We start from the raw sequence: 115,343 nt of genomic DNA, 5'->3' as shown, positions 1-115,343 counted from the left end.
AAGCGATTTCTCCGCTGCTGCCCGAACTGCTGGGTGGTTCGGCCGACCTGACCGGATCAAACCTGACCAACTGGAGCGGCACCCGGCCTGCGAACCGGGAGGCTGGCGGCAACTACATCCACTACGGCGTACGCGAATTCGGCATGACCGCGATCGCCAACGGCATTGCTCTGCATGGCGGCTTCATTCCCTACACGGCAACTTTCCTGGTGTTCTCGGATTATGCGCGCAATGCAATCCGTCTCGCGGCACTGATGAAGCTGCGGCAGTTGATGGTCTACACGCATGATTCGATTGGTCTTGGTGAAGATGGCCCGACGCACCAGCCGATCGAGCATGCGGCTGCGTTGCGGCTGATTCCGGGTCTCGACGTCTGGCGCCCGGCCGATGCCATGGAGACCGCGGTGGCCTGGAGCGCAGCGCTTGAGCGACACGATGGTCCCTCATGCTTCCTGTTGTCGAGGCAGAACCTGCCGGCACTGCCGCGCAGCGCCGAGCAGATGGCCAGCATCCGGCTGGGTGGCTACGTGCTGCGCGAGGCCGATGGCGGAACGCCGAGTGTCGTGCTGATCGGAACCGGCTCGGAACTCAGTCTCACCCTGGACGCCCAGGCCGTTCTCGCTCGGGAAGGAATCGCTGCGCGCGTCGTCGCCATGCCCTGTACCCAACGCTTCGATCTGCAACCCCTGGCTTACCGCCAGACGGTGCTGCCGCCATCGATCCCGTTACTTGCGGTCGAAGCCGGACATCCCGATCTGTGGTGGAAGTACGTCGGGCCAAACGGTGCCGTGATCGGTATCGACCGCTTCGGAGAATCGGCGCCAGCCGCCGAACTCTACGAATTCTTCGGTATCCATGTCGCGAATATCGTCGCGCAGGCGCGTCGTCTGAGCGCATCGGCACCCATTGTCCGCTGCCAGTGACGGCCCCTCGGCAGTACGGGGCGCACCGGCGGGCGCTTGCCCGAGACCATGATGCCTGACTCGCACGGGGTGGGTCGCGTGCCCCCCCGTAGCCGGCGATCCCGTCAGTCCTCTGCTTCCAGGGCATCGCGGACGCTTTGGCGGCGCCCGACGCGTTCCTGGAAAGCCAGTAGAGTCGGCCACTGCGCGATTTCCATGCCTATTGCACGGCTCCAGGCGAGGACGGTGAACAGGTAGGCGTCGGCGACGGTGAACTGGTCGCCCAGGAGGTAATCCCTGTCCGACAGGCGGGTGGCGATATAGCCCAGGCGAGCGACGATGTTCTCCTGGAGGCGGAACCGGTAATCCTCCGGTGTGCCCGGCCTGAATAGCGGCGTGAAGGCTTTGTGCAGCTCGGAACTGATGAAGGCCAGCCATTCCTGCAACTGATAACGTTCTAGCGTGTAAGGACGCGGCGCCAGGCCGCTCTCCGGCCGGCGGTCGGCAATGTACTGAACGATAGCCGAAACTTCGGTGAGACAGACACCGTCGTCGATTTCGAGCACTGGTACGTAGCCCTTCGGGTTGATGGCGCTGAAGTCGCTGCCGTCCGCCAGCTTGCGCTGGCGGATATCGACGCGCACCAGCTCGAAGTCGAGGCCGCACTCGCGCAGGGCGATGTGCGCTGCCAGCGAGCAGGTGCCGGGGGTGTAGTAGAGCTTGACGTCCAGGCTACCCGGCAGCGCTGGCGGCGTGGGCTGGGTTTTCTGGTGTTCTTTCGCCGACCAGGGGATGCGGGTGACTTCGACAGTGAGGAAGCCGCTGTTATTGCCGTAAGAATAAGGAGAGTCGTTGGCGAAGAAGTACAGGAAACCCGATTCGCTGATCTCGATTTCGCAGCCATTCGGGGCGGCAATCAGGCTGCTCTCGTCGTCAATGCGCGCGACGCCGCTGATGGCGCTTTCGAGCAGCCCGGTGAACAGGTTCTCCGAGTCGGGATTGTTGGCTTCCAGATCGGGCCGCGGATGGATGGCGGCGACCAAGGAAAACCACGGGCGTTCTTCGAGGCGGCGGCTGCCTTCGGCAAGTTGCAGGAACCAGGCTTTGGATTCGTAGCCGTCGGCTCCCGAAGGAGTTCCCTTGTCGGTCCACGCGCCGCTGGCTTCGATACGGTATTTCTCGCCGGCATCGACTTCGACGCCGGAGGCGTTCCACCATTTGTGCGCGTAGGCCGGGAAGCGTGTCGAGCCATCGAGCGGCAGCTTGCGGAAGGGCAGGGGCTCACGCTCCGATTGCAGCTCTTCCTCGGGGGGCTGCCCGTCTTTCGGGTAGAAGGCGGCGCAGGCCGGCACATCCTCGAGTGCCTTGGGGCGATAGTCGGAGCGCTCCTGCAGCCGCAACAGGACACAGGGGTGCAGTTGGGCATCGTCGGGAATCTTGCGTTCCTCGTGTGGCCGCGATCGCCAGACCAGGTTGTGCGTTTCATCGTGCCGGTCCTCCAGGGGATCGGGCGCCAGGGGCTGGCTGAGTTGAGCGGGCAATAGCCGCAGGCTGGCGTCGAGGTCGTTGACCTCGTTCATCATCCATTCGAGGGAGATGTCCGAGAGTCCGCAGTGTTCGTAACCGCCACCGACATCCGCATGCACGCCGGGGAACCAGACCTGCTTGATCCCCGCGCGCTCGTTCCACAGTGTCGGCCGGAAGTCGGAACGTTCTTCGTCTATGGCCAGTGCCTGGCGCCCGTACTCGACGCGGGGGCTCAGTTCGCGGTCGGCAAACTTCAGGAAGCGCAGCTCGTCGCGGTCGAGCATGCGCAGGCCATTGAACTCCGGTACGCCAAATTCGCCGACCGTATCCCAGACACCGATCATGCGGATCGGTGTTTCGTCGTGGTATTTCCAGAAGCGCCCACCGCGTTTCTTGCCACGGCCTTCCTTGAAGGCCAGCCAGATTTTTTCGGCCATGTCGGCAGCGGTGTCGTCGTAGGCTTCGGCTGCCCAGATCAAGCCGGTGCGGGCGATGAAGGCGCATAGGCTGCGGGCCGCCCAGGCCCCGCGAGAAAAACCGAACAACCAGATTTTGTCACCGCTCTGATACATCTGTGAGACCAGTACATAAGCGTCGATCATGCAATCGTGCAGACCAATGCCCTGCGTGCTGCCCAGCAATCCTTGTGTTCGCCCGCCGTTGCCGACACTTTTCAGATAAAAAGCGGCGAGTTCCTCATTGCGCTTGCTGAGATGAGAGCGGATCGGTCCCTGCTCCTCGACAAATTGTTCCCTGCCGGGCAGCATCTCGAACAAGCGATACACATTGGTTTGTTCGATGGGATCGTTCCAGGTGCCATCCATGCAAACAACGATCTGTTTGTTCATCGTTCCTCCTCGTCGTCACTGCGTTCTTGACACGGTCGCACGACATCCAGGTCGTCGGTGCGCGCCGGGTTCTTCTGAATCCATAAGCATAGCTTGCTTGAGGATCGCCTTGGGATCCACTTTGCTGTGAACATCGCACCCGCAAACGGCATCCGTCAATGACAAAGAACTATCTGCTCCTGCTTGAAGCGCTCGTGGCGGCCAGAACGGCGAGGCCGATCAGGACGGCCGCGCTCAGGTAGCGGGCAAAGCGAGGCGCCTTGTGCAGGCGGGATAGCGCTGGCGACGCGGCGCTCGCGGTCAGTACATAAATACTGTCGGTGACGAGCGCAATCAAGACGAACAGCACGCCAAAAAGCATGCTCTGAAGCATCGCCGGTGCTGCCGGATGGATGAACTGCGGCAGGAATGCGGCGAAGAACAACGCCGTTTTCGGATTCAGCACCGCTACCATGAAGCCATCGCGGAAGATCGCCGCGAGAGCGGCCTTCCCGAAAGCGTCGCCTGGCGTGCTGGGAGGGGCAGTAGCCAGCGTTTTGACTCCCAGATAGAAGAGGTAGAGTGCCCCAGCGTACTGGATGACTGCGAAGGCCAGAGAGGAGAGGGTCAACAGCGCTGCCAGTCCGATCGCTGCGCCGATGGCGTTGACCAGGTTGCCCGATGCGACACCGGCGACCGAAGAAAGCCCCGCGCGCCTGCCTTGCTCCAGGGTGCGAGCCAGTATGTAGATCACTCCCGGCCCCGGCGTTGCCGCGAGCACCAGGCTGGCAAGCAGGAAAGCAGGCAGGGCAGGGTTGTGGAGGAAGGCTTCACTCATGAGCGCCCAGAAAATTGTTACACTCTCGGGATCTTACGCGCCTATTTGCACTTCCATCTGATGGTACATTGTCCATGTCGTTTTCCCCGCATCCATTCCGTTGCTGCCTGACAATCCTCCTGCTCCTCTCGGCTTGCGCGACGGTTGAAAAACCACCTGCGTCGGGCGATTCCGGGAAGAACGGTGCGATGCAAGAGCAGGCCGCACAATCTCCTGCGCATACCGGTCGGCCAGGAACGGCAAAACCGACCCCTTTCGCCGATGAAGAGGCCCGAAGGACTGTCTATTTTTCTTTTGACGGCGCGACCATCGACAGTGATGGAGATGCAGTGCTTCGCCAGAACGCTCAGAAACTCAAAGAGGATCCACAACTGATCGTGATCCTGGTCGGCCATACCGATAATCTGGGCAGTGCCGCTTACAACCTTGCGGTGGCGGACAAGCGCATCGAGGCAGTGAGCGACCGGCTGCGCTCGCTTGGCGTCGCAAGAAACCAGATTCGCCGCCAACCCGTCGGCAGCGAGCAAAGCAGCAAACTGAAATGCGACAGCGAAGCCTGCCGTCGCACGATGCGGCGAGTCGAACTGGTCTATGAGCGGCGCTGAGGGAAACGGTCAGGGCTTTCATCATCCGGGGTGTCTCACAAAGCCATGACCGTTAGGCCGGTGCTTGCCAGATGTTCCGGCAGTTGGTTTCCCGAATCCGCCACGAAGCCAGGGCACCGAAGCTGGCCGTTCCGGCCAGCAGGAGCAGGCCGGTGTGGAAATCCGCTGGCGTGTACAGGCGTGCCCCGGCTGCTGTCAGACCCCCTTGCCAGCTCCAATCCATGACCCAGCCGACCAGCGGCTGCAGGATGGCGGCCGCCAGGAAGCCGCCCATATTGGTCACGCTGGTCGACATACCCGAGAGTAGTGGCGGATTGACCTCCTTGGCGCAGGCCCAGGTCAGCGTGAAGCTGGCGGTGAGCAGTCCCATCAGCGCGAACAGCGCGAAGCTCAAGCTCACAGGCAGGGTGCTGCCGGAAAGCCAGACCAGCCAGATCAAGGCATACAGGTGGCTACCCGCCACCAGCACCGGCTTGCGCCGGCCCAGGCGATCAGAGAGCGTACCGACGAATACACAGCCCAGCGCGAAACCAGCGAAATAGAGACTCACGTGCCTGGCTGCCACGGCGCGCTCCAGATGATGCACCTCGGTCAGGAAAGGCGTTGCCCACAAGCCCGCAAAAGCAAAGAAACTGCCGCTGATCCCGAAATTGACTGCGGCAACCGGCCAGGTGTCACGGTTACCGAGCACCGACAGCAGGCCGGAGAATATCACCGTGCGGTCGAAGCGAGGTTTGCCTGCCGGGGCCGATGGACTTTGGCTCTCATCTGCAGGCTCGCGCAACAAGTACCAGCAAGCCGTTCCCAGTAGCAGCGAAACAGCCGCCAGGCCGACGAATATACTTCGCCAGCCGGTGATCTGGGCCAGCCAGGAGAGTGGCGCGCCGGCCAGCACCGATCCCAGGTTACCGATCAGCATGCTCAGGCCAACCAGGCTGGCAAAGCGGCGTTCATCAAAAGACAGGGCGATGATCTTGAGCATGGCGATGAAAGTCACTGAAACGCCCAGCCCGATCAGCGTACGCCCCAGCAGGGCCAGATCGAAATTGGGCGCCATGCCGAACAACAGGCTCCCGACGCCGCCGACCAGTCCGCCGAGCAGGAGAATCAGGCGCGGTCCGAGGGTATCGACGAGGATGCCGGTCGGCACCTGCATCACGGTGTAAACGTAGAAGTAGGTCGCCGCCAGCACCCCCAGCGATGACGCCGTGGTGTTGAACGCCGTGATCAGGTCCGGCGCGATGCCGGCAGGCGCAAAGCGCTGAAAAAACGACAGGACGTAAGCCGCAATAACGATCCCCAGGGCCAGTGCGCGGCGGCGACCTTGCTGCCGGGCCAGGTCGCTCATCGCGCTGCGGATTCCGGTAATCCAGGCAGACAGGAGGCCGCCGGCGCCCCTGGGGCGTCTTTCACGACAGCCCCCGGCTGCTCAGATCACGCACCAGCGCCCGGTCGACCTTGAGGATGTGGTTGACCAGCCAATCGCGGATGAAGCCCATCAGCTCGACCGAGATTGCCCCTCCGTCTTCATACTGGCGCTTGAACTTCGAGACTTCTGCGATCAGCTTGCGATGGGCGGCCAGGTGCGCCGCGCGGTCTGGGTAGCTGTGCTTCTCCATCAGCTTCTCTTCGAAGCCGAAATGATTGACCGTATAGTTGACGAGTTCGTCGAGAATCGATCCGCAGGCCACCCGGCCTGCTCCGGTGAGCATGGCATGGTTCAGACGGTTGGCGATTTCGATCAACACCTGATGCTGGCGATCGATTTCCGCATGCCCCACGGCCAAGGCACTTGACCAGGCCATCAGCGGCTTGACCGCAGCCTGAGCACGAGCCGCCGGTTGCCGTCCGTTGCCGTCCAACTCGCCAATATTGAAGCGTTGCACCATCGAGAACATCTCGCTGGACGCCTGTTCCAGGTCGGCCGCCGATTGCAGCGACTGTTTGATTACATTCTCGGTCTGTCCTGAAGCGGTCATCACCTCATCGACATTGCTGACGATGTCTTCGATGCGCTGTGTCTGCTCGCGGGTCGCCTGCGAAAGCGCCTTCATTTTCTGGAGAGTGTCCTGCGCCTGTTCTTCGATGGCATACAAGGTGTCGGCGGCGGAGTTGGCCTGCGTGACGCCGCTGGCGATTACCGGTGCCGCCGCCTGCATGCCTTCGACTGCACTTTCGGTATCGGTCCGGATGCCCTGCAGGATGCTCCCGATCTCACTCGTCGCCTTGCTGGTTCGCTCAGCGAGTTTGCGGACCTCGTCGGCCACGACCGCGAAGCCGCGCCCCTGTTCGCCGGCGCGGGCAGCCTCGATGGCTGCATTGAGTGCCAACAGATTGGTCTGGTCGGCAATTTCCCTGATCACCCTGGCCATGTTGCCGATTTCGCTGGTACTGGCCACCAGCCGGGAAACCTGCTCCGACGAGACCGCGACCGTATCGGCGATGGCCTGCATCTCGACTGCAACCTTTGCCGCTACATTGGCGCCATCATGGGCGCGCCGCGCGACCTCGTTGGCGCCATCTTCGGTTGCATGTACCAGTCCATTCACCACATCGACGCTTGCCGAAACGTCGGTAATCGCCAAACGGCTGTGTTTGACGGCAGCGGCCTGCACCTGGGTCGCCAGGTTGATCGCGTTGGACTCGGCGGAAAGGCGTTCGATACTTGCCTGCACCTTGTTGGCGTTGATGAAGATGGCGCGCAGCATTTCCTTGAGGCTGCTCTGCATGTGCGCGAGAACGAACATGAGGCTGTCCCGGTCATCTCTTTGCAAGGGTACCTCCTGCGTCAGGTCGCCGCTGGCGATCCTGCTGGACACGCCCAACGCGAGGCGGGGTTCGCCACCGAACTCGCTGACGATGCTTTTCCGCACCAGCCAACTGCTCAGCAGCAGGATGCAGGTAGCAGCAATCGCCAGTAAGACGCTGTGCTTCGCCTCTTCCAGGAATATCCGGTCGACATCATCAATGTAGATGCCGGAACCAACGACCCAGCCCCAGGGTTCGAACTTCTTGACGTAGGACAGCTTGGTAAACAGTTCGCTGCTCACCCCGCCGCCTGCGAGAGGCTTGGGCCAGAGGTATTCGACATAGCCTTCGCCTGCCTTGTCGACCACCTCGTTGAAGCTGACAAAGAGATTCTTGCCATCCGCCTTGATCTTGTCGCCGCTCAGCCCGGCCTGCAGGGAGATGGCCTTGTTGAAACGGCTCTCATCGAGCACCTTGCCATCGAGCGCTGGTACCGTCGAGTGCATCACCATTTTCGGCACCGGCTTGCCGAGGTCGTTGATCCAGAAGTACTCGGTCTTTTCATAACGCATCCGCTTGACCGCAGCGATCGCTTGCTGTCTGGCTTCGTCCTCGCTCAGCGTGCCGGCTTTCTGCAGATCGTGGTAATGATCAAGGACGCTGATCGCCACCTCGACCAGATGCCGTGTCTTGACCTGGCGGTCCTCGTAAAGCAGGTGATGCATCGACCACACACTTTCCCAGACGATCAGCAGCATGGCCAGCAAGGCCAGAACGGCGGTCACGGTCAGTCGATTCATCAGACTCAGGCGACGCAACAACGCAGCAATCATGTCCATCCCCTATTTTCTATTCTCGGCCAATCGGCGATGCTGTACCAATCGAACGAAAGATGCAACAGCAGGCGGATCGGGGAATCAAACAATACAAGTAAAGACCATCCCTTTTGATAAGATGCACGATGAGAATCTCGAAAGTGCGGTGCCGAAATTCCCACGCCGCTTCCGGATTTGGATACCGTAACAATCAGGCTCCGACATTACCCAGGGAAACCGGGGGATGTATTATTCAGCAGCAGGACCACGTGCCGTTCGGGCAGTCGTTGCTGCGGGAGGAATGTTGATGATCAGAAAATTAGTCTTGCCGGTACGAAAGCTGCTGAGCGGGACGCTGAGAAAGCTGTTCAACTTTCTCCCGCGAGAAAGGCGCTTCGCTGTTTACCGTAATTTCGTCGATTGCGATCCTGCGCCGAACGCCAGCCTCGAGTTGAAGATCGCGGATACCCAGGAGGAACTCGAGGCATGCTTTACCTTGCTACACGACGCCTACGTGGGCAGCAAGTTCATGAAGCCCGATCCCTCCGGGATGCGCGTGACCATATATCATGCCTTGCCGACGACCACGACCTTGTGCGCCAAGTATGACGGAGAGGTGGTCGGCACCCTGTCCCTGATCAGGGAGAGCGTTCTGGGATTTCCCCTGCAGCGCATCTTCGATTTGACGGCCTTGCGGGAAAAGAAGGGGAACATTGCCGAGGTGTCGGCTTTGGCGATACATCGCCGTTTCCGCCGAACCGGCGGCAGCATTCTGTTCCCGCTGATGAAATTCATGTACGAGTACTGCACTACCTTCTTTGATACCCGGCACCTGGTGATCGCGGTCAATCCCAGCCATATCGAGATGTACGAATCCTTGCTGTTCTTCAAACGGCTGACGCAAAACGTGGTCGAGAATTACGATTTCGTGAATGGCGCGCCAGCCGTTGGCGCAACACTGGACCTCAGTACCGCCCCGGAAGTATTCAGAAGACACTATTCTTCCAAACCGCCCAAGCGGAACCTTTATGCCTTCTTCACCGAGGTCAGGCTGCCCAACATCAAGCTGCCGCCGCGCCGTTTCTATACCACCAATGATCCGGTGCTGACTCCCGAGTTGCTCGATCACTTCTTCAATGTGCGCACGAGCGTCTTCATGCAGCTCAGCGATCGCAAGAAGAAGCTGCTGCATACGATCTACGACCTGCCGGCGTACCGCTCGATTCTGCCAGCACTCCCCGAGGAGAGTCAGGATGTCGCGGTGGACAGGAGCCACCGGCGTTTTTCGGTCAGATGTCCGGCAAAGTTTTCGGTACCGGCGCTCGATGGCATGTCATGCCGGTTGCGGCTCGAAATCTTCGAACTGTCGCGTTACGGTTTTCAGGCGTACGCACAGGCCGGCGTCCCACTCAATGTCTGGGGTGAGGCGATTGTTCGGCTGGGTCCTTCGGAAGTATCTCAAATCTACGTTTTGGCGACGAGGGAGTCGGCGAGCGGAGTTTTTGACTTCGAGCTGGGTGAGCCGGACCTGATCTGGCGCAAGTTCGTCAATGCACTGTACCGCGGCAGCACCCACGCCGACCTGGAAAACGCGACGCGCTTCATGACCGAAAAGTGAGGTGCTGACTGGACCCCTGACTGGACCCGTTACCTGCCGCCTGCAGTCGCTGGCGGTAATGTGCCGGGGCCATACCGGTCCATCTCACGAAAGCCCGGTAGAAGGCCGCACTGTCGGCAAAACCCAGTTCGGCGGCCACCTCTGCAAGTGCCTGTCTGGTCTTGGCGAGTCGGTTGATCGCCAGATCGCGGCGCAAGGCATCCTTGATCGCCTGAAAGCTCGATCCCTCTTCCTCCAGCCGGCGATGCAGCGTGCGTGGCGATATATTCAGTGTGCGGGCGACCTCGGCGAGCGAGTTCGACACCGGCAGCGCGTCACGCAACGTGTTGCGTACGCGCAGGACCATCTCGCGGTCACGACGGTACAAAGTGGTCAGCTTGCCGGGTGCGCCTTCGAGGAAGCTTTGCAGGGCTGCCTCGTCGCGACGAATCGGCAGGTCCAGCAAGTTGGCAGCGAAGAAGGCGGTGAGCCTCTGGGCATCAAAAGTCGAGTGCGCAGTGTAAATCAGCGCATAATCCTGTGCGTGTTGCGGGCGAGGGTAAGGGAAAGCAACCGAATCGAGAACGATGCTGCGTCCCACCAGCCAGGAAAAAAGTCCGTGCAGCAGGCGCAGTAGCCATTCGAAGGCGAAGATCCGTCCGATGGTGAGCGGGCGGTTTTCCACGATGCACAGGCATGCCTGCTCGAGGTGGCTATCGAGACGGACACCGAGGTCGGGCAGCAGCAAGCGCAGGAAGCGAATGCTGCGATCGATGGCCTCGGCCAGCGTCGGCGCGGTGATGGTGCTGCGACAGAGGAACTCGAAGGTGCCGGTACGTATCGGCACCGAGAACAGTCCAAATCCTTCATCGTCGAGTTCGCTATTGATCAGATTGTACAGTTCGGCGTAGCGGTCGACGGGAATGCGGGCGCTCGGGTCGTGCAGCACCTGCACCGCTATGTGTGCCCTTTCGAGGAGCGGTTCGGTATCACGACCTGCATGCTGAAGACCTGCCAGCATTCCCTGTACAAAGGCAATGGCCACGGTCGCGCGTGCCGGAGCAGTGGCAGTTGGTGTGGCATCCTTGACCCTCTCGCCGGTGATCTCCTTGGCAGTCTTCTCAGGGTTTGGCATCGGCTTCTCGCAAGGCTGTGTATTGATGGGATATTTCAAGTTGGCAATATATACATTGTTGGCGGCGTATTGGGGAATGGCTTTATTGGCGTCAACTTTCTACCATGTGCGTCCTTGTACAATTTCCGGTATTCAGGACATTCCTGATCTTTGTGGAGCGCGAACGACATGACTGACCTTTCCATTGCCAAGAAGCTTCTGCCCTACAAGCCCAAGCACAAGGTGCGCTTTGTCACGGCTGCCTCCTTGTTCGACGGGCATGACGCATCAATCAACATCATGCGGCGAATTCTGCAGTCGACGGGCGCCGAGGTCATCCATCTAGGCCACAACCGTTCCGTACAGGAGATTGTAAATGCGGCACTGCAGGAGGATGTGCAGGGAATTGCCATCACCTCCTACCAGGGGGGGCACGTCGAATTCTTCAAGTACATGATCGATCTGTTGAAGGCCGGTGGCGGCGAAAATATCAAAGTTTTCGGTGGCGGCGGCGGGGTCATCGTTCCGGGCGAGATCGACGAACTGCACGCCTACGGCGTGACGCGTGTCTACTCACCGCAGGACGGCCAGTCGATGGGCTTGCAGGGAATGATCAACGAGCTGATGGCGACGTCCGACGTCGACATTGCTGCGCTGGCCCCGCAGGAACCGGACGAAGTGCTCGCCGCGCTGAAGGCCGGGAACCGCCGCAAACTGGCGCAGATCATCAGTGCACTGGAAAATGGCGCCTATCCAGAAGCGCTGCGCAAGAAAATCCTGCACGCCGCGGCCGGACTCAAGGTGCCGGTGCTCGGCATCACCGGTACCGGCGGTGCCGGCAAGTCCTCGCTGACCGACGAACTGGTGCGTCGCTTCCGGCTCGATCAGGGCGACACCATCAAGCTGGCGATCGTTTCCATCGATCCCTCGCGCAAGCGCACGGGGGGTGCGCTGCTCGGTGACCGCATCCGCATGAACGCCATCGAACACCCGAACATCTACATGCGCTCGCTGGCGACGCGCGAAACAGGCTCCGAGGTATCTGCCGCACTGCCCGAGGTGATCGCTGCCTGCAAGCTGGCTGGCTTTGATTTCGTGATCGTCGAGACCTCAGGCATCGGGCAGGGCAACGCTGCGATCGTGCCCCTGGTCGATGTCTCGCTCTATGTGATGACCCCCGAGTTCGGTGCCGCTTCGCAACTCGAGAAGATCGACATGCTCGACTTCGCCGATTTCGTGGCCATCAACAAATTTGACCGCAAGGGTGCCGAGGATGCTCTGCGCGATGTGCGCAAGCAATATCAGCGCAACCACGAGGCTTTCAGCCAGAGCCCGGACGAAATGCCGGTATTTGGCACGATGGCGGCACGCTTCAACGACGACGGGGTGACCTCTCTCTATCAGGCGATCGCGTCCAAATTGCACGCGCTTGGCCTGAAGTTGAAAAAGGGCAGGCTGCCGCTGGTCAGCGTTCGTCAATCGTCGAACCAGCGCGCCATCGTTCCTGCGCAACGCGTGCGCTACCTGGCCGAAATTGCCGAAGCCGTTCGCAGTTACCATCGCCATACCGCAGAACAGGCAGAGATCGCTCGCCAGCGACAGTCCCTGAAAACCGCCAGAGACCTGTTTGAAAGCTGTGGCAAGCCTGCAGGCGACTTTGCTGAATTGATCTCCTGGAAAGACGGGCAACTCGACGCACGGGCGAGGAAACTGCTCGACATGTGGCCCAAGACCGTCGAACTCTACGCGCAGGACGAATACGTGGTCAAGATTCGCGACAAGGAGATCCGTACCCGCCTCACCAACACCTCGCTCTCGGGAACGCGCATTCGCAAGGTATCCCTGCCGGCCAGCAAGGATGACGGCGAGGTGCTGCGTTTCCTGATGAAGGAGAATGTCCCGGGTTCCTTCCCCTTTACCGCCGGTGTCTTTGCATTCAAGCGCGAGAACGAGGATCCGACGCGCATGTTTGCCGGCGAAGGCGACGCCTTCCGTACCAACCGTCGCTTCAAGAAGGTTTCGGAAGGCATGCCCGCGAAGCGGCTTTCGACCGCTTTCGATTCGGTCACCCTTTACGGATGTGATCCCGATGCCCGGCCGGATATCTACGGCAAGGTCGGAAACTCCGGCGTGTCGATCGCCACGCTCGACGACATGAAAGTCCTGTTTGATGGTTTCGAACTGTGCGCACCGACCACCTCGGTGTCGCTGACCATCAACGGTCCGGCGCCGATCATCCTGTCCATGTTCTTCAACGCCGCGATCGACCAGCAGGTCGACAAGTTCCGCGTCGATAACGACCGCGACCCGACCGAAGACGAGATGCAGAAGATTCGTGTCTGGGTGCTGGCCAATGTCCGAGGTACCGTCCAGGCCGACATCCTGAAGGAGGACCAGGGTCAGAATACCTGCATCTTTTCGACCGAATTCGCGCTCAAGATGATGGGCGACATCCAGGAGTTCTTCGTCCATCAGCAGATCGGCAACTTCTATTCGGTGTCGATTTCCGGTTATCACATTGCCGAAGCCGGCGCCAATCCGATCTCACAGTTGGCTTTCACGCTGGCCAATGGCTTTACCTATGTCGAGACCTATCTGGCACGCGGCATGCATATCGACGATTTTGCGCCGAATCTGTCGTTTTTTCTTCAGCAACGGCATGGACCCCGAGTATTCGGTCATTGGTCGTGTCGCCCGCCGCATCTGGGCCGTGGCGATGAAAAACAAGTACGGTGGCAACGAGCGCAGCCAGAAACTGAAATACCACATCCAGACTTCCGGTCGCTCACTGCACGCCCAGGAGATGGCATTCAACGACATTCGCACCACGCTGCAGGCGCTGATTGCCATTTACGACAACTGTAATTCGCTGCACACCAACGCCTACGACGAAGCGATCACCACGCCGACCGAAGAATCGGTTCGCCGTGCCATGGCCATCCAGCTGATCATCAACCGCGAGTGGGGGCTGGCGATGAACGAGAACCCGAATCAGGGCTCTTTCATCATCGAAGAGCTGACTGATCTGGTTGAAGAGGCGGTATTGAAGGAGTTCGAAGCCATCTCCGGGCGTGGTGGCGTCCTCGGGGCCATGGAAACCGGATATCAGCGCGGCAAGATCCAGGAGGAATCCCTCTACTACGAGCACAAGAAACACGATGGTTCATTTCCGATCGTCGGCGTCAATACTTTCCGTAACCCGAAGGGCGACACACAGATCGAAATCGAACTCGCACGTTCGACGGAAGACGAAAAGCAGTCGCAATTGACTCGCCTGCAGGACTTCCAGTTACGCAACGCGGCGGCTTCTGGTGCGATGCTCGAACGCCTGAAACAGTCCGTCATCGACAACGACAATGTCTTTGCAGTCCTGATGGATGCGGTTCGCGTCTGCTCGCTCGGTCAGATTACCGGCGCGCTCTATGAGGTGGGCGGACAGTACCGTCGCAGCATGTAGGTGGCATGTGGTGATTTCCAGGGAAGAAACAACGCGAATTTGCCTCGTCCGGCATGGCGAGACGACCTGGAACGTCGACAAACGGATTCAGGGGCAGATCGACATCGGCCTGAATGCGGCTGGTCTGTCACAGGCGGAAGCAGCAGCAGTCTGGCTGGCTGGCGAGCCGGTGACAGCGCTGTACAGCAGTGACCTGCTACGCACTCGCCAGACCGCCGAGCGCCTCGCTGCCCGCCTGAAGTTGCGCCCAAGCTTGCGGTCGGAGTTCCGTGAGCGGCGCTATGGCATTTTTGAAGGATTGACCTACGATGAATCGCGTGCCAGGTACCCGGCCGAGTACCTGGCGTTTGAAAGACGCGAGCCGGATTTCGTCATTCCGCAGGGCGGTGAGAGTCTGCAGCAACTCTACGAACGGGTTCGTGCCGGCCTGCAGCGGATTGCCATCGACCATCGAGGCCAGACGGTCATCGTCGTCACCCATGGCGGCGTGCTCGACATCGTCAACCGCCTGGTTCGGGGTCACCCTTTGAGCAATCCGCGTGACTTTCTGATTCCCAACGCCGGGATCAACTGGGTGAGCGTCCGTGACGGCTGCTGGAGTCTGGAAACCTGGGGAGAGACCGGGCATCTGGTCATGGTGGGGCTTGACGAAATGCCGTAGCGATGGGCCTTCTCGGCCTTGGCTTACTGAGCGAGGTGCCAGACACCGTTGAAACCGTCACCGGTCTTGTCGCCAGGCTTCTGATCTTTGGCCCAGAAGTACAGTGGCTTGCTCTTGTAGGCCCACTGTTTGCTGCCGTCGTCACGGGTGATGACGCTCCAGTTACCGCTTGCCTGGTCGCCTTCGGCAGCCATCAGGGGTGGCCAGTTGGCTGCACATGGGCCATTGCAGGCGCTCTTGCCTGCGCTGTCCTTGTCGAAGACATAAAGGGTCATGCCATTGTTGCCGACCAGCATCCCTCCCTCATTGCGGGCAGGAGCGACCGTTTCGGCAGTTGCGACGGTGGCGAACAGGGCTGAGGCGAGGACAAGGGTGCGAATCGAGAAGGGCAGAGCGTTCACAGAAAGATCCTTTTGTGGTGGCTGGAGTTGATGATCTGCCGGATTGGGCGTGGTCTTCCGCGCAGGCAACGCAAGCTCAACCGGTGATGTATTTTGCCATTTGCTGGATGATGAACTGTTGTTCGCAGATCGTTTCCTTGACCACATCGCCGATGGAAACAATCCCGAGAACCTTGCCCTCGTCGTCGAGAACCGGCAGGTGGCGGATGTGTTTGTCCGTCATGATCGCCATGCACTCGTCGACCGTCCGGTCGGGGGTCACATAAAGCACCTTGTCCGTCATGATTGCGCGCACCGGAGTGTCTTTCGACGCCTTGCCGAAGAGGATCACCTTGCGGGCATAATCACGCTCGGAGAAGATCCCGACGAGTTGCTCCCCATCGAGCACGAGGAGCGCGCCAACATTGGCATCGGACATCACCTGCAGCGCATAGAAAACTGGATCGTCCGGCGAGACGCTCATCAGAGGTCCGCTTTTGTCGGCGAGGATTTGCCTGAGAGTCTTCATGAAGCGTCCTTTCGGGTCTTGGAGTCACAGCATGGTAGAGGGTCAGCCGCTCCTTGCCAAGGGGGTACGCGGAACGTCTGGCGACAGGAGGGCGCGTGCGGCTCTAGCGTAGACCTGCTGCGTACTCGGCGATTGCATCGATCTGGTGATCGGAGAGTTTGCCGGCAATCACCCGCATCACCTTTTCCGAATCGTTGGCTCGCTCGTGGCTGCGGAAGATTTTCAACTGATTGGCGGTGTACTCTGCGTATTGCCCTGCCAGCCGCGGATATTGCGCCGGCAGACCAGCGCCGGCCGGACCGTGGCAACCGGCACAGGCCGGGATGCCTTTCTCGAAGTCCCCCCCGCGCCATAGCGTCTTGCCTTCGGCCAACAGTTTTTCTTCCTTGGCCACCGAAGGTTTCATCTTTTGCTGCGAGAAGTACACTGACAAGCTCTTCATGTCTTCGTCTGACAGCGCCGCAACCATGCCGCCCATGATCGCGTTATTGCGTACCGCCGGTTTCCCGTCGACCGCCTTGAAATTGCTCAATTGCTTGTAGAGATACTCGGGAATCTGGCCGGCGAGGATCGGATTGGCCGCTGCCGGGCTGTTGCCATCGGCTCCGTGACAGGCAACACAAACGCCTTCGGCGATTTCTTTGGCTTTTGCCAGATCAACTTTGGCTTTTGCCTGTTCTGTTGCGAAGGCGGGGAAACTGGCGGCCAGGAGAACCGCAAGTGCCGTTGTACGAATCATGTCCAAACTCCCATTGACAACAATGACTGATCTGAGGCCGGAGAAGCGATGCAATAAAGCTGATATTCTATATCAGTTTGCTGCTCGGGCGCGCACCCGCGTCATTCCATACACTCATCCTGGGTTCATTCATGTCTCTCTTCCAGCGGGCGGTCTTTCACACGACAATTGCCCATCTGCGTGATCTGCCGGTCGACTCGCAATGCGAAGTCGCATTCGCAGGACGCTCGAATTCCGGCAAGTCGTCGGCGATCAACACTCTGGCCAATCATGCGCGGCTGGCTTTTGTCTCCAAAACACCGGGACGAACGCAGCATCTGAACTATTTTCGGATCGCCGACGGCAAATACTTCGTCGACCTGCCTGGCTATGGTTTCGCCAAGGCACCCGAGGAAATTCGTTCGCAGTGGGAGGGCTTGCTGGCCCCCTATCTGCGGCACCGCGAAGCGCTGTCTGGTCTGGTCCTGATCATGGATAGTCGCCACCCGCTGACCGAACTGGACCTGCAGATGCTGGGCTGGTTTGCACCAACCGGCAAACCCATCCATGTGTTGCTCTCCAAGGCCGACAAACTTTCTCGTCAGCAGCAGGCGCTCGCATATCGCGAGGTGCAGAAGGTGCTGAACGAGATTGGCGGCAACTGCACACTGCAACTTTTTTTCGAGCTTGAACAAGTCGGGAGTGATGGAGGCGGAGGCGATTCTCGGCTGCTGGCTTGATCTGGAGAGCAAGCCGGAGCCACCGCCACCGACTGGTCTGGCCACCGAGAAAGTGGCCCGCCCGAAGAAGCGCAGTGCCATCGGCTGGGGTGCCCGAAATGCCGGCAAGCGTTGAAAGAAAAACCCCCGGCAAGGGGGGGCCGGGGGCAAGGTATGCCTTACATCAATAAGGCACCCCGCTCAGGGAGGTGAAGCGGGAGATGGCATGGCCATCTACGCAATGAGAACGAATTCCATCGCCGTCAGTTCCCCCACAGTGTACTTTTTTCATCAATTATATTTATCTGGCCATAGCGAACTCTATACTCCATGGATTACCAAGCAAACTTTCCTGCCGCGCGTATGCGGCGCATGCGCCGAGACGATTTCTCGCGCCGTCTGATGCGTGAATCGCGGCTGACTGTAGACGACCTGATTTACCCGGTGTTTGTGCTCGAAGGCCAGCAGCGCGTTGAGCAGATCCCTTCGATGCCGGGAATAGAGCGGCAGAGTCTGGATCGGCTGTTGAAAACAGCCGAGCAGGCGCTTGCACTGGGTATCCCGGCTCTGGCCTTGTTTCCGGTGATCGAACCGATCTACAAGACAGCGGGTGCCGAAGAAGCATGTAACCCCGATGGTCTGGTGCCGCGGGTAGTCACGGCGCTGAAGAAGGAGTTCCCTGAGCTTGGCGTGATCACCGATGTTGCCCTCGATCCCTATACCAGCCATGGACAGGACGGTCTGATCGACGTGGACGACCCCCTGGGCTACGTGCTGAATGACGAAACGCTCGTGCTTCTGGCCAGACAGGCGCTGGTGCATGCGCAGGCGGGTGCCGACATCGTTGCGCCTTCCGACATGATGGACGGTCGCGTCGGCCGCATTCGCAGCGAGCTTGACGCCGCCCGACAGATTCACACCCGCATCCTGGCCTACTCGGCCAAGTACGCATCGAGTTTCTACGGCCCTTTCCGCGATGCCGTCGGTTCGGCCGGCAATCTGGGCAAGAGCAACAAGTATAGCTACCAGATGGATCCCGCGAATAGCGACGAATCCCTGCGTGAAGTGGCCATGGACCTCGGTGAAGGGGCCGACATGGTGATGGTCAAACCGGGGATGCCTTACCTCGATATCGTCCGTCGTGTCAAAGAGAAGTTCCAGGTGCCAACGTACGTCTATCAGGTCAGTGGCGAGTATGCAATGCTCAAGGCCGCAGGGCAGCATGGCTGGCTGGACGAGCGGGCCTGTGTTCTTGAGAGTCTGCTGGCCTGCAAGCGGGCGGGTGCTGACGGTATTCTGAGTTACTTTGCGCTCTCTGCCGCAGCCTGGCTCAAGGAATCTGCTTGAAGCTGGGCTGCGAGTGCGCACGCCAAAAGCCGCGTTGCGCCGGGTTTTCGACAAAACGGTAGAAGAGTGCGCCGGCGGAGATGCTTGCCAGCCAGGCGATGAACATTCCTGTCAGATTGACCCAGGGGTCGGCCGCGGCGAAGCGCGCGAAGATGCCGTTGATCAGCAGGCAAATCGGGAAATGGACGAGAAAGACCGAGTAGGAAATCTGTCCGAGGTAAGCAATCAGGCGTGACCTGGGCCAGTCATCGAGAAACCCGTAGATGCGTGCCAGGCCGATCGTCAGCGCTACCAGCAGCGCCACCGCAAGGCGAGGACGGTAGTCGAGCAGCAGCGCGGTGACCACCAGACCGACCATCGGCAGCAGCCAGCCAAGCGTCTGTCTGCGGTGGGTTGCCCAGTAGGTCACTATTCCCAGAGCATAAGCCGCAAAGAAGTAGATCCCCCAGATGTCCCAATCTCCATCGCGGTTGAAGTAGTACAGTGAGGCCAGAGCCAGGGTGACTACCAGTAAGGCGCTGACGGTGGGCACGCCAGTATCGCCGCGAGCCAGGGTGGGTGCCAGCCACAGCATGCCGACCAGGAGCATGAACAGCTGGAAGTCGATGGCGATGTACCAGAGGCCGGCCGACAGGCCCTCGTAGCCCAGGATGCTTTGCAACAGCAGCGCGTGCGCGACAACCTGCGGCAGCGTCGGCCGGCCGGGAATGGAGTCATGTACCATCAGTTCGCGCGCGATGGCCGCACAGGCGATGCCGATCAGCACGGCAGCGAGGTAGGGCGTGACGAGTTTCAGGTAGCGTCTCTGCACCAGCACGAGCGGATGGGGTGTCAGCAACACCCCGGTGGGTGCGAGACTCCGCGCGGCCAGGAAACCACCAATCACCAGGAAGACCTGGACGGCCATACGCGCATCCTGGCTCAACCAGTGGATCAAGTCGGGTGCCAGCAGGTAGGCGTGATCGGACATCGGCCCGTAAAACGCCAGGTGATGCAGAACGATCAGCTGAAAGGACAGCGCTTTCAGCGCGTCGATGAATGCCAGTCGCGAGGATTTGCCTGGCGCGCGTGCTTCAGCCATTGAGGAAGCTCCTTTCATACTCGTCGAACGGCATCGGCCGGCCACGCAGATAGCCCTGCATTTCGTCGCAACCTTCGCGGGTCAGGAATTCCTGTTGCGCCTCGTTCTCGACGCCCTCGGCAATCACCGTCAATTGCAGGCTGTGGGCAAGCGCAATCACCGCGCGCACGATGGCGCAGTCCTCGGCGTCGCCGGGCAGCCCGCGCACAAAACTCTGATCGACCTTGAGCTTGTTGAGTGGCAAACGCTTCAGGTAAGCGAGCGAAGAGTAACCCGTGCCGAAATCGTCGATAACCAGGCTGATGCCCATGGTCCGCAGTTTGTCAAGCGCCTGGGCACTGTTCTCGGCATGGCTCATGATGGCACTCTCGGTGATTTCGAGTTCGAGGAACTGTGCCGGTAGTTGCGAGGTATCCAGGGTGTTGTGTGCGGTCTCCTGGATTCGGCCACGTACGAATTCGACTCCGGAAACGTTGACCGACAGCACCCCCGGCTGGCGGCCCGCGGCACACCATGCGGCCCACTGACAGCAGGCGGTCTTTTGAACCCAGGCTCCGATGGGGACAATCAGTCCGGATTCCTCGGCCAGTTTGATGAATTCTCCCGGCATCACCAGTCCGTGCTCAGGGCGCAACCAGCGTACCAGCGCCTCGGCGCCGAGTGTCCTGCCCGTTTTCAGGGAAAACTGGGGTTGCAGGTAGACCCGCAACTCGTCGCGCTCAATGGCTCGTCGCAGGTCGGTCTCCATTTGCAGACGCGCCAGCGAGGACTGCGTCAGTTCCTTGGTGAAAAACTCGTAGGCGTTGCGGCCACGCTCCTTGGCGCGGTACATTGCGACATCGGCATTCTTCATTAGCGTATCGGCGTCCGCGCCGTCATCCGGGAAGAGGCTGATGCCGATGCTGGCGCCCACGTAGAATTCCTGTTCTACGGTCACTGGCGAATCCTGCAGGGCGTTGAGGATTTTCTCTGCGATGTGCGAGACGGCGGTCGGATCGAAGATGTCCTCGATGATGATCAGAAATTCGTCACCACCGAGTCGGCCAACGGTATCCGCTTCACGCATCAGTCTGCTCAGGCGCCACGCCACCTCACAGAGGACGCGATCGCCGACCTGGTGGCCGAGAGTGTCGTTGATGTTCTTGAAACGATCGAGGTCGATGAACAGGACCGCCAGTCCGTTCTCGTCGCGGTGGGCACGCTGCAAGGCCTTGTGCAATCGGTCACCAAGCAGCAAGCGATTGGGCAGACCGGTCAGCGGATCGTGATGTGCCTGGTGATCGAGTTGATCATGAGCTTGCCGCAGCTCGGTGATGTCGGAGAACACGCCGACATAGTGCGTGAGTTGTCCATCGGGGTCATGGACGGCGCTGATCGTCAGCGATTCCAGGAAAGTCTGGCCGTCCTTGCGCCGGTTCCAGAGTTCGCCCCGCCAGCGCCCGCAACGGCCGAGAACCTGCCACATTTCCCGGTAAAAGGCTGCGTCCTGTAGTCCGGACTGCAGGATGCGCGGGTTACGCCCGATCACTTCATCCTCGCGGTAACCGGTGATCTCGGTGAAGGCGCGGTTCACGGCAATGATTTGGCCATCCGGAGCGGTGATGGTGATGCCTTCGGCGCTGCTGTCGAAGACCGTCGCGGCTTGTTGCAGGCGCGCCTCCATGCGCTTCCGATCGGTGATGTCGAGCATCACGCCGACCAGACCGCCGTTGGCTTCGCCTGGTTTGCCATAGGTGGCTTTGTGAAAGACCACGTCACGCATGCTGCCGTCAGCGTGCCGGACTTTGGTTTCGTACACCTGCGAACCCGCGTGCCGGAACAATTCGTCGTCGGCAGCCTGGTAGCGATCAGCCAGTTCGCGGGGGGCAAGGTCGTAGACGGTGGCGCCGATCACCTCGCTGCGTGACTTGCCCATGACCTCGAGAAAGGCCTGATTGCATCCGAGATACAGCCCTTGCCGGTTCTTGTAGAAGACCGGACCGGGAATCGCCTCGATCAACTGGCGCATGAAATGAAGCTGTTGCGACAACTCGAGGGTACGTTCGGCCACCCGCTGCTCGAGTTCGAGATGACTTTGCCGTAGCGCTTGCTCTGCAGCCCGGTGTGCCGTCACATCCTCGAAGGTCCAGATCCAGGTTTCGCCCTCCTGATGGTCGCCAATGGTACGACCAATCGCATGCACCCAGATCGGTGTGCCGTCACGCCGGCAATAGAGGATTTCGCCGTCAAAGGTTCCCGTCACTGCGCCATTCCCATAGACCAGGCGTCCGACCTCTTCCCAGGCCTCCTGGCTGGCGAACAGGATGCGCGTCGAGTGTCCCCGCAGGCCCCCCGGCGGGTAGCCGAAAATCTCCTCGCAACGGCGATTGCAGCGCAGGAAGATGCGTTCGCGCTGGTAGGAAATTCCGATCATCGCATTGTCAAAGATCAGCTGCTGTTCCCAGAGGCTTTCCACCAGGGCCTCTTCAGCCGCTCGACGCGCGGTGACGTCCTCGAACAGCCAGACATGACCCTTGTCCGGGTGGACCGGATCAATCAGGCTGCCGGTTACCTGGCACCAGATCGGGGTCCCATCGATCTTGCGGTACTCGATCTCGCCGACGAACTTTCCGGTTTCATTAATCCTCTTGTGAGCACGTTCGCCAGCTTCGCTCCACGAGGCTTCGCTGGCGAAGCAGATGCGCGTGGACTGACCAAGCATTTGCCCCTGCGGATAGCCAAAGATTCTCTCGAAGCTCGGGTTGCAACGCTGGATGATGCGATCGCGCAGGAAAACGATGCCAATCGGCGCACGTTCGAAAATCAGTGTCTGTTCACGCAGCAGCGCGTTCATGACGCGGTTCGCCTGGCGCTTTTCGGTGACATCTTCGTACAGCCAGACATACCCTTCGTCCGGGTTCGCCGGGTTGATCATGCTGCCGGTGATGTGACACCACAGCGTTGTGCCATCGCGTCGATGGAAGAGCGTGTCGCCATGGTAGATGCCGGTTTCGGCAATCGCCGCATAGGCCTGGCGGCCGGTTGCAAGCCAGGCCTCTTCACTCGGGTAGTAGATGCGGGTCGATTGGCCGATCAACTCGTCCGGCGCGTAACCCAGGATCTCGGTAAAGCGCCGATTACAGCGCTGAATGACGCGATCGCGGAGGATCACGATGCCGGTCTCGGCATTCTGGAAAATGAGTTGCTGCTCGCGCAGCAGGCGAGCGTTGGCCTCGCGGGCGTGGACTTCCTGCGTGATGTCGCGGACGATCCAGACCGTGGCCTGACCGGGTTCTGCAGGGTCGATGGCGCGGGCGATCAGTTGCGCGATGAAAGTGCTGCCGTCGCGGCGTGTCAGTTGAGTTTCGAGATTCACCACCTGCCCGCTTCCCAACTGCGAACGTGCTTGCCGACGCAGGGCATCGCAGGCTTCGCTGCTCGGGTAGAAGACGAGAGCCGGCTGGCCCACCAGGGTTCCGGCCGGCCAACTGAACAGCTCCTCGGCTCGCTGGTTGCAGCGGTAGACGCGACGCTGGCGCGTGCATACCACCGCGATCCCCGAATGGTCGAGGATGGCCTTGTATTCAAGAAGCTGTTGTTGTGTTGACGCGGATTCTCTCAAGAAGGGGATTCCAAGGAGGGGCCAGGAACAAAGTCTACAGGACTGATGGATTGATCGGTATCAAAGTAGACTACTTCTGTCTACAATAGCTCCCCGATCGACAAGTGTTGTAAACCACGCGGCAGATCGAGAATGGAAACCAGCCGCAGGTCGACAAAGGAGGGCTGGCGTGTGCTGCCACACACCCATACGGTTTGCATTCCCAGTCGTTTGGCCGTCTGCAGATTGGCCAGGGTGTCTTCGACCATGATGCAGCGATGGGCGGGCAGGCGCTCGCTGCGTAGCAGGTGGCGGAAGCCGCCAATTGCCGGTTTGGGTTGGAAGCGGATACGCTCGATGGAATAGACCGCATCGAAGCAGGCGTCGATACCGGCGAGTTCGAGGACGGCCTCGCTGTAATGAAGCGGCGCGTTGGAGAAGACGATCTTGCGTCCCGGCAGGCGCAGCAGCATGGCCCGCAGTCCGCGCTCCAGAACCAGCATGTGCTTGAGGTCGGGGAACTGGTGCGTGTGCCACAGGAAATGCTGCGGATCGGTGCCGTGATGACGCATCAGGCCGAGCAGTGTGGCGCCGTAGCGCTGCCAGTAGTCCTGCCGGATGCGCGTCGCTGCCTGTTCGTCAACGCCAAGGTGATCACGGATATAAGCGACCATCGCACGGTTGAGGTGCGGGAAGATATGCGGGCTGGCGTCGTGCAGCGTGTTGTCGAGGTCGAACAGCCAGACTGGTGACGCCGCCTTCAGAACCATCCTCCGATCAATGTGACTTGATCATCGTGCCGACGCCATGATCGGTCAGGATTTCCAGCAACAGCGCATGCTCGACGCGACCATCGATGACATGGACACTCTTGACGCCGCTGCGAGCCGCGTCGAGGGCTGCGCCGATCTTCGGCAGCATGCCTCCGGACAAGGTTCCATCGGTGACCATGTCGTCGATCTGTTTCGGCGTCATGCCGGTGATCAGCGTGCCCGTCTCGTCGAGGACGCCGGGCGTATTGGTCAGCAGGACCAGCTTCTCTGCCTTGAGGATTTCGGCGATCTTTCCGGCCACGACATCGGCGTTGATATTGTAGGTCTCACCGCCCTTGCCGACACCGATCGGTGCCACCACCGGGATAAAGCCGCCGGCCTCCAGATGGCCGATCAGGGATGGGTCGATCTGCGTGATGTCTCCGACCTGGCCAACGTCGATCAGGTCCTCGTTGTTATCCTGGTTTGCCAACAGCAGCTTCTTGGCGCGAATGAAACTGCCGTCCTTGCCGGTCAGGCCCACCGCCTTGCCACCAGCCTGATTGATCAGGTTGACAACGTCCTTGTTGACCTGGCCGCCGAGCACCATCTCGACGATTTCCATGGTTTCGGCATCGGTGACGCGCATTCCCTGGACGAAGCGGCCTTTCTTGCCGACGCGTTTGAGCAGATTCTCGATCTGCGGACCACCGCCGTGCACCACCACGACGTTCATGCCGACGAGCTTGAGCAGCACCACGTCGCGCGCGAAACACTGCTTGAGGTGGTCATCGGTCATCGCATTGCCGCCATACTTGACGACGATGGTCTTGCCGTGGAAACGTTTGATGTAGGGAAGTGCCTCGGCGAGAATGGCAGCTTCGTTGGCGGGGGTGATCGAACGATCGCTCATGGCGCGAATCCTGATAATGACCAGCGGATTTTACCCGGCGCTGCCGGAAACGCCAAGGCAAGAGAAAATGATGTAAGCCACAATGCCATGACCGTACTCCTTAGCCCCGACCCATCGCCTGCCTGCGGGCGAGGGGAGCGACGTGAGTCTCTCCCCGAGATGCAAGGTAAATCAGGCGGCGAGCAGGTCCACGGGCACGCCTATCGTGGCCGTTTTGCACCTTCCCCGACGGGTCCGCTGCATTTTGGTTCGCTGGTTGCCGCCGTCGGCAGCTATCTTGACGCACGGGCACACGGTGGTGAATGGCTGCTGCGCATTGAAGATGTCGACCGGTCGCGGGCGCTGCCAGGGGCCGCAGACAGCATTCGGCGCACGCTCGAGGCCTTCGCTTTTGAGTGGGACGGCGAGGTGGTAGTGCAGAGCCAGCGCCTGGATCGCTATCATGCGGCTTTGACCCGTCTGCGACTCGACGGCGAGGTGTATCCCTGTGCCTGCTCGCGGCGCGCGATTGCCGCCTGCTCGCCAGTGCCGGCGGTCGACGGCGGCCTGGTCTACCCCGGAATCTGCCGGGCCGGTTTGCCCCCCGGACGCGCGCCGCGTGCATGGCGAATGCGTGTTCCGGACCGCGAGATCGCATTCGAGGATCGCGTACAGGGACCGGTGCAGCAGAACCTCGCGCGCGCGGTGGGTGACTTCATTCTGCTACGTGCCGATGGTCAGTATGCCTACCAGCTGGCGGTGGTCGTCGACGACGCGGCGCAGGGGGTCAATGCAGTGGTGCGCGGCGTCGATCTGCTCGACTCGACGGCACGCCAGATCTGGCTGCAGCAACGCCTGGCGCTGCCGACACCCACTTACGCACACCTGCCGGTGGTGACCAATGCAGCCGGCGAGAAACTTTCCAAACAGACGCGCGCCACCGCCGTCGATGCTTCGGGTGGCTGTGTGGTGCTTGCGGCGGCGCTGAACTTTCTTGGCCAGCCGGTGCCGCCGGAAATCCGCAGCGGATCCTTGCGAGACTTCTGGCGCTGGGCGATTGCTACCTGGTCGATGGCGCGGGTACCGGCGCAGCGTGGTGTATTTCCCGGATGATGGGCAAGTGATGACCGTTAGCGCTTGCCGCCGTAACCGGCAATGCCGACGAGAATCCGGATCAGATGGTAGCTGGCCCGATGCAGCAGGCGAGAATGCCAGGGCAGGCGTTTCCAGCTATCGACCGGCAACTCGCTGGCGCCCTGCCGCATCGCCGCCTGGAGACTCTGCCGCAGTTCCCTGGCAAACGCATCGTCGCGGACGACGACGTTTGCTTCCCTGGCAAGCAGCAGACTGAAGGGATCGATGTTCGAAGATCCGACGGTTGCCCAGTATCGGTCGATGACCGCAACCTTGGCGTGCAGGAAGCTACGCCGATATTCGAAGATGCGGATGCCGGCGCCCAGCAATTTGCCATAAAGCGCCTGCGTGGCGTAGTGCAGGAGGCGGTATTCGATACGCCCCTGCAGCACGATGATCACCCGCACGCCGCGCCTGGCCGCATCGTGCAGGGCTCTCCGGAAGCGGCGGCCGGGCAGGAAATAGGCGTTGGCCAGGAGGATTTCTTCGCGAGCGGCAGCGATCGCCACCAGGTAGGCTTCCTCGATGTCACGGCGGTGACGGATGTTGTCGCGTACCAGAAAGGCCGCCGTTTGCTCGCCACGTGCTTTCGGTTCCTTGTGCGGGATCCTCGGTAGCCGGTAACGGCGATTGAGCTTCGCCCATAACACCAGTTCCCAGAGCCGGTGCAGCGTCCGCTGAATCGGCTGCAGCAGCGGGCCTTCGATGCGCACCGCGTAATCGTGGCGCGGTGGCACTTCAAGCGGACGATCGCTGTCATCGACGACATTGATGCCGCCAACGAAGGCGATTTCTCCATCCACCATCGCCAGCTTGCGGTGCAGGCGACGCAGGCGATGACGACGCAGGCGGAAACGTGCGATCTCGGGTCGGAAGACCATGACCTGCACCCCGGCCGCGACCAGCCCCGGCTGCAGTTGCCTGGCAAACTCGGGGGCACCGAAGCCATCGACGAGAACGCGAACCGTGACGCCGCGTCGAGCGGCATTGGCCATTGCTGCCGCGACGGCACGGCCGGTCGCATCATCCTCGAAGATGTAGCTTTCGAGATGAACTTCATGCTGTGCCTTGTCGATCGCCTTGATCAGCGCCGGAAAATACTCGGCGCCGCTGTTCAGCAGGGTCAGCCGGTTACCCGACAGAAATTCAACCGCCATCGCGGCGCACCAGCGATAGCAGGGAAATCCTCGGGCAGCGTTCCGGTGCGGTGCTGCGAAGTCGCGGAGGAGTAAGGCGCCGCGGCAAGATTCCGGCCTGCGATGGGAACTGATCCGTGCCCGGGACTCCCGCGCTGTGGCTGCCTTGCGGCCTACTGCTGATTGACGAACACCACCTGTGCCGGCATCGGAACCGGAAAGCCGGCCTCTCCGAGGGCTTCACGAATCGTCCGGTTGGTGTCGAAATAGACCTGCCAGTAGTGGTCGGTATGGCAGTACGGACGCACCGCGAGGACGGGGCCGACGAGATTGAATTCCAGGATCTCGACATCCACCGCAGGATCGGGCCGGACATTGGGAATCCGGGCGATTTTTTCCTTGAGCAGCGCCATCGCCGCCGCATGATCGGCCGCCCCGGAGAGCTGAGCCTTCAGATCTACCCGACGATAGGGGTTGGTCGAGAAGTTCTGGATGGTGTCGCTAAGGATCTTGCTGTTGCCTACCAGCGTGAGCACGTTATCCGGCGTGTTGAGCGCCGTAGTGAACAGGCCGACTTCCTTGACCGTGCCGGTAATGCCGCCCACGGTCACGAAATCGCCCACCTTCAACGGTCGCAGAATGATCAGGAATACCCCGCCGGCGAAGTTGGCCAGCAAGCCGGACCAGGCCAGGCCGATGGCGACACCGGCAGCAGCGAAGAGAGCGGCAAAAGTCGTGGTCTGAATGCCGAAATAGCCGAGGATGCCGATCACCAGCAGGATATTCAGTGTGACATTGATCACCGTCCCGAGGTAGCGCATCAAGGTCGCATCGACCTTCTGGCGCTCCAGCGCGCTCTGGACCATGCGACCGACCCAGTGGATCAACCAGCGACCGATGATCCAGAATGCGATCGCTGCAAGTACCTTGATGCCGAGTTCCGATCCGTATTGCAGCGCCAGATCCTGCCAGCGCAAGATGTCTTCCTTGTTCATGAGTTTCCCCTCCGAGCTTAATGGTAGGCGCAGTTTCGCATTGTGTTCGGGGCAGTGCAAGCATATCCTCGGAGGAAGCTGGCGAATCAGGAGTAACGCCTCCGTCAGCCTCGGGAGCAGCCATGGACACGCACCCGCCAGAACGATTCGTGCAAGAATACCGTGTTGCCGGGCTGACGAAAAGTCCAGGCGCAACGGCCTGGTCAAAACCACGACCCGATGCACGAGCGCCCTTGATGCACGTCAAGGCCATTGCTCTGACCCTGCTTTCTAATACACGGATTTGAGGATTGCCCGATGTTTCGCATCTCGCAGTACATGCAGGAGCTGTCGACCGCACGGCAGCCCGGACCCAGACAGAACCCGCCGGCGCCAGTGGTGATCTGGAATCTCATTCGTCGCTGCAATCTCACCTGCAAGCACTGCTATTCGATCTCCACCGACAGGGATTTCCCCGGTGAGCTGACGAGCGACGAGATCTTTGCGGTGATCGACGATCTCAAGCGTTTTCGTGTGCCGGTGTTGATCCTCTCGGGCGGCGAGCCGCTGCTGCGTCCGGACATTTTCGACATTGCTCGCCGCGCCAAGGCGATGGGCTTCTACGTCGGCCTGTCGTCGAACGGCACCCTGATCGATGTGTCGAACATCGATTGCATCGCCGCGTGCGATTTCGACTATGTCGGCGTCTCGCTCGACGGCATCGGTGCTACCCACGACCATTTTCGCCAGATGCAGGGCGCATTCGACGCTTCGCTGCGGGGCATTCGCCTGTGCCGTGAACTCGGTCTGAAAATCGGCGTCCGCTTCACGATGACGCAGGATAACGCACGGGATTTGCCGGCACTGCTCAGGCTGGTCGAGGACGAAGGTATCGACCGCTTCTATTTTTCGCATCTCAACTACGCCGGCCGTGGCAACAAGAACCGCAAGGACGACGCCCAGCACCAACTGACCCGCTGGGCAATGGATCTGCTCTTCGCCACCTGCCTGGATTACCAGCAGCGTGGTTTGCACAAGGAATTCACCAGTGGCAACAATGATGCCGACGGCGTCTACTTTCTGCATTGGGTGGAGAAGCGATTCCCCGAGCAGGCGGCGAGAATGCGCGCCCGTCTGGTGCAGTGGGGTGGCAATTCATCGGGCGTCAATGTGGCCAATATCGACAACCTCGGCAACGTGCATCCCGACACCATGTGGTGGCATTACACGCTCGGCAACGTTCGCCAGCGCCCCTTCTCGGAAATCTGGATGGACGTTTCAGACCCGCTGCTGGCGGGCCTCAAGCAGTTTCCCCGGCGCGTTTCAGGACGCTGCGGCGAATGTCGGCACTTCGACATCTGTAACGGCAATACCCGCGTGCGTGCCCAGCAACTGACCGGCGACGCATGGGCCGAGGATCCCGGCTGTTATCTCGAAGACGAGGAAATCGGCGTCACCCCCGGCCGTGAACGGCTCACCGTCACTCCTCACATCAAGCTACGGAGGGCATGATGAACGGGCATCTGCGCGTTGCCGGCTTTGCCCTGGCCACCTGCCTGGCCAGCGTGTCTTTGCAGGCTGGCGCCGCCGATGTGCCGAGCCTGTATCGCGAACACTGTGTCGCCTGTCATGGCGAATCCCGGTTTGGTGGCATCGGCCCGGCGCTGCTGCCGGAAAGCCTCGAACGCCTGCGCCGGCCGGAGGCGGTCAAGGTCATCCGCGAAGGGCGCGTGGCGACGCAGATGCCGGCTTTCGGCGACAAACTGAGTGCCGACGAGGCACAGCAACTGACGGAATGGATCTACAGCCCGGTGGCCCCCGCGCCGGTTTGGGGGGAAGCACAGATTCGCGGCTCGCATGTGGTCGAAGCCAAGGCTGCAGCGCTGCCGGCGACGCCGGGGCCTGGCCTCAAGGGTGCCGACCCGCTAAATCTGTTCGTCGTCGTCGAAACCGGCGACCACCATGTTTCACTCCTCGATGGCGACCATTTCGAGCGCCTGCACCGCTTTCCCAGCCGCTACGCACTGCACGGTGGACCGAAGTTTTCACCGGACGGCCGCTTCGTCTATTTCGCCTCGCGCGACGGCTGGATCAGCAAATATGACCTCTACCATCTGGTGGTGGTCGCCGAGATCCGCGCCGGTCTCAATACGCGCAACGCCGCTGTGTCCGGCGACGGCAAGTGGGTGCTGGTCGGCAACTACCTGCCGCACAGCCTGGTGGTGCTCGATGCCCGTGATCTTTCGCTGGTGAAGATCATCCCGGTGCAAAATGCCGCCGGAGACAAGAGTTCGCGGGTCTCGGCGGTCTATGACGCAGCCCCGCGCAAGAGTTTCGTGGCCGCGCTCAAGGATTTGCCCGAGGTCTGGGAGATCAGCTACGATCCGGCCGCCGAGCCACTTGCCGATGGGCTGGTGCACGACTACCGGTATGGGGAGGGTCACTTCAAGCCGGCGATGTTTTCTCCGCGGCGGACGCAGCTCGCAGACTGCCTCGATGACTTCTTTTTTACCCAGAGCTACGACACGATTCTCGGATCGTCGCGCTCGGCAAGCAGCGGGCAGGTGGTTCAACTGGACGTCCGCCGAAAAATTGCCAGCCTGGATCTGCCGGGAATGCCACATCTCGGCTCCGGAATCACCTGGAAGTGGCGAGATCCCGCAGGACGCGAACGCATGGTCATGGCCTCGCCCAATCTCAACGCCGGTCTGGTTACCGTCATCGACCTGAAAACCTACCAGACCATCAAACAGATCAAGACCCTTGGTCCCGGCTTCTTCCTGCGCAGCCACGAAATGAGCCGCTATGCCTTCACAGACTCGATGATGAGCAAAGAGAACAAGAACACGCTGCAGGTGATCGACAAAGAGACCCTCGAAGTGGTGGCGCAGATCCAGGCTGAACCCGGACAGACGCTGGCGCATGTCGAGTTCACCCGTGATGGGCGCTACGCGCTGGCCAGCCTGTGGGAAATGGACGGAGCGCTCCTGGTGATCGACGCGCAGACGCTCAAGGAAGTGAAACGCATCCCGGCGAAGAAACCGGTCGGCAAATATAACGTATGGAATAAAATATCACGTTCGGAGGGTACGAGTCACTGAATGAGAAATACCATCAACAGTCTGCTGCACTACTTTCTGGCGGTGGGCCTGTGCATTTCCTGCACGGCGGCTCTGGCGGTCCCCAAGGCTGCCGAGCAGGAGGAGGATGTGGTCACCTTTGGTGAGGCCGGCGCCCCGCCGAAGCCAACGGCAAAACACTCCGCGCCACCAGCGGCCAAGGCGCCCAAACCGGTCGAAGCCAAGGTCGCCAAGCGTCCAGAAGCCAAGGGAGCCAGGCTTCCCGCAAGCGGGCAGGCGGCAGCCAGAAAGCCAACTGCAAGCAGCCAATCACCGCCTGCCAAGGGTGCATCCAAAGGCACCAGTTCCTCTGCCAAGGCGGCGCCAGCCACGAAAGTTTCCGGGCAAGCCAAGGGCAAGGCCGGGAAAAAGTAGTGGCTGGCACTGCCGGTTCGGTGGCAAGCCGGAGCTTGCCAGGCCGATTGCGCCTTTTCAGCAGTTCCTGCCGGAGTATTCGATGCACAAGTCTCTCGCTTCCCTGGCGACCCTTTTTCTGCTGCTGGCAGTATTCCCGGTTGCGGCGGAAATGCCGCGCATCGAGCTGACGGCCGGCTTTTACCGCATCGAGGCGGAAGTGGCGGCTGACGATCCGAATCGCATGCAGGGGCTGATGCATCGCCGCAACATGGCGGCCAACCAGGGCATGCTCTTCGTCTTTCCGCAGGCGGCACGCCATTGCATGTGGATGCGAAATACGTTCTTGCCTCTGTCGGTGGCCTTTCTCGACGAAGACGGCCGCATTCTGAACATCGAGAACATGCAGCCACAGACCGAGGAGAATCACTGCTCCACGAAAGCGGCACGCTACGCGCTGGAAATGAATCTCGGCTGGTTTTCGAGCAAAGGCATCAAGCCGGGGGCGCGCGTTGGCGGCATCGAGAAGGCGCCGGCTCCGCAGTAGACGCGCACACCGAGGTCTCCAGGAATGCCTGAGCAACGCTGGCGCAGCAGCTTGCTGCGCACGGTTGACAATGTCGCTTTCCTGCCCTGGTTGCGCGACCGTGCTTCGCTGACAGCTCGCATCCAGGCCCGTGGGCGTTTCGCACTGCGGGTGTTGCGCCAGGGGTTGGCCAGACCGACCGCCGATGAAGCGCTGGCGCTCGGCCTGATGGGCGGGGAAAAGGCCTGGATACGGGAAGTGGCGCTGAGTTGTGATGATCAGCGGGTGGTCTTCGCGCATACCGTCCTGCCTTGCCGGCCGCGTGGCCCGCTGACCCTCTGGCTGGCGCGCCTGGGCAGCCGTTCGCTGGGTGCGCTACTCTTCGCGCACGCCGGATTCCGCCGTGGGCCGATGACTTTCCATCGCATCGATCGCCGGCATGCGCTGTTCACTCCGGCCGTGGCTGCGCTGCAACATGCCGACCAGGTTCCGCGCATGCTCTGGGCGCGTCGCTCGCAGTTTGGCTTCGGCAGCCAGTCGGTATTGGTCAGCGAAGTCTTCTCGCCACGCCTGCTGCAATTCGACGAGTACAATGATCGAAGTGGTGGAACATCGCATCCTTGATTCCTCCTTATTCCTCGCGAAAAAACATACCTGAAATCAATCTCGATTTCTTCAAATGGTGACCGCCTGCTGATGTTCCACCCGATGCTTCGTGTGCTACAGTCACAGCCTTCTCGCCGAAGCGAATGGCTGGCCAGCCGACTCCCGAGATGCCCTTGGAAATTGCAGGGAGAATTGCCGGATGCGCGCGCTTTCTGAACTTTCGGCCCAGTGAGCAGGGCTTTCGTCGACATTGACGAGCAGTTGCTCGAGTACGAGATCATTCCGGCACAGCGGTGCGATCGGCCGACGCTGGTCCTGCTCCACGAAGGTCTTGGCAGCATGACGCAGTGGCGTGATTTTCCGGCCGCACTGGCACGGGCGAGCGCTTGCCGTACGCTCGTCTGGTCGCGCCTGGGGCACGGCCATTCGGCCGCCCTGGGAGCACCGCGAACGGCTGCCTACCTGCATGAAGAGGCGCTGCAGCGCCTGCCCTCCCTGCTTGCTGCGCTGGCCATCGAACGGCCGCTGCTGGTCGGGCATAGCGACGGCGGCTCGATCGCGCTGCTTTATGCTGCCGCCTGGCCGCAGCGGCTCAGTGGCGTGGTGCTCATGGCACCGCACGAGTTCGTCGAGGAAAAGGCGCTTGCCGGCATCCGTGCTGCCGGCGACTTCTACGCGAGCAGCGAGTGGCCGCAGAAACTGGGTCGTTATCACCGCGATCCGGATGCCGTTTTCCGATCCTGGCACGATACCTGGCTGGCGCCCGAATTCCGTACCTGGGACATTCGCGCTTGCCTGTCGGCGATCACCTGTCCGCTGCTGGCGATCCAGGGCGAAGACGACGAATACGCGACGATGCGCCAGATCGAGTGCATTGCCGAAGCGGCTGCCGATGTCGAGCTGCTGAAGCTGGCCGATTGCCGGCATTCGCCGCACCGCGATCAGCCGCAATCGGTCATCGACGCAATCGTCCGTTTCATTGACCGCATTGCGGCGCGCTGAGCCGAGAAGCCGCAGGCGATCTGCTCCCGCTTATTGCCGGCCGGCCATCCGGAAAACTCGCGATGCCGGATCCTGCCGGTAAAAGCCGGCAAATTGTGCGTAGAGTGCCGGATACTCGCTGTGCAGGAGGGTGGGCGTCTCAAAGAATGCCTCGCTCATGACCGCAAAGAACTCGCCTGGATTCTCGCTGGCATAGGGGTCGAACAAGGTTTCCTGAGCGCTGCCTGCCGCTGCGTCGACACGCGCGCAAAAATCGTCGTAAGCGGCATCCAGTACTCCTTGCCAGCGGCTGAGGAACATTTCGGGGGGCAGCGGCGGGATGCCGTTCGCCGGACCATTGAGCATGTCCAGTTTGTGCGCGAACTCGTGGATGACGACGTTATAGCCGCTGCCGGCCATCTGCGCGTCGCGCCACGAAATCAGCAGCGGTCCGCCGTCCCAGGCCTCGCCCGAAGCCAGTTCCTGATACTCATGGACAACGCCGAATTCGTCCTCGACGCTGCGCGGGATGATGAATTCGTCGGCGTAGACGATCACCCCGATCCAGCCGCGATAATAATCGAGGCCGAGTTCGAGGATCGGCAGGCAACCTTGCGCGGCAATCGAGACACAGATCGCGTCGGACAGTTCGAGTTCGCCCGCAGCGGTGAACTCCTTCTCGGCGAGGAAGCCCTCGGCGAGGCGGCGCAAGCGGAACTGCTCGCTTTCGCTGAGCGCAGCGAGAAACGGCAGTGCCGAAATGACCGAGAGCCAGAGTGGATCCGGCACCGTTGCCGGCTTCTGGCGATGCCGTAACCAGCCGAGCAGCTTGCCGATCATGCGGTTTTCGCTTGCGGCAGCGCCGTCGTGGTCAGGTAGATGCCGGCAAAGATCAGGGCGATACCGGCGTAGTGATAGAGTTGCGGAACTTCTTCGAGAAAGATCGCCGAGAGAAGGGTTCCGAATACCGGCATCAGATGAATGAACAGGCTGGCCTTGCTGGCCCCGACCTCGGCGACGGCGCGGTTGTAGAAGACATAGCCGAGAAAACCGGGAAACACCCCGGTGTAGGCAATTCCTGTCAGCACGCCGGCCGAGACATGGATCGTCTTGCCCTGCACGATTTCCCAGGCGTAGGCGGGGGTCAGGGCGAGCAGGCCGACCATCGTGAACGCGGCGAGCAGCAGCATCGGGTGGACACCAGCCGGCCGCCATTGCAGTCCGATGGTGTACAGGGCCCAGGTAAAGACAGCCGCCAGCATCCACAGATCGCCGACGTTCAGGCTCAACCTGGCCAGGGTCTCGACGTCGCCACGGCAGACAATCGTCGTGACCCCGATGAACGAGAGCAGAACACCGAAGCTCTCGACAGCACGCAGGTGCTTTTTCAGAAAGATCCACGACAGAGTGATCGTGGCGATCGGAATGAAGGAGTTGAGCAGGACGGCGTTGGTTGCCGGCGTGTATTGCAGGGCAATGTAAGCCAGAGTGTTGTAACCGCCGACACCGAGCAGACCGAGAATGACGACGGCTTTGTAGCCGCGTCGCAGCAGCGGCCACTGCGTGCGCAGGTGTGGCAGGGCTAGCGGCAACACCAGCGTCAGAGCGATCGCCCAGCGCCAGAAGGCCAGCGAGAGCGGTGGCACCTGGTCGCGAATGGCGCGCCCGATGACCATGTTGCCGGACCAGAACAGGGTGGTCAGCACGAGCAGCAGATAAGGGTGTTGCAGGCGGGCAGGCATCGACGGCAGGCGGGCGGGCGGGAGTGAGGAAAAAGCGCATTATGCATGAAGCCCGAGCCTGCCCTTATAATGAGCTGATGGTTTCCGTCGTACATTCGGTCGCCGCCCAGAGCGACTTCGAACAATCCCTGCTGACTCTCGGTGATGGCCTCGCCACCGCCGAACTCGAGCGGCTGCGACGGGCCGTCGACTTTGCCCGCTCGATCTATGGCCATCGCTTGCTCGGCAGCACCGAGGATGTCTGGGGGCATGCCCTGGGAATGGCGCTGATCGTTGCCGGTTTGAAGCTCGACGTGGATTCACGACTGGCCGCGCTGCTCTTCGCGGTGCCGGCGCAACTGGAACAGGGCCTGCTACAGATCGAACGGGATTTTGGAACGGGCGTCGCGCAACTGGTCGGCGGGATTTCGCGTCTGAACCGCATGCGGCCGATCACGCGGGGCTTTGTCGCCCACTCCGTCGACAGCAGCGAAAAGAATCCGCAGGAGATGAAGACGCAGATCGAGGTACTGCGCAAAATGCTGCTGGCGATGGTCGAGGACATCCGTGTGGTCCTGCTGCGGCTGGCTTCGCGTACGCAGACGCTGCGTCACTTTGCCGGTGAACCCGATGAACTGCGCGTGCCGGTGGCGCGCGAGACGCTGGCGCTCTATTCGCCGCTGGCCAACCGGCTCGGCGTCTGGGAACTGAAGTGGGAACTCGAGGATCTCTCCTTTCGCTTTCTGCATCCTGCAATCTACAAGGAGATTGCGCAGCACCTCGACGAGAAGCGAACCGAACGCGAGCAGTTCATCAGCGAAGCCGTTGACCGCCTGCGGCATGAGCTGTCCAAGGCCGGCGTCGGCAAGGCCGAAATCTACGGCCGTCCCAAGCACATCTACAGCATCTGGAACAAGATGCGCAAGAAGGGTGTCGAGTTTGCCGAGGTGTACGACGTGCGCGCACTGCGCGTCATCGTCGATGAAGTGAAGGACTGCTATACCGCTCTGGGCATCGTGCACCATATCTGGTCGCCGATTGCCAAGGAGTTCGACGACTACATTGCGCATCCGAAGGGCAATGATTACCGATCGCTGCATACGGCGGTACATTGCCCCGACGGGCGTGCCCTGGAGGTGCAGATTCGTACTCGCGACATGCACAGTCACGCCGAACTGGGGGTTGCCGCGCACTGGCGCTACAAGGAAGGCGGCAGCACGCCGGAAGACCGCTACGACGAAAAGATCGCCTGGCTGCGGCAGCTATTGACCTGGCGCGACGAAGTTGCCGATTCCTCGGACTGGGTCAGGCACTACAAACAGGCGGCTTTTGACGAAACGGTCTACATCCTGACACCGCAGGGCCGCGTCATCGATCTGCCGCAGGGCTCGACCCCGGTCGATTTTGCCTACCGCGTGCACACCGACATCGGCCACCGTTGCCGCGGCGCCAAGGTGGACGGTGCGCTGGTGCCGCTCAACACGAAGCTATGTACCGGCCAGCGTGTCGAAATCATTCTCGCCAAGCACGGTGGACCGTCGCGCGACTGGCTCAACCCTGCGCAGGCCTATCTGTTTACGCATCGCTCGCGCCTCAAAGTCAGACAATGGTTCGCCAGCCTGGCGATCGAGGACACCCTTGCCGAGGGGCGTGCGGTGGTGCTCCGCGAACTGCAGCGCATGGGACAACCCAGCGTCAACCTCGACGATCTTGCGGCCAGGCTGGGCTTTGCCCGTAGCGACGATCTGTTCATTGCGGTGGCGCACGCCAAGCTGAACATGCGCCAGTTGCAGGTGGCGGTGCGCGGGGGCGAGACGCCGGTGGACGAGCGCGAGCTTGCCGATCTGCCGGTACGCCGGCAACGCGACAGCGATGTGGCTGAAAAGGGAATCCTGATCGTTGGCGTTGATCGCTTGCTGACGCAACTTGCGGGTTGCTGCAAGCCGGCGCCGCCGGATGCCATCGTTGGCTTTGTCACGCGCGGCAAGGGGATCTCGGTGCATCGCGCCGATTGCAGCAATTTCTCGAACATGCAGACGAGGCATCCCGAGCGGGTCATCGAAACAAGCTGGGGACGACGCACCGATGGCATTTTTGCCGTCGATATCGTGATTGACGCCTACGACCGGCAGGGTCTGCTGCGTGATGTGTCGGACGTTCTCGCGCGCGAAAAAATCAATGTCATCGCCGTCAACACGCAGTCCCGGCAGGGTAACGCACATATGCGCTTCACTGCTGAAGTCGGCAGCATCCCGCAGCTCAATCGCACCCTGGCTTTGTTGCATGCAGTGCAGGGTGTCGTCGGTGCGCGCCGCGCCTGAAGCTCCCGTAGAGCAGAGGGACGGGCGTCCCCCTGCCGATTTCAGGCCTGCAGCAGTTCGATCAACTCGGCTTGCGACGAATGCGGGCTGGTTCGGGAACCGCGCCGCTGATGGTAAGTGCCATCGGGCCCGAGTTCCCAGGCCAGGACGTTGTCCGTGAGATAGATCTGCAGGCCTTCGGCGATGACCCGGCGCTTCAGTTTGCGGTCGAGCACCGGAAACGCCAGTTCGATACGTCGGAAGAAATTGCGCTCCATCCAGTCGGCGCTCGACAGGTAGACTTTTTCCTCGCCACCAGCGTAGAAATAGAATACCCGGTGATGTTCGAGCTGACGGCCGATGATCGAGCGTACGCTGATGTTTTCCGACAGATCCTTGACGCCGGCGCGCAAGCCGCAGACACCACGCACGATCAGGTCGATCTTGACGCCGGCCTGCGAAGCCTCGTAAAGCGTGGCGATGGTTTCCGGTTCGAGCAGCGAGTTCATCTTGGCGATGATTCGTGAACGCTTGCCGGCGCGTGCTGCTTCGGCTTCGGCACGAATCGCGGTGACGACGTTCGGCTGCAGCGTGAACGGCGCCTGCCACAGGTGCGTCAGGGTCTGTGCGCGGCCGAGGCCGGTGAGCTGCTTGAAGACTTCGTTGGTATCGACACCGATCTCTTCGTTGCAGGTCAGGAGGCCGAAATCGGAGTACAGGCGGGCGGTTTTGGGATGGTAGTTGCCGGTGCCGAGATGCACATAGCGACGCAGGATGCTATTGCCGGCCTTTCCTTCCTCGCGACGGACGATCATCAACATCTTGGCATGCGTCTTGTAACCGACGACACCGTAGACGACATGCGCGCCCACTTCCTCGAGCTTGGTCGCCCAGCCGATGTTGGCTTCCTCGTCAAAGCGTGCCATCAGTTCGACGACCACCGTGACTTCCTTGCCGTTCTGCGCCGCTCGCAGCAGCGACTGCATCAATACCGAGTCGGTGCCGGTGCGGTAGACGGTCATCTTGATCGCCACCACCTGGGGGTCATTCGCGGACTGTTCAAGCAGTTCGATCACCGAATTGAAGCTCTGGTAGGGATGGTGCAGCAGGATGTCGCCGCCGCGGATGCTGTCGAAGATACTGTGGCACTTCTGCAGCGCCTTCGGGGTTCCCGGATTGAAGGGCTGAAACTTGAGATCGTTGCGCAGCACCCAGTCGGGTACCTGCATCAAGCGAACCAGATTGACCGGACCGGCGACACGATAGAGATCGCTCTCGGTGAGGTTGAACTGTCCGAGCAGGAACTGGGTCATCGCTTCCGAGCAACTGTTGGCCACTTCGAGCCGGACGGCGTCGCCGAAATGGCGCTGTGGCAACTCCCCCTGGATCTTGGCGCGCAGATTGGTGATCTCTTCCTCGTCGACGAAGAGGTTGCTGTTGCGCGTGACGCGAAACTGGTAGCAGCCGAGTACTTTCATTCCGGCGAACAACTCGTGCACGAACTCGTGCAGAATCGAAGACAGAAAAACGAAGGCGTACTCACTGTCGCCGAGTTCGCGCGGCAGCCGGATGACGCGCGGCAGGACCCGCGGCGCCTGTACGATGGCAGCGCCTGAACTGCGGCCGAAGGCATCGCGGCCTTCGAGTTCGACGGCGAAATTGAGACTCTTGTTGAGCACCCGCGGGAAGGGATGCGATGGGTCGAGACCAATCGGGGTGATCACCGGCATCACTTCCCGAAAGAAGAAATCCCGAATCCATTCGCGCTGCGCGTCGTTCCAGTCCCCACGTTTGAGGAAGCGGATGCCCTCGGTGGCAAGTTGCGGGAGGATCTCTTCGTTGAGCAGCGCATACTGTTCCTTGACGATGGAATGAACCTCGTCGCTGACCAGCCGATAGACTTCACGGGCGGTCTTGCCGTCGGTGGTGATCGCCACGGAATTCAGCTTGAGCTGTTCCTTGATTCCGGCCTCGCGAATCTCGAAAAACTCGTCGAGATTGCTGCTCACGATGCACAGGAAGCGCAAGCGTTCGAGTAGTGGTGTGCGCGGGTTTCTGGCTTGCCAGAGTACCCGCCGATTGAAAGCTAGCAGGCTCATCTCGCGATTCTGGAAATATTCCGGTGGGAACCCGGTGGCGGCCTGAATGGGAGGGTTTTCGGTAGTCGTGGCGACGATATTCATGGGTTCGTTCCGTCAGAAAAGATGGATCGGGCAAGGGGATCTGAAAACGAGCATATTACAACCATAGCTTTGTTGCTGGTCGATTGGCTGGCGGTTTTCTTGATTGGCCTGTGCTGCCGTTCTTGCCCGGAGCAATGATGTGCTTGCCGGCAGTGATAAAATGATCGACCTGAAACCACCTGCGGCGTGCAGCCATGAGTTACGAACTAATTGCCGGTGTCGACCTGGGTTCCAACAGCTTTCGTCTGCAGATCGGGCGAGTCGTTGGCGATCGCATCCACCCGCTGGATACTCTGAAAGAGAACGTCCGGCTGGGCTCCGGTCTGACCCGCGAGAAGCTGCTCGATCATGCCTCACAACAGCGGGCGATCGGAGCCTTGCGGTGTTTTGGCGAACGCTTGCGCGGCTTCGATCCGGAAACCGTGCGCGCGGTGACCACCGACGCGATGCGGGTGGCCAGAAATGCGCGCATGGTTCTCCTGCAGGCAGAGGCTGCTCTGGGCTTTCCCATCGAGATCATCGGTGGTCGCGAGGAAGCGCGCCTGATCTTCATCGGCGCGGCGAATGCCCTGCCAGCAGCCACTCACCGGCGTCTGGTGGTCGACATTGGCGGCGGCTCGACCGAGTTCATCATCGGCGAGCGCACCGAACCCTTGCTGATGGAGTCCCTGTTCATGGGCGGCATCAGTTATCGGCAGCGTTTCTTTCCGGAAGGCAAGGTGGACAAGAAGCGCTTCTACACGGCCGAAGTGTCGGCGGCGCGCGAGGTCGAAGCAATTGCCGCCGACTACCAGCGCTTTGGTTGGCAGGAAGCCGTCGGTTCTTCGGGGTCAGCTCAGGAACTCGCCGAGATCCTGGAAATGAACGATCTGAATCCCGAAGGCGTCAGCGGCATCAGTCGAGAGGGGCTGGCGAAACTGCGTCAGCTGCTGATCCGCGCCGGTTCGGCGGAATCGCTGGGGCTGAAAGGCATGCGCAGTGACCGCTTGGCGATTCTTCCCGGCGCCATAGCGATCATGTCGGCGGTGTTCTCGGAACTGGGCATCGAACACATGACCTATTCCGATGGCGCGCTACCGCTGGGTGTCCTCTACGACCTGCTCGGACGCTTCGAGCATCATGATACGCGTGACGAAACGGTCCTGCAGTTTCTGCGCCGCTATCAGGTCGACACGGCGCAGGTCAGCCGCGTCGAGCGAACCGCCCTGGCGCTTCTTGGACAACTGATCAAGCTCGATTCGCCGGAGCACGAGAACGATGTTCACTTTCTGCGCTGGGCGATTTCCCTGCACGAGGTTGGCGTATCGGTGGCGCATAGCGAGTCCCACAAGCATGGTGCCTATATCCTGGGTCATGCCGACATGCCGGGCTTTTCGAAACGCGATCAGGCGCGCCTGGCCCTGCTGGTGCTCGGCCAGCGCGGCAAACTCCAGAAGCTGGCTTCCATGCCGGCCGGCGATCCGAACTGGCGCCTGGTGTTCTGTCTTCGCCTGGCAGTGCTTCTGCATCGTGCGCGCGATGATCATCCACTATCCGAATTGTCGGTCCGGGAAGATCCGGTCGGTTTCCAGCTCGACCTGCCCGTCGGCTGGCAGGATGCCAATCCGATGACTGCCGCCGCCTTATCCGAGGAAGCGCTGCTCTGGCGCCGGATTGGCATCAAGCTGCGAATCCGGCCGACGGTGCCTGGCCAGATTGCAGTACCGCTGGCGCTGTGAAGAAATTCTGAGTTGCCATGGCGGTGGCCGCGATCGAGTCCGTCCAGCGAGCCGACCAGGAACAGCTCGTGCTTTCCGGTGACTGGACTCTGGCGACCCTGCCGCAGCCGATTGCCGGGTTCGAACGCCGTCTGCGCGATCTGGTGGTGAGCCATCCGGGCTGGGATCTGCGAATGATCGCGCGCCTCGACAGTGCCGGCGCGATCCTGCTGTGGCGCGCCTGGGGACGGCAGTGGCCGGAATCGCTGGCGATTTCTCCACAGCACCGGGCGCTTCTCGAACGTGTCGAGGCAATCCGCGTCGATGTCGAGCCGGAGCCGCAGACACCATCCCTGGCCTGGCTACTTGCCCTTGGCCAGCGGTCGTTGGTCGCCGTCAGGCATCTGCTGGCGATGCTCGCACTGCTTGGCCAGTTGATCCTGGACCTGGCTTATCTGTGCGTGCACCCCGGTGAAATTCCGTGGCGCGAGTTTTCCGCCAACCTCTACAAGAGTGGAGCTCAGGCCTTGCCGGTGACCGCCCTGATCGGTTTTCTGATCGGCATCGTTCTTTCGTATCTGTCAGCTCTGCAACTGAAAACCTTCGGCGCCGATGTCTTCATCGTCAATCTGCTCGGCATCAGCATCGTTCGCGAACTCGGGCCGGTGCTGGTCGCGGTGCTGGTGGCCGGACGTTCAGGTTCGGCAATGACCGCCCAGATCGGGGTCATGCGGGTAACCGAAGAGATCGATGCTTTGGCCACCATGGGCGTGTCGCGTAGCCAGCGTCTGATCCTGCCGAAGATCCTGGCCCTGGCGGTGGCGATGCCGCTGCTGGTGATCTGGTGCTCGGGCGCCGGGATCATCGGCGGCATGTTATCGGCCAAGCTGCAGATGGATTTGTCTTACGGCTTTTTCATCGATACCCTGCCCAGGGTGGTGCCGGTTGCCAACGTCTGGATCGGCATCGGCAAGGGTGTGGTCTTCGGCGTGCTGATTGCCCTCATCGCCTGCCACTTTGGCCTGCAGGTCAAGCCGAATACCGAAAGTCTGTCGTCGCACACGACCACTTCGGTGGTGACCTCGATTACCGTGGCGATCATCGTCGATGCCGTCTTTGCGGTGCTGACGCGCAACCTCGGGATTCCCTAGTGAGCGTGCTCGGCGACTTTCCCGCTAAGGCCTGCCGAAGCAGGCTGCCGGCGATCGAGATTCGCGGCCTGTGCACACAGTTCGGCGATGTCGTGATCCATCGCGACATCGATCTCGACATCGAAGCCGGGCAGATGCTCGGCCTGGTTGGCGGTTCGGGCAGCGGCAAGACCACGCTGCTGCGCGAGATTGTCGGTCTGCTGCCGCCGAGCAAGGGGAGCGTCAAGCTCTTCGGCCAGGAAGTTCTCGATCCCGATCCGGCGCGTCGCCGCGCGCTGCGCCGCCGCTTCGGTATGCTTTTTCAGCAGGGGGCGCTCTTTTCGGCTCTCTCCGTGCATGACAACATCGCTTTTCCGCTGCGCGAGCTGCACACGCTCGACGAGGCGATGATCACCGATCTGGTTCTGCTCAAGCTCGCCATGGTCGAGCTGGAAGCGCGTCACGCCCGCCTGATGCCTGCCGAGTTGTCGGGTGGTATGGTCAAGCGGGTAGCTCTGGCGCGGGCGCTGTCGCTGGAGCCCGAACTCCTCGTCCTCGACGAGCCGACTGCCGGCCTCGACCCGGATCGTAGCGAGAACTTCGTCAAGCTGCTCAGAATGCTGCAGCAGGAACTTGGTTTTACGGTGGTGATGGTGACGCACGATCCCGAGACACTGGCTGGGCTGGCGACGCGTCTGGCCGTGCTCGCCGATCAGCGACTGGTCGCCTGCGGGACGGCAGCAGAAGTGTTGGCTGTCGAGCATCCTTTCATTCGCAATTTTTTCAGTTCCGGGCGTGCTGCGGCAGCCATCGGACAGGAAGCGATCTAGCCCATGGAGAATCGTTCGCATGCCCTGGCGGCGGGGCTGTTCACCCTGTTTCTCGGTATCGCGGTGGCGCTCTCGATCTGGTGGTTCGGCGGCAAACATGAGGCGACCACCGAGTACACGGTGGTCACTCGACACAATGTAAGCGGCCTCAGCCTGCAAGGGCAGGTGCGTTATCGGGGTATCCGGGTCGGCAAGGTGCAGGCGATTGCCCTCGATCCGCAGGACGCACACAACATCCTGATTCGCATCAGTGTCGACAGCAACGTTCCGGTCACCCGTGCGACCACCGCCAAGCTGGGCTACCAGGGAGTCACCGGTATTGCCCACATTCTGCTGGAAGACAGCGGTAACGACCCGACGCGCCTGGCTGGTGGTGACGATTCACGGCGTATCGAAATGCGCTCCTCGCTGATCGAGGAACTCTCGGACACCGGCGCGGCAGCGCTCGCTCAGGCGCGGGAATTCCTGGCCAACGCCAACCTGGTGCTCGACCTCGAGAACCGGCAGCATCTGGCCAGAACCCTGGCCAACCTGGAAGCGGCGACCGGCAACGCCAACGAGGTCGCACGTCAGTTGCGCCAGTTGCTGGCACCGGAAAATCTGCGCTTGCTCAATGCCACCCTGGTGCGTGCCGAGCAGGCGGCGGCCGAGGCGGCACCGCTGCTGGTCGAGTCGCGTCGGCTGGTGGTTCGCCTGCAGCCGCTTGGCGACAAACTGGATCGTCTGGTCGGAGAGCCGTCGTCGGGCGGGATCGCGGCCCTGGTTTCCCGCATCAATGAGGTCGGCAGCGATCTGTCGGCAAACTCGCGGCAACTCAATCGCGTCCTGCAGATGCTCGAAGAATCGCCGCAGAGTCTTGTTTTTGGCCCGCCAGCGTCGGCTCCGGGACCCGGTGAGCCCGGTTTTGTCGTGCCGCCAAGCCGCGAGGAACTGCGATGAACAGGTGCCTGATGTTTTTTGCCGCTTGCCTGCTCTCGGGCTGCGTCGGCAGCATGCGCAACTCGCCGCTGGCCGAGGTGTACGACTTCGGGCCGCCGCTCGAGCCAGTCGCCGAAGATGTCCGCTGGTCGAACGTGTTGCTCGAGATCAGGGCGCCGCACTGGTTCGACTCGCGTGACATCGAGTATCGCCTGCTCTACGCAAACCCGTTGCAGTTGCGAACCTACGCGCGCAGTCATTGGGCAGCAGCGCCGGGATTACTGCTGTCGCAGCGCTTGCGGCAGCAACTGGGTTTCCTTGGCGTCGGCGGGCAGACCTTGGCCGGCTGTCTGCTGCGTCTCGAACTCTTCGAGTTCTCGCAGGTGTTCGATCGCCCGCAAAGTAGCCGCGGAATTCTGCAGGGTCGGGCCGGCATCCTCGACGCCGGGCGCCAGTTCGTCGCCGAGCGACGGCTGGCCATTGCGCAGCCGGCAGCGACCGCCGACGCCCAGGGCGGTGTCATTGCCCTGGTTGCCGCCAGTGAAGAACTCGGGCGAGAACTCGCTGCGTGGTTGAATGATCTGGAGAAACGTGGCAGGCTGAAGCACTGTCGGTCAACGGCAGGAGAAAGCCAATCACACTGATCACTTGAGAGGAGAAGCAGGGGATGCCAACAATTTATCAAGAAGGGCTCGACAAGAATACGGCCAACTACACGCCGCTGACGCCGCTGACTTTCATTGCCCGTAGCGCTTATGTCTATCCCGGGCGCACGGCAGTGATTCACGGTCAGCGTCGCTACACCTGGCTCGAGACCTTTACCCGCGCTCGCCGTCTCGCGTCGGCGCTCACCGACCACGGTATCGGCGAGGGCGACACCGTGGCGGTGATGCTCAACAACACTCCGGAGATGGTCGAGTGCCACTTCGGCGTGCCGGTCACCGGCGCGGTGCTGAATACGCTGAATACGCGTCTGGATGCCGAAACGATTGCCTTTATGCTCGAGCACGGTGAGGCCAGGGTGCTGATTACCGACCGGGAGTATTCATCTACCATGAAAAGGGCGTTGGCCATTCTGAACAGCCAGATCCTGGTGATCGATGTCGACGATCCCGAGTACAGCGGCCCCGGAGAACGCCTCGGCACGCAGGAGTACGAGCAGTTCATTGCCGACGGGAGTCCAGAGTTTCCCTGGGGTAGCCCGGCCGACGAATGGGATGCCATCTCGCTCAACTACACTTCCGGAACCACCGGCAATCCGAAGGGCGTCGTTTACCATCATCGCGGTGCCTATCTCAACTCGATGAGCAACATCGTCAGCTGGGGAATGCCGCCGCATTCGGTCTATCTGTGGACGCTGCCGATGTTCCATTGCAATGGCTGGTGCTTCGTCTGGACGATGGCCGCCAATGCTGGCACCAACGTCTGTTTGCGTCGTGTCGATCCGAAACTGATTTTCGAAGCGATTCGCACACACGGCGTGACCCACTACTGTGGCGCACCGATCGTGCACAGCCTGATGGCCAATGCGCCGGCCGAATTGCGTGCCGGCATCACGCACAAGGTGGCCGGCCTGATCGCTGCCGCGCCGCCACCAGCCGCAGTCATCGAGGCGATGGCGAATATCGGCGTCGATCTCACACATGTGTACGGTTTGACCGAAACCTACGGGCCGGCGGCGGTCTGCGCCAAACACGCCAACTGGGCGGCTCTGCCGGTGGCCGAACAGGTTGAGCTGAATGGCCGGCAGGGAGTGCGCTACCACGCGCAGGAAGCGATCACGGTGCTCGATCCGGCGAGCATGGAGGCGGTGCCCTGGGACAAGGAGACGATGGGCGAGATCATGTTCCGCGGCAATCTCGTCATGAAGGGCTATCTCAAGAATCCGAAAGCGACCGCGGAGTCTTTTGCCGGCGGCTGGTACCACACCGGCGACCTGGCGGTGATGCACGCGGATGGCTATGTGAAAATCAAGGATCGTTCGAAGGACGTGATCATCTCCGGAGGTGAAAACATTTCGTCGATCGAAGTCGAGGACGTGCTCTACAGACACCCGGCGGTGATTGCTGCTGCCGTCGTGGCCACGCCTGACCGCATGTGGGGCGAGGTGCCCTGCGCCTTCATCGAGTTGCGCGAGGGGGCAAAGCCGAGCGAGCAGGAAATGATCGAGTTCTGTCGCCAGCACATGGCACGTTTCAAGGTTCCCAAGCGGGTGATCTTCTGTATTCTGCCGAAAACCTCGACCGGCAAGATCCAGAAGTACGTGTTGCGCGAACAGGCGAAGGCTACCGCCGCAATCGAGTAGACCGGTACTGCCCTCTCTCGCTCGCGGGAGGGGGAGATTCGTGAGTGGCTTCCGCGACTTTCACGGCAAGGAGAGAAACATGTACACCGCAACACCAGGTCAGGATGACCCCTACGTCATTCGCACCGATCACGATGGCATCGCCACGCTGACACTGAATCGCCCGCAGCAGTTCAACGCCTTGTCGCAGGCCATGATTGCTGCCTTGCAGGCACACCTGGATGCCATTGCGCAGGATCCTGCGGTGCGCGTCGTGGTCATCGCTGCTGCCGGCAAGGCTTTTTGTGCCGGACACGATCTCAAGGAGATGCGCACCAACCACCACAAGGCGTTCATGCAGGATCTGTTCCGGCGCTGCGGCAAGATGATGATGACCCTGACGCAGATCCCGCAACCGGTGATCGCGCGCGTACATGGCATCGCCACGGCCGCCGGTTGTCAGCTGGTGTCGATGTGCGACCTGGCGGTTGCGGTCGATGGTGCGCGCTTTGCCACCTCCGGCATCAATGTTGGCCTGTTCTGCGCGACTCCGGGGGTGGGACTGTCGCGCAACCTCGGTCGCAAACAGGCGCTCGAGATGCTGCTCACCGGCGATTTCATCGATGCCCGGACAGCCTTGCAGCAAGGCCTGCTGAATCGTGTGGTCGCCGTCGATGCGCTCGATGCCGAGATCGATCAACTCGCCCGATCGATCGCCGCCAAGTCTTCGGTGGCCATCGGCATGGGCAAGCAGATGTTCTACAAGCAACTCGAAATGGGGCTGGACGCCGCCTACCAGTACGCCTCAGAAGTCATGGCCTGCAACATGATGACCGACGATGCCGGGGAAGGTATCGACGCTTTCATCGGCAAGCGCAAGGCCGAGTGGAAGGGCCGGTAAATCTGCCCGGCGCGTCACCTGGCGTGCCCTTGGCGTCGCGCCGGGGCGCTCAGACAATCGCTAGCTGATCGTGTCCTGCCGCCTTGGCCTTGTGCAGCGCCTCGGTGGCGCGCTTCAGAAGATCGTCAATCGACCGGTCAGTGGGACTGGCCTGGCTCGCCCCGACGCTGACGGTGAACTGGACGGTGCCGTTGTCGCTCGGGATCGATATTCTGGCGATTGCCGCGCGCACTCGCTCGGCAATCGGGATGGCTTCATTGACCTCGGTATTGGGCAGCAGAAGCGCGAATTCCCCGCCACCGAGTCTGCCCAGGAGGTCCATGTCACGCAGGTCCTTTTTTGCCGCATGGGCGAACTCGATCAGGACCTGATCGCCGACGACATGGCCATAACCATCATTGATCCGCTGGAAGAAATCGATGTCCAGCAGCAGAAAGCTCAGCGGCGACCGATAGCGATGCGCGCGGTTGAGTTCATGGTTGAGCGTGTCGATGAGGTGCTTGCGGCTGCTGATACCCGTAAGCTGGTCGGTGGTCGTCAGTTGCTGCAACTGGCCATCCTGATTCGCCAGCGCCTGTAGCAGACGCAGCGATCGGTAGGCGACCACGGCCAGCGGTACCGTCACCCCCAGGGCCAGCAGAAAGACCCACAGCGTCTGCCGCAGCCAGGGGGTGAGCACCTCGTCGTAGTCCGCTGAAACCATGATCAGCAGGGGAAAGTCGTGCATTGACGAATAACTGACCAATTCCTTCGCCTGGTTCGCCCCGTCGTCAAGCAACACGAAAGCACGAGGCTGCTGCCTCAGGTGCTGGGTAAACAGCCTGCTGTTGGCAAGGGACTGGCCCAGGCGTGGCGTATCGTCAGGGGCTCTGGCAAGAACCGTGCCGTCGAGCCTGAGCAGAGTGATCGCGCCGCCGGGCTGGTGGCGTTGCTCGTCATAGGTTCTGGTCAGCGTTGGCAGATCGATTACGGCGAGCAATAGCTGGATGCCGTGCGCAGGGCGATGCAGCGCTAATGCGATGGGCAAGCCATAATGGCCGCGCAGGGGATTGAGCGTGGGAGCGCCGATGAACAGACCGGGGCTGGCCAGAGCGTCCTTCAAAAAGTGGCTGCCAGCGGCATTTTCCAGCGGCCTGCGGCTGCTCTCCAGGACGTCGAATGCCTCGCCATCGGCCGCCAGCAGAAGAATGTCGATGGACTGGGCGGTTCTGCTCCGGAAACCCTCGACCAACTTTCGGAAGGCAGCGTTGCTGCGCGGATCCCGAGCGGGGTTCGTTTGCAGCCAGTGCTCACAGGTGGCGAGGAAGGTATCGGCCAGACGAAACTGCTGCCGCGTTTCCTCTTCGAGCGCATGGTTCAGGCGTTGCAGAAGCTCGCCGGTGCTGGCGATGCTGGCATCCCGAGCCGAAACCGCCGAGACGATGACCGTCGTCCAGAGTGCGCCGAGCAAGAGCAGCGTCAATACGACCACCGTCCGCGGGTTTGCCCACGCTTCCAGATGCCTGATGGGTTGTGTCACCATGCCGTCTGCCTGTCTCGCTTCCGATTGATCAAGCATGTTATGACGCCATCCGTGGCAAAGTCAAAAGTTCTCCGGCAAGCGATCGGCTCAGTGTGATTTGTGCAAGGGCTCGCTCTGATCATCATCCGATGTCGTTTCTTCCCCTTGCACGTCAATGACCCCAGTAAATAATTCGATGGCCGTGCGGGCGACCTGGTCAGTGTCGTAATAGGCATACGCGCCGGCGCCAATCGCTCCGATGACCGGGATCCAGCGCGAAATTCCCTTGCCGATCACCCGCTGGGTGATGTGCATGCCGATCTTCAGGGCTACCGACTGGGTTTCGGGACGCGAGGCGAGGTGGACGACATGGCGATTGCCGATCTGGGCGACCAGATCGCGAACGGCTTGTGGATCGGTATGCCGGAACAGGCAATAGAGCATCTCTTCACGGTTCAACTCGGCCGTTTTCCCATAGCAAGCAGCGATATCCGCGACCATCTGCGTCTGGAGTTTCCACAGCGAACGAAGTTCGGGAAGGAGGGTAAGCCAGCCGAGTGGGCCAGGCGGCAGCGTCAGGCTGCCGGCAGTCACGGCAGCCTGTCGGGCGGCCGTTCGGGCGATCGCACGGGCGCGCCCTGCCGGTTTCTGTCTTCGGCATTCGTTGCTGGCCGGCGTCTGGCCGACATAATCCAGAATCGCTTCGGCGATTCTTCGACTGGCCCGAAGGCTTGATTGGCGTCCTGCGAAGCGTTTATCTGACATGGTGAGCGTGTGTTGGCTATGGTTAATGTGAAAGTGGCGTCAGCGACTCACGAATCCTGCCCTGAGCCATGACCGTTAGAGAGGCGTGTCGGGAGGTGCAGGAATGTCATCCTCGTGCCTGGCCGCCCGGCGCCAGATACTGGCGAGCCAGGGCTGTTGCGCGCGCGGCAGGCCGGTTGGGCGGTAATAGTGCTCGAGTTCGACGAAGCCCGCATCCAGCAGCCAGCGGCGCCAGGCTGCGAGGTCGTGGAAAACCCCATAGCGTCCGTCATTCCAGCCTTCCTGGTTATCCCCGCGAGGGTTTGAGCAGAACAGAACGCCGTCCGGCTTGAGGGTGGCATGCAGTTGTCGCAGAACGCGCAGCAACTCCCGGCTCGGAACATGAAACAGCGAGGCATTGGCAAATATCCCGTCGAAATGCTCCGGCGGGAGATCGAGATTCAGGAAATTCTGTTCCCAGACCGTGCAGGCAGTGTCTCTTCGTGCCATCTCGACGAAGTTCGCGGCTCCGTCCAGCCCTACGGCCAGATGGCCGAGGCGGGTAAAGGCCTTGAGATCCCGGCCGGGGCCACAGCCGAAGTCGAGAATCGTGAAGGGCGGCTGGCCACGGAGGTGGCGCAGCAGCGCGGCGATGTTCTGACTCACGTCGTGGTTGCGCGTGCCCTCGCGAAAGTCTTCGGCACGTTGCTGGTAATGGGCGAGCGTCTGGGCAGTGATTTGTTCTGGAGTGGTGTTGGGTAATGGCATGGTCGTGGTCGGTCACTGAACGGGTCTGCGCAGGATTGTCCTGGAAGCGATGGTAAACCATTGCTGGCGAATCTTTGATGTTGAGTTGCAAATCGTCTGCGGATGTGCCAATCTCGCCCACTCGGCATATCAGGTTCCGATTCCTGCTGGACTGATTCTGCCTTCGCCAGCTTTGCCAATGACTATCCGATTCCAATCAGACACCTCTTTTTTGCATGTATGACGACCCGCTGCAGGCTCGCCAGAGCCTTCGCCGCATTCGCCGTATGCGGGAATCCGAGGCGGGGGTAGCCACGCAATTGCGGCGCATTGTCCTGCGTATCGTATGGGCGGGTATCGCGGTGTTGGCGTTGACCGTTGTCGGGATACTCGGCTTCTATCAGATTGCCGGAGCCAACGGGAACTGGTCCGATGCGGTGTACATGACCCTGATCAGCATCTCGACGGTGGGTTATGGCGAGATTATCCCTCTCCATTCGCTTCAGGATCGCCTTTTTGCTGGTTTCATTGCCATTGCTGGCCTGGGCGCACTGACCTTTTTGTTTACCAGCCTGTCAGTGTTCTTCCTCGAGAAGGATCTGGATTATTCCCTGCGGAGACGACGAATGGAAAAAAGCATTCATAAGCTACGGCAGCATTTCATCATTTGCGGTTTCGGGCGGGTCGGCCGCAGCGTCGGCCGAGAATTGCAGAATACCGGTCGACATTTCGTCACCATCGACATCGAAGAGGCGCGTTTCGAGGAAAACCTCGACAAGTTTCCCGCGCTGCTCTATCTGCACGGCGATGCCTCCGACGATGATCTGATGGAAGCGGCAGATATCGAGGATGCCCGCGGCCTGTTTGCCGTCACCGGCGACGATTCGCGCAATCTGATGATCATCATTACTGCCAGGCAGCTCAATCCCCGCTTGCGCATCGTGGCGCGCGCCCAGGAACTGCGAAATGTCGAGAAAATGCGCAAGGCGGGCGCCGACGCGGTGATCTCGCCGGATTTCACCGGCGGCATTCGACTGGCATCAGCGATGGTCAGACCGCACGTCGTCGGCTTCCTCGACGAGATGATCCGGTCGGACAAGAACGTGCGTGTCGAAGAGGTGCCGGTGCCCGCCAATTTCCCGCAGACCCGTATCGGCGACCTGCGTCTGCGCAGCCCGGACTATATTTTGCTGGCGGTACGCGAGCAGGATGGCGCCTGGATATTCAATCCCAAAGTGGATGACCTCGTTCAGGCCGGCAGTATCATCATCGCCCTGGCCAATCCTTCGGGACGCGCGCAACTCAAGGCGCATCTGATCGAAAAGATGTCCTAGTTTCCTACCGCATGAGGGTTTGCGATGGCCACCGAAACCGAAATCAAGTTGTCCCTGTCGGCGCGTGCCGCGAGTGCCTTGGCGAAGCAAGCCATGCTGAGCAACATCGAGCGACAGCGGCAACTGCTGATCAATACCTATTACGATACGCAGGACAAGCGCCTGCGGCGCGAGCGGATGGTCGTTCGCCACCGCCAGAAGGGCCGGCAGTGGCTGTTGACCGTCAAGACCGCGCCGATGCTCACCGCCGGACTGGCGCAGCGTAGCGAGTGGGAGGTTCCCAGCCGGCCCGGAGAGTTCGATTTTTCGCATATCGATGGCGGCGTTCGCGACCTGCTCGAATCGCTGCGTGATGACCTCCAACCAGCCTTCACGACCCACTTCATGCGCGATACCTGGCTGCTGGAACCGCACGCGGGGGTGCGCATCGAGCTGGCGCTAGACCGCGGCTGGATCGAGGCGCGAGGGCAACGCCAGACGATTCGTGAGATCGAGCTGGAACTGCTCGCTGGCGAGGTCGGCGATCTGTTCGAACTGGTGGCCGAGTTGCAGGCCAGCCTGCCGCTGCACCCGGAGAGCAGCAGCAAATCCGAACGTGCTTACCGTCTGTTGGCCGACCTGCCGCTGACAGCGGTGAAGGCCTTGCCGGTACCGACCGAAGCCGCAATGTCGCGCATCGGGGCCTTCCGCCTGATCGCGCTGTCCTGTCTGAACCACCTGCAAAACAACGAAGCCGGTGTTTGCCGGAGCGACGACCCCGAGTTCGTTCACCAGGCGCGCGTCGCCATTCGCCGGCTGCGTTCGGCGATCCGCCTCTGGCAGCCATTGCTGCCAGAGGCTTTCGTTGCCCGCTTCGATCCGCTCTGGCACGATCTGGCGAGCAAACTGGGTGATACCCGCAACTGGGATGTCTTTCTCGCGGAAACCTTGCCCGCACTCGCCGACGCGCCGTCGGGCAGAATCGAGGTCGAGCGGCTGTTGCGCCATGCCCGGAGACGTGGCGCGAACAGTCGCAAGGCCAGTAGAAGCGCACTCAGATCGACAGCTTATTCGCGCCTGCTGATCGACTTCAGTGCCGCTGTTCTGGCCCTGCCGGACGACGCCGCCGGGTCACTCGGTGGCTTCGTTCCGCGTTGCCTCGACAAGCGTGCCAAGCGTGTCAAGGAGCGCGCCGTGGCTGCGCTGGGAGACGACGATGTGGCTCGTCACAGTCTGCGGGTAGCGTTCAAGCAACTGCGCTACGCGGTGGAGTTCTTTACCCCGATCCTGGCCGGCCCGGTACTGGTGAACTACCACCAGTCAGCCAGTGGCCTGCAGGACTTGCTCGGGCGTCTCAACGACCTGGCGGTGGCTTCGCAACTGGTTGCCGAGGCGCAAGCCGGCAGCAAAGACCAGGGGATTGCAGTCTGGCTGGCAGCCCAGACCGATTCGCTACTGCCCGAGTTGGCCAGTCTGTTGAAGGACTTTCAGCAACAGCCGTTGCCGTGGAAAGCATTGTGAACGAATCATCGGCGCCTGCGGAAGGCGGCGCGCTGCCTGGTTGACGTCACTCTTTTCGGGCGCAAGCACCGACGAGGGGCATGTGCGACGATACCTGGCATGTTTCAAGACTTCGTCATTGCAGCGCCGGTAACGACGATCGCATGCAATGCCCGTCTCGCCCGCTTGGTGCAATATTGCCGATTCTTCGGCAGATCAGGGTATATTGCCGGTCTGCGTCTTTCGGATCGGAGCCCCGCCCATGAATCCTGCGTCTATTTTCAAGTACCTGCAGTCGGGTTTGCCGCTGATCACTACCCTCAGAGAGTACCGGATCGCCTGGCTGAGCAAGGATGCGATCGCCGGGCTTTCCGCCTGTATCGTGTCGATTCCGTCGGTGATCGCCTATGCCGAACTGGTGCATCTGCCGGCGATTACCGGTCTGTACGCGGCGCTGGCTGCGGCCGTCGGCTACGCCCTGTTTGCCAGTTCGCGGCACGTCATCGCCGGGCCGGACGCCGCCATCGGCCTGCTCGCCGGTTCAGCAATCCTGCCTCTGGCGGCCGGTGATCCGTCGCGCATCGTCACCCTGGCGGCTGTGCTCAGCATACTGTCGGGTGCCGTGTTGCTGCTCGCGGCGCGCCTGAAACTGGGCGTCATTGCTGACCTGCTGTCGCGCCCGGTGCTGATCGGCTATCTGAACGGCGCGTCACTGGTCTTGATCGCCACGCAGCTTGGGAAGATGTTTCGCATCAAGACCGAGGGAGAGGAGTTTTTCGAACTGGTGTACACCGTGATCGGGAAACTTCCGGAGACGCACCTGATGACTTTCCTCTTCGGTCTCTGTCTGGTTGGCTTCCTGCTTGCCCTGACTCGCTGGGCGCCGCGCGTGCCGGGCGCGCTGGCAGTCTGTGCAGTCGCGATCGTGGTGAGCTTCGTTCTCGACCTCGGCAGCTACGGCGTGGCGCTGGTCGGAGAGGTGCCTTCGGGAGTGCCGAGCCTGACGATTCCGCATCTACAGTGGGGTGATATCTCGGCTCTGGCCCCTGCGGCAGTGGCGATTGCCTTCCTCGCGTTTTCAGACGGCATTCTTCTGGCACAGACCTTTGCCGAAAAAAATGGTTATGAGATACGCCCGAATCGTGAACTCGTGGCGCTTGGCTCGTCAAACATTCTTGCCGGCTTGTGGCAGGGTTTCCCGGTTTCCGCCAGCCAGTCACGCACCTCGATCGTCGATTCGGCCGGTGGCAAGTCGCAGGTGGCGCAGTTGGTGGTAGCGCTGGGCTTGCTGTTGTTCCTGCTTTTTCTGACCGGCTTGATCGCCTTGCTGCCGAAAGTGGCGCTGGGTGCGATCCTGATCGTTACCGCCATGGGAATGCTGGAAGTGGCGTCGCTGTCGGGTCTGTACAAGGTCGATCGGGTCGAGTTCGCCATCGCCATGGGTGTGACCCTGGCAATCCTGATCGCCGGGGTGGTGCCGGGGATCATTCTCGGCCTGCTGTTGTCGCTGATCTCGGTTCTCGTGGAAGTCTCGCGTCCCGGCGACGCGGTCCTTCGCAGGCGCCTCGACGACGGCAGGTTTCATGATTGTCGCGATGATGAAGCGGCGGAGAGCGTCCCCGGCCTGCTGGTCTATCGGCTCTACGCACCGTTGAACTTTGCCAATGCGCGGCATGTGATGACGCGCATCCGGACGCTGGTCGACGAGGCTGATCCGCCGGTAAAGTGGCTGGTGATCGACGCCCAGGCACTGCATGACATGGACGTCACCGCAGCGCAGCGCTTTGCGGAATTGCATCGCGAACTTGCCGAGGAGGGCGTGGACGTCAAGATTGCCGATGCGCCGCGGCCATTTCTCGAAGAACTGGCCAAGGTTGGACTTTCCGAAGAGATTGGCCGGCAGGATTTCTTTGTTTCGGTCAAGAAGGCTGCCGAGGCCTTCGACCAGTACTATGCGGTCAGGGATACGAAATCGCACGTTGTTTCGTAAGCGCGCCGCTACGTACAGTGCGACGCTTCGCTGGCCAGTTGGCCGCGGTCGAAGCGTCCAGGCAACAGGTGCCTCAGCCGGCTCGACCGGGCAGCACCTGGCGCAGCAGTCCGGCAGCGCTGCGGATCATCTTCTCGGTGGTCTCCCAGTCCACGCAGGCGTCGGTGACCGAACAGCCGTATTTGAGCTGCGAGAGGTCTTCCGGGATCGACTGATTGCCGGCGACGAGATTCGATTCGATCATCATCCCGACCAGCGACTGGTTGCCGAGGCGGACCTGGTTGACTGCGTCGGCCATCACCAGCGGCTGCCACTCATGCTTCTTGTAGCTGTTGGCATGCGAGCAGTCGACCACGATATTGATGGGCAGACCCGCCTTGCGCAGCGCCTGCTCGGCGATCTGCACACTCACCGTGTCGTAATTCGGTCGCCCGTCGCCACCACGCAGGACCAGGTGACCGTAACGGTTGCCATGCGTGCGAACGATCGCTGTTCGCCCCTGGCCGTTGATGCCCAGGAAGCTGTGCGGCCGTGCCGCCGAGAGGATGGCGTTGACGGCAATGCCGATGTCGCCGTTGGTGCCGTTCTTGAAGCCGACCGGGGTGGACAGACCTGATGATATTTCCCGATGCGTCTGCGATTCGGTGGTGCGAGCGCCGATTGCCGTCCAGGAGATCAGGTCGCCTAGATATTGCGGCGCGATCGGGTCGAGCGCCTCGGTGCCGGCGGGCAGGCCGAGTTCGGCAAGCTCGAGCAGAAAGGTTCTGGCCTTCTGCATGCCCTGATCGACATGGAAGGAATCGTCCATGTCCGGGTCATTGATGTAGCCTTTCCAGCCGGTTGTCGTGCGCGGCTTTTCGAAATAGACGCGCATCACCAGGTAGAGCGTCTCGCTGACCTCGTCGGCGAGAGTCTTCAGGCGTTGCGCATAGTCGATTCCAGCTACGGGATCATGGATCGAGCACGGGCCGACGACGACAAAAAGGCGCGGGTCGCTGCGGTCGAGGATGTTGCGCAAGACTTCGCGGCCGCGCATGACCAGGCGGGCGGCGCTGGCCGAGAGCGGCAGTTGGGCGTGGATTTCCTCCGGCGAAGGCATGGGGTCGAAGGCGCTGACGTTGATGTTGTCGATGTCGAGGGTAGTCATGGTTTTGCCTGCGTGCTTAGTTGGTGAATGATGTCCTTGACCGCAGCAACGCGGTCACCAAGGCTTGCGCAGTGGCGTTTGAGGATCAGTTTGTCCTGTCCAGCCAGCCGATAGTTCCGGTCCTTCTGGATCAGATGGATGATGCGCATCGGGTCGATCGGCGGCTGGGCTTCAAACTGCACGACGATCTGCTCGGCGTTGGCGTCGAGCTTGCAGATCCCGAGCGGCTTGCAGAGCAGGCGCAGCCGGTGGCTGTCGAGCAGGGCACGAGCCTGCGGCGGCAACGCTCCGAAGCGATCGACCAGCTCTTCCTGCAGATCGTCCAGAGCGTCTGCGGCCTCGCAGTCGGCGAGGCGCTTGTACAGCGTCAGCCTTTCGTGGACGTCGGGAGCATAGTCGTCGGGGAGCAGGGCGGGCGTATGCAGCTTGATCTCGGTGGCGATCGTCAGTGCTTGCATCAGGTCCGGCTCCTTGCCCAGTTTGAGCGCCGCGACAGCGCGCTTGAGCATCTCGGTGAACAGGTTGAAGCCGACTTCCTGCATCTCTCCCGACTGGTTGGCGCCGAGCACTTCGCCGGCACCACGGATTTCGAGGTCGTGCATGGCGAGGTAGAAACCGGCACCGAGTTCGTCCATCATCTGGATCGCCTCCAGGCGCTGCCTGGCCTGCTTGTTGAGCGCTGCCTCATCGTGCGTCAGCAGGTAGGCGTAGGCCTGATGGTGCGAGCGTCCGACCCGGCCGCGCAACTGATGCAACTGGGCGAGACCGAATTTCTCGGCCCGGTTAATGATGATGGTATTGGCGTGCGGGTTGTCGATGCCGGTTTCGATGATCGTCGTGCACAACAGCAGGTTGACCCGTTGTTGCGTGAAGTCGCGCATCACCCTTTCCAGTTCACGTTCCTTCATCTGGCCGTGGCCGACGACGATGCGTGCTTCGGGCAACAGCTTGCCGAGCTTGTCGCGCATGTTCTCGATGGTGTCGACTTCGTTGTGCAGGAAATAGACCTGACCACCGCGCTTGAATTCTCGCAGGAGTGCTTCACGGATGACCCCGTCAGAAAAACGGCTGACGAAGGTCTTGATCGCCAGGCGTTTCTGCGGTGCGGTGGCGATCACCGAAAAGTCGCGCAGGCCTTCCAGCGACATCGCGAGCGTGCGCGGGATCGGCGTCGCGGTCAGGGTCAGCACATCGACCTCGGCGCGCAGCGCTTTCAGCGCTTCCTTCTGGCGGACGCCAAAGCGGTGTTCCTCATCGATGATCACCAGCCCGAGACGGCTGAAGCGCACGTCTTTCTGCAGCAGCCTATGTGTTCCGATGACGATGTCGAGCCGGCCGTCAGCCAGCTCCTGGAGGGCTTGCGCCGCCTCTTTGCTGGTCTTGAAACGAGAGAGTTCGGCGATTCTGACCGGCCAGTCGGCAAAGCGGTCGCTGAAAGTCTGGAAATGCTGTTCGCAGAGCAGGGTGGTCGGGCAGAGGACGGCAACCTGCCGGCCACCGGCCACCGCGCAGAAAGCGGCGCGCAAGGCAACCTCGGTCTTGCCGAAGCCGACGTCACCACAGACCAGGCGGTCCATCGGCCGACCGGATTGCATGTCTTCGATCACTGCAGCGATGGCAGTGGCCTGATCTGGCGTTTCTTCAAAACCGAAACCATCAGCGAAAGCGTCATAGTCATGGGTCGTGAACTCGCAAGCGTGACCCTGCCTGGCCGCCCGCAGGGCATAGAGAGCGAGCAGCTCGGCGGCGGTGTCGCGTGCCTGCAAGGCGGCACGGCGTTTGGCTTTTTCCCATTGTGGAGAGCCGAGCGCATGCAATGGTGCCGTGTCCGGGTCGGATCCCGAGTAGCGCGCGATGACGTGTAGCTGCGATACGGGAACATAGAGCCTGGCATCTTCGGCATAGTGCAGTTCGAGGAACTCCATCTCGCCTTCGCCCAGATCGAGGTGGACCAGGCCCTGATAGCGTCCGATGCCATGTTGCTCATGCACGACCGGCGATCCCACCTTGAGTTCGGTGAGATCCCGCAGCCAGTTGTCGACCGATGCCTTGCGCTGCGCCACATGGCGAGCGCGCCGCGACGGACTGTCGGCGTAGAGTTCGGCTTCGGTGACGATCGCCAGTTGGGCGAGCTGGAAGCCGTCATGCAGCGGGCCAACCGCCAGCGACAAGCGGCTGTCGGTCGCCAGGAAGTCGCTGAAACCGGCGCTCGCCTGTGGTTTCAGGCCGTATGCCGAGAACAGTCCGGATAAGGTTTCACGGCGCCCTGCGGTTTCCGCGAGCAACAGCACACGGCCGGGGAAGGCGGCGAGAAAGGCCTGTAGACGACCGAGCGGGTTGTCAGCGCGGCGGTCGATGGCCAGCGCAGGCAGGCCGCGTGCCGGCCCCTCATGGCCGGCCTTCAAGTCGATTCGGGCATAGGCCTTGGCGGCCACGAAGAACGGTTCTTCGGCCAGGAAAAGATCGGCTGGTGGCAGCAGCGGGCGGCTACGGTCGCCCGAAAGCATGCTGTAGCGCGACTGTGCCTCGTGCCAGAAGTCCCGAATCGCTGCCGGCACCGTGCTGTACAGGCAAAGCACGGTGTGGCGCGGCAGGTAGTCGAAAAGGGTGGCCGTTTCCTCGAAGAAAAGGGGTAGCCAGTACTCGATGCCGGCCGCCGCGATGCCATTCGAGACGTCCTTGTAGATCCCCGAGCGACCGGGGTCGCCTTCGAAAATCTCCCGAAAGCGCTGGCGGAAACGGGTGCGAGCTGTTTCGTCGAGCGGAAACTCGCGTGCCGGCAGCAGGCGAACTTCGGGTACGGGATAGAGGGTGCGCTGGTTGTCGACGTCGAAAGTCTTGATGCTTTCGATCTCGTTGTCGAAGAGATCGAGGCGGAAAGGCAGTGGCGAGCCCATCGGGAAGAGATCGACGAGACCACCACGGATCGAGTACTCGCCCGGTGCCACGACCTGTGTGACATGCGCGTAACCCGCCAGGGTCATCTGGGCGCGGAACTGCCCGGCGTCGAGCTTCTCGCCCTGCTTGAGGAAGAAGGTATAGGCCGCCAGATAGGCTGGCGGTGCGAGGCGGTAGATGGCGGTACCGGCGGGTACCAGCAGCACGTCACACTCGCCACGCAGGGCCGCATAGAGCGTTGCCAGTCGTTCGGAAACCAGATCGTGGTGTGGCGAGAAGCTGTCGTAGGGTAGAGTTTCCCAGTCCGGCAGCAGGCGTACGCGCAGATTGGCAGCGAACCAGGGGATTTCCTGCAGCAGGCGCTGCGCGTTGCCGGCATTGGCGGTGAACACCGCCAGCATGCGCCGCTCGCTGCCAGTACTCGCTTCCGAAGCTGCCTGGGCGATCAGGAGGGCGTCAGCAGAGCCCGCAGAATACTGAAGCCTTTCGCCGATTTCGGGTAAGGGTGATCGGGGAAGCGGAAATGACAAGGATTGCGACTCGACTGCGGAAATGGGTTGATCTGCCCACGCCAAGGCTGAGCAGCGAAAAAGCGGAATTATAGTCGATCAGGCCTGCCCTCCGGCAGCGTTGACCGACTATTGCACTCGTCTGCAGCAGCCGTGGCCAGGCGCGCACGGATGTGGGGTGTCGCCTGGCCTTGGCCTGACGCGCGTCAGAGGTCTGGCGCTTCGAGTTTCGCGCAGAGCGCACCGAAGAACTGCGACGCGCCACTGCGAATCGAGTAATCGGCAAGGTCCGACAAGGGCGTCGGGTGCGGATTGACTTCCACCACCACGGCACCGGCTTGTTTCGCCCACAGCGGCAGGCGGGCGGCAGGTTGCACGGTGAATGAGGTGCCGACACAGAAAAATACGTCGGCATTGAGACTGGAGATCTCGGCAGCGGCAAAGACGGCTTCATCGAGCATTTCACCGAACATCACCAGATCGGGTCGAACCGGTGCGCCGCAAACCGGGCAGGCATACGGTTCCAGGGAGCTTTGATCCCAGCTTGCGACAAATCCGCAGTGCCGGTGGCAACGTACACGGTGGATGGTGCCATGCACTTCCAGGACGTTCTGGTTCCCGGCGCGTGCGTGATAGCCATCGATATTCTGGGTAATCACGGTGAATTGCTGTGCTGAACAGATTTCGTCCAGACGGGCGATCGCGTGATGGCCGGCATTCGGATGCCGTTCATCGACCAGGTTCCGCAGTTGCAGCAGCCAGCTCCAGGCACGTTGCGGATTGCGCAGAAATCCTTCAATGCTGGCGACTTCGTCCGGGTCGACGTTGTTCCACAGGCCGGTTGCCCCATCGCGGAACGTTGGAATGCCACTATCGGCGGAAAGCCCTGCGCCCGAAAATACGACGACTTCGCTCGTCTCGCGCAGGAGCGAAGCGATGGATCCCAGATTCTGCATGATCATCTCCTTCGTGAATGTTTGCAGTGATTGTCGCATGTTCAGCAGAGCGACGTAATCGCGGCCACTGAAGCACGACTGGCACCGCCACCGGGCCTGGTTCGTTGTATAAATGCCACACAATGCCAGACCAATGCTTGAAGCAAATCAAGTTTGTATGCTTAAATCTCCTGACTGCGCAAAAATCGCATCGCGTTACACGCATTCGGACCTAACAGAGATTAATCGAGGAGGAACATCTTGAAATCGAAAATCATTACTACCCTGCTGGCCTCTATCGGCCTCTTTGCGGCGGCTGGCTCCGTGCAAGCCCAAACCGCTCTTGATCGCGTCTACGTGATCGACCAACGTGGTGAAGTCGTGGTCAGCGGTACCGGCCTTTGCTGGCGCACCGGCTTCTGGACCCCGGCTGCGGCCGCCAAGGACCCGGCCGGCTGCAAGTGCGACAAGGATCTGCTGCCGAAGGAAGTCTGCGAGCCGGCGGTCGTCAAGGCTGCTCCTGGCGCCGCACCGATGACTACCAAGCCCTCGGCCGACAAGATCACGGTTGCTGCCGATGCGCTGTTTGACTTCGACAAGGCGACCTTGCGTCCGGAAGGCAAGGCCAAACTGGACGAAGTGGTTGCCAAGTCCAAGGCGATCAAGCTGGAGCTGATCACTGCCACCGGTCATACCGACCGCTTCGGTTCCGATGCCTACAACCAGAAACTCTCCGAGAAGCGCGCTGCCGCGGTCAAGGCCTACCTGGTCAGCAAGGGGATCGCAGCCAACCTCGTGATCACCGCAGGCAAGGGCAAGACGAATCCGGTCACCAAGCCCGATCAGTGCCCGGGTCCGAAGAGCAAGAAGACCATCGCCTGCCTGCAGCCTGACCGTCGTGTCGATATCGAAGTCATCGGCAACAAGTAATCCAGGCGAAATGCCTCCGAAAACCCCGCCTTGGCGGGGTTTTTTTTAGGTTTCGCGAATGCCTGCTCAATGACCATGCCCTTGCCGCCAGTCGACCTGGCCATCGAGGCGCGCTGGATCGTTCCCGTTGATCCGGCCGATCTGGTTCTCGAAAATCACGCAGTGGTCGTCAATCACGGCCGCATCATCGACCTCCTCCCGCAGATCGAGGTGGCGGAGCGCTTTTCGCCACGCGAGCGCAAGCGCCTGGATCAGCACGTGCTGATTCCGGGACTCGTCAATTTGCATACCCATGCCGCAATGAGCTTGCTGCGCGGTCTCGCCGACGATCTGCCGCTGATGCAGTGGCTGCAGAATCACGTCTGGCCAGCCGAGGCGCAGCATGTTTCGGCACAGTTTGTCCATGACGGTACCCTGCTTGCCTGTGCCGAGATGTTGCGTGGCGGCATCACCTGTTTCAACGATATGTATTTTTTCCCGAGGGCTGCTGCCGAGGCGGCGATCGCTTCGGGAATGCGCGCTGCGATCGGCCTGATCACCGTCGACTTTCCGAGCAACTATGCAGCGGATGCGGATGACTATCTTGCCAAAGGGCTGGCCGTCCGGGACCAGTTGCTGGGGGAGCCGCTGCTGTCTTTCTGCCTTGCCCCGCATGCGCCCTATACCGTCGGCGAACGGAGCTTTGCCAGGGTGCTGACGCTGGCCGAACAGATCGAACTGCCAATCCATCTCCATTTGCATGAAACTGTCCAGGAAATAGACGGAAGTCTGCAACGCTTCGGGATGCGCCCGATCGAACGTCTCTGCCGCCTCGGTCTGCTGAGTCCGGCCCTGATCGCCGTGCACGCAGTGCACCTGGACACTCACGAGATCGAACTACTGGCGCAGCACGGGTGTTCCGTAGCGCACTGTCCCAGTTCCAATCTGAAGCTTGCCAGCGGCATTGCTCCGATCACGGAGCTGTCTGCCAAAGGCGTCAACATTGGTCTGGGTACGGATGGTGCGGCGAGCAACAACCGCCTCGACCTCTTTCAGGAGATGCGCCTGGCAGCCCTGCTCGCCAAGGAACAAGGCGGGCGCGCCGACGCCATCAATGCCCATCGGGTCCTGTATATGGCGACCCTTGGCGGCGCTCGCGCGCTCGGTCTCGACGCGTGTATTGGCTCGATCAGCCGCGGCAAGGCGGCCGACTTGTGTGCCGTCCGGCTCGACGATATCGCCCTGGTTCCCTGTTACGATCCGGTTTCACACCTCAGTTACGCGGTAGGCCGTGAGCATGTTTCCGATGTCTGGGTGGGCGGTCGAATGCGTGTTGAAAACGGGCAACTAATTGAAAACAACGAAACCGAATTGATAAAACTGGCCCTCTTGTGGCAAAATAAAATTCGTCCGTGATGAGTTCCGTCAACAACGAGGCATAAACAGGCCATGCGGACCAATCCCGCAGGCTCAACTAACGAGGGATACCTAGATGAACAGAACTGCAAAACACTCCATGATGGCCTTGCTTGCCGCTGCCACTGTCGGCTTCGGCGCCTCTCTCGCTCAAGCACAGACTTCGATTCCTCTGGACCGGGTGTACGTGATCGATCAACGCGGTGAAGTCGTGATGAGTGGCGCCGGCCTATGCTGGCGCACCGGATTCTGGACCCCGGCTGCGGCAGCCAACGATCCGGCCGGTTGCAAGTGCGACAAGGATCTGCTGCCGAAGGAAGTCTGCGAGCCCAAGGTGGCGGTGGCCGCACCTGGTGCAGCAGCGGCGGCGGTGGCCAAGCCGTCAGGCGACAAGATCACCGTTGCTGCCGACGCGCTGTTCGACTTCGACAAGGCGACGCTGCGTCCCGAAGGCAAGGCCAAACTGGACGAAGTGGTCGCCAAGTCCAAGGCCATCAAGCTCGAAGTGATCATTGCCGTCGGCCATACCGACCGCTTTGGTTCCGACGCCTACAACCAGAAATTGTCCGAGAAGCGCGCTGCTGCGGTCAAGACCTATCTGGTCAGCAAGGGAATCGAAGCCAACCGTGTCTACACCGAGGGCAAGGGCAAGAAGAATCCGGTCACCAAGCCTGATCAGTGCCCTGGCGCCAAGAGCAAGAAGACCATCGCCTGCCTGCAGCCTGACCGTCGTGTAGATATCGAACTCATCGGTACCAAGTAATCTGCTCGTGTTTACCGCAAGCCCTGCTTCGGCAGGGCTTTTACGTTATGGATATCCGAGACACCATGATCAACGCCGACCAGAGCGAACTCGAGAAATTCAGCCAGCTTGCACATCGCTGGTGGGATCCGGGCAGCGATTTCAAGCCGCTGCACGACATCAATCCGCTGCGCCTGAACTGGATCGACGACCAGTGCCAACTCGCCGGCAAGAGTGTTCTCGACGTCGGTTGTGGCGGTGGCTTGCTTTCCGAAGGGATGTGCGAAAGAGGCGCAAAGGTGACCGGCATCGATCTCTCGGAGAGGGCGCTGAGCGTGGCCCGCCTGCACCTGCTCGAAAGCGGGCAGGTGGTTGACTATCGCAAGGTCGCGGCCGAAGAACTGGCTGCTCAGGAGGGCGGCCGCTACGATGTCGTCACCTGCATGGAGATGCTCGAACACGTTCCCGATCCGGCCAGTACGATTGCCGCCTGTGCTGCGCTGGCCAAGCCTGGTGGACACGTGTTCTTTTCGACCATCAACCGCAATCCGAAGGCCTATCTGTTGGCGGTCATCGGCGCCGAATATCTGCTTCGCATGCTACCCAGGGGTACTCACGATTACGCCAGGTTCATCAAACCCTCGGAACTCCTGCGCTGGGCCAGAAGTGTCGGCCTCGATGCGCTTGACCTTCGCGGGATGACCTACAATCCCTTGACGGGGAGGTATGCTCTTGGACGCGACAGCGACGTCAATTACCTGCTGCACACCGTGAAGAATGTTTGAAGCGGTCCTGTTCGACCTGGACGGGACCTTTGCCGATACGGCTCCGGATCTGGCAGCAGCACTCAACCGCTTGCGTTCCGATCTCGACCTGGCGCCGGTTCCGGCGGGCCAATTGCGTCCCTTCACTTCGCAGGGGGTCCGGGGCATGCTGAAGGCGGGGCTGGGCATGCAACCGGGTGATCCGATCTATGCGGAGTTCCATGATCGCTTCCTGCGCTATTACAGCCAGGATATCTGCGTCGAGACGACGCTTTTCCCCGGTATTGACGAACTGCTTGGCTGCTTTGAGCGCCGCGGCTCGCCGTGGGGAATCATCACCAACAAGGCACAACGCTTCACCCTGCCGCTGCTGGACCAATTGGGTTACGCCAAACGTGCAGCCTGCGTGGTCAGTGGCGACTCTGCGCGGCGTGCCAAGCCCGCAGCCCAGCCGATGCAGCTGGCTTGCGCGCTGATTGCCAGGGATCCCGCGCACTGCCTCTACGTCGGCGATGACTTGCGGGACATTCAGGCCGGTCGAGCCGTCGGCATGGCCACCGTGGCGGTGCGCTATGGCTATCTTGGCGATGGCGACCCGATCGAAGCCTGGGGTGCCGATCATCTCGTCGATGATGCTCGGGAGATCGCCGCGCTGGCCGGCATCCACTGATCCGTGTCGCCGCGGTCGTGATGCGTTACAGTGTACGTATGCCACGAACAGCCTTGATCCTTTTCGCCCATGGCGCACGAGACCCGGAATGGGCCGAACCGATGCGCCGCGTCTGTGCGGCGGTGCGCGAACAGGCGCCCGAACTGCAGGTTGAGCTGGCCTTCCTCGAGTTCATCCCACCCGATTTGCGCAGCTGTGCCGAATCCCTCATCGCCGAATGCTGCGAACGTATCCTGGTCGTGCCGATGTTTATCGCTCGCGGCGGGCATCTGAAGCGCGATGTGCCGCTGCTGCTCGAAGAACTGCGGCAGCGTCATCCGCAAACATGCTTTGAACTTGCGGCGGCGATTGGCGAGGCCGAGCCCATCGTACAGGCGATGGCCAGGCATGCACTGACGCTCGTCAGCGACTAGCTCGATCGCGCGTTGCCGTGATGCGCAAACGAGCTTGCGGATTTTCGGACGAGGCCGATGCCTCCTGACATCAGCTTGTCGCCGATCGGTTATCTGGCGACACCGTTTCGGGACCGCTTCGGCATTCCTCGTCAGCCACGTCTGGCACCGCATGCGCGCGGTCAGCTGCGCCTGCTGCGTCCCTATGATCGGGAGGAAGCGGTGCGCGGCCTGGAGGACTTTTCGCATGTCTGGCTCAGTTTTGTCTTCCACCACAGCAAAGGGGCATGGCATCCGACGGTTCGACCGCCGCGACTGGGCGGCAATCGACGCGTTGGCGTATTCGCCAGCCGCAGTCCTTTTCGCCCGAACCCTCTGGGACTGTCGCTGGTCGAACTGCTGTCCATCGATACGCGTGCCGGTGTCGTACTGACTTTTGGTGGCGTAGACCTGCTTGACGGTACCCCGGTCCTCGACATCAAGCCGTACCTTCCCTTTGTCGAGAGCGAACCGGCGGCACGCGGCGGTTTTATCGATGGTCCTCCGTTGCAACTGGCGGTCGATTTCAGTGCACAGGCAGCGCTGCAGCTGTGCCTGCATGCGCCTCGCTGGCCAGACCTTGCTGCACTGCTTCGCGAGGTGCTGGCGCAGGATCCGCGTCCCGCCTATGCGAACGATCCGCTGCGACGTTATGGCTTTCGTCTTTACGATCTGGAAGTCAAATGGCGTTGCACGGGGATGAGGGCTGTCGTTGAAGAAATTGTGCCGGCTGTTGTCGATTGATTGCTAAGCCCGTGGGAGAAGCTAGCCCCGGTCAACGACCAGGCCTGCGGGCGGGCGATTTTCGTCCAGGGGACGACTGCGGTCGAGGTCCTTGGTGTTGCGGTAACACGCAGGTCACGGCGCCAGGCGTTCGCGAATCCATTGCTGATCGCTGTTCAGCCGGTAGCGCAGACGGTCGTGCAGACGGCTTTTTCTGCCCTGCCAGAACTCCCAGGTATCGGGACGCAGCCGGTAGCCGCCCCAATGAGGTGGACGCGGCGGCTGCAGCAGGAACTTCGCGCCATAGCGGGCAGCGTTGCCGACGAGTACGCTGCGGCCGGCAATGACCTGGCTCTGCGGACTCGCCCAGGCGCCGATGCGGGAATCGAGTGGTCGGCTGGCGAAGTAGGCATCGCTTTCGGCGGCACTCACTTTTTCGACGCAGCCCTCGATGCGCACGACCCGTTCCAGGTCGACCCAATGAAACTGCAGTGCTGCCCAGGGGTTGGCAGCGAGTTCGCGACCCTTGCGACTGTCGTAGTTGGTGAACCAGGTGATGCCATTTTCGTCGTAGCCCTTGATCAGCACCACGCGTGTGGACGGGCGCAGGCTGCTGTCTACCGTCGCCAGGGTCATGGCGTTGGGTTCGGGGACTTGTGCGCTGATCGCCTCGCTGATCCATTTCTCGAACTGCCTGAGGGGGTCGGCGTGTGAAGCGTCCTCGCTGAGTTCGGCGCGTTCGTAGCTTTTGCGGAGGTCGGCGAGCTTGGTCATCTTGTGTACGAGGATGAAAGAGGTGGAGCCGGCAGGGCTGGAACATGCAGTGCCTGATTATCGTCGATGCGCTACCCCTGCAGCCAGTCCTTGCGCAGGGAGTTGCGTTTTCGCTGCAACTGCAGCTGGTGGCGATCCTTGGCCGGCGCGCCGAGTTGAACCGCGAATTCCATCAGTTCGTCGCGTCGAAAGGCGTGCATGTGGACCGTTTCGCCGGCTTGACGGCGGCTCAACAGGCGATCGAGGGTCGATGGCGTGACTCGCAAGCCATCGATCGCCAGCAGCAGGTCGCCTGCCGACAATCCGGCGACCTGCGCCGGGCTGCCTTCGTATACCGTCGTCAACCGGACCTCGCTGCCGTCGCTGCCAGTTTTCACGCCGAGCGACGGGGTGGTGGAGTTTGCCGAACGCTTCAGCCGGATGCCAAAGGGTTGCAGCAGCCGCGCCAGGTCCACATCGGTCGTGCCATGTACGGCTTCGGCAAAAAAGTGCTCGAGGTCGAGGCCGGACAGTTCTTCGGCGAGCATCCGGATGTCCTCGTCGCCAATGCCGCAGCGCTGCTCACCCTGGCCATGGCGTTGCCAGAGCGCGCGCATCACGTCATCCAGTGAAATCCGGTTGCTCGTCTCGGCGCGCAGCTTCAGGTCGAGTGCCAGCGCCACCAGCGATCCCTTGGTGTAGTAGCTGACCACCGCATTCGGAGTGTTCTCGTCCGGCCGGTAGTATTTCGTCCAGGCGTCGAAACTCGATTCGGCAAGCGTCTGCCGCTGCCGACCGGGGTTGTTGTGGACCTTGTCGATCGTCCTGGCGACCAGCGCCAGCCAGTCCTTCAACTGGATCAATCCGCAGCGTAGCAGCGCCAGGTCGTCGTAGTACGAGGTGAAACCCTCGAAGGCCCAGAGCAGGGTGGTGTAGTTCTCGGCATCGAGATTGTAGGACGAGAATGCCGCAGGCTGGATGCGCTTGACGTTCCATGCGTGGAAATACTCGTGGCTGCACAGGCCGAGAAAGCTGCGGTAGCGCTCCGGTGTGCCGCGCATGCCAGAGTAGGGCAGATCGTCGCGGGCGCAGAGCAGCGCCGTCGAGGCACGGTGCTCTAGTCCGCCATACGCATCGTCGACGGCAGTGACCAGGAAAACGTAGTGCGGCATCGGTGCCGGTTCGCCGAAGAAGCGGATTTGCCATTCACAGATGCGCTGCAGGTCGGCGGTCAGGCGCGCCAGGTCGCAGTCATGGCGCCCGCTGATGGCGATCTCGTGCGGAACACCGCAGGCCGTGAATGTGGCCAGCGTAAAGGTGCCCATTTCGACCGGGTGATCGATCAGTTCGTCATAGTTGGCGGCTCGGTAGAGGCCGAAAGTGTGTTGCCGGGCAGTCTGGTCGCATGCCGGAGTGAGCGCGGTGGCGACACGCCACGCTTCGAAGTGCCTGCCGATCGGCCGCTGGATATCGACCAGACACGGCGAATGTTCGTGACCGAGGGCGCGCAGGAATACGCTGCTGCCATTGAAAAAAGCGTGTGTCTGGTCGACATGCGCAGCGCGTACCGAGAGATCCCAGGCGTAAACCTCGCAGATGACGGTGAGCGCCATATCCTTGCCGACCGGTGCAGCCTGCCAGCTGTGTTTGTCGATCTTGCTGAGCGGTACCACTTTGCCAGCAGTCTCGGCACGAATCGCGACGATGTGGCGCGCGAAGTCACGAATCAGGTAACTGCCGGGAATCCACGCCGGCAGCGCGAAACGCTGCCCAGCCGGGTCGGGTGCGGGAAGCGTGCAGCGCACTTCAAGCAGATGCGCTGCAGGCTTGCTCGGACGGATGCTGTAGCAGATATGCGCAGGCCTCATCGCTTGCCTCTGTGGGTCTGGTCAGGGTGTTTGCCGGAATGGTACGGCTTGCGTGCACTGCCATGCGCAATCGTCAGCCGCTTCAGAGAACGAGCAGCCGCCTGATCTCCGCCAGACCCGCCGAGAGCATCGCCAGATCCTGTGGCTCATTGCCCTTCAGTTCATCGAGCACCACGCTGGCTTCTGCGGTGGCCGGCAGGCTGCCGCCGAGAACCTGCCGCAGGAGGTGCTGCCGCAGACCGGCAAGTTCGCTGCCGAGCTGCGCACGGGCCCTTGCCTGCCAGCGGTTGCCGGCCGGCAGGCGGGAGACGGCAGCGGCCAACCAGTCCAGATCGATCCGCCCTTCGAGAATGGCGAGTGCTTCTGTCACGTCGTTCAATGGGCAGCCGCAGGCGCGCGCGAGATTCACCCGCTCGAACGCTGCCACGATCGCCGCACGCTCGTCGATCAACGCGGTGATGGCGACTGCGCCGCTCCTGCCCTGACGAATGCGGCCGATGGTTGCGACGACGGCACTGCCGTATTCGGTCATCAACTGAGCAATACGAGTGCCCCGCAGATGCTGCGTCAGCACCAGCGGTGTCGCCGCCGCCAGCATCGCCCGCAGCCCGGTCATCAACGCCAGTTGCCGGGTGGCATCGATGACCAGGTCCAGCGACTCGATTTCCTGCCACAGCGCTTCGGCGTCGAGCACGCTGCTGGCGGCATACCACGCGCCGGCCACTTGCGCCGCCGAGGCGCCCGTTTCATCACCGAGCTGCATGACAAAGGTCGTTCCCATGCGGTTCACCAGACGATTGACGAGCTGCGTGGCAATGATGTCGCGCCTCAAAGGATGCGCCGGCAGCAGTTCGCGGCAATGCGCGAGCAGGGGCGCCGGGAAGTAGGCCACCAGCAGTTGATGTACATCTTCGCTGTCGGGCAGGCTCGACGCCAGGAGGGTTTCCTTGAGCGCGATCTTGGCATAGGCCAGGAGCACCGCGATCTCCGGTGCAGTCAGGCCGCGCTTCTGCTGCGCGCGTTCGGCGAGGCCCTTGTCGTCGGGCAGGAATTCGATGCTGCGGTGCAGGGCGCCGCGGGCCTCCAGGTGGCGAATCAGACGGCCATGCACCTCGATCAGGCCCGCTCCGGCTGCCGCTTCGAGGGCAATCGCCTGCGTCTGCTGATAGTTGTCGGCAAGCACCAGCGACGCGACCGCGTCGGTCATCGAGGCGAGCAGCACGTCACGCTGCTTGCCGGTCATGTCGCCACGCCGGATCAGCCCGGCCAGCAGGATCTTGATGTTGACCTCGTGGTCGGAGCAATCGACGCCGGCCGAGTTGTCGATTGCGTCGGTGAATATCCGGCCGCCATTGAGAGCGAACTCGATGCGCCCCTTCTGCGTCAAGCCGAGGTTGCCACCTTCGCCGATCACCCGCGCCTTGAGCTGGCTGGCATCGACCCGCAGAATGTCGTTGCCGCGGTCATTGGCTTCCTGATGACTCTGGGAGCTGGCCTTGACGTAGGTTCCGATGCCACCGTTGTAGAGCAGGTCCACCGGCGCCTGCAGCAGGGTCTTGATCAGTTCGGGGGGCGTCATCTGGCTGGCAGTGCTGCCCAGCCACGCGCGCAGCTCGGGTGACAGCGGGATCGACTTGGCCGTTCGCGACCACACGCCGCCGCCCGCGGAAATCAGCGCCGGATCGTAGTCCGCCCACGAAGACCGCGGCAGCGCAAAGAGGCGTTGCCGCTCGGCAAAGCTGCGCGCCGGGTCCGGGTTCGGGTCGAGGAAGATATGCCGGTGATCGAAGGCGGCCAGCAGCCGGATTTCGGAAGAGAGCAACATGCCATTACCGAAAACGTCGCCGGACATGTCGCCGATCCCGACGACGGTGAACGGCTGCGTCTGCGTATCCAGACCGATTTCCCGGAAGTGCCGCTTGATCGCCTCCCATGCGCCTCTGGCGGTGATGGCCATTTTCTTGTGGTCGTAACCGACCGAGCCGCCCGAAGCGAAGGCATCGCCGAGCCAGAAGCCATACTCGATGGCGATGCCGTTGGCGATGTCCGAGAAGGTCGCCGTCCCCTTGTCGGCAGCGACGACCAGATAGGGGTCGTCGCCGTCGCGACGGCGCACGCCATTTGGCGGCACGACCTGGCCGTCGACTCGGTTGTCGGTGAGGTCGAGCAGGCCACGGATGAAGGTCGAATAACAGGCAATTCCCTCGGCCTGCAAGGCTTCACGCTCACCAGCCGCCGGCAGGCGTTTGCAGACGAAGCCCCCTTTCGACCCCAGCGGAACGATCACTGCATTCTTCACCATCTGCGCCTTGACCAGACCGAGCACCTCGGTGCGGAAGTCTTCCATGCGGTCGGACCAGCGCAGGCCACCGCGCGCCACCCGCGCACCGCGCAGGTGCACGCCTTCGACCCGCTCGTTATAGACGAAGATTTCGTAGAGCGGCGCCGGCGCGGGCAGGAAGGGGATGTCCCTTGACGAGAACTTGAAGGACAGGTAACTCTTGGCCTGGCCGTCACTGCCCGATTGATAGGCGTTCGTTCGCAGCGTTGCCTCAATGACCGTCTGCAGCGCAGAAAGAATGCGATCATCATCGGGATTGCTGACCTGCAACAAGGCCGTGCTGACTTCATCGGAAAACGCCCTGGCGCGTGCCTCGTCTGCTGCCGGAGAAAAGAGCGCTTCGAACAGGTCGACCAGTGCCCGCGTAATCCGGAAATGCGTCGCCAGACAGCGCTGCACATAGGCCTGGCTGAACGGCAGACCGGCCTGCCGCAGGTAACGGCTGTAGGCGCGCAGGATGCTGATCTGCCGCCCGTCGAGACCCGCCAGCAGGATCAGGCGGTTGAAACCGTCGTTCTCGGCCTGCTCGCGGAACAGGTTCTCGAGCAGGTCGATGAAGGATCGCCGGGTCGTCTCGTCATCCAGTGCCGCAGCCTGCGGCAAGCGCACTGCGAAGTCGGCAATGTGCAGGTCACTTCTGGGCAGGCTGAACGGCTGTTCGGAGAGTACCGTCAGTCCCATGTTCTCGAGTATCGGCAGAATCGCCGACAACGGTCGCGGCCTGCCGCGACGGAACAGCTTCAGGTGCTGGTGTGAGCCATCGTCGCCCTGGGCTGCGCTCAGCTTAACTTCGACACGGCCGCTCTGCTCGGCGGCTTCCAGGCGCTCGAGGTCGGACACCGCGGAAGCCGGTGTGACCCGCTCCTGATACGACAGCGGCAGTTCCAGCGAATAGCGACGCAACAGGCTGTTGCCGCGCTCCTCGCCATAGTGCCCGACGAGATTCTGTTTCAGTTCTTCGGCCCAGCCGCGCACGATGCGCGCCACCTGCCTTTCGATCGCGTCGGCATCGTAGCGGTAGTCGGTACCGACCGGCGTACGGGCGATGAAATGCAGACGCGCCAGCCGCGACTCGCCGAGCATGACAAAATAGTCGACGCGCTCGGCGGCGAGGCTTTCATGAAGGAGCGCCGAGATGCGCTCGCGGATGGTGGTGTCGAAACGGTCGCGCGGCATATAGACGATCGCCGAAACATAACGCCCCCAGGCGTCGTCGCGCAGGAAGATGCGTACCTGCTCGCGCTCATGCAGTGAGACGATGCCGCTGGCGATACGGACCAGATCCTGGTGAGCGATTTCGATCAACTCGTCACGCGGATAGGTTTCGAGTACGTTGAGCAGGGTCTTGTCGCGATGGCTACGCGGCAGGAAGCCAAGATCCTGCCGTACGGCGGCAATCTTGCGTCGCAGCAGCGGCACATCGGTTGCCGCCACATGGTAGACATGCGCCGTGTAGAGGCCGACGAAAGCACGTAATCCGACGAAATTGCCATCGGCGTCATAACGCTTGGCTGCAATGAAATCGAGGTAGGCCGAGCGATGAACCGTCGAGCGCGCGTCTGCCTTGACCAGAATCACGGGCAGGGAATCTCTGGCCAGTTCCGCGACGACGCCGGGGATTCCCGCCAGGCAACGGCCAAAGCGGGGATGGTCGGCGTTTCGGAGAATGCCGAGTCCGCTGCCGGCAACGCGCGCGAGCTTGCTGTCGCCGACGGCCGCCTGGTAATCCGCATAACCGAGAAAGACAAAATTGTTGGCAGCGATCCAGGCCAGATACGCTGCGGCTTCGTCGGCCTCGGCAAGCGTCGAAGCGGCCATCTCGGTGTGTGCTGCGCGCATGCGCTCGTGCATCGTCGGGCCATCTTCGACGGCCGCACGCACGTCAGCGAGCACGCCCAGGATTTCCTGATGCAGGGTGTCGATCAGTCCGGCCTCGCCAATGCGATCGATCTCGAGGTGGATCCAGGACTCCGGCTGACTGCCGGCAGCGCCACGCGGCCGCGTGGCCTGCAGCGTGCCATCGTCCTTTCGCTCGGCGCCCAGCAGCGGATGCAGCAAACGATGGATCACCAGTCCATGGTGGTACACCAGCATGGTGATCGAATCGACCAGAAACGGCATGTCGTCGGTGACGACATCGATCACGGTGTGCGGAGAGTGCCAGCCATGCCGGTCAAAATCCGGGGTGTAGAGAGCGGCTGCGGCTTGTTTCGGCGCGCGCACCTCGCCCAGCCGAAAATGCTGGACGGCCGCCCCGAGAAGCTCTTCGGGACTCGCGTCCGTGGCGCCGCCCAATTCTACATCGACGAAGTAGCCATCGAGGAATTCGCCGATGCGCGCCGAAAGATGCTGCTGCTCGGCGATTTCGCGCAGGTTGCGGCGCAGGTTGTGTGTGGACTCGCTGACCAGTGCCATGCCGTTCTCCTTCTCTCGAATCGATCGGGTACTGCCTCTCTGGCCACAGACGCCTGCGCCACTCCAGGCAAGCCCGGAGTCAGACGGTACTCAATGGTGCAGAATCTTGGCCAGGAACTGTTGCGCTCGCTCCGAACGAGCGTGATCGAAAAAGGCTTCCTTGCTGTCGTCCTCGACGATACGACCCTGGTCCATGAAGATCACCCGGCTGGCGACGCGTTTGGCGAAGCCCATCTCGTGCGTGACGCACATCATGGTCATCCCCTCCTGTGCCAGTTCGGTCATCACGTCGAGCACTTCGTTGACCATTTCCGGGTCGAGCGCCGAAGTCGGTTCGTCGAAGAGCATGCAGATCGGGTCCATGGCCAGCGCCCTGGCAATTGCCACACGCTGCTGCTGCCCACCGGAAAGCTGGCCCGGATATTTCTCTGCCTGCGCGCGCAGGCCGACCCGATCGAGCAACTTGAAACCCTTCTCGCGCGCCTGCTCCTGGGTCCGCGCGAGCACCTTGGTCTGGGCGATGGCCAGGTTGTCGATGATGCTCATGTGCGGAAAGAGTTCGAAATTCTGGAAGACCATGCCGACCGTCGAGCGCAGCTTGGAAAGATTGGTTTTCGGATCGCCGACGGAAACGCCATTGACGATGATTTCGCCACTCTGAAAGGGTTCGAGGCCATTGACACACTTGATCAGCGTCGACTTTCCCGAACCAGACGGGCCACAGACGACGATTACTTCGCCCTTGTGCACCTGCGTCGTGCAGTCGGTGAGGACCTGGAAGGAACCGTAATGCTTGCTCACCTTGTTCATCGTAATCACGAAAGTCTCCTCGATTCATTGCTGCAAGTGGCATCAGGCCGTCTTGAGCTTGTTCTGGTAGTGGCGAACGATTCGCGACGCAGTGAAGCAGATCACGAAATAAACGGCACCGGCAAAGAGCAGCAACTCGACCAGGCGCCCGTCACGGTCACCCACCTTGTAGGCGGCGCCGAAGAAGTCGGCCAGGGCCGAAACATAGACCAGCGAGGTGTCCTGGAAGAGGATGATCCCCTGCGTCAGCAGCAAGGGAACCATGTTGCGAAAAGCCTGCGGCAGCACCACCAGGCGCATCGCCTGGCCGTAGGTCATGCCGAGCGCGCTGGCGGCACCCATCTGCCCTTTCGGAACCGACTGGATGCCGGCACGGATGATCTCCGAGTAGTAGGCCGCCTCGAACAGGGCAAAGCCGGCAATCGCCGAGGAAAGGCGCATGTCCGAACCGCGCGGGAAGCCAAAGAGGCTTTCCAGCAGATGCGGCACGATCAGGAAGAACCACAGCAGCACCATGACCAGCGGAATGGCCCGGAAGAGGTTCACGTAAGCGGCTGCAAACCATGACAGGGGCGTCACCGAGGAGAGGCGCATGAGCGCCAGCAGCGTTCCCCAGACGATCCCGAAAACCACCGCGCTGAGTGTGATCTCGAGGGAAATCTTCATCCCGTCCCAGAGGAAGGGCAAGGCATTGGGGATCGAAGACCAGTCGAATTCATGCATCTCACTTGCCTCCGATATAGCCGGGAACGCGCACCTGCTCTTCAACCCAGCGCATGCCGAACATGACGACGACGTTGATCAGCAGATAGGCGAGCGTCACGGCGATGAACGACTCGTAGGGCTGCGCAGTGTAATCGACCAGTTGCCGGCCCTGGGCGGCCAGTTCCAGCAGGCCGATCGTGGAACAGACGGCCGAGTTCTTGAAGATGTTGAGAAACTCCGAGGTCAGCGGTGGCACGATCAGGCGCACGGCCATCGGCAGCAGCACATAGCGATAGGTCTGCGACAAGGTGAAGCCCATCGCCAGGCCGGCGTTCTTCTGCCCGGGCGGCAGCGAGTTGATCCCCGAACGCACCTGCTCGGCAACGCGTGCGCTGGTGAACAGTGCCAGGCAGACCATCGAAGAGAGAAACTGCTGGACGATCGGGTTGCTCTGCTTGAAGGCGTTGCCCAGGTTCTCGGGCAGCAACTCGGGCATCACGAAGTACCAGAGAAACAGTTGCACGAGCAGAGGAATGTTGCGAAAGACTTCGACGTAGGCGGTCGCGAAGCCGGACAGCCACTTGTTCGGAACCGTCCTCAGAATACCGACGACGGCGCCGAGGACGAGCGCGATGAACCAGGCCGACAACGACAGGGCGATGGTGACCTTGAAGCCATAGAACATCCAGCCCAGGTAGGTGCCATCGCCGGTCGCCGTCGGCTGCAGAAAAATCCCCCAGTTCCAGTTGTAGCCCATCTGCGCTTCTCCTTGGAGCAAGGCAGCGACCGCCCGTCAAGGCGCCCTGCCTCCGTCTACGAACGGGGAATCAGTATTCCCAGAAAATCCGCTGCAGTTCCTTGCTGTCCTGGGTCTTGCTCAGGGCGACGGCGGCGAGAATGCGCGCCTTCTGCGGATTGAGGTCGTGCGCCACTACCCAGTCGTATTTGTCGTCAGGCTGTTCGGCGTTGCGCAGGACAAAGCCGCCGGCATTGACGTGCGATGAACGGATGATCTGAATCCCTTTACCGCGCAGTTCCTGCAGACTGGGCACGACGGCGCTGCTCACCGAACCGTTGCCGGTACCGGCATGGATGATCGCCTTTGCGCCTTTCGCCGCGAAGGCGCGATAGGCGGTATCCGAGGCATTGCCGGATCCATAGGCAATCTCGACCGACGGTAGGGTGTCGATCTTTTCGATGTCGAACTCGGAGTTGTTCGTGTGCCGCTTCGCCGGCAGGCGGAACCAGTAGTTCTTTCCTTCGACGACCATTCCGAGCGCTCCCCACGGGCTCTTGAAGGCCTCGGTCCGCAGGTTCACCATCTTGGAGACGTCGCGACCGCTGTTGATCTCGTCGTTCATCGTCACCAGCACGCCCTTGCCGCGTGCGTCCTTGCTGGCTGCGACGCTGACCGCGTTGTACAGGTTCAGCATGCCGTCGGCCGACATCGCGGTTCCCGGCCGCATCGAGCCAACGAGGACGATGGGTTTGTCGGTGCGCACCACCAGATTGAGGAAGTAGGCTGTCTCTTCGAGCGTATCGGTGCCATGCGTAATCACCACGCCATCCACGTCGCCCTGCTTGACGAGCGCCGCAACGCGCTTGCCGAGGGTCACCAGGTTATCGTTGGTGAAGCTCTCCGAGGCAATCTGGAAAACCTGCTCACCACGCACCTCGGCAATCGTCTTCAATTGCGGAATGCCGGCAATGAGCTTGTCGACCGGCACCTTGGCTGCCTGATAGGTGGCGCTGTTGGTCGCATCGGCACCGGCGCCGGCGATGGTGCCACCGGTCGCGAGGATGACGACGTTCGGCTTTTCGGCAGCCACGACAGCACTGCCGACCACGAGCATCGAGAGCATGGCCAGCAGCCAACGACGCAAGTCCTTTTTAAACATGGCTTCCTCCTTTGCGGGTGATGCATTGCCCAGGAGCCGCCCGGCCCCTGGCGCGGGACCTACTCGAAAGCCTTGTCGTTGGGATTCTTGTACAGCTTCTTGACGGCTTCCGAGAGCGGGAAATTGAGGTTCAGGCCTTTCGGCGGGATCGGCTGCAGAAACCACTTGGCATAGATTTTTTCGGCTTCGCCCGAGGTCATGGCCTTGGCCAGTGCACCGTCGACGACCTTCTTGAAGGCCGGGTCATCCTTGCGCAACATGCAGCCGTAGGCTTCAAACGACTGCGGCGTACCAACCACCACCCAGTCGCTGGCTTTCTTGGCCTTGGCCATTTCGCCGTAGAGCAGGGCGTCATCCATCATGAAAGCGACCGCCCGGCCGGTTTCCAGGGTCAGGAAAGACTCCCCATGGTCCTTCGCGCTGATGACGTTCATCTTCATCTGCTTTTCTTCGTTCATCTTGCGCAGCAGACGCTCGGAGGTGGTGCCGGCAGTGGTCACGACATTCTTGCCCGCCAGATCCGGAAAATCGTTGATCCCGGAATTCGTCTTGGTCATCAGGCGGGTGCCGATGATGAAGATGGTGGTCGAGAAACTGACCTGCTTCTGGCGCTCGGTGTTGTTGGTCGTCGACCCACATTCGAGGTCGACCGAGCCGTTCTGGACCAGCGTGATGCGGTTCGCCGAGGTGACCGGCATCAGCTTGACATCGAGCTTGGCGAGCTTCAATTCGGCCTTGATCGCCTCCACCGCCTTGAGCATCAATTCATGCGAGTAACCGATCACCTGCTGCTTGTCGTCATAATACGAGAAGGGGATCGACGACTCGCGATGCCCGAGCGTGATGACTCCGGTTTCCTTGATCTTCTTCAGCGTGCCGCTCAGTTCCTGGGCCAGAACCGGTGCCGACAGCAGGCTCGCCGACAGCATTGCTGCCAGCATAAGACCTCTGCAATGTTGGCTCATTGTGTCTCCTCCATGTGTTCTCGGGTAATTGATGGGTGAAATCCAGGGAAACCAGGCCATCCCCGATTCCCGGATGCTTCGATTCTGGCATGACTTGCGCAGGGATCCAAGCGCCAATTACATCATGATTCAGTCATGAAGGCTACCCACGTAAACCGGGACACTGATGTTGCCATAGGATCTCCAGATGAAGGGGGTAGAACCGAGGCATGGCCGCCGCCCGGGCCCGTCGCTGATGGCTTTGATGAGCGGGGTGCCTGGAAGAGTCATGACCATTCCGGTGGCGACGCTGCCAAGTGGTCATGATCTCCATTTTCCCCAATGTTGATTGACGAGCGTTGCTAATCACCAGCGACAGCGCGGCCGATCACCAGGCGCTGGATGTCGTTGGCACCTTCGTAGATCTGGCAGACACGGACGTCACGATAGATCCGCTCGACCGGGAAGTCGCTGACGTAGCCATAGCCGCCGAGAATCTGGATGGCGTCCGAGCAGACTTTTTCGGCCATTTCAGAGGCAAACATCTTGGCCATCGACGCTTCCTTGAGGCAGGGCTTGCCGGCATCCTTGAAAGTCGCGGCTCGCCAGACCAGCAAACGGGCGGCATCGATCTGCGTTGCCATGTCGGCGAGGCGGAAGCTCACCGCCTGATGCTCGATGATCGGCTTGCCGAAGGTTTCGCGTTCCTTGGCGTATTGCACCGCCGCTTCGAAAGCGGCACGCGCCATGCCGACCGACTGGGCAGCGATGCCGATGCGGCCGGCTTCGAGGTTCGACAGGGCAATCCGGTAGCCGTCGCCTTCCTTGCCGAGCAGGCAGGAAGCCGGAACCCGGCAGTTCTCGAAGAGGATCTGCGCGGTATCCGAAGCGCGCTGGCCCATCTTTTCCTCGATGCGGGCGACGATGTAACCGGGTGTCGCGGTCGGCACCAGGAAGCACGAGATGCCCTTTTTGCCGGCGGCCTTGTCGGTGACGGCAAAGACGATCGCCACCTGCGCGTACTTGCCGGTGGTAATGAACTGTTTGACGCCGTTGAGGACGAAATGATCGCCATCGCGGTCGGCGCGGGTGGTGATCGCCGCTGCATCGGAACCGGTATGCGGTTCGGTCAGACAGAAGCAGCCGAGCATCTGGCCGCGTGCCAGTGGTTTGAGCCAGTTTTCCTTCTGTTCGTCGCTGCCGTACTTCATGGTGATGCCGCAGGCCAGCGAATTTTGCACGCTGACGATCGTCGAGGTCGCGCCGTCGCCGGCGGCGATCTCTTCGATCACCAGCACCAGCGACAGGTAGTCCATGCCGGCGCCGCCCCATTGCTCGGGAACGACCATGCCCAGCGCACCGAGTTCGCCGAGTTCGCGCAGCGCATCGGCCGGGAAGGTGTGATGGCGGTCCCACTCGGCGGCGAAGGGTGCCAGGCGCTCCTGTGCGAAATCGCGCAGCGAATCGCGGATCATTTCCTGTTCCTGTGTCAGGATCATGCAGTTTTCTCCTTGCAGTTAATGTGAAAGTCGCGTCAGCGACTCACGAATCTCCCCTCCCTTCGCGGGGGAGGGGTCGGGGGGAGAGGGAGACGGTCATGACTTTCATGATTTCCTTTGTTTTGCCAAGTCATGACCGTCGACTCCGGCCGCAAGGCGCGCGCCGGCGTGATTGGTGATGATGACCCCGGCGATGACCAGCGTGCCACCGAACAAAACCACGACCCCGAGCCGCTCGTCGAGCAGCACGGCGCCAAGGATGACGGCGCTGACCGGGACCAGATTGATGAACGCCGCCGAGCGCGTCGCACCGATGCGTTGCACGGCTTCGGCATACCAGGTGAAAGCGAGGGCCGTACCGAAGAACCCGAGGAAAACGATCGCGCTCAAGCCACGCCAGGTGACTTCCGTCAGCACGAACAGCGAACCCTGCAGCAGCGCCGCGACGGTCAGCATCCCCCAGCCGGTGAGACTGGCACCGAAGGTCATCGCCAGCGGCGACAGCGAGCGCGTGCCGCGCCGGCCGACGAAAGTATAAACCGCCCACAGCACGCTGCAGCCGATGATCAGCCATTCGCCGAGACCGACCTCGCCAGTCAGCAGCAGACGGGGGTCGCCGTTGGTGACCACGAGCAGGCAGCCAAACATCGCCAGCGCGATGCCGGCAGCTTTCGTCGGCGACATCGGCGCCCTGAACAGGAGCCAGTCACCGGCCGCGACCACCGCCGGCGTCAGTGCCACCACCAGCGCGCCGCGGCCGGCCTCGATCATTTTCAAGCCGTAGAGAAAACACAGGTTGTAGAGAAAGATGCCGCTGGCGCCCAGGGCCGCGAGCGTCAGCCACTCCTTGAACGACCAGCGCGGCCAGCCTTCATGGATCACCACCAGCGTGCCGAGGAGCAGCGCCGCGAGCAGAAAGCGCCAACTGGCCACTGCCAGCGGTGAGGCCTCGCTGACCGCCACCCGGCCGGCAATCCAGGTTGCCCCCCAGACCAGGGCGGTGGCGAGCAGCTTGAGGTAGGTCGTGGGGGACGCCAGCGCCCGCTCGGCAGCCGCGTTCAAAGAGTTTCCGCAGTCGCGGCTGCTCTGCCGGGGCGGTGGGAGAATCGGCAGGTGCAGGGGAGTAGCCGTGAATGGTGCATGGCAGGCTCTTGCATGTGCGCGTCGCGTCTGCGATTCAGACCTGCAGCCCTGCGAGTGCCGCGACATAGTTCGGCAGCAGGTCTTCGCGGCGGTGCACCGTGAACCCGAGGTCACGCATCAATCCATCGCGCAGGCCGTAGATCCAGCCGTGCACGGTGAGCGGCTGACCGCGCTGCCAGGCGTCCTGGATGACGAAGGTCTGGCAGACGTTCGCCACCTGTTCGAGGACATTGAGTTCGCAAAGCCGATCATGTTGTCGCTCCTGCGGCAGTGCATCGACCAGTGCCAGATGTTTGTCGTGCACGTCGCGGACATGACGCAGCCAGATGTCGACCAGCCCGGCACGATCCCGATTGAGTGCCGCCTTGACGCCGCCGCAACCGTAGTGGCCGACGACCATGACGTGCCTGACCTTGAGGACATCGACGGCAAACTGGATCACCGACAGGCAGTTGAGATCGGTGTGTACGACGACGTTGGCGACGTTGCGGTGGACGAAAAGCTCGCCCGGCAGCAGACCGACGATTTCGTTGGCCGGCACACGCGAATCCGAGCAGCCGATCCACAGGTATTGCGGTGTCTGCAAGTGCGACAGTTTGAGGAAGTACCCCGGATCGATCTCCTGCATGCGACTCGACCAGGCGCGGTTGAAGTCGAACAGGTGAAAGAGGTTCTCGTTGACGACTTCTTCCTCCGACCAGTTTTCGAGATCGAGGGCGAGAAACATCGTGCCTTCGAGTGGCGTCTGGTAATAGGCCGGCGTTTCCTTGAAACCCAGTTCGCGATAGAGCTTGACCGCGACGCGCATCGCTGGCAGGGTGTCGAGCAGCAACTTGCGGTAGCCGATTTCCTTGGCCGCCTTGATCGCCGCCATCGTCAGCACGCGGCCGATGCCGAAACTGCGCTGGCTGGGCTCGACATACAACCGCTTCAGTTCGCAAAGGCCCGCGGAGAAGGGTCGGATGCCGACACAGCCGGCCGGCCGGCCATCGCGTTCGGCATAGAACAGGCGGCCGTCAGGCTGGGCGTAGGCGCCAGGTAGCGATGCCATTTCCGCTTCGAAATTCTGGAAACACAGGTCGACGCCGAGCCACGCGGCATAATTGCGGAAAAACTGGCGAACATGCTCGATGGCGGTGGTGTCGTTAGCGCTGAGGGCGCGCAGCGTGCAGGTCATGATATTCCTGGCAGTCTATAGGGTTTTACAGCGTTTCGGCAAAAAGCTCCCGGCCGATCAGCATGCGGCGGATTTCCGAGGTGCCGGCACCGATTTCGTAGAGCTTGGCATCGCGCCACAGGCGACCCGCCGGGTACTCATTGATGTAGCCATTGCCGCCGAGGATCTGGATCGCCTCGCCGGCCATCCAGGTCGCCTTTTCGGCAGCGTACAGAATGGCCCCGGCGGCGTCCTTGCGCGTCGTTTCGCCACGATCGCAGGCCGCGCCCACGGCATAGACGTAAGCACGGCAGACGTTGAAGGTGGTGTACAGGTCGGCGATCTTGCCCTGCATCAACTGGAATTCACCGATCGATTGGCCGAACTGTTGGCGGTCATGGATATAGGGCAGGGCCAGATCCATGACGGCGGCCATGATTCCCAGCGGACCGCCGGCGAGCACGGCGCGTTCGTAGTCGAGGCCGCTCATCAGCACGCGCACGCCGCCGTTCAGTTGGCCAAGGACATTTTCTTCGGGCACTTCGCAGTCATCGAAAAACAGTGGATAGGTGTTCGATCCGCGCATGCCGAGCTTGTCGAGCTTGGCGCCACAAGAGAAACCCGGCATTCCCTTTTCCACAAGGAAAGCGGTGATGCCTTTCGATCCGGCTTCGAGGTCGGTCTTGGCGTAGACCACCAGCGTGTCGGCGTCCCCGCCGTTGGTGATCCACATCTTGCCGCCATTGAGGATGAAGCGGTCGCTCTTGCGCTCGGCGCGCAATTTCATGCTGACCACGTCCGAGCCGGCGTTGGCTTCCGACATGGCGAGCGCCCCGACGTGTTCTCCGGAAATCAGTCTGGGAAGATAGCGGTCTTTCTGCGCGGCATTGCCATTGCGGCGAATCTGATTGACGCAGAGATTCGAGTGCGCGCCGTAGGAGAGGGCAACACTCGCCGAAGCCCGGGAGATTTCTTCCATGGCGATGATGTGTGCGAGATAGCCGAGGCCGCTGCCGCCGTACTCCTCCTCGGCGGTGATGCCGAGCAGGCCCATGCTGCCCAGCTTCCGCCAAAGATCGGCGGGAAAGACATTGTCACGATCGATGGCTTCGGCGCGCGGCCTGATTTCGGCAGTGGCAAAAGCCTGAACAGTCGCCCGCAGCATGTCGATGGTCTCGCCATGGGCAAAATTGAGGCTCGGGTATTGCATGTCTGTCGCTCCTTGATCAGGTTTTGGCGGGTTGTTTGGCATGCACGGCCATGATCGTTTGCTGCATCAGCGCGCACAGGTTCTTCCTGCCATGGTTTACGGCAAACACTTCGGCGCGGGTAATGATCAGCGTTCGCCCGTAGCGGACCACTGATCCCTCGGCAATCAACAGTTGTCCTTCGGCCGGGGCCAGCAGGTTGAGCTTGTACTCGACGGTCAATACCCCGGTGTCGGCCGCCGTCAAGGTATTGGCGGCGTAACCCGCAGCAGAATCGGCAATCATACCGACGATGCCGCCGTGAATGTAGCCATGCTGCTGCGTGACTTCGGGTTTGTACGGTAGATGAATCTCGGTGTAACCCGCCTCGACCACCGCCATGCGGGCACCGATCAGGTTCATGGCCTGTTGCCGCGCAAAGCTGGCGTGGACGCGTTCGGCAAAGTGGGGATCCTGGGCTTTGTGCATGGCTGCAAATTGTAAGGTTGTAATCTCGAAGCTTGTGCCGAGTTGCTTTGGCGCAGGACGGCACGGAACTGAATCACGTGTAGAATGGTGCAGGCTCGACGCTGCCGGTAGTCAGCCTCTGAGCGCGCCCAGTGTATAGATTTCAGCGTTTTTTTACAATCCGCCCCGAGATGCTGCCAGATTATCCCTTTGCCACCCCACCCGCCGCTGGCGAGACCTTCGAGGTTTCTCCGGGTATCCACTGGCTGCGGATGCCGCTGCCCTTCGCCCTCAACCACATCAACCTCTGGCTGCTCGAAGACCATGCCGGGTGGACCATCGTCGATACGGGTTTCGCCCTCGATACGGTCAAGGAATGCTGGCAGCAAATCCTGTCCCGCCTGGTGTCGACGGCACGCGGCGGGAAAATCGTGCGCATCATCGTCACGCATTTCCACCCCGATCACCTTGGCCTTGCCGCCTGGTTGCAGGAGCGCACCGGTGCGCCGGTGTGCATGACGGTGGGCGAGTATCTGACAGCGCATGCGGTCTGGCACGAGGTGGGCGGCCACGGCAATCAGCCGATGTTGCAGCAGTTTCGTGCGCACGGCCTCGATGCCGACCGCTGCGCGGCACTGGAACGTCGCAGCGGTGGCTACAACCGCGGCGTACCGAGCCTGCCGACGCATTACCAGCGCCTGTTCGGTGGCGACCAGGTGGCCATTGGCGGACATCGCTGGCAAGTCCGCATCGGTTTCGGCCATTCGCCGGAACATGCGGCACTCTACTGCGCGGAACTCGGCGTGTTGATCTCCGGCGACATGCTCTTGCCAAAGATTTCGACCAATGTCAGTGTTTTTGCCGTCACGCCCCTGGCTGACTCGCTCGGCGACTACTTGCAGTCGATCGATCACTATCGCGAACTGCCTGCCGAAACCCTGGTCCTTCCCTCGCACGGACTGCCCTTCCACGGCATCGAGAACCGGGTCAATGCGCTGCACGCGCACCACCAGGAGCGCTTGCAGGTTCTTGAAGAGCACTGCACCACTCCACGCAGCGCTGCCGAGCTATTGATGACCTTGTTCTCGCGGGATCTCGATACGCATCAGACGATGTTCGCCATGGGCGAAGCGATAGCGCACCTGAATCGACTCGAACATGCCGGACGTCTGCTGCGCGTCGAGGACGCGCATGGGCTGGTCCGTTTTGTCCGGAGACAAGCAGCGGTATCGCCCGCCTGACCCGGAAACATCCGAGGAGCATGTTTCAGGGGTGCGCGGCGCGCCAGTCAGCCAGCGCTGCGAGTGCCATGTCGAAGGTCGGCAAGAGATCGACGCCGTCCAGTTTTACCAGCCGTTGAATGCCGGCGCCGCCGGCCCAGAGGGCTGCCTCCGGTGGCAGAACCATCCGCAACTGTTGCAGCAGGACGGCAATCTGGCGTTGCGGAAAAGCGACCGAGAAAGAGAGGGCAACGATGTCGGTGCGGTGCGCGCTGGCAGCGCGGCCGATTTCGAGCAAGGGCATCTGTGCGCCGAGAGGAATGCAATCGGCGCCTTCGAGCGCGAATAGCGCCTCGGCCATCAGCAGGCCGAGCACGTGCTGTTCGTCCGGTACGCTGGTAAGCAGGATGCGCGGCCTGCTCCGGCCGACGGGAAGCGTGGCGATGGCCTGGCGCAACAGGCGCTTGGTGAGTTCGGTAAACAGATGTTCATCGAATATCTCGAAGCTGCCGTCCTCCCAGGCTTCGCCGACGCGCCGGGTCAGCGGCGCCACCGAGTCCTGGACAAAACGTTGCAGGCCCTGTCGGGCAAGGCGCTGCTGCATGGCCTGCTGATAAGCGGCACCATCGCGCTGTTTGATCAGCGCGAGCAAAGCCCCGAGTTGCTCGACTTCCCCATTCTCCCCCGCAGCACGCGGCACCAGAGAACGCCCGGCAAGCCCGCTCAGTTCTTCCGTGGCTGTCGCGATCAGTTTCCCCGGCCGGTGGCCCTGATCCATCAGGCGTTTGATCAGGCGCAAGCGCTCGACCTGCTCGGCCGGGTAGCTGCGTTCGCCATTGGCGTCGCGGCATGGCGCCGGGAAACCATAACGGCGTTCCCAGACGCGCAGAACGTCCTTCGATAGGCCCGTGTCACGTTCGACGGCAGCTATGCCAAAATCGGGAATATTCATTTTTGTCCTGAACAAAAATTAGACAAATCGTTGACAAGTTTCAAACCGAGAGATAGGATAGCTAAAAATGGATAATTTGTCTAGGACAAAATTTCGGAAGGGTGGACATGATTGAGAATCTCTGGCGCTGCAGCGGATTGGCAGGGCTGCTGCTCCTTGCTTTGCCATGGCTCCCGGCGCTGCCTGCCCCGCGTTGCTCGACGACAGCTTTCCAGGCCTGCTCGACGGCAGGCCACAATCGCTCTGATCGGAATGCGGGCACCTTGGCAGAGCGAGTCGAAGCCGGTCGCCAGCGAACTGACGAGCGTCTGAGGTCGCGATGACTGCCCCACGCCTTCTGATCGGCCACGTGATGCACCGGCGCCTGCGACCGGCGGTGCATACCTTCGTCTACCCGGTATTCTTCGTGCAACTGCCGTTGGCCGACCTGGCCGCAGCCTGTGGTCCGCTTTTTGCGGTCGACCGCGGCAAGCTGCTGAGTTTTCACCAGAAGGACCATGGCCCGCGCGACGGCAGTCCGCTGTTGCCCTGGATGCAGAGCCTGCTGCGCGAGCGTGGTCTGCCCGACGATGGCGAAATCATCCTGCAATGCTTTCCTCGGGTTCTCGGCTACGTCTTCAACCCGGTCAGCTTCTGGTTCTGTCACAACCGTGCCGGCGAACTGATCGCCGTGCTTGCCGAAGTCAACAACACTTTCGGCGGCCATCACGGCTACCTGCTGCATCACCCAGACGCCGCGCCCCTGCTGGACGGTGAGGTGCTGCAGGCGAGCAAGGTGTTTCATGTCTCGCCGTTCTGCGAGGTCGAGGGAGGCTATCGCTTCCGCTTCGATCTGCAACGCCATTGCCCGCGCATGCGCATCGATTACGACGATACCCAGGGCGAACTCTTGTTGACTGCGATTTCGGGCAAGCCGCAGGCGTGGTCGACCCGGGCCTTGGCCTCCGCCCTTCTGCGCATGCCCATACTGACTTTGGGAATCATGGCCCGCATTCACTGGCAGGCGCTCAGATTGTGGCTCAAGGGCGTGCCTTTTCATGGCAGAAAAACCGATTTCCCATTACAGGAACCGAGCAAATGAATACCCTGACCCTGCGCCAGGCAGTGCCCCTGGCACGCGATGCCCGTCTGGTCTTCGACTTGCTGGAACGATTGCAAGGGGGTCTTCTCGAAGTGCGTCTGCCGGACGGTTCAAGCCGCCTGTTCGGCGACGGCGAGCACGGCGTCACTCTGCAGGTGCACGACGAGGCGATGTTCGCTCAGGTGCTTGCCCGTGGCGATATCGGCCTGGCCGCCGCCTATCTCGACGGCGCCTGGAATTCGCCGGATGTCACCGGTCTGCTGACCCTGCTTGCAAAAAACCGCTCTGCGCTACGCTTGGCGGTCTATGGGCGCTGGCGTCACCTGCTCGCCGCACGTATCCGCCACCTGCTCAACGGCAACAGCCGCGCCGGCAGCAAGCGCAACATCATGGCCCATTACGATCTCGGTAACGAGTTCTACAGACTTTGGCTGGACTCCGGCATGAGTTACTCCAGCGCGCTCTATGGCGGTGTGGACGCGGTCGATCTCGAAACCGCGCAGATCGCCAAGTATCGTCGCATCCTGAGCCGATTGCAGGCACAACCCGGACAAAGCGTTCTGGAAATCGGCTGCGGCTGGGGCGGTCTGGCGGAAATGGCCGTGCGGCAGGGCCTGCAGGTGACCGGCCTGACGCTCTCGCCGGCGCAGCTCGAATGGGCTCGCAAGCGCGTGCCGGAGGCCGACCTGCGGTTGCAGGACTATCGTGACACCCGTGAGAAGTATGACCACATCGTTTCGATCGAGATGTTCGAAGCCGTCGGCGAGCGCTGGTGGCCGACTTATTTCCGGACCCTCGCCAAGGCGCTGAAACCGGGCGGCCGCGCGGTGATCCAGAGCATCACCATCGGTGACGAGCTGTTTGCCGACTACCGCAAGGGTACCGACTTCATCCAGCAGTACATCTTCCCCGGCGGCATGCTGCCGTCGCCGTCGGCTTTCCGCGCCGCTGCCGCGCGGCAGGGGCTGGCGGTGCAGGGCGAACATGCCTTCGGTGAAGACTACGCGCGGACGCTGGCGGAATGGCGGCAAGCCTTTGACCGGAACTGGCCGCGGATTGCGGCGCTGGGTTTCGACGAACCATTCCGCCGCCTCTGGCGCCTGTACCTTTGCTATTGCGAGGCCGGCTTCCTGGCCGGAAACATCGATGTCTTCCATTTCGAACTCACGTATCGCTAGGCGCCGTTTATTGCTCGCGCTCGCCGCCTGGCCGCTGGCCGGACTGGCGAGCAGCGGCCCGGAAATCCTGACCGCCGGCTTCAAGCGCTGGGGTAGTGGCGAGTTCCGCCGCTTTGGCTTCCTCATCTACGAGGCGACCCTGTGGGCCGCCGGCGAAGATCCCGTGCGCCCGCCGCTGGCCTTGAAACTGACGTACAAGCGCCCCCGAGTTGCGAGCGGCCTTGCTCAAGCGGCCGCTTTCCTGAGCTGATGGGCACCGAACGTATCCTCGCCTACGGCCTGCTCGGTCTGCCGCTGGCTTTTGCGGCACTGCCGATCTACGTGCACGTGCCGCGTTTCTATGCGGAAGCGGCCGGCATGGAACTGGCGCTGCTCGGCGCCATCCTGCTCGGTGCGCGCCTGTTCGATGCCGGCATCGACCCCTGGCTGGGCTGGCTCGCCGACCGGGTGGCGCGCCCGACGATGGTGGCGCTGGCTTTGCCGCCTTTCGCCATCGGCTTCGTCGCGTTACTCAATCCGCCAGCGGAACATGCCGGTGTCTGGTTGCTGGGGTCGCTGGCCCTGACCTATGTCGGTTTCTCGGCCGCCTCGGTCGCCTACCAGGCATGGGGCGCGGATGTCGGTGTCGATTCCGGACTGCGCACGCGCTTGACCGCGGCCCGCGAAGGCTTCGGGCTGATCGGTGTGGTGCTGGCGGCAGCCTTGCCAGCGTTCCTGGCGGCAAACCTGAACGAAGGAATCTCCCGATTGAGCTGGGTGCTGCCACCGCTACTGCTGTTCGCCGCGGCGGCTACCTTCAGCCGGGTTGGTGCCGGGCGGCAAGTGCCAGCCATCAGCCCCCCCTTGTGGCCCAGCCTTCGGCAAGTTCTCGGCGATTCAACCTTCCGCCGCCTGCTTGGTGTCTTTGTCGCCAACGGCATCGCCGCTGCGCTACCGGCGACCCTGTTCCTGTTTTTTGTCGCCGACGTTCTGCAACTCGAAACGGAGAGTGGTCCCTTGCTGGCTCTGTACTTCGTCGCCGGCGCCGCGTCGCTGCCGCTGTGGGTGCAACTCTCGGCCCGTTTTGGCCGGGTCATCGTCTGGCTGGGCGCGATGGGGCTGTCCATCGTCGCCTTTGCCGGGGCAAGCCTGCTCGGCCCTGGTGATCTCTGGGCTTTTGCCGCCATCTGCCTCGCTTCCGGACTGGCGCTGGGAGCCGATCTCGCGCTACCAGCAGCGATTGCCGCCGACCTCGGCGACCGCCAGGGACAGGCCGGCGCCTGTTTCGGAGTCTGGAATCTGGTGGCCAAACTCAACCTCGCGCTCGCCGCCGGACTCGCTCTCCCGCTACTTTCCCTGCTTGGTTATGTGCCGGGTGGCGGTGGCGCGCAGGGGCTGGCTGCGCTGACTCTTGCCTATGCCCTCCTGCCGCTGGCTTTCAAGGCGCTGGCGGGCGCGCTGCTCTGGCGCTGGCGTCACTCTCTGGAGAATCTGACATGAAACTCTTGCTGGCTGCAGCCTTCCTGAGCCCGCTTGCGCTCGGCGTAGCGGGCTGCGCCTCGAACGGGGTCGAGCAATACCGTGCCGAGCAACCCGCTCTCGACCTAAAAACCTATCTGAATGGCACCCTCGACGCCTGGGGAATTTTCCAAGGACGCTCCGGCGAAGTGAAAAAGCGCTTCCACGTGGTGATCGAAGCCAAGTGGGAGGGTGATGTCGGCGTGCTTGACGAGAATTTCAAATGGTCGGACGGCAGCACCTCGCGCCGGGTGTGGACACTGACCCGGCAGGCCGATGGCAGTTTTCTGGGGCGCGCCGACGACGTCATCGGCGAGGCGGTCGGCGAAGTGGCCGGAAATGCGCTGCGATGGCGCTATGTACTGGCGCTGCCGGTTGATGGCAAGACCTATCATGTTGATTTTGACGACTGGATGTTCCTGATGGACGACCGGGTGATGCTCAATCGCTCGTCCATGCGCAAGTGGGGCTTCAACCTTGGCGAAGTCACGTTGACCTTCGTCAAGCGATGAACCCAACCATTCATGGCTGGCGTGGCCAACGCGTCAGAGCTTGCGTGGCGCGTTGGGTGGCGTCGATCCGGTGATCAACACGGGCTTCGTCGCGACGCCGCTGACCGCCAGGAACGACTTCCGGATGCCGGCGCTACTGACGCCAGAGCAGGCCGCAGTGGCGACGCTCGACGGCTTCAGGATGGGCAAGTTCGAGATTCATTATCCAAAACGTTTCACGCGGGTGCTGAAATGTCTGTCGCTGCTGCCCTATGGCTGGTATTTCCCACTGCTTCGCCGCATTACCGGAGGCTGAGGTGAACGTAGACGAACTCGTTTGTTTCTATCATGAGCTGTCGCTCGAAAGTGTGGCCCGCCTTCCCGAGTTCTACAGTCGCGACGCCTGGTTCAAGGATCCGTTCAACGAGGTGCGTGGTGTCGCAGCCCTCCAGCGCATCTTCGAACATATGTTTCGGCAGGTCGCCGAGCCGCGCTTCGTCATCACCGAGCAGGTGGTTGCTGAAAACGGCGCGATGCTGGTCTGGGAGTTCTTCTACCGTGTCCGCCTATGGGGCAAGGGCGAGGTGCAAGTCATGCGTGGCGTATCGCACCTGCAGTTCGATGACCAGGGCAAAGTCTGCTACCACCGCGATTACTGGGATACCGGCGAGGAACTGTACATGAAACTGCCCGTGCTCGGAACCTTGATGCGGGGCTTGCGGAGGGCTCTGGCAGCCTGAAAGGGTGGTAGAGCTGCGAATCGGATGCTGGCCCAAGATGTTTGTGGACAGCCTTTACGACGGGTGGAAGTTCCTGCCCCTGGATGAACGGCTAGGCGCTTACGTGCGGCGCCGAACAGACTGTCAGACGGATCTTCCCCCCTCGCTCTAATAATTTCAAGCACTTAGCTCATTTGTAGGCATGTAACGGTACTAATGTTTTCAAGCACTTAAACAGCTACGGGGGAAGACCCGTCAGAGCGATCAGGCCGTCGGCTTCGGCGGCAAACATGTCGGCCAAACCGGCGTCGTTGATCCAGGCCCGCGTACTCCCTGCTGCTCATACGGATCCCTTCGGCGCTGCTCGTTGTTCGTTGCGACGGTCTGGCAAGGCCCGATGACGGTGCCGGCGCCATTCCTGCCGGCGTGTTATCGCAGCCGGTTGTCGCCGGCCGGGTTTACTCGCGCAGGCGAATGTGCTGTGATTGGGGTGCTTCGCCCGGACGGTCGTCCGGCGGCTGGCGAGTCGCGACGGATTCCCCGATCTGCGTTCTCGCAAAGTTCTTCGGCAACCTGTCATCTTTCCCATCAACCCATCCCCTTCTCGAACTGGAGATAGAAATCATGAAGACCCCCCTGCTCATTGTTTCCGCCTTGCTTGCCGTGGCTGTCGCCGCCTGTGGTCAGAAGGACGAGCCCAAGACCGAGGCCGCCAAGACCGAGGCCGCGCGGCTCGCCAAGGAGTCTGCGCAGAAAGCGGAGGATGCCGCCAAGAAAGCCGGGGCGGCTGTCGGTGCCGCCGCCGACGCGACCAAGGAGGCCGTCAAGGATGCCGGTGCTGCCGCCAAGGAAAGTGCCGCAAGCGCCGGTGCGGACATCAAGGACAAGACCAAGGAGGTCGTTGCGGCGACCAAGGAGGCTGGCAAGGAGATGGTCGTCAAGGCGGCGGACGCCACCAAGGAAGCCGCCGAAAAGACGAAGGAAGCGGTGAGCAAGTAGGCGCCGGGAGTTTCCGCGCGCCCGACATGTGGTTCTGCCGGCGCGGCTCACGTCTTCATCCTGGCACGGCGTCGGCGCAAACCGGGTCGTGTCCGGCAGGTCGCGCCGGTTCCTCGCGAGCCGCCGTGTGTCGGCGGCTCGCCGGCCCGCACCGATCTCACGGCGATGGCTCTTCGCGGTTCCCGGCGGGCGCGGCGACATGGGCGCGCAGGTAAGGGAAGAACTTGCGGTCCTCACCCAGCATGTGTCGGGTGACGACATCATAGGCAAGAAACTGGAACACGTCGCCGACCCCCTGTTTGCCGGTCCGATAGTCGTCGAGCAGGCGACGCGCCTGCGCCACAAGTTCACGATGCAGGACGGCGTGCTCGGCGGCGCCGGGATAGCCGGCGGCGAGAATGACAGATTCCTCGTCGGCAAAGTGCTGGGCAACATCAGTCGTGAGCGTTTCGACAATCAGGTCCAAACGCCGCGCCTCGTATTGTCCGAGAATAGCCGCCAAAAGCTCGTTGGCGTCGGCGAAAAGCTGGCGATGACCGCGATCGACGAGTTCGTTGCCGCATTCGTACGCCGACTGCCAAACGAGCTGAACGAAGTTGGCGACCACGTATCCCTGGGTGTCCGCGGGCCGGACCGCTTCCGGTGCGAGCTGGACCTGGTTGCGGCCACCGGTCTTTGCCCGATAGAGCGCCTCGTCGGCGCGTTGGAACCACTCTTCCCAGGTTTCACCGGGGCTGCATTCGGCTGCGCCGATGCTGACGGTAAGCTGCCCGATCAACGGAAAAGCGGCACTCGCGATCTGCCCACGCAAGCGTTCGGCAAGCAGCGCCGCCGTAGACCGGCCGGTGTTCGGGCAAACGACGACGAACTCCTCACCGCCCCAGCGCGCGAGGGCGTCCGTTCCCCGCAGGCGGCTCTGCAGCATTGAGGTCACGGCCTGCAGGATCTGGTCGCCGACGCCATGACCATGCTGGTCATTGATCGCCTTGAAGTGATCGATGTCGACAAGCAGCAGGCTCAGCGGCTGTTCGTATCGGTTCAGGCGGTCCATCTCGCTGCGAACGCATTCCTCGAGCCGCCGCCGGTTCCACGCGCCGGTGAGTTTGTCGGTGCTGGCCACCTGTTCGAGTTCGACGACCGTTCGCTGCAGTTCCTGATTCTCCTGGCGCAGGCGATCGAGTGTCTGCTGCATGGACGGGATCTCCGGCGATGGGAGCGTCTCATGGACGATCGAGGCAATCGACTGTAGCTTGTGGTCGGTGCCGAAGACTGACAGGTTGATCCACCGGCAACGGCTGATCCTGCCGTCGACGGGTATCTCGACTTCCTCGTACGCTGCCGGCGCACCGTCGAGGATGCGCTGGTCGCAACGGGCGAGCTGTGCCAGCAGGTGAGTCGGCAGGACATCGCTCTCCGATCGCCCAAGCAGACGCGTCGGACCCTGGCCGAGCAGTCGTTCCATCTCCCGGTTGGCCAGCCGGTAACGACCATCCAGGCCTTTGAGGCCGAAACCGACACCCGCGCTCGCGGGCATCAACAGCGACAGCAGTCCTGTCATCGGGATTACGTGATCCTCGGCGAGGGTGCGGATCAACTCGTCGTCGTTCATCGTAACTGGGGCCCGGTCTGTCTGCTGTTTGCAGGCTGCGGACGCGGGGCGAGGATGACCTGGTTGCGCCCCTGCGTCTTGGCCAGGTAGAGCGCGCGGTCTGCCCGGTTGACGAAGTCCGCTTTGGCGGCTTCGCCGCCAGCAGACTCGGGCTCGCTCAGGGTATCGCTCCAGTCCTCGAGCGAATCGCCGAAGCGCGAGACCTCGTGGCCCATTTGCGCGGCTGATTCGGAAACCTGATCCATGAGGTGGCCGACGCTTTCGCCGATGCGCAGGGCGGTTGCCGTGCCGAATTCCGCTGTGTAGCGGTCATAGAGGGCGTAGACGTCCGCGTCGTCCAGCCGCCGGCTGCGCTGCAGCAACTCATCGACTTCCGCCTGCAGATGCGGGTTGATGCCCGCTACATCCTGGTACCAGACGGCATGGCTCGCTGGGTGAAGAGGCGCCTGTTGCTGAGTCATGTGCTTGACGGCAAAACGCAGATACTCGGAGCTCTGCGTGGTTCTGTGGTGATTCCTCATTGTTGCCTCGCAATGTTGGTCTTGTCCGGACCGTCGACAGGGACTGTAGCGCACTTCGTGTCTTGTTTCGATGGCAGACTGATGCTGCCGTCGCGCAGGAGCATTTGCATCGCATCGGGTGGCAGCAGCTGGCTGAGAAGATAGCCCTGCAGCTTCGGGCATCCCGCCTTACAGCCCCTGCACTTGTCGCGACTCGGGCTCCATCAGAATGTTTTCGGTCAGTTCCAGCTCGAGTTGCTCGGTATTGATGCCAGTTTCGGCAATCGTCGCCGCAACGCTCGCGAGGAAATCGGGTGCGCGTAACTGGCGTGCCGCCAGCGCCGAACGCCAGACGTAGCGCGCCCGATGGCCGAAGATCGGCCAGTTGATCGGCTTGGCGACAAAGTCGTTGGCGCCGGATGGTGGCGTGTCCGCTGCCACGCACTTGCGGCAACACCCAGCGCTGGCACTTGGCGTAGAATGGCCGCATCATGAGTTCGACTCACCTTCCCGACTACGCTGGCGGCAGCATCGTCAATCTGGTGCAGAGCATCGCCACGGCCTGCGGCAGCACCAGCAGTCCATATCCACCGCTGCCTGCGTTGTCGGCGGCGCAACTGGGCCGGGCGCGGCATATCGTACTGCTGGTCATCGATGGGCTGGGGCAACGGACGCTGGCCAGACACGCCAGCAGCCCACATCTGCAACACCACCTGCTCGGCAGCATGACTTCGGTTTTTCCGTCGACCACTGCCAGCGCCATCACCACCTTCATGACCGGCCTCGCGCCGGCGCAGCACGGTCTCACCGGTTGGCATATGCATCTGGACGAGATCGACCAGACCCTGGCAATCCTGCCGCTGACACCCCGACTGGGGCCGCCCCGGCTGTCGCCGGCCGCTCTGCCGTCGCGCCTGTTCGAGCATCCGTCGCTGTTTCAGAGGCTGGATCGCGAGTCCTGGGTGGTGGCGCCACAGAGCATCGTCGGCAGCGCCTTCAACGCCTGGCACTCGCGTGCGGCGCAGACGCTTGCCTACAGCTCGGTCGCCGAGATGTTTGCCTGTCTGGGCGAACTGCTGCAGGAAACGACCCGCTCGCGCTATGTCTATGCATACTACCCCGACCTCGACAGCTGTTCGCATCATTACGGCACCGACAGCCGCCAGGCACAACAGACGCTGAGCGCAGTTGACACCCTGTTCGGTGAGTTGCTGCGCAAGCTGCGCGGCAGCAATACCTGGGTGCTGCTCACCGCCGACCATGGTTTCATTGATTCTCCCCCCCGCCGAGTCATCAGTCTCGACGACCATCCACAGCTCGCCGCACTGCTGCTCCGGCCCTTGTGCGGTGAGCGCCGGGTCGCCTATTGCTACGTCGCCGCGGCTGATCGGCCAGCTTTCGAAGACTATGTGCGCCGCCATCTTGCCCGCGCTGCCCACCTCTACGCCAGCGACCGGCTGATCGCAGGCGGCTGGTTCGGTCCTCCACCCCACCATCCGCGCCTCGCATCCCGGATCGGCGACTACACCCTGGTGATGAAGGACAACTGGACGATCAAGGACTGGCTGCCGGGAGAAAAGCATTTTGCAATGCTCGGCGTACATGGCGGCATCAGTAGCAGCGAAATGCGCGTTCCGCTGATCGCGCTGCTGGCCTAACGGTCATTCATGACTTGTTGACTGCCAGGAGCAGCGGCTTGCCCCACGTATAGCGTATACATTCCACAAGGAGTTTAGCAATGGCCAACGACCCTGCCAAAACCGCACACACCGATCGTCTGATCGCCGACGCCATCCGCAACCGCCTTGGCCGCGAGGCGGGCTATCGTGAACAGGCTCTGAAAATCTACCCGTGGATCTGTGGTCGCTGCGCCCGTGAGTTCACGCAACAGAATCTGCGCGAACTCACCGTTCACCACCGCGACCACAATCACGATAACAACCCCGGCGATGGCAGCAACTGGGAGCTGTTATGCCTCTATTGCCACGATAACGAACACGCCAGGGAACTCGACGCCGCAGCGGCACGCCAAGCCGGAATCACTTCGCTTGGCACGACCGCCAAGGCGCCGGCGACAGCGCAACCGTTCGCGAATCTCAAGGATCTCCTGAAAGGCCGCTGACCCTGCGCTGCCAGGCTGCCCGGACGAGTGCCGGTTGCCGGTTCGGCGAGCTGGCGTACCCTTGCGCGCTGTTTTCAGGCAAAATTCGATTCCCTGCCGGCCGGCACCGTGCCGCCTGGCAATATTTCTGGCAAATCACGCTCGGCCACCGCTGTGCATCGTATGTGGGAGCAAGACAGAGTGCGCAATGAAGACTGCTTCCGCATCCTCGAGGACATCGCCCGCGACCTGTCCGGCGAGGTCGTTTCTTTTCCGACTTTCCTCGATATCACCTTTCAGGTGCGTACCGCGCTCAGGAAACCCGATCTGACCATCGAACATCTGGGGAGGCTGATCAGCGCCGAGCCCTTGATGAGCACCAAGATCATCCGTCTGGCCAATTCGGTGGCGATGAACCCATCCGGAAGGGCCATCGTCGACGTCAATAGCGCGATTGCCCGGGTCGGCATGGAGGTCGTGCGCAGCGTTTCCTTTGCCGTGGCCATGGAACAACTGCTGAGTTCGAAGAAGATGGCACCATTCGAAGTGCTGTCGAAGCGCCTGTGGGAACACACCATGCAGGTTGCCGCACTGTCACGCGTCCTGGCGCGCCGGCTGACCAAGGTCAGTCCCGACGAAGCGATGTTCGCCGGCCTGGTGCATGACCTGGGTGTTTTCTATCTGCTCTCGCGGGCCGTGAATTTCCCTGCCCTGGTCGACGAACCCGCTGAACTGCATGAGTTGCTGGTGCAATGGCATGACAGTATCGGACACGCATTGCTGGCGGCGATGGGGATGCCGGAGGAATTGCTGGTGGTGGTGCAGGAGCACGAACAGGATCGTACGATAGTCACCCTGAAAACGCTGGGGGACGTGCTGTTCGTCGCCAACAAGCTGGCCAATGTGCAGCATGGATGGCGGGACAGCCTGTTTTGCGAGCCCCTTGACCCCGCCAGGTTGTCGGAGTTGTTCGACGCCGAGGCACTCAAGGCTGTGCTTGCCGAGTCCACAGAAGATCTGGCCTCGCTGAAGAGCGCACTCAGTACCTGATCTCGCCGAAAGGCGCTTCCCGAGCAGCCGCTCGCTCGATGACTGCCCGCGCAGCGCGCTACAGCCGCCGGATCATTGCGAGCAGACCGGTGGTCGATGTCTGGTGAATGAACGGCAAGGACAGTACACGCCCACCCCAGCCGCTCACTTCTTCATTGCCGACGATTCTCTCGACCGGCCAGTCGCCACCCTTGACGAGGATGTCGGGCCGGCAATCGAGAATGCGCTGCAAGGGCGTATCTTCCTCAAACCAGGTTACCAGCGTGACGGATTCGAGAGCGGCAATGACCGCCAGACGATCGCGCAGGGGATTGACCGGACGGTCGTCGCCTTTGCCAAGTCGTTTGACCGAAGCATCGGAGTTCAGCGCAACGATCAGCGCCGCGCCGAGTGCGCGGGCTTCGGCGAGGAGGTTGACATGGCCGCGGTGCAGCAGGTCGAAGCAGCCGTTGGTGAACACCAGCGGACGCGGTGCGCCGGTAATGCGCGCAGCGAGTTCGCCGGGGGAAACGATCTTGCTTTCGAAAGCAGGCGCTTTGATCGATGGTCTAGGCGTTGGATCGGGCATGGGTGACTCCACAAAGGCGCTCATCGTACAGGCTTTCCAAATTCGCGCGCAGCACCGATATGATTACTTCTACATTAACAGATTCTAATCGAAAGAGCGTTTGGCAGCAGATGAACGCGGCACTGCGGACGTACGATCCCGTGTATGCGATGCGCAGCCGTGCAGCGGCAGAATAAACAGACCCCGCTGCAGCGGGGTCTGTATGAGTGGTGTGATTACGCTTGTTTGCGGCGGCTGAATCCGAGTCCTGCCAGACCAAGGCTAAGGAGCGCAAGAGAGGCGGGTTCGGGAACCGCGTCAGTGAACGAAATATTGTCTATCGCCTCGAGCAGACCGATCGGTGTTCCGTCCGCCTTCCCGTACCAGAACAGCGCGCTGTCGAAACTGGCAGTCGAAATGCCGATCGACTGGTCGGTCAGGTCGTTGCGGTTCATGACCACGCTCGCGAGACCAACAGAAGTGACGCCGCTGAACACTTCCAGCCAGGCTCGATCACCGGGGGCTGAGCAGCAAGCATCATCGTTGCCGAAAAACAAGTTGAGTGAACTCTTATCCGTGTCGAAGACGATCTTGATCCGGCTTGCGTCGTCAATAGGCGCCTGAAGATTCTGGCTCACCACGGTCTGGTCGGGATGGACCCGCAAGTCCGTCCCGATCGTGTCGAAGAAGTGCACTCCCGCGTCGCCAACCGAAGTAAATCCGTTGGCTTTGGGGCCTAGCGTATCGCCTTCGAAGTCGATAAAGCCGGCCATCGCAGACGTGCTCAAGAGCAGCAACAAGGCCGCCACCCCACAAATCACCCTGCTCTTCATAGCCAACATTTTTATTGGTTTCATTTGGCTTCTCCTTGATTTGAGCGTGTTAAAAAAACCATCCTTAATTAGATGATGTTCGCGGCCCGGATGTGACCTTCGGTGACTTGCCGCTCGAAAGTCCGGGAGTACAGGCTGTCGCCCCGGTCGGCGGTGGTCACTTCCATGCCGATGATGTCCTTGGTCGTTTCGTCTACGGCCAGATCAGATCGTCAGATTGCCGCGGCTGACCAGCGCTCGGTCGTACTTCGAACAGTTCGTCACCCGATACCGCTGTTTGAGCCCCACCTCGCCCGTGCCGCCTTCACCCGCATGGCCATCTCGCACCCTCTGCTTGCCGCCAAACCCGGAACCCCGGAGGCTCATGTCAATATACTACACCAACACCCTGAAGACTTCAGGTAATATGATTTTTAACAATGGCTTAAATAATTATACTGCGCACAACGGAGGGCGCAAGGGAAAACATGCAAGCCGCGATGTAAATAATCTCCGATACTTTCTATAGATCTCCATCTTTTTCAGGGTGGCTGTATTCCGCGCACGAAGCCATGCTTTTTCGGTATCGTTTGCTATCCGGAAGATGCTGCTACGAGGCCAGGCACATGCGTTATCGCTACCCACTGCACATCCATATCTCGACACTGTTTCTGGCGCTGATTCTTCTCGTTGGCGGTGTTCTCGGGGGAATTGGCTACCAGCTCAGCAGCAATCTGCTGGAAGAGTCCGCCGCCGACCTGACGGCACGCATCAGCCGTGCGGCACTGCTGGAGATGCGGCGCATCATCGAACCGGCGGAGGTGGCCGCCCGCCTGTTGAGCCTGCAGCGGGTGACCCGTGCGACCTCGCTCAGGGAGCGTCTCGACAGCCTGGAGTTCATTCGGCAGGCGCTCGACAGTTCGCCGGCCCTGTCTTCGCTCTATATCGGCTACGAAAATGGCGACTTCTTCCTGCTTGGACGGATCGGCCATGGCAGCGTCAGCGAAGCCGCACGAGCGCCGGCCGGCGCGAGCTACGTGGTGCAGAGCATCGAACAGCTGGGGGGGGCAGCGGCAGGGTCGATTCATCTATCTCGATTCGGCACTGCAGACTCTGCGCGACGACGACCGTCCGGACTACGCTGCGGCCTATGATCCGCGGGACCGGATCTGGTATAAGCAAGGACTGGCCTCTCGGACGCAGGTCAAGACCGCCCCGTACCTGTTTTTCTCGAGCCGGCGGGTCGGCACGACGCTGGCCAGCCGCGCCGGCGGTGGACGCTCCGTGGTCGGCGCAGACATCCTGCTCGATACCCTTGGAGAGAACCTGGCCAGGCAAAAGGTCACGCCGGGCAGCGTGATGGTTCTCGTCGATTCACAGGGCCATGTACTGGCTTACGAGGAGGCCTCGCGGATGGTGCTGGCCTCGCCGGCCAGCGATGGCAAACCGTCGCTGGCAAGAATCGACGAATTGGGCGTGCCGGCACTGGTACCGCTCCTGCCCGTCGTCAGGAAGATGCAGGACGAGGAAGCGCAGATCCTTGGCGTCACGGTCAGCGGCAACACGTGGAGAGTCTCGGTTAACCGCCTCCTGCTCGAAGGGGTGCCGCCGCTCTACCTCGTCACCGCCATTCCCGAAAGCGAGCTGATGGCCGGTGCCCTGCGAGTGATACAGCATTCGGCATCGGCCACCTTGCTCGTTCTGCTGCTGACGATTCCGCTCACCTGGCTGCTTGCGCAGAGCATTTCGCGTTCGTTGCGCCGTCTGGCCAGCGAAGCCGAGGCGATCCGCCATTTCGAATTTTCCCGGCCGATTGCCCTGGAGTCTTCGATCAAGGAAGTCACCGAGCTGGTGTTGACCATGGACGGGATGAAGAGAACCATCCACCGCTTTCTGGACATCAGCGAGACTGTTGCCGCCGAGCAGAACTTCGACCGACTGCTGCCGCGCCTGCTCTCCGATACGCTCTCGGCATCCGGGGCACGGGCTGGCGTGCTTTACCTGGCCGAGGACGGTCAGCTCAATCCGGCCGCGGCACTCGACGATACCGGTTCGGCACTGGCTGGCGAATTGCCTTCGCTAGACGTAGCGCGCGCCGGCCCGCTACTCGGCGCTGCCCTGACCGACGGCGTCGCTCGTGCCAACCGGCTGCAGCCCGAAGATATTGCCTGCCTGGGGCCGGCGACTGCAAACCTGGCCGAGGCGAGCCACGCCATTGCCGTCCCGCTCTGCAACCGCAAGAGCGAACTGGTCGGCGCGATGATCCTGCTCTGCGATACGGCAACGGATAGCAGCCGCCTGAGCTTCGTCAAAGCCCTTTCCGGTACGGCAGCGGTGTCGCTCGAAAGCAAGGCATTGATCAAGGCTCAGAAGGATTTGTTCGAAGCCTTCATCCAGTTGCTGGCCACGGCGATTGATGCCAAGAGTCCATATACCGGCGGTCACTGCGCACGCGTTCCGGAACTGACCAAGATGCTCGCCCGCGCGGCGTGCGCTGCCAGCAGCGGTCCCTATCAGGATTTCCAGTTGACCGAGGATGACTGGGAAGCGTTACATGTGGCCGCCTGGCTGCATGACTGCGGCAAGGTGACGACGCCCGAATACGTGGTGGACAAGGCCACCAAGCTCGAAGCCATTCATGACCGCATCCACGAAATACGGATGCGCTTTGAAGTGCTCAAACGTGACGCGGAAATCAGCGGCCTGCAGGCCATTGTCGCAGGTACGGACGCAGAATCGGTACACCGCCGCGTCGCCGCCGAGCTGCAGCGGCTCGACGACGATTTTGCCTTCGTTGCCAGTTGCAACGAAGGGGGTGAATTCATGGCTCCGGAAAGCATCGATCGCCTGCGCTCGATCGCCACACGGACCTGGCTGCGCACGCTCGATGACCGCATCGGCATTTCCCGGGAAGAGAAACTGCGCAAGGCGCGCACCCCTTGCCCGAAACTGCCCGTTGTCGAAGCACTGCTCGCCGACAAGCCGGAGCACGTTTTTGCAAGGCGGCCGCAGGATCGCATGCCGGAGAACAACCGTTGGGGATTTCGCATGCCGGTTCCGGCGCTGCTGTACAACCGAGGCGAACTCTACAACCTCTCTGTCGCGCGCGGCACCTTGTCGGCAGAGGAGCGCTACAAGATCAACGAGCATATCGTGCAGACGCTGGTCATGCTTTCGCAACTGCCTTTCCCGAGGCACCTCCGGCAAGTGCCGGAAATCGCCGGAGCTCACCACGAGAAAATGGATGGCAGCGGCTACCCGCGGCAACTCAGGCGCGAGCAAATGAGCCCGCTGGCGAGGATGATGGCCATCGCCGACATTTTCGAAGCATTGACGGCGGTAGACCGGCCCTACAAGAAGGGCAAGACGCTGTCGGAAGCGCTGGCCATCATGTCCCGGATGCAACAGGAGCAGCACATCGATCCGGATTTGTTCGCACTCTTCCTGCGCGCCGGCGTCCATCTCGACTATGCCCGAGAATTCATGCAGCCGGAGCAGGTCGACGCGATAGACGTCGAGCGCTTGCTCGCCACGACGCTTCGCCCGCCACCCGCAGTCTGACTCGGCACTCGATCCGCTCTGGTGCAGCTCCCTCCCTCCCGGATCAGCGAGCGCGACCGGGTGTGACATCGTCGACCGCAGCATTCGCCACAGACTGTCAGAATTTTTTACCGCTACGGTGAACCACTCCCGGCAGCGCAAAGAATCTGCCGCCCAAGTGGCTATTTAATTAGCGGTGTTTATATAAAGACATAGTCTTTGCTTATGTCGTGCTGGCTAGGCTGAGCCTTCTCGTTTGCTCTGGTCGGTGGCCCGGAAAGCTTCGGCAACCCCTCCGTAGAGCTCCCTTATTATACTGCCATCGTATTGATGAGAATACTATTTATGCTTGCCTGCGAGGGGTTTCTGGGCGCCGGATTGGGGCTCTCGGCGCGGGCTTCGAGGGGCAGGGAGCGCACCCATGTGAGATAAAACGTGCCATTGGTCACATAGGAGTCCATTAATTCAACTTATTGTAGCCACATGCACACCCTAATCTTTCTGGACTCCCTTTATCCCCTTCCTCCCATGAATACGAAAATCTGTGTCAAGTGCAAGCAAGAAAAATCCGTCCTGGAATTTCACAAAAACTCACGAAGTTCGGATGGCCTGCATTCCTATTGCAAGGAGTGCAACAAGGCTCAGGCGATCGCGCACATCCGGGCTGAAAAGGCCAGAAAAGCGCTGCTGCGTGCTGCCAGGAAGGCCGCCAGCAATGTGGAGTGATCCGGCGCGCCGAGTGGCTGCGGTTTGGCTTCGCGTCAGACCAGAGTTCAGTGGCCAAGTCCCCAGTACTGCGGATCACCAAAAGTCGTCTTGAGCTGATCGATGAACAACCGAACCCGCAATGGCAAATGCCGGCGTTGCGGAAATACGGCGTAGATACCGACGCTGGGAGCCGCATGCTCGTCGAGCAGGGAAACGAGCCGGCCACTCTGCAAATCATCACCCACTTCCCACATCGATCGCCAGGCCAATCCCTTTCCGGCCAGTGCCCAGGCGTGTAACACCGCACCATCGTTGCACTCGAAAGTGCCCGATACCTTGTGGTTAGCCACCTCCCCTTCCACGTTCTGGCGCAGCACCCAGCCACGCTGTTGGCCAAGCGACAGACAGTTGTGTGCGGTCAGTTCGGCCGGCGTACGGGGTGCCCCGTGTTCCGCCAGGTAGGCCGGGCTGGCGACGACGACGCGGCGCATTTCACCAAGTTTGCTGCTCGCCAGGCTCGAATCGGCCATTTCGCCGATGCGTACCGCACAGTCGACGCCCTCATTGAGCAGATCGACAATCCGATCGGTGAGATCGAGCCGCACGCTGACCTGTGGATTGGCCTGCATGAAAACGGCCACCTGAGGCGCCACATGCCGGCGCCCAAAACCGGCCGGCGCCGACACCTTGAGGTGACCGCTGGCACGAATGCCGCCGAGTGAAACTGCCGCTTCGGCATTCGCCAGGTCGTTGAGGATGCGCTGACAGTCTTCGAGGAAAGCCTGCCCTTCGAAGGTCAGCGACAGCTTTCGCGTCGTGCGCAGCAGCAGCTTGACGCCAAGGCGCGCCTCCAGAGCATCGAGCCGGCGCCCGATCACTGCCGGCGTGATCCCTTCAAGTTGTGCTGCTGCCGAGAGACTGCCACGTGTCGCTGCGTTAACGAAGGCCTCGATTTGCTTGATATGATCCATCTCGCCGATTCGATACCAGAAGTAAAAGATAATTTGATTCTAATCGCTCTTATCTTTCATTGCAGCATCCAATAGAATCGCTGCATTGCTTATCACCCATCGAAAGGAGTCATCGTATGAGTCTCGATCTGCCCGCCGGCATGCAAATCAACGCACCGATCCAACCCGGTTACGAAACCATTCTCACCCCCGAGGCGCTGGCTCTGGTCACCAAACTGCACCGCTCTTTCGAGGGTCGCCGCCAGGAACTGCTGCAGGCACGCGTTGCTCGCCAGGAACGGATCGACGCTGGCGAGATGCCCGACTTTCTGCCGGAAACCCAATCCATCCGCGACGGCGACTGGAAAATTGCACCGCTGCCGAAGGCGCTCGAGCGCCGCCGCACCGAAATCACCGGCCCGGTCGAAGCCAAGATGATCATCAACGCCTACAACTCGGGCGCCGATTCGTACATGAGCGACTTCGAGGACTCGAACAGTCCGAAGTGGGACAACCAGATCCAGGGCCAGGTCAACCTCTACAAAGCCATTCGGCGCCAGTTGTCGTTCACCAACGAAGCCGGCAAGGAATATGCACTCAACGACACCATCGCCACTCTGCAGATTCGTCCGCGCGGCTGGCACCTCGACGAAAAACACGTCACCGTCGATGGTCAGCGCGTTTCCGGCGGCATCTTCGACTTCGGACTCGTCTTTTTTCACAACGCCAGAGAGCAGATCGCGCGTGGCGCTGGCCCCTTCTTCTATCTGCCAAAGATGGAATCGCATCTCGAAGCGCGCCTGTGGAACGACATCTTCATCCTGGCGCAGGAGCACATCGGCCTGCCGCGCGGCACCATCAAGGCCACCGTGCTGGTCGAGACCATCCTTGCCACCTTCGAGATGGAGGAAATCCTCTACGAACTGCGCGAGCACTCTGCCGGCCTCAACGCCGGACGCTGGGACTACATTTTCTCGTGCATCAAAAAGTTCAAGAAGAACCCGGACTTCTGCCTCGCCAATCGTGGAGCAATCACCATGGAGGTTCCCTTCATGCGCAGCTACGCGCTGCAACTGGTCAAGATCTGCCACAAGCGAGGCGCGCCGGCGATGGGCGGCATGAGTGCACTGATTCCGATCAAGAACGATCCGGTGGCCAACGAAAAGGCGCTGGCAGGCATCCGTCACGACAAGACCCGCGACGCCAATGACGGCTTCGATGGCGGTTGGGTGGCCCACCCAGGGTTGGTGGCGATCGCTGCCGAGGAGTTTCAGAAGGTGCTCGGCGACCGCCCGAACCAGTGGGAAAAGCAGCGCGACGAGACCTTCACCGCGGCGGATTTCCTCAACTTCCAGCCTTCACAACCCATCACCGAAGCCGGTGTGCGCAACAACATCAACGTCGGCATTCACTACCTCGGCAGCTGGCTCGCCGGCAACGGCTGCGTGCCGATCCACAACCTGATGGAAGACGCCGCCACGGCCGAGATCTCGCGTTCGCAGGTCTGGCAATGGGTGGTTTCGCCCAAAGGCGTCCTCGATGACGGCCGCAAGGTCACCGCCGAGATGGTGCGTGGCATGATCGCCGAAGAACTGCTCAAGGTGAAAGCCACGGTCAGCGCTCAGGGAGAAGATACTGCCACCTACGATCAGGCAGCAGTCATTTTCGACAAGATGTCGCTGACACCGGAATACCCGGAGTTCCTGACCCTGCCGCTGTACGAAGCAATGGAATAGACCCTCAGGACGAGGCTCCCAGGGCGCGCGCGCGCAAGGCTCTGAGTTCACGGCTGGCCGGATCCGGCGATGTGCGGGTCGGCCAGCCCTGCAGGTGACTGGCGGCCAGGTCGGCGAGTGCGTGAATCCAGTCGTCACGCTCGTTGAGGCAGGAAAGATAGTGAAATTCCCTGCCGCCGGCCCGCATGAATTCGCGCTTGCCTTCGATGGCGATTTCTTCGAGCGTTTCCAGACAATCTGCCGGGAAGCCCGGGCAGATCACATCGACCCGCTGCACGCCCTGTGTTGCCAGTGCCTGGAGTGTTGCCGCGGTATACGGCTGCAGCCATTCGGCACGGCCGAAACGCGACTGAAAACAGACCTGGTATTGTTCCTGGCCGAGACCCAGTGCCTCGGCAAGCAGACGGCCGGTCTTGTGGCACTCGCAGTGGTAGGGGTCGCCCTTGTCCAGCGTGTAGCGCGGCAAGCCATGAAAGCTCATGACCAGGCGATACGATCGGTCCGGCCGGGCATGGCTGAACCAGTGCTCGCGAACACTCGCTGCCAGCGCAGCAATGTAGCCGGGGTGATCAGCGAAACTCCTGACCATGCGTACTTCCGGCTGATTGCGCACGCGCTGCAGCCAGGCGCCAAGCGCATCGAAGGTGCTGGCCGTCGTGCTTGCCGAATACTGTGGATAGAGTGGCAGCAACAATATGCGCGTGCAGCCCTCGGCCTTGAGACGCGAGAGTGTTGCCGGAATCGACGGCTCACCATAACGCATGGCGAAGTCGACGAGCACCCGATGCCCGGCCTGCCCAAGAAAGCCACGCAGCAACTTGGCCTGTCGTTCGACATGCACGCGCAGTGGCGAGCCTTCGGCAGTCCACACCGCCGCATACTTTTCCGCCGACCGGCGCGGTCGAATGTTGAGAATGATGCCGTTGAGAATCAGCCACCAGGCGGCGCGCGGGATCTCGACGACGCGCGGGTCGGAGAGAAACTCCTTGAGGTAGCGGCGCACCGCCGCAGCCGTCGGCGCTGCCGGTGTCCCCAGGTTGATCAGCAGGACGGCGCTGCCTGCGGAGTTATCGTGGCGGTAGGCCGGCTCCGGAAGATAAGGTGGCATCAGTATCTGGCCTGATAGGTCAGCGCCGAAGAGAGCAGTCGGGCGGTAATTTCGACGATCGGAATGACCCGCTCGTAGGCCATGCGGGTTGGGCCGATGACGCCCACCGAGCCGACCACTTCGCCGTCCACGGCATAAGGGGCGGTGACCACGCTGCACTCATCCAGAGGGGCCAGTCCCGATTCGCCGCCAATGAAGATTTGCACGCCGTCGGCACGCTTCGAGAGCTCGAGCAACTGCATCAGCGAGGTCCGCTGCTCGAAGAGGTCGAACAATTCGCGCAACCGCTTCATGTTCGACGAGAACTCCTCGACTTCGAGCAGATTGCGCTCGCCGGAAATGACATAGCGGCTGTCCGGCCCACGCATCACCTCGTCGCCGGCCGTCAGCGCCGCGGCCATCAGCGTCTGCAGATCCCCGCGCAGTTTCTGCAGATCTTCCTGGAGACGGCGACTGATGTGCTCGAAATCCTGGCCGGCAAAATGCTGATTGAGATAGTTGGTCGCGGTCACCAGTTCGGATGGTGTATAGGATCGCCCAGGGAAGAGCAGGCGATTCTGCACGTCGCCGTCGGAAGTGACCAGGATCAGCAGAATGCGCTTATCTGACAGACTGATGAACTCTATCTGACGGATCTTCGGCGTCCGACGGCGCGGCGCCAGGACGATGCCTGCAAAATGGGTCAGCCCGGACAACAAGTGCGAAGCCTTGCTGATCAATTGTGTGGGCTGCGAGGGGAGAAGCTGTCCCTCGATGGCGTCGAGTTTGTCCTTTTCGAGGGGTTTGACGGTCAGCAGGCTATCGACAAAAAAGCGGTAGCCGCGTGACGTGGGCACGCGTCCGGCGGAAGTGTGCGGACTGGCAATCAGACCAATCTCTTCCAGGTCGGCCATCACATTGCGCACTGTGGCTGCAGACAGGTCCAGGCACGAGTACCTGGACAGGGCGCGCGAGCCGACCGGCTGCCCTTCGGCAATATAGCGTTCGATCAGGGTCTTGAGGAGTGTTTTGGCACGGTCGTCTAGCATGGGTCCGATTCTACAAAAAATCCTTCACTCACGGGGTGCCGCGGCAGCAGCCTGAATTGTGGTTTAATTCGCCCATGAACAACGCCTTTCCTCAAGCTTCGGCTGATTGTGTGCAGCCACCCCGGACGATCGCGCTGGTCGGAAAGTACCACAGTCCGGAGATTGCCGAGTCGATTCGCTTGCTGGCCAAATACCTGCACGAACGCGGCATGACCGTACTGATCGAGGAAGAGACCGCCTGCAACGTCATCTCGCATCTGGAACTCGGGAGTTGGGCGAGCGGCAATTTCACGTGGCTCGGTGCCCATGCCGACATCGCCATAGTCGTCGGTGGCGACGGTACCATGCTCAATGCCGCACGCCAACTGGCCCGTTATCGGGTGCCCCTGGTCGGCGTAAACCAGGGGCGTCTCGGCTTCATGACCGACATTGCACGTAGCGACATGCTGACCTGCATGGACGACCTCCTGGACGGCAAGTTCGTTCCGGAAACACGCATGCTGCTCGATGCCGAGGTCGTGCGTGGCGAGCGCAGTGTCGTTTCCAACCTGGCGTTGAACGATGTGGTGGTGGACAAGGGCGCGATTGGTCGGATGATCGAATTCGAGCTGTTCATCGACGGCGAGTTCATTTACCACCTGCGCTCGGACGGCCTGATCGTCGCCACCTCCACCGGCTCGACGGCCTACGCACTCTCGGCCAATGGCCCGATCCTGCATCCGCAGGTTTCCGCCATCGCCCTGGTTCCGCTCTGCCCACACGCACTGACCAACCGGCCAATCCTGGTGGGTGACCGGAACGAAATCGAGATCCGGATCGTGCACGCCACCGATTCGCGTGCCCACTTCGATGGCCAGGTGACGGTTGATCTCCGGAACGAGGATTCCGTACGTATTCGTCGCTCCGAATATTCGATCTGTCTGCTGCATCCGCCGGGTTACAGCTACTTTGCCATGCTCCGTCAAAAGCTGCACTGGAGCGAGCGGCCCAAGGAACATTAGTCCATTGCCGTGACGACCAGATTGACGACCTACATATGCTCTGTCGTTTGACAATTCGCGACTTCGTGCTGGTCGACCGGCTGGAACTCGAGTTCCAGCAAGGATTTGGCGCGCTGACCGGAGAAACCGGCGCCGGCAAGTCGATTCTCGTTGACGCCCTGGCATTCGCGCTGGGTGAGCGCGCCGATACGGGCCTCATTCGCGCCGGGTGCGAGCGCGCGGAGGTAAATGCCGAGTTCGACCTCGCGGCTTCGCCGGCAGCTGCCGCCTGGCTACAGGAGCATGATCTGGATACGCAGGGTGTCTTGCTGCTGCGTCGCGTGCTGGATGCCAACGGTCGTTCGCGTGCCTATCTGAATGGTTCGCCGGTCACCGTACAACAGTTGCGGGAGGTGGCCGAATCGCTGGTCGACATTCACGGCCAGCATGCGCATCAGTCTCTGTTACGCAGCGAAGCGCAGCGCGCATTGCTCGATTCGCATGCCCGGCTCGAGCCCTTGCTGGCGGAAGTGGCTGCCGCCTGGCGCAACTGGCGCGCAGCCAAAGCACTGTTCGATCACGCCAGCAGCGGCATCGAGGCCTTGGCGGTCGAACGCGAGCAACTCGACTGGCAAGTTCGCGAACTGCAAACACTCGGCTTCTCGACCGAAGAATGGCTGCTGCTGAACGAAGAGCACAAGCGCTTGGGCCACGCAGCCAGCCTGGTCGAAGGAGCACAGTTCTCCTTGCAGGTCTTGACCGAGGGAGACGCAGCTTGTGAGGCCCAGGTGGCTGCCGTAGCCAATCGCCTGGATGGGCTTTCGGAGTACGATCCGGCGCTTTCCGAAGTCGCCGTCCTGCTGCAATCGGTGCAAGCTGAACTCAGCGAAGCGATCTCCGCCCTGCATCGTTACACCAACCGTGTCGAGCTGGATCCACAGCGTCTGGTGGAAGTCGAACAGCGCATCGAAGCGGTTCTCGGATGTGCGCGCAAATTCCGCTGTGCTCCCGATGACTTGCCAGGGCTGCTGGCGCGCTGGCAGGAGCGATTGAGCGTCCTCGGGGAAGCTGCCGATCTTGCAAGCCTCGCGGCGCGCGCCGCTGCCGCCCGCGCGCAATATGAACAGCTTGCACAGCGCTTATCCGGCAAACGCGCCAGCGCAGCCGAGGCGCTCGGCCGCGAGGTCAGCCAGGTCATGCAGCAGTTGGCGCTTGCTGGGGGCCGCTTCGAGCTTGGTTTGCTGCCGGTCGAAGGGGGTAATGCCAGCGGGCTTGAACAGGTCGAGTTTCGTATCGCCGGTCTGGCCGGTAGTGAACCGCGGCCGCTGGCCAAGGTGGCTTCAGGAGGCGAACTCTCGCGTATCAGCCTCGCCATCCAGGTGGTGACCAGTCAGGCAGCAAGTGTACCGACCCTGATCTTCGACGAGGTCGATGTCGGAATCGGCGGTGGGGTTGCCGAAGTGGTCGGCCGTTTGTTGCGCGAGTTGGGAGGCGAACGACAGGTCCTCTGTGTGACGCACCTGCCACAGGTTGCCGCACGCGCCAACTGGCAATGGCAGGTCAGCAAGAAGAGCCGTGCAGGGGAGGTTCGCAGCCAGGTTGCCACTCTCGAGGGAGATGCACGGGTCGAGGAAATCGCCCGCATGCTCGGCGGCATCGACATTACGGCGATCACTCGTCGACATGCCAGGGAAATGCTGAGGCGATCGTGAGCAGCAGTGAAACTGCTGTCCGTCCGTCAGGGGCGGCCGCAGCAAGCGGATGCATCGGTCACTTTCAGCAATCTGCCGCAACCCCCTGGTCTTCGTGAATCGAAGCTTCAGGCAGGCTTCTTGAGCTTGCTCTTGGCAGCCTTCTTGAGCGTCTTGAAGAGTTCCGGGTCTTCCGCCTTGACGTATTCGAGAACCTCGAAGTCTTCACGTTTGAGGCGCTGAATGTCGATCTGCTCGACATGCACGAGCCGCAGTAACTCACGCACCGGCTTGGGCATGTTGCGGCCGCTTTCATAGCGCGAACCGCCGCTCTGCGTCACGCCGATCTTGGACCAGAACTGCTGCTGATTCAAACCAAGCCTGCGACGAATTTCGCGAGGATCGACCCGCTCAACAACTTTGACGGTGCTCATGACTGTCCTTTCTTCAATTACGCCAAGTGAACCAGCAGAAATTCGACTTCCTGCCAACCTTCACACAATATGACTTTGGTAATACACGACGCACTATAAGCGATTCGCCAAGAATTGCAAGTGGCATTTCAATAGAACATACGCCTAATGATGATCGGCATATCGGAGGCTCCAGCCTTTTGCTGCAATGACAAGACTTGCATTAGAATGCCGGTTTTTGTGTTTTTCAACTGGATTTGGGATGGCACTGATCGTTCAGAAGTTCGGCGGCACGTCGGTTGCATCGACGGATCGCATCAAGAACGTCGCGAGGCGAGTCGCTCGCTGGCGGGCACAAGGGCACGACATTATCCTGGTTCCCTCGGCCATGGCCGGAGAGACCAACCGGCTGATCGGACTGGCCAGAGAAATTTCGCCTACACCGGATCCGCGCGAACTCGACGTGATCGCATCAACCGGCGAACAGGTGACCATCGGCTTGCTGGCCATGGCCATGCATGCCGAAGGGCTCAAGGCAAAGAGCTTTACCGGTTTCCAGGTCGGGGTATTGACCGACAGCACCTTCACCAAGGCGCGAATTCTGAAAATCGACCAGCACCGGATTCGCAAGTCGCTGGCCGACGGACACGTCGTCGTCGTGGCTGGCTTTCAGGGTGCCGATGAGGACGGCAACATCACCACTCTCGGCCGGGGAGGATCGGATACCTCAGCCGTAGCGCTGGCTGCAGCGATGAAAGCGGACGAGTGCCAAATCTACACCGACGTCGACGGCGTCTACACCACCGACCCGCGCGTCGTGCCCGAAGCGCGCAAACTCGACACCATCACCTTCGAAGAAATGCTGGAAATGGCCAGCCTGGGGTCCAAGGTGCTCCAGATCCGCTCGGTCGAGTTTGCCGGCAAGTACAAAGTCAAACTCCGTGTTCTTTCCAGCTTCGAGGAAGAAGGGGAGGGTACGCTGATCACTGTTGAGGAAAAAGGGAATATGGAACAACCGATCATCTCCGGGATTGCTTTCAATCGCGATGAAGCCAAACTGACCGTACAGGGCGTTCCGGATCGCCCTGGCATCGCTTACCAGATCCTCGGGCCAATCGCCGATGCGAACATCGACGTCGACATGATCATTCAGAACATCGGCCGTGACGGCACCACCGACTTTTCCTTCACTGTCAACCGTACGGACTACAGCAAGGCACTCTCCGTTCTGGAAACCGTCAAGGAAAAAATCGGCGCACGCGACATCTCCGGTGACAATACCACCTGCAAGGTCTCCGCTGTCGGCGTCGGCATGCGCTCCCATCCGGGCGTCGCGAGCAAGATGTTCGGCGCGCTGGCCAAGGAAAATATCAATCTGCAGATGATCTCGACATCCGAAATCAAGATCTCGGTGGTCATCGAAGAAAGATACCTAGAACTTGCGGTACGCATCCTGCACAAGGCTTTCGGCCTGGAAAAACCTCCGAAGTCGAAGTTGAGTTTGACCGGCCGTGGGGAAACCGATATTATCACGCCTTCCTAGGAGACGTGGCCGAGAGGTCGAAGGCACTCCCCTGCTAAGGGAGCATGCGGGCATAAACCTGCATCAAGGGTTCAAATCCCTTCGTCTCCGCCAGGACACCAGACGCAAACTGTCTGAGGCTTTTACGAACACCCTGCTGAGCGCCATGTTCTGCGGGGTTTTTCGTTTAAACCTCCTGACTTCGAAAATTTAGTACGGTTTTTTCAAGTGGTTGTTTTGAAGTGACTTTTCGATGGGCTTGGGCGGGTTTCGCGTTGGCGCGTGCTTTGGTTTCGTGATGTACGCCATCGCGAAATGTCTGGTTGGTGAGAGGTTGCACTCGGCCTGGAGGAGACGATCGAGGCCGCTCAGGCGCTCCGGTATATCGTCGTGGGGCGGTCTGCGTGGTGCCCGCCCATCGTTCGCCCCTTCCGCTGGTCGATGAGGGCGCGCGGGACGCGCCGTTCGATCAGGAAAGCACGGTGACTGGCAAAAAGAGCCACTTGGATTGCCGCCACCCCGCAAAGGTATTACAATTCGCTCATGTGTAATACACCGGAGATTTGCCATGTCGACGACACTCACCAGCAAAGGACAAGTCACTATCCCCAAGCAGATTCGCGATGCCCTCAATCTGGCACCGGGCTGCACTGTGGACTTCGCCGTCAATCGCGATGGCGATGTGGTGATCCACAAGGTTGGCGCCTGTTCGAGCCGTCAGCCCGACCGTTTCGATGTAGCTCGGGGCAAGGCTGACGTAAAGTGGCGAACCGACGACTTGATGGCTCTGCTGCGCGGCGAGGGCTGATGCTGTTGGTCGACACCAACGTGCTGGTCGACGTTCTGGAGGACGATCCAGAATGGGCCGACTGGTCGACTCATCAATTGCGTGCCCAGTCGAAGATTCATCGGCTGGCAATCAACCCGATCATCTACTCCGAACTTTCGCTGACCTTCTCGACGGTGGAAGCCCTGGATCAAGCCCTCGATGACCTCGGCCTAGTCATGATTGAGACACCGCGCCCAGCACTGTTTCTCGCCGGCAAAGCGTTTGTACGTTATCGGCGACAAGGGGGCACCAAGATCAATGTCCTTGGCGATTTCTTTATCGGGGCGCACGCGGCTGTGTCGGGCTATCCCGTTCTGACCAGGGACACACGACGCTACGCCTCGTACTTTCCCAGCGTAATATTGATCGCACCGGAGGTGCCCGTGTAAGAGCACGGGGTGGCCCGAGTACAACCGGGGCGGCCTGGATCTGTTTCCGGGCGTGCCAGAAGGAAAGAATTGCGGGTCGAACGCCTCTGGTGCACAAACCACGCTAAAGCCTGATCGATTTAACAGCACTTGGCGGAAAAACATCTAAGCGGTTGTGAAGAAGTCTTCCGACATTTCAACAGCTAATCCATGAGGAAATGCCGTCTCGGAATGTCGGAGAACTTACCCAAGACCGCTTATGGTGGCTTTTCCAAGACAACCCACAGGTTGCCGTTGAAGTCCTCGTGAATGACACGCTGGTCTCTCTCAATGACGATGGGAAGTGGTTGGATACTACACTGGAAACGCGAGTAGCGTACCAGCGCCTCAGATCTGCAAATGCCGATCTGCTTGGTACCGCGATGTATAGTCGCTTAAGGAAACCAGGCGAACGCAGGCGAGTAATTGTTCTAGCGCTGAAGTTGGGTCGGTCACGGCGTTGGTGCATAATTCGCCATGAAAAATTAACATAAAAACAGCATGTTAGAAAAAGCAACTTTCGGAAAATATGCCAGGAACGTCAAATTTTGTCATAAATTGACGCCTCCATCGCTTTAAGCTATTGATTTTTAAAGAGAGTATTTATGCACCAACGCCGTCGGTCACACCTTATCTATTTGCTTTCCAGGGGGTCTTATGGAATTTGGTGATAAGGACATGGCAGAGGTCTACCTTAACTCAGGCTCATCGACTCTTGAGGAGGCGGCGAGGCAGTGTTTGCGGGGTTTTTCGTTTAAACCTCCTGACCTCGCCTACCCCCACAAATGTCATTTCTGACGAATTCTGGCGTCTTAAGGGGCGTTTTTTCTCGAAACCTCCTGACTTCGGAAATTTAGTACGGTTTTTTCAAGTTAGTTGTTTTTTGCTTGAGTTTTTTGAGTGGTCTTTGGCGGGTTTCGCGATGGCGTATGCTTTGGTTTTGTGAGCTACGCCAACACAAACCATGTGGTTTTTGACAAGAGGGACAGACGAACATCTATGATGTTATTGTGGTAACTCGCTGTGTCAGAACTCCTTTTCTATGCCTACTCGCCACAACGTTAAGAGCTTGGATGCCATCCTTCACCGTTCCGATACCCTGGACGAGGCGATCATCAGCCTTCTCGATCCTGAGAAGTATGAGACATACGATGCGTCTGAGCGGATATCCGCCAGCTTTCTCGCGTGCACTGTTTCTCTGGAGCACGCCCGAGGTCTAAGGGCACTCCTCTACGAAGGACTGCCTACGCCAGCCATTAGTTCTACATTAACAGATTCTAATGGCATTTTTGGGTGCTGGCGGCTGCCTTCGGTAGGCGCTGTCGCGGGCGCTTTGTCGCCGTGCATGACGCTCGGCGATGATTCGCACGAGGTCTTCGCGACCGTGAATCTTCACCGGGAGCTGCGCCACGAGCATGTCGACGACATCGGCACAGGACAGTAACTCGGCGTAGGGTGAGTGTTGCCGCCGCTCCTTGACGAGAAAGAGTAGTGCAACGCAGACGAGCGCCATGTGGTTGTACCAAGCCCGCCACTTGCGTACCTGGTAGTCGGCCATCCCACAGCAACCTTTCGCATTCTCGAAGGCGCGCTCGATGAAGTGGCGCTGTGCCTGCATGCGTGCCAGCTCGCGAAGTGGCGTGTCGGGCGCGCGTTGGAGAGCATG

The 115,343-nt window shown here is 61.2% G+C and carries 94 protein-coding genes, 1 tRNA gene and 6 pseudogenes (1 of these 101 running past the window's edge); 53 read left to right on the top strand and 48 right to left on the bottom strand.

Annotated features, from left to right (window positions below):
- Window positions 1-923 (top strand): annotated as a pseudogene (gene tkt / locus E4Q08_RS02415) (transketolase) (it extends 1,112 nt beyond the left edge of the window).
- 104 nt (window positions 924-1,027) lie between these two features.
- On the opposite strand, the gene gstA reads toward tkt, so the two are convergent.
- Together gstA and E4Q08_RS02405 are read right to left on the bottom strand one after the other, a co-directional pair.
- Entirely contained in the window at window positions 1,028-3,277 is a 2,250-nt protein-coding gene (gene gstA / locus E4Q08_RS25575) for a glutathione transferase GstA (RefSeq protein ID WP_169069191.1), read from the bottom strand.
- A 169-nt stretch (window positions 3,278-3,446) separates the two neighbouring features.
- Window positions 3,447-4,094 (bottom strand): LysE family translocator, encoded by a 648-nt coding sequence (locus E4Q08_RS02405; protein ID WP_169069190.1) that lies wholly within the window; start codon window positions 4,092-4,094, stop codon window positions 3,447-3,449.
- A gap of 74 nt (window positions 4,095-4,168) precedes the next feature.
- Between E4Q08_RS02405 and E4Q08_RS02400 the strand changes: the two genes are divergently transcribed.
- Window positions 4,169-4,699, top strand: coding sequence for an OmpA family protein (locus E4Q08_RS02400; protein WP_308240036.1), 531 nt, complete (start codon window positions 4,169-4,171; stop codon window positions 4,697-4,699).
- A gap of 52 nt (window positions 4,700-4,751) precedes the next feature.
- On the opposite strand, the gene E4Q08_RS02395 is transcribed toward E4Q08_RS02400, so the two are convergent.
- Window positions 4,752-6,047: an MFS transporter gene (locus tag E4Q08_RS02395; protein WP_169069188.1), complete on the bottom strand. Its 1,296-nt coding sequence runs from the start codon at window positions 6,045-6,047 to the stop codon at window positions 4,752-4,754.
- A gap of 61 nt (window positions 6,048-6,108) precedes the next feature.
- Window positions 6,109-8,286 (bottom strand): bacteriohemerythrin, encoded by a 2,178-nt coding sequence (locus E4Q08_RS02390; protein WP_169069187.1) that lies wholly within the window; start codon window positions 8,284-8,286, stop codon window positions 6,109-6,111.
- Between the two features lie 283 nt (window positions 8,287-8,569).
- Here E4Q08_RS02390 and E4Q08_RS02385 point away from each other — a divergent pair, with 283 nt between their 5' ends.
- Window positions 8,570-9,880, top strand: a complete 1,311-nt coding sequence (locus E4Q08_RS02385) for an N-acyl amino acid synthase FeeM domain-containing protein (protein ID WP_034915397.1) — start codon at window positions 8,570-8,572, stop codon at window positions 9,878-9,880.
- Here the strand turns inward: E4Q08_RS02385 and E4Q08_RS02380 are convergent.
- The gene (locus E4Q08_RS02380; RefSeq protein ID WP_169069186.1) at window positions 9,864-10,994 is read right to left on the bottom strand and encodes an AraC family transcriptional regulator; all 1,131 of its coding nucleotides are present in this window, start codon (window positions 10,992-10,994) and stop codon (window positions 9,864-9,866) included. The genes E4Q08_RS02385 and E4Q08_RS02380 overlap by 17 nt on opposite strands.
- Before the next feature lie 168 nt (window positions 10,995-11,162).
- Between E4Q08_RS02380 and icmF the strand changes: the two are divergent.
- A pseudogene (gene icmF, locus E4Q08_RS02375) lies at window positions 11,163-14,430 on the top strand (fused isobutyryl-CoA mutase/GTPase IcmF).
- A gap of 10 nt (window positions 14,431-14,440) precedes the next feature.
- The gene (locus E4Q08_RS02370) at window positions 14,441-15,091 is read left to right on the top strand and encodes a histidine phosphatase family protein (protein ID WP_308240035.1); all 651 of its coding nucleotides are present in this window, start codon (window positions 14,441-14,443) and stop codon (window positions 15,089-15,091) included.
- Between the two features lie 23 nt (window positions 15,092-15,114).
- On the opposite strand, the gene E4Q08_RS02365 is transcribed toward E4Q08_RS02370, so the two are convergent.
- The 3 genes from E4Q08_RS02365 to E4Q08_RS02355 all read right to left on the bottom strand — a co-directional run bounded on the left by E4Q08_RS02365 (window position 15,115) and on the right by E4Q08_RS02355 (window position 16,739).
- Window positions 15,115-15,492 carry a COG4315 family predicted lipoprotein gene (locus tag E4Q08_RS02365; protein WP_034909870.1) on the bottom strand — a complete coding sequence of 126 codons (378 nt, stop codon included), beginning with the start codon at window positions 15,490-15,492 and terminating at the stop codon, window positions 15,115-15,117.
- 76 nt (window positions 15,493-15,568) lie between these two features.
- A complete protein-coding gene (locus E4Q08_RS02360) occupies window positions 15,569-16,000 on the bottom strand; it encodes a CBS domain-containing protein (protein WP_034909872.1) in 432 nt (143 codons plus the stop codon).
- A 103-nt stretch (window positions 16,001-16,103) separates the two neighbouring features.
- Window positions 16,104-16,739: a c-type cytochrome gene (locus E4Q08_RS02355; protein ID WP_034909874.1), complete on the bottom strand. Its 636-nt coding sequence runs from the start codon at window positions 16,737-16,739 to the stop codon at window positions 16,104-16,106.
- 131 nt (window positions 16,740-16,870) lie between these two features.
- Here E4Q08_RS02355 and yihA point away from each other — a divergent pair.
- Together yihA and hemB are read left to right on the top strand one after the other, a co-directional pair.
- Window positions 16,871-17,573: pseudogene (gene yihA, locus E4Q08_RS02350) on the top strand (ribosome biogenesis GTP-binding protein YihA/YsxC).
- 194 nt (window positions 17,574-17,767) lie between these two features.
- Window positions 17,768-18,784, top strand: a complete 1,017-nt coding sequence (gene hemB, locus E4Q08_RS02345) for a porphobilinogen synthase (protein WP_034912414.1) — start codon at window positions 17,768-17,770, stop codon at window positions 18,782-18,784.
- Here the strand turns inward: hemB and E4Q08_RS02340 are convergent.
- From E4Q08_RS02340 to argB, 4 genes are all read right to left on the bottom strand, one after another.
- Window positions 18,768-19,865, bottom strand: a complete 1,098-nt coding sequence (locus E4Q08_RS02340) for an acyltransferase family protein (RefSeq protein ID WP_169069184.1) — start codon at window positions 19,863-19,865, stop codon at window positions 18,768-18,770. The genes hemB and E4Q08_RS02340 overlap by 17 nt on opposite strands.
- A complete protein-coding gene (locus E4Q08_RS02335; RefSeq protein ID WP_169069183.1) occupies window positions 19,858-23,466 on the bottom strand; it encodes a bifunctional diguanylate cyclase/phosphodiesterase in 3,609 nt (1,202 codons plus the stop codon). Before E4Q08_RS02335 ends, E4Q08_RS02340 begins: the two co-directional genes overlap by 8 nt.
- Before the next feature lie 80 nt (window positions 23,467-23,546).
- A complete protein-coding gene (locus tag E4Q08_RS02330; RefSeq protein ID WP_169069182.1) occupies window positions 23,547-24,215 on the bottom strand; it encodes a pyrimidine 5'-nucleotidase in 669 nt (222 codons plus the stop codon).
- A gap of 7 nt (window positions 24,216-24,222) precedes the next feature.
- Window positions 24,223-25,110, bottom strand: coding sequence for an acetylglutamate kinase (argB, locus tag E4Q08_RS02325; RefSeq protein WP_034912408.1), 888 nt, complete (start codon window positions 25,108-25,110; stop codon window positions 24,223-24,225).
- A 159-nt stretch (window positions 25,111-25,269) separates the two neighbouring features.
- On the opposite strand from argB, the gene gluQRS reads away from it, so the two are divergent.
- Entirely contained in the window at window positions 25,270-26,202 is a 933-nt protein-coding gene (gene gluQRS / locus E4Q08_RS02320; protein ID WP_169069181.1) for a tRNA glutamyl-Q(34) synthetase GluQRS, read from the top strand.
- A gap of 17 nt (window positions 26,203-26,219) precedes the next feature.
- On the opposite strand, the gene clsB is transcribed toward gluQRS, so the two are convergent.
- The gene (gene clsB / locus E4Q08_RS02315; RefSeq protein WP_034912405.1) at window positions 26,220-27,380 is read right to left on the bottom strand and encodes a cardiolipin synthase ClsB; all 1,161 of its coding nucleotides are present in this window, start codon (window positions 27,378-27,380) and stop codon (window positions 26,220-26,222) included.
- A gap of 152 nt (window positions 27,381-27,532) precedes the next feature.
- Window positions 27,533-28,354 carry a mechanosensitive ion channel family protein gene (locus tag E4Q08_RS02310; protein WP_169069180.1) on the bottom strand — a complete coding sequence of 274 codons (822 nt, stop codon included), beginning with the start codon at window positions 28,352-28,354 and terminating at the stop codon, window positions 27,533-27,535.
- Window positions 28,355-28,651: 297 nt separating this feature from the next.
- On the opposite strand from E4Q08_RS02310, the gene nirJ reads away from it, so the two are divergent.
- From nirJ to E4Q08_RS02280, 6 genes are all read left to right on the top strand, one after another.
- Complete coding sequence (gene nirJ / locus E4Q08_RS02305; RefSeq protein ID WP_169069179.1) at window positions 28,652-29,845, top strand: heme d1 biosynthesis radical SAM protein NirJ; 1,194 nt, start codon at window positions 28,652-28,654, stop codon at window positions 29,843-29,845.
- Entirely contained in the window at window positions 29,842-31,434 is a 1,593-nt protein-coding gene (locus E4Q08_RS02300; RefSeq protein ID WP_372703493.1) for a cytochrome D1 domain-containing protein, read from the top strand. The genes nirJ and E4Q08_RS02300 overlap by 4 nt, the downstream gene beginning before the upstream one ends.
- The gene (locus E4Q08_RS02295; protein WP_169069178.1) at window positions 31,435-31,827 is read left to right on the top strand and encodes a hypothetical protein; all 393 of its coding nucleotides are present in this window, start codon (window positions 31,435-31,437) and stop codon (window positions 31,825-31,827) included. It abuts the gene before it with no gap.
- Between the two features lie 82 nt (window positions 31,828-31,909).
- Window positions 31,910-32,353 carry a DUF192 domain-containing protein gene (locus E4Q08_RS02290; protein ID WP_034920310.1) on the top strand — a complete coding sequence of 148 codons (444 nt, stop codon included), beginning with the start codon at window positions 31,910-31,912 and terminating at the stop codon, window positions 32,351-32,353.
- Between the two features lie 24 nt (window positions 32,354-32,377).
- Entirely contained in the window at window positions 32,378-32,956 is a 579-nt protein-coding gene (locus tag E4Q08_RS02285) for a chorismate--pyruvate lyase family protein (RefSeq protein ID WP_169069177.1), read from the top strand.
- A gap of 210 nt (window positions 32,957-33,166) precedes the next feature.
- Window positions 33,167-33,940 (top strand): alpha/beta fold hydrolase, encoded by a 774-nt coding sequence (locus E4Q08_RS02280; protein WP_169069176.1) that lies wholly within the window; start codon window positions 33,167-33,169, stop codon window positions 33,938-33,940.
- Window positions 33,941-33,970: 30 nt separating this feature from the next.
- Here E4Q08_RS02280 and E4Q08_RS02275 read toward each other — a convergent pair whose 3' ends face one another.
- Window positions 33,971-34,759: a M90 family metallopeptidase gene (locus E4Q08_RS02275; protein ID WP_034920313.1), complete on the bottom strand. Its 789-nt coding sequence runs from the start codon at window positions 34,757-34,759 to the stop codon at window positions 33,971-33,973.
- Window positions 34,756-35,661, bottom strand: a complete 906-nt coding sequence (locus E4Q08_RS02270; RefSeq protein WP_034920314.1) for a DMT family transporter — start codon at window positions 35,659-35,661, stop codon at window positions 34,756-34,758. The genes E4Q08_RS02275 and E4Q08_RS02270 overlap by 4 nt, the downstream gene beginning before the upstream one ends.
- A 77-nt stretch (window positions 35,662-35,738) precedes the next feature.
- Between E4Q08_RS02270 and E4Q08_RS02265 the strand changes: the two genes are divergently transcribed.
- A complete protein-coding gene (locus tag E4Q08_RS02265) occupies window positions 35,739-37,961 on the top strand; it encodes a RelA/SpoT family protein (RefSeq protein WP_169069315.1) in 2,223 nt (740 codons plus the stop codon).
- Window positions 37,962-38,002: 41 nt separating this feature from the next.
- On the opposite strand, the gene ppk1 is transcribed toward E4Q08_RS02265, so the two are convergent.
- Window positions 38,003-40,123, bottom strand: a complete 2,121-nt coding sequence (gene ppk1 / locus E4Q08_RS02260; protein ID WP_169069175.1) for a polyphosphate kinase 1 — start codon at window positions 40,121-40,123, stop codon at window positions 38,003-38,005.
- 194 nt (window positions 40,124-40,317) lie between these two features.
- On the opposite strand from ppk1, the gene E4Q08_RS02255 reads away from it, so the two are divergent.
- The 7 genes from E4Q08_RS02255 (at window position 40,318) to E4Q08_RS02225 (ending at window position 47,883) form a co-directional block, all read left to right on the top strand.
- Complete coding sequence (locus tag E4Q08_RS02255) at window positions 40,318-41,841, top strand: Ppx/GppA phosphatase family protein (RefSeq protein ID WP_169069174.1); 1,524 nt, start codon at window positions 40,318-40,320, stop codon at window positions 41,839-41,841.
- A gap of 17 nt (window positions 41,842-41,858) precedes the next feature.
- On the top strand, window positions 41,859-42,971 hold the full coding sequence (locus tag E4Q08_RS02250) for an MlaE family ABC transporter permease (protein ID WP_169069173.1): 1,113 nt from the start codon (window positions 41,859-41,861) through the stop codon (window positions 42,969-42,971).
- Complete coding sequence (locus tag E4Q08_RS02245) at window positions 42,971-43,780, top strand: ABC transporter ATP-binding protein (protein WP_288131617.1); 810 nt, start codon at window positions 42,971-42,973, stop codon at window positions 43,778-43,780. The genes E4Q08_RS02250 and E4Q08_RS02245 overlap by 1 nt, the downstream gene beginning before the upstream one ends.
- 3 nt (window positions 43,781-43,783) lie before the next feature.
- Window positions 43,784-44,719: an MlaD family protein gene (locus tag E4Q08_RS02240; protein WP_034920319.1), complete on the top strand. Its 936-nt coding sequence runs from the start codon at window positions 43,784-43,786 to the stop codon at window positions 44,717-44,719.
- Window positions 44,716-45,342 carry an ABC-type transport auxiliary lipoprotein family protein gene (locus tag E4Q08_RS02235; RefSeq protein ID WP_034920322.1) on the top strand — a complete coding sequence of 209 codons (627 nt, stop codon included), beginning with the start codon at window positions 44,716-44,718 and terminating at the stop codon, window positions 45,340-45,342. Before E4Q08_RS02240 ends, E4Q08_RS02235 begins: the two co-directional genes overlap by 4 nt.
- A gap of 23 nt (window positions 45,343-45,365) precedes the next feature.
- Window positions 45,366-47,003 (top strand): acyl-CoA synthetase, encoded by a 1,638-nt coding sequence (locus E4Q08_RS02230; protein WP_169069172.1) that lies wholly within the window; start codon window positions 45,366-45,368, stop codon window positions 47,001-47,003.
- A 79-nt stretch (window positions 47,004-47,082) separates the two neighbouring features.
- On the top strand, window positions 47,083-47,883 hold the full coding sequence (locus E4Q08_RS02225; protein WP_034917044.1) for an enoyl-CoA hydratase: 801 nt from the start codon (window positions 47,083-47,085) through the stop codon (window positions 47,881-47,883).
- Window positions 47,884-47,932: 49 nt separating this feature from the next.
- On the opposite strand, the gene E4Q08_RS02220 is transcribed toward E4Q08_RS02225, so the two are convergent.
- The 3 genes from E4Q08_RS02220 to E4Q08_RS02210 form a co-directional block, all read right to left on the bottom strand.
- Window positions 47,933-49,441 (bottom strand): sensor domain-containing diguanylate cyclase, encoded by a 1,509-nt coding sequence (locus E4Q08_RS02220; RefSeq protein WP_169069171.1) that lies wholly within the window; start codon window positions 49,439-49,441, stop codon window positions 47,933-47,935.
- Between the two features lie 51 nt (window positions 49,442-49,492).
- Window positions 49,493-50,149 carry an EcsC family protein gene (locus tag E4Q08_RS02215; protein ID WP_169069170.1) on the bottom strand — a complete coding sequence of 219 codons (657 nt, stop codon included), beginning with the start codon at window positions 50,147-50,149 and terminating at the stop codon, window positions 49,493-49,495.
- Between the two features lie 75 nt (window positions 50,150-50,224).
- The gene (locus E4Q08_RS02210; RefSeq protein WP_169069169.1) at window positions 50,225-50,896 is read right to left on the bottom strand and encodes a class I SAM-dependent methyltransferase; all 672 of its coding nucleotides are present in this window, start codon (window positions 50,894-50,896) and stop codon (window positions 50,225-50,227) included.
- Window positions 50,897-51,111: 215 nt separating this feature from the next.
- Here E4Q08_RS02210 and E4Q08_RS02205 point away from each other — a divergent pair, with 215 nt between their 5' ends.
- The 3 genes from E4Q08_RS02205 (at window position 51,112) to E4Q08_RS02195 (ending at window position 55,678) form a co-directional block, all read left to right on the top strand.
- On the top strand, window positions 51,112-52,209 hold the full coding sequence (locus E4Q08_RS02205) for a potassium channel family protein (protein ID WP_248594640.1): 1,098 nt from the start codon (window positions 51,112-51,114) through the stop codon (window positions 52,207-52,209).
- A gap of 24 nt (window positions 52,210-52,233) precedes the next feature.
- Window positions 52,234-53,709: a CYTH and CHAD domain-containing protein gene (locus tag E4Q08_RS02200; protein WP_169069168.1), complete on the top strand. Its 1,476-nt coding sequence runs from the start codon at window positions 52,234-52,236 to the stop codon at window positions 53,707-53,709.
- Window positions 53,710-53,950: 241 nt separating this feature from the next.
- On the top strand, window positions 53,951-55,678 hold the full coding sequence (locus E4Q08_RS02195) for a SulP family inorganic anion transporter (protein ID WP_034917049.1): 1,728 nt from the start codon (window positions 53,951-53,953) through the stop codon (window positions 55,676-55,678).
- Window positions 55,679-55,751: 73 nt separating this feature from the next.
- Here the strand turns inward: E4Q08_RS02195 and E4Q08_RS02190 are convergent, their stop codons facing one another.
- The 3 genes from E4Q08_RS02190 to E4Q08_RS02180 form a co-directional block, all read right to left on the bottom strand.
- On the bottom strand, window positions 55,752-56,825 hold the full coding sequence (locus E4Q08_RS02190; RefSeq protein WP_034917042.1) for a 3-deoxy-7-phosphoheptulonate synthase: 1,074 nt from the start codon (window positions 56,823-56,825) through the stop codon (window positions 55,752-55,754).
- On the bottom strand, window positions 56,822-60,298 hold the full coding sequence (gene mfd, locus E4Q08_RS02185) for a transcription-repair coupling factor (RefSeq protein WP_211203281.1): 3,477 nt from the start codon (window positions 60,296-60,298) through the stop codon (window positions 56,822-56,824). The genes E4Q08_RS02190 and mfd overlap by 4 nt, the downstream gene beginning before the upstream one ends.
- Window positions 60,299-60,438: 140 nt before the next feature.
- Window positions 60,439-61,188 carry an SIR2 family NAD-dependent protein deacylase gene (locus E4Q08_RS02180; protein WP_034918224.1) on the bottom strand — a complete coding sequence of 250 codons (750 nt, stop codon included), beginning with the start codon at window positions 61,186-61,188 and terminating at the stop codon, window positions 60,439-60,441.
- Window positions 61,189-61,428: 240 nt separating this feature from the next.
- Here E4Q08_RS02180 and E4Q08_RS02175 point away from each other — a divergent pair, with 240 nt between their 5' ends.
- The 7 genes from E4Q08_RS02175 to tsaA all read left to right on the top strand — a co-directional run bounded on the left by E4Q08_RS02175 (window position 61,429) and on the right by tsaA (window position 66,843).
- On the top strand, window positions 61,429-62,097 hold the full coding sequence (locus tag E4Q08_RS02175; RefSeq protein ID WP_169069167.1) for an OmpA family protein: 669 nt from the start codon (window positions 61,429-61,431) through the stop codon (window positions 62,095-62,097).
- Window positions 62,098-62,166: 69 nt separating this feature from the next.
- Complete coding sequence (locus E4Q08_RS02170; RefSeq protein WP_248594639.1) at window positions 62,167-63,492, top strand: TRZ/ATZ family hydrolase; 1,326 nt, start codon at window positions 62,167-62,169, stop codon at window positions 63,490-63,492.
- A gap of 76 nt (window positions 63,493-63,568) precedes the next feature.
- Window positions 63,569-64,255, top strand: a complete 687-nt coding sequence (locus E4Q08_RS02165) for an OmpA family protein (RefSeq protein WP_169069166.1) — start codon at window positions 63,569-63,571, stop codon at window positions 64,253-64,255.
- Between the two features lie 65 nt (window positions 64,256-64,320).
- Window positions 64,321-65,019, top strand: coding sequence for a bifunctional 2-polyprenyl-6-hydroxyphenol methylase/3-demethylubiquinol 3-O-methyltransferase UbiG (ubiG, locus tag E4Q08_RS02160; RefSeq protein ID WP_034910910.1), 699 nt, complete (start codon window positions 64,321-64,323; stop codon window positions 65,017-65,019).
- Window positions 65,012-65,668 carry an HAD-IA family hydrolase gene (locus tag E4Q08_RS02155; RefSeq protein ID WP_034910909.1) on the top strand — a complete coding sequence of 219 codons (657 nt, stop codon included), beginning with the start codon at window positions 65,012-65,014 and terminating at the stop codon, window positions 65,666-65,668. Before ubiG ends, E4Q08_RS02155 begins: the two co-directional genes overlap by 8 nt.
- A 38-nt stretch (window positions 65,669-65,706) precedes the next feature.
- Entirely contained in the window at window positions 65,707-66,081 is a 375-nt protein-coding gene (locus E4Q08_RS02150; RefSeq protein WP_034910907.1) for a sirohydrochlorin chelatase, read from the top strand.
- 57 nt (window positions 66,082-66,138) lie between these two features.
- On the top strand, window positions 66,139-66,843 hold the full coding sequence (gene tsaA / locus E4Q08_RS02145) for a tRNA (N6-threonylcarbamoyladenosine(37)-N6)-methyltransferase TrmO (protein WP_169069165.1): 705 nt from the start codon (window positions 66,139-66,141) through the stop codon (window positions 66,841-66,843).
- Window positions 66,844-66,957: 114 nt separating this feature from the next.
- Here the strand turns inward: tsaA and pdxH are convergent, their stop codons facing one another.
- The 13 genes from pdxH to E4Q08_RS02080 all read right to left on the bottom strand — a co-directional run bounded on the left by pdxH (window position 66,958) and on the right by E4Q08_RS02080 (window position 84,030).
- Window positions 66,958-67,596, bottom strand: a complete 639-nt coding sequence (gene pdxH / locus E4Q08_RS02140) for a pyridoxamine 5'-phosphate oxidase (RefSeq protein WP_169069164.1) — start codon at window positions 67,594-67,596, stop codon at window positions 66,958-66,960.
- Between the two features lie 71 nt (window positions 67,597-67,667).
- Entirely contained in the window at window positions 67,668-69,443 is a 1,776-nt protein-coding gene (locus tag E4Q08_RS02135) for a M61 family metallopeptidase (RefSeq protein ID WP_169069163.1), read from the bottom strand.
- Between the two features lie 82 nt (window positions 69,444-69,525).
- A complete protein-coding gene (locus E4Q08_RS02130; RefSeq protein WP_248594638.1) occupies window positions 69,526-74,199 on the bottom strand; it encodes an NAD-glutamate dehydrogenase in 4,674 nt (1,557 codons plus the stop codon).
- A 90-nt stretch (window positions 74,200-74,289) separates the two neighbouring features.
- Complete coding sequence (locus E4Q08_RS02125) at window positions 74,290-75,009, bottom strand: amino acid ABC transporter ATP-binding protein (RefSeq protein ID WP_211203286.1); 720 nt, start codon at window positions 75,007-75,009, stop codon at window positions 74,290-74,292.
- A gap of 42 nt (window positions 75,010-75,051) precedes the next feature.
- Window positions 75,052-75,732: a glutamate/aspartate ABC transporter permease GltK gene (gene gltK / locus E4Q08_RS02120; protein WP_169069162.1), complete on the bottom strand. Its 681-nt coding sequence runs from the start codon at window positions 75,730-75,732 to the stop codon at window positions 75,052-75,054.
- A 1-nt stretch (window position 75,733) separates the two neighbouring features.
- Window positions 75,734-76,471, bottom strand: a complete 738-nt coding sequence (locus E4Q08_RS02115; protein ID WP_034918512.1) for an amino acid ABC transporter permease — start codon at window positions 76,469-76,471, stop codon at window positions 75,734-75,736.
- A gap of 70 nt (window positions 76,472-76,541) precedes the next feature.
- Entirely contained in the window at window positions 76,542-77,576 is a 1,035-nt protein-coding gene (locus E4Q08_RS02110; RefSeq protein ID WP_248594654.1) for an asparaginase, read from the bottom strand.
- A 95-nt stretch (window positions 77,577-77,671) separates the two neighbouring features.
- Complete coding sequence (locus tag E4Q08_RS02105) at window positions 77,672-78,577, bottom strand: glutamate/aspartate ABC transporter substrate-binding protein (protein ID WP_034918517.1); 906 nt, start codon at window positions 78,575-78,577, stop codon at window positions 77,672-77,674.
- 341 nt (window positions 78,578-78,918) lie between these two features.
- Entirely contained in the window at window positions 78,919-80,055 is a 1,137-nt protein-coding gene (locus tag E4Q08_RS02100; protein WP_169069161.1) for an acyl-CoA dehydrogenase, read from the bottom strand.
- A 105-nt stretch (window positions 80,056-80,160) separates the two neighbouring features.
- Complete coding sequence (locus E4Q08_RS02095; RefSeq protein ID WP_169069160.1) at window positions 80,161-81,117, bottom strand: DMT family transporter; 957 nt, start codon at window positions 81,115-81,117, stop codon at window positions 80,161-80,163.
- 115 nt (window positions 81,118-81,232) lie between these two features.
- Window positions 81,233-82,375: a carbonate dehydratase gene (gene can / locus E4Q08_RS02090; RefSeq protein WP_169069159.1), complete on the bottom strand. Its 1,143-nt coding sequence runs from the start codon at window positions 82,373-82,375 to the stop codon at window positions 81,233-81,235.
- A gap of 25 nt (window positions 82,376-82,400) precedes the next feature.
- Window positions 82,401-83,564 carry an isovaleryl-CoA dehydrogenase gene (locus E4Q08_RS02085; protein WP_169069158.1) on the bottom strand — a complete coding sequence of 388 codons (1,164 nt, stop codon included), beginning with the start codon at window positions 83,562-83,564 and terminating at the stop codon, window positions 82,401-82,403.
- 16 nt (window positions 83,565-83,580) lie between these two features.
- Window positions 83,581-84,030: a PaaI family thioesterase gene (locus tag E4Q08_RS02080; RefSeq protein ID WP_034916201.1), complete on the bottom strand. Its 450-nt coding sequence runs from the start codon at window positions 84,028-84,030 to the stop codon at window positions 83,581-83,583.
- Between the two features lie 170 nt (window positions 84,031-84,200).
- Between E4Q08_RS02080 and E4Q08_RS02075 the strand changes: the two genes are divergently transcribed.
- Window positions 84,201-85,250, top strand: a complete 1,050-nt coding sequence (locus tag E4Q08_RS02075; protein WP_034916199.1) for an MBL fold metallo-hydrolase — start codon at window positions 84,201-84,203, stop codon at window positions 85,248-85,250.
- A 25-nt stretch (window positions 85,251-85,275) separates the two neighbouring features.
- Here the strand turns inward: E4Q08_RS02075 and E4Q08_RS02070 are convergent, their stop codons facing one another.
- Window positions 85,276-86,181, bottom strand: coding sequence for a MerR family transcriptional regulator (locus tag E4Q08_RS02070; protein ID WP_034916197.1), 906 nt, complete (start codon window positions 86,179-86,181; stop codon window positions 85,276-85,278).
- A 319-nt stretch (window positions 86,182-86,500) separates the two neighbouring features.
- Between E4Q08_RS02070 and E4Q08_RS02065 the strand changes: the two genes are divergently transcribed.
- The 8 genes and pseudogenes from E4Q08_RS02065 to E4Q08_RS02030 all read left to right on the top strand — a co-directional run bounded on the left by E4Q08_RS02065 (window position 86,501) and on the right by E4Q08_RS02030 (window position 92,146).
- Window positions 86,501-87,262, top strand: a complete 762-nt coding sequence (locus tag E4Q08_RS02065) for a DUF1365 domain-containing protein (protein WP_034916195.1) — start codon at window positions 86,501-86,503, stop codon at window positions 87,260-87,262.
- On the top strand, window positions 87,259-88,440 hold the full coding sequence (locus tag E4Q08_RS02060) for an SAM-dependent methyltransferase (protein ID WP_034916193.1): 1,182 nt from the start codon (window positions 87,259-87,261) through the stop codon (window positions 88,438-88,440). Before E4Q08_RS02065 ends, E4Q08_RS02060 begins: the two co-directional genes overlap by 4 nt.
- Complete coding sequence (locus E4Q08_RS02055; RefSeq protein ID WP_211203280.1) at window positions 88,409-88,690, top strand: hypothetical protein; 282 nt, start codon at window positions 88,409-88,411, stop codon at window positions 88,688-88,690. Before E4Q08_RS02060 ends, E4Q08_RS02055 begins: the two co-directional genes overlap by 32 nt.
- Window positions 88,690-89,919: an MFS transporter gene (locus E4Q08_RS02050; RefSeq protein ID WP_034916191.1), complete on the top strand. Its 1,230-nt coding sequence runs from the start codon at window positions 88,690-88,692 to the stop codon at window positions 89,917-89,919. The genes E4Q08_RS02055 and E4Q08_RS02050 overlap by 1 nt, the downstream gene beginning before the upstream one ends.
- Window positions 89,916-90,449 (top strand): DUF3833 domain-containing protein, encoded by a 534-nt coding sequence (locus tag E4Q08_RS02045; RefSeq protein ID WP_169069157.1) that lies wholly within the window; start codon window positions 89,916-89,918, stop codon window positions 90,447-90,449. The genes E4Q08_RS02050 and E4Q08_RS02045 overlap by 4 nt, the downstream gene beginning before the upstream one ends.
- A gap of 70 nt (window positions 90,450-90,519) precedes the next feature.
- Window positions 90,520-90,744, top strand: a pseudogene (locus E4Q08_RS02040) (SDR family NAD(P)-dependent oxidoreductase); the annotation flags it as partial.
- Window positions 90,701-91,168: a nuclear transport factor 2 family protein gene (locus E4Q08_RS02035; protein ID WP_169069156.1), complete on the top strand. Its 468-nt coding sequence runs from the start codon at window positions 90,701-90,703 to the stop codon at window positions 91,166-91,168. The pseudogene E4Q08_RS02040 and the gene E4Q08_RS02035, both read left to right, overlap by 44 nt.
- Window positions 91,169-91,771: 603 nt before the next feature.
- Window positions 91,772-92,146: a hypothetical protein gene (locus tag E4Q08_RS02030; protein ID WP_034916182.1), complete on the top strand. Its 375-nt coding sequence runs from the start codon at window positions 91,772-91,774 to the stop codon at window positions 92,144-92,146.
- Between the two features lie 157 nt (window positions 92,147-92,303).
- On the opposite strand, the gene E4Q08_RS02025 is transcribed toward E4Q08_RS02030, so the two are convergent.
- From E4Q08_RS02025 to E4Q08_RS02015, 3 genes are all read right to left on the bottom strand, one after another.
- Window positions 92,304-93,755: a diguanylate cyclase gene (locus tag E4Q08_RS02025; protein ID WP_169069155.1), complete on the bottom strand. Its 1,452-nt coding sequence runs from the start codon at window positions 93,753-93,755 to the stop codon at window positions 92,304-92,306.
- Window positions 93,752-94,276 (bottom strand): hypothetical protein, encoded by a 525-nt coding sequence (locus tag E4Q08_RS02020; protein WP_169069154.1) that lies wholly within the window; start codon window positions 94,274-94,276, stop codon window positions 93,752-93,754. The genes E4Q08_RS02025 and E4Q08_RS02020 overlap by 4 nt, the downstream gene beginning before the upstream one ends.
- A gap of 168 nt (window positions 94,277-94,444) precedes the next feature.
- Window positions 94,445-94,696 (bottom strand): hypothetical protein, encoded by a 252-nt coding sequence (locus E4Q08_RS02015; RefSeq protein WP_034916177.1) that lies wholly within the window; start codon window positions 94,694-94,696, stop codon window positions 94,445-94,447.
- A 50-nt stretch (window positions 94,697-94,746) separates the two neighbouring features.
- On the opposite strand from E4Q08_RS02015, the gene E4Q08_RS02010 reads away from it, so the two are divergent.
- The 3 genes from E4Q08_RS02010 to E4Q08_RS02000 all read left to right on the top strand — a co-directional run bounded on the left by E4Q08_RS02010 (window position 94,747) and on the right by E4Q08_RS02000 (window position 97,406).
- Complete coding sequence (locus tag E4Q08_RS02010; RefSeq protein ID WP_034916175.1) at window positions 94,747-95,913, top strand: alkaline phosphatase family protein; 1,167 nt, start codon at window positions 94,747-94,749, stop codon at window positions 95,911-95,913.
- Between the two features lie 80 nt (window positions 95,914-95,993).
- On the top strand, window positions 95,994-96,377 hold the full coding sequence (locus E4Q08_RS02005) for a YajD family HNH nuclease (protein WP_034916172.1): 384 nt from the start codon (window positions 95,994-95,996) through the stop codon (window positions 96,375-96,377).
- 180 nt (window positions 96,378-96,557) lie between these two features.
- Window positions 96,558-97,406: an HDOD domain-containing protein gene (locus E4Q08_RS02000; protein ID WP_169069153.1), complete on the top strand. Its 849-nt coding sequence runs from the start codon at window positions 96,558-96,560 to the stop codon at window positions 97,404-97,406.
- Window positions 97,407-97,464: 58 nt separating this feature from the next.
- Here E4Q08_RS02000 and E4Q08_RS01995 read toward each other — a convergent pair whose 3' ends face one another.
- The 3 genes and pseudogenes from E4Q08_RS01995 to E4Q08_RS01985 all read right to left on the bottom strand — a co-directional run.
- Window positions 97,465-97,974 (bottom strand): adenylyltransferase/cytidyltransferase family protein, encoded by a 510-nt coding sequence (locus E4Q08_RS01995; RefSeq protein ID WP_169069152.1) that lies wholly within the window; start codon window positions 97,972-97,974, stop codon window positions 97,465-97,467.
- Window positions 97,975-98,189: 215 nt separating this feature from the next.
- The gene (locus E4Q08_RS24310) at window positions 98,190-98,810 is read right to left on the bottom strand and encodes a PEP-CTERM sorting domain-containing protein (RefSeq protein ID WP_248594637.1); all 621 of its coding nucleotides are present in this window, start codon (window positions 98,808-98,810) and stop codon (window positions 98,190-98,192) included.
- A 183-nt stretch (window positions 98,811-98,993) separates the two neighbouring features.
- Window positions 98,994-99,106 (bottom strand): annotated as a pseudogene (locus E4Q08_RS01985) (IS5/IS1182 family transposase); the annotation flags it as partial.
- Between the two features lie 285 nt (window positions 99,107-99,391).
- Between E4Q08_RS01985 and E4Q08_RS24305 the strand changes: the two are divergent.
- Window positions 99,392-99,919 carry a hypothetical protein gene (locus tag E4Q08_RS24305; RefSeq protein WP_248594636.1) on the top strand — a complete coding sequence of 176 codons (528 nt, stop codon included), beginning with the start codon at window positions 99,392-99,394 and terminating at the stop codon, window positions 99,917-99,919.
- A 130-nt stretch (window positions 99,920-100,049) separates the two neighbouring features.
- Window positions 100,050-102,326, top strand: coding sequence for an HD-GYP domain-containing protein (locus E4Q08_RS25570; RefSeq protein WP_308240034.1), 2,277 nt, complete (start codon window positions 100,050-100,052; stop codon window positions 102,324-102,326).
- A gap of 752 nt (window positions 102,327-103,078) precedes the next feature.
- On the opposite strand, the gene E4Q08_RS01975 is transcribed toward E4Q08_RS25570, so the two are convergent.
- Window positions 103,079-103,984, bottom strand: a complete 906-nt coding sequence (locus E4Q08_RS01975) for a LysR family transcriptional regulator (RefSeq protein WP_169069151.1) — start codon at window positions 103,982-103,984, stop codon at window positions 103,079-103,081.
- Window positions 103,985-104,100: 116 nt separating this feature from the next.
- Between E4Q08_RS01975 and aceB the strand changes: the two genes are divergently transcribed.
- Window positions 104,101-105,699: a malate synthase A gene (gene aceB / locus E4Q08_RS01970; protein WP_169069150.1), complete on the top strand. Its 1,599-nt coding sequence runs from the start codon at window positions 104,101-104,103 to the stop codon at window positions 105,697-105,699.
- Window positions 105,700-105,703: 4 nt separating this feature from the next.
- Here the strand turns inward: aceB and hemH are convergent, their stop codons facing one another.
- Window positions 105,704-106,807: a ferrochelatase gene (gene hemH / locus E4Q08_RS01965; protein WP_169069149.1), complete on the bottom strand. Its 1,104-nt coding sequence runs from the start codon at window positions 106,805-106,807 to the stop codon at window positions 105,704-105,706.
- Complete coding sequence (hrcA, locus tag E4Q08_RS01960) at window positions 106,807-107,835, bottom strand: heat-inducible transcriptional repressor HrcA (RefSeq protein WP_169069148.1); 1,029 nt, start codon at window positions 107,833-107,835, stop codon at window positions 106,807-106,809. The genes hemH and hrcA overlap by 1 nt, the downstream gene beginning before the upstream one ends.
- Before the next feature lie 74 nt (window positions 107,836-107,909).
- Between hrcA and E4Q08_RS01955 the strand changes: the two genes are divergently transcribed.
- Both E4Q08_RS01955 and recN read left to right on the top strand, forming a co-directional pair.
- Complete coding sequence (locus tag E4Q08_RS01955; RefSeq protein WP_169069147.1) at window positions 107,910-108,836, top strand: NAD kinase; 927 nt, start codon at window positions 107,910-107,912, stop codon at window positions 108,834-108,836.
- 35 nt (window positions 108,837-108,871) lie between these two features.
- A complete protein-coding gene (gene recN, locus E4Q08_RS01950) occupies window positions 108,872-110,527 on the top strand; it encodes a DNA repair protein RecN (protein WP_169069146.1) in 1,656 nt (551 codons plus the stop codon).
- A 107-nt stretch (window positions 110,528-110,634) separates the two neighbouring features.
- On the opposite strand, the gene E4Q08_RS01945 is transcribed toward recN, so the two are convergent.
- Entirely contained in the window at window positions 110,635-110,940 is a 306-nt protein-coding gene (locus E4Q08_RS01945) for a helix-turn-helix domain-containing protein (RefSeq protein ID WP_169069145.1), read from the bottom strand.
- Between the two features lie 241 nt (window positions 110,941-111,181).
- On the opposite strand from E4Q08_RS01945, the gene E4Q08_RS01940 reads away from it, so the two are divergent.
- The 4 genes from E4Q08_RS01940 (at window position 111,182) to E4Q08_RS01925 (ending at window position 113,659) form a co-directional block, all read left to right on the top strand.
- The gene (locus tag E4Q08_RS01940) at window positions 111,182-112,462 is read left to right on the top strand and encodes an aspartate kinase (protein ID WP_169069144.1); all 1,281 of its coding nucleotides are present in this window, start codon (window positions 111,182-111,184) and stop codon (window positions 112,460-112,462) included.
- Window positions 112,462-112,555, top strand: a tRNA-Ser gene (locus E4Q08_RS01935). Before E4Q08_RS01940 ends, E4Q08_RS01935 begins: the two co-directional genes overlap by 1 nt.
- A gap of 454 nt (window positions 112,556-113,009) precedes the next feature.
- On the top strand, window positions 113,010-113,249 hold the full coding sequence (locus E4Q08_RS01930) for an AbrB/MazE/SpoVT family DNA-binding domain-containing protein (RefSeq protein ID WP_169069143.1): 240 nt from the start codon (window positions 113,010-113,012) through the stop codon (window positions 113,247-113,249).
- Complete coding sequence (locus tag E4Q08_RS01925) at window positions 113,249-113,659, top strand: type II toxin-antitoxin system VapC family toxin (RefSeq protein ID WP_169069142.1); 411 nt, start codon at window positions 113,249-113,251, stop codon at window positions 113,657-113,659. The genes E4Q08_RS01930 and E4Q08_RS01925 overlap by 1 nt, the downstream gene beginning before the upstream one ends.
- Window positions 113,660-114,944: 1,285 nt before the next feature.
- On the opposite strand, the pseudogene E4Q08_RS01920 reads toward E4Q08_RS01925, so the two are convergent.
- A pseudogene (locus tag E4Q08_RS01920) lies at window positions 114,945-115,343 on the bottom strand (IS701 family transposase); the annotation flags it as partial.

Source organism: Candidatus Accumulibacter contiguus, from assembly GCF_012940005.1.
GTDB lineage: Bacteria > Pseudomonadota > Gammaproteobacteria > Burkholderiales > Rhodocyclaceae > Accumulibacter > Accumulibacter contiguus.
This window is presented reverse-complemented; position numbering and strand designations above follow the sequence as displayed.

Bases quoted from the DNA above. Each gene is read 5' to 3' on its own strand.
- gstA (WP_169069191.1), bottom strand. From the start codon at position 3,277: ATGAACAAACAGATCGTTGTTTGCATGGATGGCACCTGGAACGATCCC.
- E4Q08_RS02405 (WP_169069190.1), bottom strand. From the start codon at position 4,094: ATGAGTGAAGCCTTCCTCCACAACCCTGCCCTGCCTGCTTTCCTGCTT.
- E4Q08_RS02400 (WP_308240036.1), top strand. From the start codon at position 4,169: ATGTCGTTTTCCCCGCATCCATTCCGTTGCTGCCTGACAATCCTCCTG.
- E4Q08_RS02395 (WP_169069188.1), bottom strand. From the start codon at position 6,047: ATGAGCGACCTGGCCCGGCAGCAAGGTCGCCGCCGCGCACTGGCCCTG.
- E4Q08_RS02390 (WP_169069187.1), bottom strand. From the start codon at position 8,286: ATGGACATGATTGCTGCGTTGTTGCGTCGCCTGAGTCTGATGAATCGA.
- E4Q08_RS02385 (WP_034915397.1), top strand. From the start codon at position 8,570: ATGATCAGAAAATTAGTCTTGCCGGTACGAAAGCTGCTGAGCGGGACG.
- E4Q08_RS02380 (WP_169069186.1), bottom strand. From the start codon at position 10,994: ATGCCAAACCCTGAGAAGACTGCCAAGGAGATCACCGGCGAGAGGGTC.
- E4Q08_RS02360 (WP_034909872.1), bottom strand. From the start codon at position 16,000: ATGAAGACTCTCAGGCAAATCCTCGCCGACAAAAGCGGACCTCTGATG.
- E4Q08_RS02355 (WP_034909874.1), bottom strand. From the start codon at position 16,739: ATGATTCGTACAACGGCACTTGCGGTTCTCCTGGCCGCCAGTTTCCCC.
- hemB (WP_034912414.1), top strand. From the start codon at position 17,768: ATGGATTACCAAGCAAACTTTCCTGCCGCGCGTATGCGGCGCATGCGC.
- E4Q08_RS02340 (WP_169069184.1), bottom strand. From the start codon at position 19,865: ATGGCTGAAGCACGCGCGCCAGGCAAATCCTCGCGACTGGCATTCATC.
- E4Q08_RS02330 (WP_169069182.1), bottom strand. From the start codon at position 24,215: ATGGTTCTGAAGGCGGCGTCACCAGTCTGGCTGTTCGACCTCGACAAC.
- argB (WP_034912408.1), bottom strand. From the start codon at position 25,110: ATGAGCGATCGTTCGATCACCCCCGCCAACGAAGCTGCCATTCTCGCC.
- gluQRS (WP_169069181.1), top strand. From the start codon at position 25,270: ATGCAAGGTAAATCAGGCGGCGAGCAGGTCCACGGGCACGCCTATCGT.
- clsB (WP_034912405.1), bottom strand. From the start codon at position 27,380: ATGGCGGTTGAATTTCTGTCGGGTAACCGGCTGACCCTGCTGAACAGC.
- E4Q08_RS02310 (WP_169069180.1), bottom strand. From the start codon at position 28,354: ATGAACAAGGAAGACATCTTGCGCTGGCAGGATCTGGCGCTGCAATAC.
- nirJ (WP_169069179.1), top strand. From the start codon at position 28,652: ATGTTTCGCATCTCGCAGTACATGCAGGAGCTGTCGACCGCACGGCAG.
- E4Q08_RS02300 (WP_372703493.1), top strand. From the start codon at position 29,842: ATGATGAACGGGCATCTGCGCGTTGCCGGCTTTGCCCTGGCCACCTGC.
- E4Q08_RS02295 (WP_169069178.1), top strand. From the start codon at position 31,435: ATGAGAAATACCATCAACAGTCTGCTGCACTACTTTCTGGCGGTGGGC.
- E4Q08_RS02290 (WP_034920310.1), top strand. From the start codon at position 31,910: ATGCACAAGTCTCTCGCTTCCCTGGCGACCCTTTTTCTGCTGCTGGCA.
- E4Q08_RS02285 (WP_169069177.1), top strand. From the start codon at position 32,378: ATGCCTGAGCAACGCTGGCGCAGCAGCTTGCTGCGCACGGTTGACAAT.
- E4Q08_RS02275 (WP_034920313.1), bottom strand. From the start codon at position 34,759: ATGATCGGCAAGCTGCTCGGCTGGTTACGGCATCGCCAGAAGCCGGCA.
- E4Q08_RS02270 (WP_034920314.1), bottom strand. From the start codon at position 35,661: ATGCCTGCCCGCCTGCAACACCCTTATCTGCTGCTCGTGCTGACCACC.
- E4Q08_RS02265 (WP_169069315.1), top strand. From the start codon at position 35,739: ATGGTTTCCGTCGTACATTCGGTCGCCGCCCAGAGCGACTTCGAACAA.
- ppk1 (WP_169069175.1), bottom strand. From the start codon at position 40,123: ATGAATATCGTCGCCACGACTACCGAAAACCCTCCCATTCAGGCCGCC.
- E4Q08_RS02255 (WP_169069174.1), top strand. From the start codon at position 40,318: ATGAGTTACGAACTAATTGCCGGTGTCGACCTGGGTTCCAACAGCTTT.
- E4Q08_RS02250 (WP_169069173.1), top strand. From the start codon at position 41,859: ATGGCGGTGGCCGCGATCGAGTCCGTCCAGCGAGCCGACCAGGAACAG.
- E4Q08_RS02240 (WP_034920319.1), top strand. From the start codon at position 43,784: ATGGAGAATCGTTCGCATGCCCTGGCGGCGGGGCTGTTCACCCTGTTT.
- E4Q08_RS02235 (WP_034920322.1), top strand. From the start codon at position 44,716: ATGAACAGGTGCCTGATGTTTTTTGCCGCTTGCCTGCTCTCGGGCTGC.
- E4Q08_RS02230 (WP_169069172.1), top strand. From the start codon at position 45,366: ATGCCAACAATTTATCAAGAAGGGCTCGACAAGAATACGGCCAACTAC.
- E4Q08_RS02225 (WP_034917044.1), top strand. From the start codon at position 47,083: ATGTACACCGCAACACCAGGTCAGGATGACCCCTACGTCATTCGCACC.
- E4Q08_RS02220 (WP_169069171.1), bottom strand. From the start codon at position 49,441: ATGCTTGATCAATCGGAAGCGAGACAGGCAGACGGCATGGTGACACAA.
- E4Q08_RS02215 (WP_169069170.1), bottom strand. From the start codon at position 50,149: ATGTCAGATAAACGCTTCGCAGGACGCCAATCAAGCCTTCGGGCCAGT.
- E4Q08_RS02210 (WP_169069169.1), bottom strand. From the start codon at position 50,896: ATGCCATTACCCAACACCACTCCAGAACAAATCACTGCCCAGACGCTC.
- E4Q08_RS02205 (WP_248594640.1), top strand. From the start codon at position 51,112: ATGTATGACGACCCGCTGCAGGCTCGCCAGAGCCTTCGCCGCATTCGC.
- E4Q08_RS02200 (WP_169069168.1), top strand. From the start codon at position 52,234: ATGGCCACCGAAACCGAAATCAAGTTGTCCCTGTCGGCGCGTGCCGCG.
- E4Q08_RS02195 (WP_034917049.1), top strand. From the start codon at position 53,951: ATGAATCCTGCGTCTATTTTCAAGTACCTGCAGTCGGGTTTGCCGCTG.
- E4Q08_RS02190 (WP_034917042.1), bottom strand. From the start codon at position 56,825: ATGACTACCCTCGACATCGACAACATCAACGTCAGCGCCTTCGACCCC.
- E4Q08_RS02180 (WP_034918224.1), bottom strand. From the start codon at position 61,188: ATGCAGAATCTGGGATCCATCGCTTCGCTCCTGCGCGAGACGAGCGAA.
- E4Q08_RS02170 (WP_248594639.1), top strand. From the start codon at position 62,167: ATGACCATGCCCTTGCCGCCAGTCGACCTGGCCATCGAGGCGCGCTGG.
- E4Q08_RS02165 (WP_169069166.1), top strand. From the start codon at position 63,569: ATGAACAGAACTGCAAAACACTCCATGATGGCCTTGCTTGCCGCTGCC.
- ubiG (WP_034910910.1), top strand. From the start codon at position 64,321: ATGATCAACGCCGACCAGAGCGAACTCGAGAAATTCAGCCAGCTTGCA.
- E4Q08_RS02155 (WP_034910909.1), top strand. From the start codon at position 65,012: ATGTTTGAAGCGGTCCTGTTCGACCTGGACGGGACCTTTGCCGATACG.
- E4Q08_RS02150 (WP_034910907.1), top strand. From the start codon at position 65,707: ATGCCACGAACAGCCTTGATCCTTTTCGCCCATGGCGCACGAGACCCG.
- tsaA (WP_169069165.1), top strand. From the start codon at position 66,139: ATGCCTCCTGACATCAGCTTGTCGCCGATCGGTTATCTGGCGACACCG.
- pdxH (WP_169069164.1), bottom strand. From the start codon at position 67,596: ATGACCAAGCTCGCCGACCTCCGCAAAAGCTACGAACGCGCCGAACTC.
- E4Q08_RS02135 (WP_169069163.1), bottom strand. From the start codon at position 69,443: ATGAGGCCTGCGCATATCTGCTACAGCATCCGTCCGAGCAAGCCTGCA.
- E4Q08_RS02130 (WP_248594638.1), bottom strand. From the start codon at position 74,199: ATGGCACTGGTCAGCGAGTCCACACACAACCTGCGCCGCAACCTGCGC.
- E4Q08_RS02125 (WP_211203286.1), bottom strand. From the start codon at position 75,009: ATGAACAAGGTGAGCAAGCATTACGGTTCCTTCCAGGTCCTCACCGAC.
- gltK (WP_169069162.1), bottom strand. From the start codon at position 75,732: ATGCATGAATTCGACTGGTCTTCGATCCCCAATGCCTTGCCCTTCCTC.
- E4Q08_RS02115 (WP_034918512.1), bottom strand. From the start codon at position 76,471: ATGGGCTACAACTGGAACTGGGGGATTTTTCTGCAGCCGACGGCGACC.
- E4Q08_RS02110 (WP_248594654.1), bottom strand. From the start codon at position 77,576: ATGCTCTCGATGCTCGTGGTCGGCAGTGCTGTCGTGGCTGCCGAAAAG.
- E4Q08_RS02105 (WP_034918517.1), bottom strand. From the start codon at position 78,577: ATGAGCCAACATTGCAGAGGTCTTATGCTGGCAGCAATGCTGTCGGCG.
- E4Q08_RS02100 (WP_169069161.1), bottom strand. From the start codon at position 80,055: ATGATCCTGACACAGGAACAGGAAATGATCCGCGATTCGCTGCGCGAT.
- can (WP_169069159.1), bottom strand. From the start codon at position 82,375: ATGACCTGCACGCTGCGCGCCCTCAGCGCTAACGACACCACCGCCATC.
- E4Q08_RS02085 (WP_169069158.1), bottom strand. From the start codon at position 83,564: ATGCAATACCCGAGCCTCAATTTTGCCCATGGCGAGACCATCGACATG.
- E4Q08_RS02080 (WP_034916201.1), bottom strand. From the start codon at position 84,030: ATGCACAAAGCCCAGGATCCCCACTTTGCCGAACGCGTCCACGCCAGC.
- E4Q08_RS02075 (WP_034916199.1), top strand. From the start codon at position 84,201: ATGCTGCCAGATTATCCCTTTGCCACCCCACCCGCCGCTGGCGAGACC.
- E4Q08_RS02070 (WP_034916197.1), bottom strand. From the start codon at position 86,181: ATGAATATTCCCGATTTTGGCATAGCTGCCGTCGAACGTGACACGGGC.
- E4Q08_RS02065 (WP_034916195.1), top strand. From the start codon at position 86,501: ATGACTGCCCCACGCCTTCTGATCGGCCACGTGATGCACCGGCGCCTG.
- E4Q08_RS02060 (WP_034916193.1), top strand. From the start codon at position 87,259: ATGAATACCCTGACCCTGCGCCAGGCAGTGCCCCTGGCACGCGATGCC.
- E4Q08_RS02055 (WP_211203280.1), top strand. From the start codon at position 88,409: ATGTCTTCCATTTCGAACTCACGTATCGCTAGGCGCCGTTTATTGCTC.
- E4Q08_RS02050 (WP_034916191.1), top strand. From the start codon at position 88,690: ATGGGCACCGAACGTATCCTCGCCTACGGCCTGCTCGGTCTGCCGCTG.
- E4Q08_RS02045 (WP_169069157.1), top strand. From the start codon at position 89,916: ATGAAACTCTTGCTGGCTGCAGCCTTCCTGAGCCCGCTTGCGCTCGGC.
- E4Q08_RS02035 (WP_169069156.1), top strand. From the start codon at position 90,701: ATGGCTGGTATTTCCCACTGCTTCGCCGCATTACCGGAGGCTGAGGTG.
- E4Q08_RS02030 (WP_034916182.1), top strand. From the start codon at position 91,772: ATGAAGACCCCCCTGCTCATTGTTTCCGCCTTGCTTGCCGTGGCTGTC.
- E4Q08_RS02025 (WP_169069155.1), bottom strand. From the start codon at position 93,755: ATGAACGACGACGAGTTGATCCGCACCCTCGCCGAGGATCACGTAATC.
- E4Q08_RS02020 (WP_169069154.1), bottom strand. From the start codon at position 94,276: ATGAGGAATCACCACAGAACCACGCAGAGCTCCGAGTATCTGCGTTTT.
- E4Q08_RS02010 (WP_034916175.1), top strand. From the start codon at position 94,747: ATGAGTTCGACTCACCTTCCCGACTACGCTGGCGGCAGCATCGTCAAT.
- E4Q08_RS02005 (WP_034916172.1), top strand. From the start codon at position 95,994: ATGGCCAACGACCCTGCCAAAACCGCACACACCGATCGTCTGATCGCC.
- E4Q08_RS01995 (WP_169069152.1), bottom strand. From the start codon at position 97,974: ATGCCCGATCCAACGCCTAGACCATCGATCAAAGCGCCTGCTTTCGAA.
- E4Q08_RS24310 (WP_248594637.1), bottom strand. From the start codon at position 98,810: ATGAAACCAATAAAAATGTTGGCTATGAAGAGCAGGGTGATTTGTGGG.
- E4Q08_RS24305 (WP_248594636.1), top strand. From the start codon at position 99,392: ATGCGTTATCGCTACCCACTGCACATCCATATCTCGACACTGTTTCTG.
- E4Q08_RS01975 (WP_169069151.1), bottom strand. From the start codon at position 103,984: ATGGATCATATCAAGCAAATCGAGGCCTTCGTTAACGCAGCGACACGT.
- aceB (WP_169069150.1), top strand. From the start codon at position 104,101: ATGAGTCTCGATCTGCCCGCCGGCATGCAAATCAACGCACCGATCCAA.
- hemH (WP_169069149.1), bottom strand. From the start codon at position 106,807: ATGCCACCTTATCTTCCGGAGCCGGCCTACCGCCACGATAACTCCGCA.
- hrcA (WP_169069148.1), bottom strand. From the start codon at position 107,835: ATGCTAGACGACCGTGCCAAAACACTCCTCAAGACCCTGATCGAACGC.
- E4Q08_RS01955 (WP_169069147.1), top strand. From the start codon at position 107,910: ATGAACAACGCCTTTCCTCAAGCTTCGGCTGATTGTGTGCAGCCACCC.
- recN (WP_169069146.1), top strand. From the start codon at position 108,872: ATGCTCTGTCGTTTGACAATTCGCGACTTCGTGCTGGTCGACCGGCTG.
- E4Q08_RS01945 (WP_169069145.1), bottom strand. From the start codon at position 110,940: ATGAGCACCGTCAAAGTTGTTGAGCGGGTCGATCCTCGCGAAATTCGT.
- E4Q08_RS01940 (WP_169069144.1), top strand. From the start codon at position 111,182: ATGGCACTGATCGTTCAGAAGTTCGGCGGCACGTCGGTTGCATCGACG.
- E4Q08_RS01930 (WP_169069143.1), top strand. From the start codon at position 113,010: ATGTCGACGACACTCACCAGCAAAGGACAAGTCACTATCCCCAAGCAG.
- E4Q08_RS01925 (WP_169069142.1), top strand. From the start codon at position 113,249: ATGCTGTTGGTCGACACCAACGTGCTGGTCGACGTTCTGGAGGACGAT.